This window comes from Limnobaculum allomyrinae (assembly GCF_016649425.1).
GTDB lineage: Bacteria > Pseudomonadota > Gammaproteobacteria > Enterobacterales > Enterobacteriaceae > Limnobaculum > Limnobaculum allomyrinae.
This window is the reverse complement of the sequence record NZ_JADRCR010000008.1, coordinates 1-115343: the sequence shown is the minus strand read 5'-3', so window position 1 is coordinate 115343 and position 115343 is coordinate 1. Positions and strand designations below refer to the sequence as shown.

Sequence of the window (115343 nt, the reverse complement as noted above, 5' to 3'; positions counted from 1 at the left end):
TTGGCTAAAAGGATCAAGGATTTGTCGGAAAATCATTAACGCTCCCGCAACGCTTCCTGCACCTTATTTAACGGCTTAATTAAATACTCCGGCACCGTCTCCTGTCCGGTGAAACCACCACTACTGTTCCATCCAGATTGCCGTAAATAGAGGAGTCGTAAGCGATCGGTTTAATCATTGCAGGAGGTTCGGGCCGAATATAAGCGATATCACGTGGATTCATAAACCACGCTAAATAGGGGAGGAATTGATAAGTTGATGTAGGTCATTTAACAGAGCTATCATCAAGCCTGGTATATAGTGGATTATGGAAAATGCTAAGAAGAGATAATGTGACGCCACGCGCCTACAAGCAGGTAGATGTATTTACCACCTCGCCATTGCAGGGCAATCCCTTGGCGGTGATCCTGGAGGCGGAGGGGTTAACTGAAATGCAGATGCTTTCACTCGCTCGCTGGACTAATCTTTCGGAAACGACATTTGTTTTCAAACCAACTAATCCAGCTGCAGATTATCTGGTGCGCATTTTTACCCCTGAAAAAGAGTTGCCCTTTGCCGGACATCCTACATTGGGTACGGCCCATGCATTATTGGAGTCCGGGTTGGTGACCAAACAGCCGGGGATTGTTATGCAAGAATGTGGCGTTGGTCTGGTTGCTGTTAATATCTTACCTGAAAGAACACTAGCGTTTGCCGCCCCTGCGGTAACGTTTCAAACATTGACTGTTGAGGAAAGGGAACTGTTAATAACCCATTTTCAACCTGCAGTTATTGAAACAAATACCATACCGGTGATTGCCGACATGGGCATTCGTTGGCTTATGGTACGTATGCCAAACGCTCAAGCCTGCCTGACAATGACGCCAGATCAAGCCATGATTAAAAAGCTGCAAGTTGCTTGCCATGTTGATGGTGTGGTGGTTTATGGTGCCTATTCATCTGGTGTTCCAGCTGATTATGAAATGCGAGCGTTTCTGGTTGAATTAGATAAATTGGTTGAGGATCCGGTAACCGGCAGCGCTAATGCGTGCTTAGCCCGTTTGCTGAAGGCCAATAACTTTCCCGACGGCGGATCGACGTCACTGGGGTATCAGGTTCAACAAGGTACCCAACTACATCGAAAAGGTTTGGTTAGCGTGCGTTTTATTCATGATGAGCCATGGATTGGTGGACAGATTTGCACGCTAGTTAATGGCTGGTTACACATTTAGATATAGCTATCTTTACTGATAACCAGACATTGTGATCGGGAATGGGTATAGCCCCCGTTCCCGGCCTTAATGCATTGTCGGGATATCATTAACGCTCCCGCAACGCCTCCTGCACCTTATTTAACGGCTTAATTAAATACTCCAGCACCGTCTTCTGTCCGGTTTTAATCTCTACGTTAGCTACCATTCCCGGCATAATCGGAAAACGTTTACCGTTCTTATTATGCAACTCTGCATTTTTAGTTCGCACATAAACCCGATAATAGTACTGATCGCGTCGCACCTCGTCCTGTAAGGTATCCGGTGAAACCACTACCACGGTACCATCCAGATTGCCATAAATAGAGGAGTCATAAGCGGTCAATTTAACCGTTGCAGGAAGTTCGGGTCGAATATAAGCGATATCACGTGGATTAATACGCGTTTCAATCAACAGATGGTCTTCCAGCGGTACAATCTCCATTAACTTACCGCCCGGAGGTAAAACGCCACCGACAGTCGTTACCTGAATATCTTTCACCACCCCATGTACCGGGGAATAGAGCGTGGCCCGATCCAGTTGGTCGGCTTTACCCGCCATCACTTCCATCTGGGCATCCAGCTCGGCATTGTTTTTTACCTGTTCTTCACGCGCGCGTACCGCATACTGGTTACGCGCTTCATCGATTTTACCCTGTAGCTCCGTAGCCTGACGCTGCAAGCGAATGACCTCCACCCGACTGGCAGCTCCTTTTTCTATTAGCGGTTGGGTCATTTTCAGTTCAGAATTAACCAGATTGTACGAACGCTGCAAGTTAGAAACCGTTTCATCCAGGTTGCGCCGTCTTGACTCATACAGCTGACGTTCACGTGCCACCAACTCCGGCTCTTCCAGGGTATCGGCACTGAATTCCAACGGTGCCCCAGTCAGTTCGGAACGCAAACGCTCCGCCGAGGCTCTCAGAGTTCTCACTCTTGATGCTGCTTCACCATAGTTAGACTGAAAGCGTTTAGGGTCGAGCTGCGCCAGCACTTGTCCCTTATTAACGATATCACCTTCATGTACTGGCATGGCAGAAACGATACCGCCATCCAGGCTCTCAATTACCTGAGCTCGTGTTGAAGGCGTGACTTTCCCTGTTCCGACGGTGACTTCATCTAATGACGCAAAACTTGCCCAGATAAAAAGCAGAATTCCACCCAGTAGCGTCAGCCAAACCACTGACGAATGACGACGTCCTTGCTGAGCCATATCTTCCTGCATTGATAGTTCAGTCATTACGCAATCCTCAGGCGACAATAGAAGCAACATTCGTGTTATGGCGAGCCTGACTCAGGATCTCATCGCGTGCACCATCTGCGACAATTTTTCCCCCATCGACCACCACAATCCGATCCACCAGCGCTAATAGCGCCGGACGATGGGTCACCAGAATCAATGAACGCCCTACCAGCCAGGTCTGTAGCTGACGGATAACATAGCTTTCCAGCTGTTCATCCATCGATGCCGTAGGTTCATCCAGCAATACGACCTGTGGATTACGCACAATTAATCGGCTCAGCATCACCATCTGTCGCTGTCCTCCGGATAATCCTCGCCCCCCTTCGTTTATCAAGCGATCAAGACTGGAGGCATCCTGCTGTACCAGCGTTAATGCTCCACTGATGCGTAAAGCCTGAATCAGCTCCTGATCGGTGGCATGAGGATGACCCAGCATCAAATTCTGACGCAGCGTGCCAAAAAACAGGCGCGAGTCCTGTGACAGATACCCCACCTGACGCCGGATATCGGCCGGATCTATCTGAGCCATATCAACACCATCGATAATCACCTTTCCCTTGGTGGCGAGTGCCTGACCGGACAACAGACGCAACAGCGTTGATTTCCCCATACCTACTTTGCCAAGAATCGCGACCCGCTCACCCGGCTTAATATCCAGACTGGCGATCTGTAGCGCTAAATCGCTTTTTTCTTCGTCATAACTGTATTGCACATCTTTCAATTGGTAATGACCCGCCAGAACCGGACAGCGCGCCATTGGCTTTTCCGTATTACGATCCAACGGTTTTTTAAGCAGATCGTTAAGTCCGTTCATGGCGCTTTTGGCATGTTGCCAGCGAGAGAACACCATAGTGAGCTGCATCAAAGGGGCAATGGTGCGGGAAGACAATAAACTACAAGCCACCATGGTACCGGTCGTAATGGTGCCTTCCAGCACCAGATAAGCACCAAACACCAGCATTCCGGCGTAAGTAATTTGCTGAACCGACGATGCCCAACCGCTTAATCGGGCACCCCACACTCGTTGTTTCATACCAATCGTGGCACTGACTTTGTGCGTTTGCTCCCACTGACGTTGAAAATAGGGTTCCGCCTGTAGCGCTTTAATATCTTCAACGCCTTCGATGGACTCCACCAATACCGCATTACGCAGTGCACTTTCACGCATCCCCTCTTTGGCTAATTTAGCCATCGGCCACTGCACCAGCAGGCCAGGAATCACAATCAGAGGAATAGCCAGAAGTGGAATTAACACCAGTTCACCGCCCACTGCCGCCATGATAGCCAAAAATAGCAGCACAAACGGCATATCCATCGCAGCACCTACGGTGGTTGAGGTAAGCAATTCACGTACCTGATCGATTTCTCTCAGTTGAGAAATAAAAGAGCCCGTCGACTTAGGCCGCGCATCATTTTTAATCGCCAGCGCACGGGTAAAAAACATGGAAGAGACTTTTAAATCGATATGCTTACCCATCAAATCGGAAATATGGGTACGCGACAGGCGGATAAAAAACTCCATTAGGGCTGCCAGCAATACCCCGGCAAACAGAACCCATAATGTCGGGTAAGACTGCGATGGAATAACCCGATTATATACTTGCATAGAGAACAAAATTCCCGCCAGCGCCAGTACGTTACTGATAACCGAAGCCAGTGAAATCTCAGCCAGTTGCCGTCCGGTATGGCGAAAATGGCGCCAGAACCAGTGTTCACGATAGGGTTGTACAAATTCATCAATCCGCGAATCCTGCCCACGAGCGGCAATGCCCAGTAACACAACATCCGGCTGGATACGAGCAAGCAGTTCAGGTAGCGCCTCCTCGCGCAATAAATCGCCCCCATCGCCCAGCCAATAAACTGCCCGTTGCTCTTCATCCAGCGACTCTAAAACAATCAGTGAGCCATCCTGCAACTGCGCCATCACCGGCAATATTTCGTTGCGCCAGCGCACGCTGGTCGCGGTCTGAATTTTTACCTGCATACCCATCAGGCTACTTAAGCGTTCTAACCTGCGGGGCAGCGGTAAGCTCTCATACCAGCGCATTTGCTGACGCAGCGCGTGAATATCCGTGGAAATGCCAAAACGTCCGGCAGCCCGTGACATTGCGATTATCCAGCTATCGGAATTAGGTAAATTAGCCATTATGATGCTCCTCCAAGTGTAGGGAGGTCATCGCCGGTCACTTTTTGACGTTCAATCCCCAACATATCTAACAGGTTATCTACCGCACCGGCATAACGTACTGCGGCATCCCAGGCATCATAGCGAGCCATAATGGCAGCGTTATCTGCCTGTAGAACATCTTGCTCAACGCTCAATAAATCATTCAGGCTACGTTTATTCAGGCGGTACTCATCCTGATAGACACTGCGTGTTTGTTCTGCACTGGCTTGCTGCGCTTCTCCCGCCTGCTGGCGCTGCTGCGCTCCCAACAGATCCGCATAGGCGGTTGAGGCTTTTTGATCGATATCCAGCTTGCTGGCTTCAACTTCTGCCTGAGCATTCTGGCGTTCCCCTTCCGCAGCATCGACTCTGGCCGAGGTAGCGCCCCCCTGATAGATAGGCGCATCCACTACCAGTTGCACCTGATCGTCCCAGTACGAGCCATCGCCATCCGCATATCGGGTGCGCCCAGCCTGTACTGAAATGGTTGGCCAGTGTTGAGCTTTGGCCTGTTGAATGCGCTTCTCAGCAGCCAGTTGTTTAGCCTGAGTGCTACGTACCGCATTATTTTGCTGATAGGGTAATGACTTAACAGAGATTTTTTGCCCCAACAGATCTTTCGGTAAATCCGGATATTCAGTGGCAACAACACCGGTCAGAGCCGATAGTGAAGCCTGTGCCGACATCACTTGAGCCTGATACTGTTGATAAGTGGCTTTCATACCGGCAATACGCGTTTCTGCCTGTAATACATCGGATTGAGAACTTAGTCCGGCCTCTGCCCTCAGCGTCGCCATTTGCCGAACGCTTTCAAGGGAAGCCAGATTACGTTGCGCTGCCTGCGCCAATTCCTGATAGCGTTTAACCTGAAGATAACTCTGTAGCGTTTGTTGACCCACGCCATTTAGCGTGCTGTAAAGCTGATAATTGTAGGCATCGGATAAGTCATGTTGCTCATCAATACTGCCGCCGGTTTTACCAAAGTCATACAACAACTGTTTTAGATTAAGACCAACGGAACCATTATTATCCAGCGAGCCCGAAGAATCGGTTTGATGCGAGCGGCCAACACCGCCCTGCAATGATACCTGAGGAAACCAACCGCTTTTTGCGACGTTCAGATTGGCTTGCCCAACACGAATTTGTGCCGCTGCCTGTGCAATTTGCGGGTTACGGGCAAATGCCCGCAATATCGCTTCATGAATGGATAAACTGGATTGGTTTTGTTCACTGGGAGCAACTTGCCACTGATACTCTTCCGCCGCATAGCTTGCAGGCAGAAAAGTCAGAAACAGGCTGCTTATGCCACAACATAAACCGATGAGATAACTGGAGGGCCGAACAGCGGATCGAAGTCCGGCGCCAGGGCAACGTTTGGTGTATTTCATTTTTCCCACATTCTATTAGATGATGGTTGTTATAAATAAAGCTATACCAGAGTCGATCCCTATCTCTGACCGGTGCGGCCAACGACCGCACCGGTGTTTACTGCTTAAACCAGATTAACGTGCAAGCCCTGCTGAACCAGAACATCGCCTAATGTGTTACTTCCCTGGGATGAGTTGTGATAAACATCGTAAATCACCCCACCAATGGTGCTCTGTCCATTTAAGTTCCAGATATCTCCCTGTCCATGAACCAGATTGACCTTATCGCCCTCAGAACCCTTAATCAGTAACTGCTCCTGAGTTGGATCTTTAACGTTAAGCGCCTCATTCAGATTCAGAGTGATACTGTTGCTACCGGACAGCCCGAGGTCGAAGATGTCGATATTGACAATCTTCTCGCCCAGTTGGGTAAGATCCAGATGAAGATTAGCGCCATCCAGTACCAAAGTATCGACACCCGCACCGCCATCGATAAAGCCAAAGCCCAGCGTACTCAGATGAATCACATCGTTTCCACTACTGCCCTGAACGCTGGTTCCACTATTATGGGTTCCATCAGCTAAATCGATGGTTACCCCGCCAATAGTGAAGGTTCCGGAAACGGCGGCCGCACTCTGCTCAACACCGGATGAAGCCTCGTGGCTTTCTGAGGTCAGCGAAGAAGTCAGCCGTTCTTCCGTAGCGTTTTCTGTGGAGAGAGATTGAGTAGTATGTGAAGCATCAGAATTAGCAGCAGCATCCACTTCATGCATCAAGGGTTCTGCCTGTGCGGCAACCGCCAACGGAGGCAGATTCAGCACGGTACCCAGCCCCAAATCTACGCTAAATCCGTTTTGTGCCTCATCCTGTGCAGACAGATGAAGAATCGGTGACAGTAGATTCAGCGTCAATAACTGAGCCAACGTCAGATGAACATTAGCACTCCAGCTTCCATCTGCTTTGACCTGAGCGGTAAGCGAAGCCAGACCCAGTAGTGTAATGTTTACATCGGCTCCCACTTTCAGGTTGCGTGAGCTACCGCCAATGGTCAGCCCTTTAGATAACAGGGTTGCGATATCCAATGTGGCTAATGGGTTGTAAGAGAGCAATGGTGGACTCAGCTTAACGTAGACATCTGTTCCGACGGTTTTAGTGTTACCAACCTTGTCGGTTACTGTCACCCCCACGTGCAATGAACCATCTTTCAATAAGTTCAGCACACTGGGTGGCAGATTCAACGACCAGGAGCCATTTGAGCCCACCGTCGCGGTGTAATTGGTGCTCCCCAATGTCACCACCACGCTACCACCGACTAAATTACTCAAGGTTCCACTCAGCGTTTGCGTTTGTCCCGCATCGAGAATATTCAGAATACCGTCGTTACCAAACAGACTACCCAACGATATATCCGGTAAGCTGTGAGTAATAACATCCAGCTTACCGACAGCATTGGCCACTTCTCCGGCTGCGTTGGTCAGGATTGCACTTACATTGAAGTTACCGTCTGCCAGTGCCGATAAATCGAGCTTCGGTACGCTCAGCGTCCATTTACCATTGGCATCTACCGTTGCGGAGTAATGGTTCTGCCCCAAAGTGATATTAACGATGGAGCCTTCTGCATTGGTGGCACTACCGCTAATGACTTGTGCGTTCAGAATATCCTGAGCGTTCAGATTGCCATTGTTGAAGATGCTATCCAGCGACAAGGTTGGCAGTACATGGGAGATAACATTCAATAGCCCACTGGCTGTAGCTTCGTTCCCTGCTACGTCTTTAACCGATACGTCCACGTTAAAGTTACCGTCCAGCAATGCTTTCAGATCCAAAGGAGGTATTGATAACGACCATGCGCCACCAACGCCCACTTTTGCGGTATACGCCAGACTGCCCAGCTTCACGCTGATCTCTGCACCAACTGCCAGATTAGTACTGGTGCCGCTAATGACTTGTGATGTCAATAAATCCACCAGACTAAGAATGCCATCACCAAAAATCGAACCAATGGAGATGGTTGGCAGGCTGTGAATAATCGTATTCAGTGAGACACCCGCACTGGCGGTATTACCCACCCCGTCGCTGACCGATACACTAACGGCCAATGGCCCATCAGGTAATAAGTTCAGAACATTGGTAGGGATCGTCGTGCTCCAGGTACCATTTGGATTTATCGTCGCCGTTAGTGTGTTGCCGCCTACCTTAATGGTTACACTGCCGCTGGTAAGATTAGCCACGGTACCACTGATTAACTGGGCAACGCCTGCCTCCAAGTGATTAAGGAAGCCATCGCCATTAAACAGAGGGTCAAGGGTAATTTGCGGCAGGTTTTTCAACCCAACCACGACGCTGGCACTACCGGTATTGGTATTGCCATCCGGAGTGGTAATGGTAATTGCCGCAGTAAGAGGCCCTTCGGGTAACTGAGACAGGTCAGACGGCAACAGAGCGATAGAAAATGAACCATTTGCCAGCGTAACACCAACAAAGGTTTTTCCGCCCAGCAGAACACTCACTTTGGTTCCTTCTGGCGCATTACCAATGGTTCCACTGATCAGCTGTGATGCACTGGCATCTACCGCATTTAGCAAACCATCACCAAATACGGACACGGTTTGCAACAACGGAGCCAACAGCGAAAGATGCACGCCGGCACTCACATTTACCGGGTTATTAGCAATATCGGTAGCGCTGGCTGAAACAGTAATATCTCCACTGCCAATGCCTTTCAGGATATTAATAATTGATGGGGTTAACTCTGCGCTCCAACTGCCGTCTTGTCCTACCACCGCACTAAGGGTTGAAGAACCAGCAATGCTTAGGGTAATAGTGCGCCCCGCCAGCCCGGTGGCGGTTCCACCAATGGATACCAGCCCCAGTAAATCGCTCAGGCTCAATACTCCATCACCAAACAATGGATTAAACTTAATGGTTGGCAGATTATGGGTGATAACGCCAAGATCGATGGATTGTTTAACCACGTTGCCACCGGCATCCGTGACCGTCACCCCCACTTTCGTTATACCATCCAGCAGCGAGGCTAAATCCGTTTTAGGTATGGATACCGACCAATTACCGTTAGCATCAACACCTGCGCTATAGGTATTGGTACCCAGCGTCACACTCACCGTCGTTCCCGCCGCCATATTGCCAATCGTGCCGCTAATCAATTGATCGAGCGCGGTTTCCGCTTTATTCAGGAAGTTATCGCCAAACGCAATGACATTGTTGATGACTGGCAAATCAGTCAGTGCTAATCCAACATGAATCAGCTTATCAACCGTATTTTCATTGGCATCCGTAATACTGACATTCACATCAAGCGTTTTTGCCGTCAGCCCCAGCCATAAATCAGGGCTCAGGTCGATGCTCCACTTCCCGTTGTTACCTACATTGGCAGTAAAGGTTTGCCCCAGTATGGTTACACTAACCTTCGCTCCGTTATAGTCACCGGTTGCGGTGCCCGTCAGGGTTTGTGTCAGTAACGACTCAGCCAGGTTCAAAATTCCGTCCGGGCCAAAGATAGTACTGATTCCGGCGCCCAGTGAGCTGTTTAACGCAACGTTTAAGCCTACATTCACCGAGGTGACGTTACCGGCGCTATCGCCTACGCTGACATTAATAACCTGTGGGCCGTCCGTCAGTGTTTCCAGTTTCAACGTTGGGAAATTGACACTCCAGTTGCCATTTTCATCAACAATCGCCGATAGTTGCAATGGCCCCAGCGTTACCGTTACGGTATCACCCGGATCGCCTTTCCCACCTAATGGCAGACCCAGCAGAATTTCCGCCGCCGTTAATACATTGCCCACGCCAAGCGCATCAACCGTCAGGAATGGCGTAATGGTGTCTACCGTAATCGGGTGAGTCACGCTGGTAAGGTTGCCCGCTTTATCCGTCAGTTCAACCACGATATCCTGAGGCCCTTGCGGTAACGTTTTCAGTTCCGCTGAACTGAGTGACAGGCTCCAGCTACCATCACTCTGCACCTGAGCATAATGGGTTACGCCATGTATCTTAATTGACACATTAGTGCCAATTTCACTGCCGGTACCGCGAAGAATCTGTACGCTTCCTGCTTCAGAAGCGTTAAGCACATCGTTTCCGGCAAACACCCCTACCGTAAGTTGAGGAGGAATCCGATCAACTAAAATATTGGCGGATGCCGTCGCCCCACTGAGCGTTGATGCAGATAATACATAATTACCATCAGGCAATAGGGCAATGGAAGGAATCGTGACACTCCACTTACCGTCGCTTTCAATAATGGTTGTAGGAATCAATAAACTGCCAAGACTCAGGTTAATAATTTGTCCAACCATAGAGGGATCGGCGGTTCCACTTATCGTTAGCATACCGCCTGATTCGGTCAGATTAATGGCGTTATCACCCGCTACCGGATCGAGGGTCAGGAATGGTGTCGGTACTGAGGTATCTACCGTCAATGTTATCGCCGGTGCATTAGCACTGTTACCTGCTTTATCCACCACGGTCGCGGTAATTTGCCCTGAAGCCAACAGCGCCAACTCAGTTGGTGTTAATGCAATTGACCAACTGCCATCGGTGGTTACCGCCGCACTTCGACTCAGGCCACCAATAGTGATTTGTACCGTTTGTCCGACTTCTACATTGCTGGTGGTTCCGCTCAATATTTGAGTCTGATGGCTTTCCGCATAATCCAGAATGTTGTCACCGGCAAAAACATTGATAGCGATTGTTGGTGGCGTCAGGGAGAAATGTGCCAGTCCGCTTACGCTATTGGTATTCAGCGCTTCATCCGTCACGGTAACCACAATCGCCTTATCACCGTTACCTAACCCGGTTAACTCGCTCGATGTCAGCGTCAAAGACCAGGTGCCGTTAGCATCCACTACCGCATCATGATCTATACCGCCAATAGAAACGCTGACTTTTGCTTTACTCGGATCCCCTACTACATTCAGTTGCCCGGTTAGCGTCTGATTAACAGCGGACTCACTGATATTAAGATAGGTATCACCAAACGGCGTTGCTAACGTTGGCTGCGGCAATGAGAACTGAGTCGAGAAATTCTGGCTGACAGAGGTGCTGTTACCCGCAGCATCAGTCACCGTCAGATTAATCGGATAGGTTCCACCACTGGTCAACGTTGACAGTGCATTAGCCGGAATATTGGCTGACCAGTTACCGTTTGAATCGATAGTGGTTGGATAAGAGACGCCGTTAATAGTTAAAGTTAACGTTGCACCCAGTCCGGAAATATTGGCATTGGTGGTTCCGGCGATTAGCGCGATGTTTCCGGCTTCACTCAGATTAAGAACGCCATCACCAAACGGCGGAGTAATAGTCAGTGTTGGCAGCGTTAATAACGCATCAAAACTGAGATCCTGTTGAGAGGTATTACCCGCTTTATCCGTCACTGTCACCTGAATATCATGTTCACCAGTGCCTAAGGCATTTAACGCTGTACTGTCTAAACTGACACTCCATTGGCCTGTCGTCGATACCGTAACGGTCTGCGGTTTACCATCAATGGTCACCGTCACCGTTTGTCCGGCACCGGTTATTCCTGTGGTACCGCTAATAGCCTATCCGGTTAAAGCGTTAGCCTCAGCAATATTCAGTAAGCCATCACCAAAAGGCAGATTAATCCTGGCATTAGGCAGCGTATGGGTCAGCACTTCTACCGAAGCATTACCGTTAACTGTATTGCCTGCGCTGTCAGTGGCAATAATGGTGACGGGCCAGGTACCATCCGGCAGCGCTGTTAAGTCACCGGAAGTCAGTGTCAGGTTCCAGTTACCGTCATTATCCACAGTAGCGGAATAAGATTGACCATTGATACTCACCGTTACGCTTTGTCCCGCACCGCTCACATGAGTTGAACCGGTAAGCGTTCCCCCTGCTGCGGCTTCAGTTGCATTCAATATTCCATCAACAAACGGTAAATCGAGGGTGGGTGCCGGTAGATTATGGGTCACCGCACTGAAGGTTAACTCGCTGCTGGTTGTGCTGTTCCCCACTCGGTCAGATAACGTCACGCTAATGTCGTGAGAGCCATCAACCAAAGCCAACAGTACGTTTGGCGGCAGCAGAACCGTCCAGTTACCATTAATATCAACCGAGCCGGAATACTTAGTACCATCAAGAGTGACCTCAACGGTTTGTCCCAGTCCCGTCAGCCCTGACTTACCGGTAAGAATTTGCCCGGAAGTGGCTTCAGATAAATTCAGTACATCATCACCAAACAGAGGTGTTTTAAGCTCAGCGGTGGGTAAGGTATGTACCAGTGCATCCACTGAACTGAGCACTGAGGTGGTATTGCCTGCGGAATCTACTGCGGTAATAACAATAGGAACCGTGCCATCAACTAAAGACAACAGTGCGCCAGGAGGGATGGTGGCACTCCAGTTGCCATCACCAAATGGGGTATTAAGAGTTAATTCCGGCAGCTCATGAATGATAACGGTGAAATCATGACTGGTGGTCACTGTATTACCATCACTATCCACCACCGAGGCGGATATGGTTGCTTTGCCATCCGGTAACAGTTGCAAATCCAGGCTGCTGACAGAGACCTGCCAGGAGCCATTCGGTTGTACAATACCGGTATAGGTTTTACCATTCAGAGCGACTGTCACTACTTGATTAGGTTCAACATGGCTGGTAGTGCCATTAATCAACAATGTCTGAGTGGATTCTTGTAAATTCAGATAATCATCTGTTGCTACAATCGCAATCGTGATTCCACTCTGACTATTGTCAACGGTAAAACTGTGATTTGCTTCGGCGGTTTGTCCGGCAAGATCGGTAACGCTAACCTGAATATTAAAGGTGCCATTAGCCAGCTTAGCCAGATCCTCAGCAGGAACCATGATGCTCCAGGAGCCGTCTGCCAATACTTTTGTCGTATAAGTTTGGCTGTTAAGCACCACAGTAATCAGACTGCCGGTTTCTGCATTGGAAGTAGAGCCACTCAGCACTTGTGCGGTTTTAACCTCAGAACCATCCAGTACATCATCACCGGCAAACGGCTGGATAGTGACACCCGGCAGTGCCGTTTTAACCCCAATAACCTGTGAAATTTGGGTACTGTTACCCGCTAAATCTTGCAGTGAAACCGTAATGGTGTAATTACCACTGCTCAACAGCTGTAGATCGGCTGATGGTACAGAGGTACTCCACTGCCCATCCGCACCAACCAATGCCTGATAAGATTTACCATTTAACGTGATAATGACGGTCTGACCCTGTTCGGAAATCGAGGCTGAACCAGATATTGTCTGAGTTGCCGCCATTTCAGAGGTGGTCAAAATATTGTCGGTAGCAAAGGCTTTTAGCGCCAGCGTTGGCGCCGTGGTATCCACCACAATATTACGGGTTACTGAACCGATATTTCCGGCAATATCGGTGGCTTTAACGACCAGAGGGAAACTACCGTCAGACAGCAGTTGTAAATCTCTACTTGGAATATTTACGCTCCAGTTTCCTTGCGCATCAACGGTAGCAACATAGCTTTTTCCGTTAAGAGAAATGACCACCGATTGCCCTGCACCCGTCAGGCCTGATTTTCCCTGCAGGGTTTGGCTTAATAACTCTTCGGCAGCATTGATAATTCCATCACCAAATGGGGTATTCAGCGTTGGTTGCGGTAACTGATTAATCAGAACGTTTAAGATGTGCTCAGCACTAAACGTTCCAGCCGGAGCTGTTACCGCTGCGGTGATGGTTGTTGCGCCATCACTCAACAATTTCAGATCGCTTGATGGTACCAGAGCGCTCCAATGGCCAGAACCATCGACGGTAGCCTGATAGCTTTTACCATTTAAAGTCACAATAACAACAGAACCTGCATCAACACCGGTGGTGATACCGTTAATCGATAAATCCTGCGTTGCCTCAACGGCGCTCAGGTAATCATCATTCGATATAATCGCAATTGAGATCCCTGGCTGATCAATATCGACAACAAAAGTATGGGTATCGGTAGCGGTTTGCCCGTCAAGATTGGTAACCGTTGCCACAATGGTGTAAGAACCGGAAGAGAATTGTTCCATTGCTCCGGCTGGTATTGTCAGATGCCAACTACCGTCAGCATCAACTGTCGCCAGATAGGTTTGTCCTCCACTTGATAGAGAACGAGCCAGTGCACTACCATCAGAAATATTGACCACCACCGAACTGCCTGGTTGGGCATTCTGTGTCATACCGCTCAGAACTTGATCGGTTTTTGATTCCGCACTATCAATCTTATCGTCGCCACCAAATGTATTAATACTAATTGCCGGCACTGTGATTTTAACAATATCTAAGGTTCCGCTGGTGCTATTGCCCGCAGCGTCGCTGACGGAAGCACTTAAGGTATAATTTCCATCCGCCAACGCCTGTAAATCAGCGCTGGAAATTACCGTTTGCCAATTCCCTTGCGCATCAACTGTTGCGGTATAGCTATTTTGCCCGAGTGTAATCGTGATTATCTGGCCTTCAGCCCCTATCGCTGTTCCGTTAACGGTTTGATTTGCAGTTGATTCAGTAGCGTCCAGCGTATTATCACCAGCAAAAGTGGAAATTGTCAGAACCGGAGCCGTGATGTCTACCGTAAAGTCATGGCTATCCTGGGCCGTTAACCCAGCCTGATTACTCACGCTAACCTGAAGTGAAGTCTTTCCATCCGCCAGAAGCTGTAGATCTGCCGCGGGAACACTGATTTGCCAGCTTCCATCGGCTGCAACCTGTGTGGTGTAGGTTTTACCACCTAAGGTGATAGTCACCGTCTGCCCGGCTTCTACATGGGCTGTCGAACCACTTACCGTTTGAACAGATTTGGCTTCGGCGGCGTTAAGTACATCATCCGTTGCGAAAGGGTTTACTGTGATGGTTGGCGCGGTAGCACTACTGTTTCCGCTATTATTGTTACCGCCATTGTTGCCATTATTGTTACCGCTATTTCCACTATTGTTGCCGCCATCACCGTTTCCAAGATTACCACCGTTATCCTGATCGCTGCTGTGATGCCCTCCCCCGGAACCGCCTGCTGCAATAGCAATACCCGCTCCGACCGCTAAAGCACCAATAATCCCGGCGATAGCTGTCGCAGATAATCCATCGTCAATCAGGCTATCAGCACCGATCGTGGTATAAGTGGGGGTAATAGTTTCTGCCGCCGCTGGCCCAGGCAAGTCCGCCAGTGGGAAGACCGCATGATTAACTTCTTTGCCATCATCAAATACCAGTTCGCTGTGTTCGCCTTTTTCATCAAGAGTAAAGAACCCCTGATAGCGTACGGTACTGCCATCTTTCATATGAACAATCAGATCGTTTCCCTGTCGCTCATAGCTGGAAACTAGCGCAGAAGTACCATGAATTCGCACTACACTGGATTGAGTTAATGTAACTACCTGACTTCCTTGAGTATAGTGTGCCAGTTGAGCACCATTATTGCGGCCGACAACTTCAACAGTTCCTAAGACGCTATTTTCCTGAGCCATTGCTAACCCCTTGTTATATACGTTGGGTAAATGTGCCGTAAAAACGACATCAGTAAGTGCTCCCCGATAACTATTTTGTTATCAGAGAATGAATCTCAGTCCGAGGGGAAAAATATCCGTAAAAGAGAATAAGCAATAATGCGTTGTCATTATTTTTTATTAATAGATATATAAGCAATGATTTTCATTTTGGCAAAATAAATACTGAAAATTATTTCAATTAATTAACTCATGAAATAATTTGAAATGACGAAATAAAGATAAGTGAAAAATAATTATTTAAAAACAATGAGATAAATAAAAATCATCAAATCAATAAATAATGCAAAACAAAAGCAATATATTGAGGAAAATATAATAAAACACATGTTAATAAATAGACTTCAGTATCAAAAATACCCCTATAATAAATCAGGTAAATAATAATTTAACAGTATAAAAAAGCCTGATTGATTATGAGTAAAGTGGCAAAAAAAACAAATAGAATATAACCAGATGAAAAATAGAAGTAATTGATTAAAAAAAGGAGAGTGACGAACTTTTGTACAGATTCAGGTAAAATACACAATCACTAATACTGCTTGAGCTATACTCAATATACAAGCGGAGAGTCATAAATCATAATGGCTATCACACTTCTGTCATCTTTGTTTTAGGGGACCGAAAAAATTGATCCAGATCACATAATTGTCTGGCCACATCGGTATTCTAAAATCATATCTGACGGCAATTGACTGACAAAGAGGTAGGTTATATGACATTAAATATTACTAGCAAACAAATGGACATTACACCGGCAATCCGTTCACACGTCGAGGACCGTCTTAAAAAGCTAGATAAATGGCAAGCTCAGTTAATTAATCCGCATATTGTGTTATCGAAAGAACCTAAAGGTTTTGTGGCCGACGCAACAATCACTACGCCAAATGGCCCTCTGGTGGCAAGTGCTAAACATGAAGATATGTATGCCGCTATCAACGAGCTCCTTCTGAAGCTTGAACGGCAACTGAATAAAGTACAGCACAAGAGTGAAGCCCGGCGTACTGAGGGCAGCGTGAAAGAGGCTAATTTGCAACAGCTTGAAGAAGATTAATCATTTTGCTTCGTTTACCAACGCGCCCTCCGGGCGCGTTTTTTTATCCCTAATGTTCATCTTTCATGCTCAACCATAACCGATGAAGCAATAATAGCGGTTGACAGAACCAAAACTGCGCGGTTAAGTTAGAGGCATCATTTATCGGAGTTTTATTATTTATGTACCGTATACCGTTTTTCTTCGCTTTCTTTTTTAGCGTCCCCTGACTGGGAGGCAATTCGTCCGTGGCTTGGAAACGAGCAGAAAGAAAGCGAAGACGAACATTAAAGCCTCCCACAGGGGGGCTTTTTTATTGGATAAGATAAAAATAAGGTAAGACGACACCATGAGCGATAACCCATTATCAGGGCTGAGAGAACGTATCACTGCACTCGATATTAAATTGCTGGAACTATTGGCCGAGCGCCGTGATTTAGCACTGGACGTAGCCCGAACCAAACAGTCAACCCATCTACCTATTCGCGATAAAGAGCGTGAGCGCGATCTGTTAAGACGCCTGGTGGAAGAAGGAAAAAAACATCGGCTTGATGGTCACTATATTACTCGTCTGTTTCAAATAATTATTGAAGATTCAGTACTAACCCAACAAGCTCTGCTGCAACAATATGTTAATCAGGACAAACTTAGCTCCGCACGTATCGCATTCCTGGGGCCAAAAGGTACTTACTCTCATCTGGCTGCGCGCCAATATGCTGCCCGCCATTTTGATACCTTGGTTGAATGCGGTTGCAGCAAGTTTGATGACATTTTCAGACAGGTAGAAATTGGTCAGGCAGACTACGGTATCCTGCCTATTGAGAACACCAGTTCCGGTTCCATTAACGAAGTGTATGATCTGTTACAGTCTACCAATCTGTTTATCGTGGGCGAATTAACCAATCCTATCAATCACTGTCTGTTATCGTCAGTAGATACCGATCTGAGTCAGATTGAAGTGGTTTATAGCCATCCACAGCCTTTCCAACAGTGTAGCCAGTATCTTAATGGCTTCCCTGAGTGGAAAATCGAATATTGTGAAAGTACCTCTGCGGCAATGGAAAAAGTTGCCAGCCTGAAATCACCTAAAGCGGTGGCGTTAGGCAGCGAACCTGGAGGGGCACTGTATAACCTTCAGGTACTGGAACACAGCCTGGCTAACCAAAAAGATAACATTACCCGCTTTATCGTCGTGGCTCGTAAACCGGTTGAAGTCGCGCCACAAATACCGGCGAAAACCACGATTATCGTTGCTACCGGTCAGCAATCTGGTGCACTGGTAGAAGCCCTGCTGGTACTGCGTAAACATGATGTGGTGATGACTAAGCTGGAATCCCGCCCAATTAACGGTAACCCGTGGGAAGAGATGTTCTACATCGATATGCAGGTGAATCTGGAATCGGAAGCTATGCAAAAAGCGCTGGAAGACTTAACACCGATTACACGTTCAGTGAAGGTATTGGGGTGTTATCCGAGTGAGACCGTGGTGCCGGTTAAAGTAAATTAATTGATTTGAGTATGAGTCAATCGGCTTTATTGGATATTCCGGCCATAATGGTCATGTACCTATATCACCTTCGGTGTACGACCGGAGGGTTGTCTGAAGTTCATCGAGCTTAGCCTTCTGATAAGTATCTTTTATCATTGAGGCCGCTGTATAGCGGCCTCAAATTGATGACAAAGTCTGATAGTTCAGTTTAATTCCTTAAGATAATCAATCATCGGGAGGAACGGGTGTTGGGGTCGACTTGGCGTAAGCCAACGACAAACAGGCAAAGCCTGTTTGAACAGCGCTGGCGCTGGCCCGCAGGGTGAAACACCGAAAGGTGTTTCATAACCGCCCCTAACCCGGCCAGGCTCGATGTGCACTACAGCTAAGTACAGACTACCTTCCGGTCGAGCACAAAGTCGATATAAGCCCTTTAGATTTTACGACCGGAATATTCATTGATGCCAATTTATCGGGTTTATCGGTAGTCAGGCCGCTATCAAATACAAACGGCAATAACTTTCGCTATCCACCAAACATATCCCTTACCCAATCAGGAACGCTGCTTTCGCTCTGTTGTTGTGGCTGCTGTTGTTCAACTGGCTGCGGTGGTGCCACACACAGGCTTTCAGGACTGTCTGTCCAGACCGGTAACCGGCGGTCTCCGCCGTTACATACGAAGTTACCATCACTGTCAGTGCCCATCATACTGATATGCTCCGGAGGCGTTAAGGTCAGTGCCAGCGGGGTTTGGTTTTCCAGATAGCGGCGGTACAGGGTTAATGCGCCGTTAGCACCCGTCAGCTTCGCCGGGCCGTTATTATCACGACCAACCCAGGCAATGGAAACCTCTTTACCGTCAATTCCCACAAACCAGCTATCGCGCAGATCGTTGGTGGTACCGGTTTTTGCCGCCAGATTATAGTTACCAAACTTACCCGCCAGTGAGCGCGAGGTTCCGCGTGCAACACCTTGCTGCATCGCATATAGAGTCAGATACGCTGCCTGAGGCTCCACGACACGCTGAGCCTGCGGCAGGCTTTGGAATAACACGGTGTTATCTTCAGCAAGTACCGAACGCAGAACCGAAAGTTTCGCCCGTTGACCACCACTACCGATAGTCTGATACATCTGCGCGGCTTCCATTGGCGTCAGACTGGTTGAACCCAATAACATAGCAGGAACGGTTTGAATTGAGCTGTCCGGCACACCCAAACGTTGAAGCATGTCTTTTACTTTATCCAGACCTAAATCCAGACCAAGATTAACCGTAGGGATGTTCAGTGAGTTGGCCAGCGCATCTACCAGCATCACTCTGCCACGGAACTGGCGATCGTAGTTTTGCGGTTGCCAGGTCTTACTGCCGGGAATATTGACCGACAGCGGCTCATCTTTCAGCCAGGTATTTAAACGATAGTTGCCCGGTTCACTCAACGCTGTCAGGTAGGTTGGTGGTTTAGCTAAAGAACCAATCGAGCGACGAGCCTGAACCGCACGGTTAAAACCAGCATATTGCGGCTGTGAACCACCAACAACAGCACGAACCTCGCCACTAAAGCGGTCAACAATCACCATTGCCGCTTCTAAATCTTTTACATTACGCGCTGCTCGCAGAGCAGGAATCCCCTCTTCCACTGCTTTTTCCGCTGCACTCTGTGACACCGGATCCAGAGTGGTGAAGATCTTCACGCCGGACAGATCGTTAACTTTATCTCCCAGCTTTTCCTGCAGCTCATTATGTACCAACTGCATAAATGCAGGCTGTGGGGTAATCACGCCACCGCGAGGCTGGACGCCCAGAGGACGGGCGCTTAACACGCCATAAAGTTCCTGATCGATTACATTTTGCTGCTGGGCTAAACGCAATACCAGATTCCGTCGCTCCAGAACAATATCCTGATTCTTCCATGGGTTATACAGGGAAGCGCCTTTTACCATACCCACCAGCATCGCCTGCTGATCGACACTTAATTCATTAATCGGACGACCGAAGAAATAGAGACTGGCTAACGGGAAGCCCCTAATTTGATCGGCTCCGCTCTGCCCCAAATAGACTTCGTTCATATACAGTTCAAGAATACGTTCTTTGCTGTATCGGGCATCCAGAATAACCGCCATGTAGGCTTCACGTAATTTACGCGACAGGGAACGCTCATTGGTTAAGAACAGGTTCTTCACCAACTGCTGCGTTAAGGTACTTCCCCCCTGAACGGTACGCCCCGCCGAGAGGTTAGCCAATACCGCACGGCCAATAGAGAACAAACTGATACCATCATGGCTATAGAAGTTACGGTCTTCAGTGGCAATCAGCATATCTGCCATGGGATAAGGGAAACTTTTACCGGCCACAAACAGGCGCTGTTCGCCGTTAGGTGCCTGCAACATAGTGATTAGCTTAGGATCGAGACGGAAGAAGCCGAACTCACGTCCGGTATCCAGATTCACAATGCGCGACAGCCCTGCGTTATTGAACTCCAGACGAGCACGGATCTGCTCTTCTTTAACATCCGGGAAATCAAACGGACGTCGCAGCATCTCGATATTATTATTCTGAACGGTATATTCACCAGGACGGGTGATTTTAGTGACATAGCGATACTGCATGCCATTAAGCAAATCCACCATCTCTTTTTTACTGTAGGACATACCCGGTTCGAGGTTAACCATGCGGCCATATACCGCCGCCGGTAAATTCCAAACCTTACCGTCAATGCGGCTACGGATTTGTGAGTCAAGATAGACACCATAAAATGCCAACAGGGCAATAGCCACGATCGCCAGCTTAATGCAGAGGCCAACGGTACGGCGTAGCCAACTCGGCTTACGGGATTTTTTAACTTTAGGCGGCATGAATAGCTCCCGATATCATTGCGCTTTTCCTCTTGAGTTCAGTCATCATCATTTAGCTTCACTACGGGTAATAAATTGCGGGCGTATTGTACCCTAATTAACCGACAGGGTAGACCATTGGTTTTACCCGCCAATAAATATATCTCACCCATGATGAAAACGTTTAGTTTTGCGGGTGGGCAGCGCATTTGCCGGATCGTCAGGCCACACATGTTTTGGATAGCGGCCCTTCATCTCTTTTTGCACCTCTTTATAAGCGCCTTGCCAAAAAGCCGCTAAATCCTGAGTAATCTGTAATGGCCGATGCGCCGGAGATAACAGCTCAACCACCAGAGAAATTCGACCATCGGCAATCACCGGGGTTTGCTTTTCGCCAAACATTTCTTGTAAACGAACGGCCAGCACCGGGGGACGTTCACTGTCGTAACGTATTGGCAAGCGAGAACCCGTTGGTACGCAATAGCTAACGGGCAGTTCGCTATCCAAACGCTGACGCTGTTGCCAGTCCAGCTTGCGGATTAACGCCTCAGAAAGATTGACCTGCCTGAGCCCTTTAATATCCCTGACGCCTTTCAGTGAGGGTAATAGCCATGTTTCCAGAGTTTCCAACAGTGCACTGTCATCCACCGAGGGCCACGGATACTGAGGTAGCCACTCCTGAGCACGCTGAATACGGGTACGCAGTTGCACCGCCTCTTCATCCCAGACTAAAGCCGAAATGCCTTGAGTTCTTATCCACTCCAACAGTGCGGCGTGTAATTGTTCTTCAGACGGTTTAGTTAACGGCTGGGCTTTTAATACCAAACGACCAATTTGTTGGCGCTGCCAGGCACGCAGCGTTCCTTTCTCTTCATCCCACTCAATGGCGCTCTGTTGTACAACCAACGTCGGCATCCGCTGAACTAACACTTCAGGATCGATTTTAGCTGCCAGCAACATACGTGCATCAGGGCTGTTCGCCCCTTGCAATAATGAAGCGGCAATCAGCCACTCGGAACGCCACAGGCCGTCATCCGTATCAATTTGGGCACCCATACCGTTCGCCAGCAGATAACGCCCCTCTTCTCCACGTTTTTGAGCTATACGATCGGCAAAACCTGCCGCCAGTAAAAAAGGTATCTCATCGCTGTCCGGTGTGCTGTTGCGACATTTTAATCGCTGCCCCAGCTGCCGGGCACGTTTTGTCCATGCTGCCTGAGGATGCAGCAGCCAATAACTAATGTCTTTATTGCCGTTTCTCGGCGGTTCTTCCACAATCGCAGTCAATAACAGAGCAGTAGCTAAGGATTCGGGCTTCTGTTTTTTCGCATAAACCAACATCGCCGCCAGTCGTGGTTCACAGCCCGTCTCCGCCATTTGCCGCCCGGTTTGAGTCAAGTTCCCCTGCTCATCAACAGCATCAAGCTGAATCAACAGCCGTCGGGCGGCAGCTAAAGAAGTCGCTGGAGGTGAATCTAACCAGCGCATTTGCTGAATATCGCGGCAACCCCATTGCAATAATTCCATGGTCAGGCCGGATAAATCACTTTGCATAATTTCGGCTTCACCCTGCTCAGCAGCACGCTCTGCCTGCTCGCGGGAAAACAAGTGCCAACATGCACCGGCAGATAAACGACCGGCACGACCGACACGCTGGGTCATGGAGGCTTTGGAAATACGTTGAGTGATTAAGCGCGTCAATCCGGTTCGGGGGTCGAAACGTGCCACCCGCTCAAGACCGCTATCGACTACCAGATTAATGCCATCAATGGTCAAACTGGTTTCGGCAATATTAGTGGCTAACACAATTTTTCGCCGCCCTGAAGGCGAAGGGGAAATTGCTTTTTGCTGCTCAGCCAGAGACAGTGCACCATACAAAGGGCAGAGATCGAGATTATCCATCAGACTACCTGATAATAAATCACACACCCGCCGAATTTCTGCCACGCCCGGCAAAAATAACAGCATAGAACCTGAGTGCTGATTCACTATCTGCCTGACTGCTTGCGCTACCTTATCTTCAAAATACCCACTGGCTGGCAGCGACAAGTAGTGTCGTTCAACGGGAAAGCTACGCCCTTCAGCAGAAATCACTGGCGCATCCGGCAAAAACTGTTGCAGCCGTTGATTATCCAGCGTTGCTGACATAATCAACAGTTTCAGATCGTCCCGCAGCCCGCTTTGCACATCCAATAATAAGCTAAGGGCTAAATCCGCCTGTAAGCTACGTTCATGAAATTCATCAAGAATCACCAGCGAAACATCTTCCAGCATCGGATCCTGTTGTAGCATACGGATTAGCACGCCTTCCGTCACCACTTCCAAACGCGTCTCCGGCCCGCTCAAGCTTTCAGAACGCATCCGATAGCCAATATTCTCACCCACCGGTTGATTCAACTGCTGAGCTAACCGCTGCGCTACACTGCGAGCCGCCAGACGACGCGGTTCCAACATAATAATCCGCCCCGACAGCCAGGATGACTGCTCAAGCAATTTCAACGGCAACCAGGTCGATTTACCCGCACCGGGTGGTGCCTGCAACAATACGCAAGGCGAATGCTGCAAAGCATCAAGCAAGGGTTGAAGAACTTCACTTACCGGCAAAGACACGTATAACCTCAATCAGATAACTTAGGTATCAAAATAAATTTTATCGGCTCATAGTGTACCAGCCGCCAAAACAACCGACAGGATAACTTTCATTGATTTACCAAACTGGACACATGGTGAATAATAGGCCGCGTTAAAATCGACCTGGCATAAACCGATGAAGTTCTTTATCTGCTAGCAATGCTAATCGTTGGGCGAGGCCGCCGTTGGGGTCGTAGCAGCTTTAGCTGCCGAAGCGCCCTTGGGCGAACCAGGCCAACGCGCTCCGTTTCCAAGTACAAATGGTCTTCCGGCCGAGCACAACGTAAACATAAGCAAATTGCTTTTACGGCCGGAACCTCCACGAAAGCTAACACAACCAAGATCGCAACCACTGACCGGAGTTTCAAAGCGACCTTTAAAAACCAATAGGATCTCCCATGAACTTCACCACCCCACTGCAATCCGCCACGTTAATCAAACGCTATAAGCGTTTCCTTGCCGATGTCATTACGCCGCAGGGGGAAGAACTCACACTGCATTGCGCTAACACCGGCGCCATGACCGGCTGCGCTGAACCCGGAGATACCGTTTGGTACTCCACTTCCGACAATCCTAAACGGAAATATCCCCACTCATGGGAACTCACCCAAACTCAGGCCGGCGATATGATTTGTGTGAATACACTACAAGCCAACGCTCTGGTAAAAGAGGCGCTGGAGAATCAGTGGATTAAAGAGCTAAGTGGCTACAGTTCGTTACGCAGCGAAGTTCGCTATGGCGATGAAAACAGCCGCATCGATTTTCTGTTAGAGCATCCTGACCAACCAAAATGCTATGTTGAAGTAAAATCCGTCACTCTGTTACAACAGGGCTGTGGCTATTTTCCTGACGCGGTCACAACTCGAGGTCAAAAACATCTGCGTGAATTACAAATAATGGCAGAAAATGGACATCGCGCTATGCTTTTCTTTGCCGTGCTACACAGTGGAATTGACAGCGTTAAAGTGGCACAACATATTGATCCAATTTACGCAAAGCTTTTTGAACAAGTTAAGAAACACAGTGTCGAAGTCGTCTGTTATAAAGCCAGACTATCGCCAACAGAGGTGATACTACAAAGTCCGGTATCCGTCACAGGTTAAATTTTCAGGTAAAAAGTAATAAAAGAAGATAGTTTTGGTTAAATAACCAGCAATCACACCAGCATGAACATGCTTTTCTTCACAGCATTGTCATACTTAAGGCAGGAAAAATTGCTAACTTCATCTTCATCTGTTATTTATAGCGGCCTGATTTTTTCTCTAGTGTAAAACTACAACGCGTATTTTGTAGGAGAAGCAAAATGCAAGAAGGGCAAAAGCGTAAAACATCGTCCTTAAGTATCCTGGCTATCGCAGGCTTAGAGCCTTATAAAGAGAAGCCGGGAGAAGAATATATGAACGAAGCCCAGCTTAAACATTTCAAGCTGATTCTTGAAGCATGGCGTGGCCAATTGAGAGACGAAGTCGATCGTACTGTCAGCCATATGCAAGACGAAGCGGCTAACTTCCCCGACCCTGCTGACCGTGCGACGCAGGAAGAAGAGTTTAGTCTTGAGCTGCGCAATCGCGATCGTGAACGTAAACTGATCAAAAAAATCGATAAAACTCTGCAAAAAATTGCAGAAGACGATTTTGGTTATTGTGAATCCTGCGGCGTCGAAATCGGTATTCGTCGCCTTGAAGCCCGTCCTACTGCCGATCTGTGTATCGATTGTAAAACGCTGGCTGAAATTCGCGAAAAACAAATGGCAGGTTAATCTGTCCGTTAATTCTGCTTCCCTTACCGGTTCTGCCACCTTCTGATGGCAGAACAAGGGAACAGCGATGGCGGGTTCAGGCTGTTCAACCACGTTAATGACTAACCGTTATGTGGGGCGTTTTGCTCCCTCTCCTTCCGGAGATTTGCATTTTGGTTCCCTGATTGCCGCGCTGGGCAGTTTTTTGCAGGCGCGGTCAAATCATGGGGATTGGTTAGTCCGCATCGAAGATATAGACCCTCCCAGAGAAGTAACCGGTTCTGCTTCGCGTATTCTGACTACCCTGGAACATTATGGATTGCACTGGGATGGAGAGGTACTCTACCAGTCTCAACGTAGTGATGCCTATCGCCAGATTCTGCACCAGCTTTACCAACAACAACGTTGCTATTATTGCCACTGTACTCGCGCCAGAATTCAACAGTCTGGTGGCATTTATGATGGGCACTGTCGTAATTTATCACTACCCTCTCAGAATGCGTCTTTGCGTTTGCACGTAACGCAACCGGTTTATCAGTTTCACGATAAGCATTTGGGAACACTGGTGGCCGAACCGACCTTTGCCAGTGAAGATTTTATTATCCATCGTAAAGATGGGCTGTTTGCCTATAATCTTGCCGTGGTAGTGGATGACCACTTTCAGGGTGTGACTGAAATTGTCCGGGGCGCCGATTTGATTCAGCCAACCGTACGACAAATTGCTCTGTACCGTCAGTTAGACTGGAAAGAACCTGACTATTTCCACCTTCCACTGGCGTTAAATAACCAGGGACATAAGCTATCTAAACAGAACTATGCCCCACCGTTATCCCTTGAGCACCCTCTGCCAATACTGGCGGAAGCAATGCAGTTCTTAGGACAATCACTACCTGATGACTGGCAGGATGCTTCCATTGAAGCATTGCTGGCGTGGGGTATTGATCATTGGGATCATCGCCGCGTACCCATAACGCCGGAGCTAACCACACACTTTCCATTCTCAAATGATTCAGTGTGAGCTATTATAGACCGCCGTTTACCATACGTGGTTTACTGACTACTATTTGATTATTTGATGAGTCTCCTGAACGGCGCCGCTCATCGCTGACAGATACACTATGACCGAGGTGCCCTATTTTTACCCGCGTAGCTAATTTTTGCCGCAAGGTACTCACCCGAGAGTCTGATTCAGACATACAGGAACAGAGCCACAACACTGATGATGTGGTTATCATTCCCCGTGCGCAGCACACTATTTCTCGTAAGGACATTAGCGATAATGCCCTGAAAGTCCTGTACCGATTAAATAAATCGGGATATGAGGCCTATCTGGTTGGCGGCGGTGTCCGCGACCTGCTGCTGAATAAAAAACCAAAAGATTTTGATATCACTACCAATGCGACACCTGAGCAGGTGCGTAAACTGTTTCGTAACTGCCGCCTGATTGGCCGCCGTTTTCGTCTGGCCCATATTATGTTCGGGCCTGAGATTATCGAAGTTGCCACCTTCCGTGGCGTGCACAGCGATAACAATGACAAAAATGAATCTCAGCAGGCTAACAACGGTATGCTGCTGCGTGATAACGTCTACGGTTCCATTACCGAAGATGCCCATCGGCGCGACTTTACTGTTAACAGCCTCTACTACAGTGCCGATGATTTCACGCTGCGTGACTTCACCGGAGGACTGCAAGACTTACAGCAAGGCATTATTCGCCTGATTGGCGATCCGGAAACCCGTTACCGTGAAGATCCGGTGCGAATGCTCAGAGCGATTCGTTTTGCCGCTAAGCATGATATGCGTATTGAGACAGCAACGGCAGAACCCATTACCCGTTTAGCCCATTTACTGCGTGATATTCCCCCGGCACGGTTGTTTGAAGAAGCCTTAAAGCTGCTACAAGCCGGATACGGTTATCCCACTTATCAATTACTGCGTGAACATAACCTGTTTAAGGCGTTATTCCCGCTCATTGATAAGAGCTTTACGCCTCAGGGCGACAGCAATATGGAGAAGATCCTCAGTCAGGTGCTGAAGAATACTGACCAACGGTTGCAAAACGGAAAGCGCGTGAATCCGGCGTTCCTGTTTGCAGCCATGTTGTGGTACCCGCTGGTTGAGCATGCCCAAAAGCTGGCTCAGGAAAGCGGTCTGGCTTATTACGATGCTTTTGCCCTTGCCATGAATGATATTTTGGATGAGCAGTGTATGACGCTGGCCATTCCTAAACGTATTACATCGTTAGTGCGTGATATCTGGCAATTACAGATACGTTTACCGCGTCGCCAGGGGAAAAAAGCCTATAAACTGATGGAACATCCAAAATTCCGCGCTTCGTTTGACTTATTGCTGCTCAGAGCCGAAATTGAAAAAGGCGAAGTGCAGAAGCTAAGCCACTGGTGGGATGAGTTCCAACAGGCGGATATGCAACGTCAAAAGACTATGCTCAATGCGCTGGGTGATGAACCATCCCGCCATCGCCGGTCGCGGCGGCCACGCAAAAATACGCCAAAGCCGCAATAACCTTCTGACTTAAGCCTCCTGACGGAGGCTTAATCGCATAATGGACAGAGATGATGACTCAGGTATTTATCGCATTAGGCAGTAATCTTAATCAGCCGCTGGCACAGGTTGAAGCGGCATTGAACGCTATAAAGCTGATCCCTCAAACTCATCTGGTCACCTGCTCACCGTTCTATCGTACTAAACCGTTAGGTCCACAAGACCAGCCTGATTATCTGAATGCGGTAGTAGAACTGGATACTCAACTTTCTGCTGAGAGTCTGCTTGATGCTACTCAGGCCATTGAACTGAACCAGGGACGGGAGAGAAAGGAGCATCGTTGGGGGCCTCGTACGTTGGATCTGGATATTTTACTGTTTGGCAACCAGACCATTAACACCCCACGTCTGACAGTACCTCACTATGATATGCACAACCGGGGATTCATGCTTTATCCACTGGCTGATATCGCTCCAGACCTGATTTTTCCTGATGGCAGTACGCTGGCTTCATTGCTGTCTCGGATACCGGCTGATGGATTAGAGCGCTGGTTTCCTGAGTAAGAATCTCACGGATATAACGCTATCTTCACCCCGGATATTCATTTGTCAGGTAATTAATATAATCACCTGTTTGTTTCCCATATATTATCAAAAACATTACCCATAATTTCGCTATGGTTTTTGTAAAAATCCACTACCAATCTATGCTTATAATATCAATTTGAATTATTAAACATAAATATATATTACTCTCTGGTATTTGGATATTTTCTATGCTTTTTGACGGTATCATTATTAATATCAGCATCATGCTGACTGGGTTTTATTTTATTTCTAAACTGACGACAGCACCTTTAGATGTCAATCTTTCTTTAAGCAAAAAGATACAAGTTGGCCTGTGTAATGGCTTGTTATGCTTTGTTTTAATGAAATTTGCGATTCCTACCATTCACTATACGTTTATCGATCTCAGGCATATTCCTCTGATTATTATTGCCTGTTACGTTGGCCCAGTTCCAACGCTCATTACCGCGTTCATTATTTCAATTACACGCTTGAGTATCAGCTTTAATGATACTGCTATCTTTATTTCTATTATTTACGCTCTGATGGGAACAACACTGGCTTTTTGTTCACATTACATTCAACGTTCTTTGTTATATCGCATGATCTTATTCAGCACCATTAGCCTGTTATTTATCTGTCTGGGCTCTTGTTTTGTCACACAAGATATCAATAAGATCATCAAATTCAGCCTGATGATGAGTCTTTCATCAGCGATTGGCATGCAATTTTCTTTTATGTTGTTAAAAGATATAAAACAACAAAAAATGGAAATGATAACTACGGTCACGATGCCGGTGATAAAATATTAAAAGATATGGCCAGCCTTTTGGATTCCTATACGACTTATAGTCGAAAAATCTTTCGCATTGGCGGGGAGGAATTTGCCATCATTCTGACTGATTACCCCATTTCTCTGGCAAAAAAAGTAGCAGAAGAGATCCGTCAGAAAACAGAGCAGAATATCTTCTGCTTACCTAATGGACAGCAGATCAATATCACCATTTCTATTGGCATCAGTAACAGTGAACAGCAATATGACAATAACCGCCAGTCACTGTTTCAGCGTGCCGATCTGGCGTTGTATCAGGCAAAATCAAACGGTAGAAATCAAACCCGATACCTGTCTGATGATAAATTGTTAACTCTGGTATCCAACGGATAATTTATTGTTTTGTCACCATTGGCTTAATATCCGAGCGGGTATTGGCAATACGCTCGGCCATTGCCTGAATGCTATCTGAACTTAAGATATACAAACGTTTAAGAGTAAAAGGATTATCCCCCGGTTTAACCTTTCCTCTGACCGTGGTCACCGCCAGACGATATCCCGCCAGTTTTGCGGCCTGGATGGCATTGTCGTTATAGCCGCCAAACGGATAAGAAATATACTGCACCCGAGGATTAAACTGAGTCAGTGCACGGCGTGAACGTTCAAAATCTAACTCAATATTATGCTCATCACGGCTTAATAATACCGGGCGTTTATCATCTGAATAACGATGTAAAAAGTGAGTATGCGACTGAATATCAAACACATCCTGAATCTGTTTGAGCTCGCTGATACTCATAAACTGTAAAGAGTTTGGATCCCAGGTTTGAGGATTGTGCTTAATTCTCGATGAAATAATAAACGCTGTCGCCTGCTGATCATATTTTTTCAAAATGGGGTAAGCGTAGCGGTTAACGGATTTCAATCCATCGTCGAAGGTTAATACCACCGCTTTCGCCGGAATATTCAGGGTATTATTTAAGTAACCTTCCAATTGATACAGACTGATAGTCTGATAATTCGCCTGTTTCAGGTAGGCCATTTGGTTATCAAATGCCGTTACTGAGGTGGTGGTTGAAGTATGGCGAAAATATTTATTCTCGCTGTCCTGCAAAATATGGTGATAGGTCAGCACCGGTACGCCATTATCCAGCTCACATTCATCAGCCTGAATATATTTAGCATCATCACCGATATTGATTTCATACCAAAGAGAGCCATCTTCGCCCCTTAAACGACCAAGGATGGGATAGCGCAGATTCTCATTCAGTACCCCAAAAATTTTGCTGGTATCTTTTGGCTGATCGTAAATCGTGGTTGGGCGTACGGTAATCAGGTTCTGATTTAGCTTCTGCAAATCGGCTAAAGCCAACCCCAATGCTTTTTTAGATTTAGTAAGGGGTAATACTGCATCTTTTGGAATCAGCCCATGGGCATTCCCGAATGTAAATTCGTAGTAGTTAGGGCTTAGTGGATAAACCATGATCTCCTGATCTTTATCCAGACTACCCACGTTAATAATATCATTGCCAACTTGAGCCATGATCTGGCTATCACGAATAATACGGACTTGAACTGGTTTTATATCATCACCTTGTGATTCATCATCTGCCGCAGCGCAGGCCGAGAATATAATCAAAGGTAAAGTAATCAGCGTAATGAGAAGAGACTTAAGACGCATAAGTTATATTTTTCTTATAGGAATACAAAACACCGGAATATAGCAGAACTGAATATTAACGTTATTCTCATGCAATTATGGAGTAAGGCACCTTATTACAGGATCGGCACACCTTACGTCACCACTATTTATTAAAATAGCGGTAATGCCCATTAATTTTCCATAAAAATAAAATGTCTTCAGCCCGAGCTCCGGAACCTATATTGTGCACAACCAACGGCCTGCCTTCGCGGGTATAACGATCGGTCACAATACCTATATGGGGTAGTCCATTATCCAAGCGCCAGGAAACAATGTCACCGGGTAAGTAATCCCTTGCATTGAGTGAGACTGGCTGCTCCATTTTATGCCGTTTAAAATAAGTTTCAAGATTCGGCACTCGTCGATGATCAATATTTGTGTCAGGTTTCTTCAACCCCCAAATTCGAGGATAAGAAGAAAAATTGCCTTTCATATCCTGATGAACCAACTGCTGTAAATCGGCACCCTGTTGGCGCAAGGCCCGAATCACCACATCAGAACAGACACCCCGTTCAATATCAACATCACCACCGGGATAAGACAAAGAAACATAAGCCGGATCGTAATAGCGCGTTTTTCCTATCTGCTCCTCCGCGCTTAGCGCTAACGCCTGATTAGTTTGCTTTTGGATCGGTGCTACAACCGGAGATATTGATGTTGCTGCACGAAGCGGAGCTTGACTATCGGACTGAAGAGAACCGCTGAAAAATATAGCAGTACCAGACATAAGCAAAAGCGCTAAAACTGTATTGAAAATCTTCATCCCTGAATCCTTTTCTGACAGGTTTTAACGGAAGAACCCGAAGATAAATACGGTATTAATTTAAACCGCATTCAAATTCAGGTTCAGCCGCGCATCGTTACCACTAGCTGCGTAATCCACGTCCGCGAGAAATTAACCACCAACTTAACAAATAGAATACGGCGGTAAACGCAATTAACACCCCAAAAGTCAGGGTAAGTGACACATCGGAAATACCAAGGAAACCATAGCGGAAACCACTAATCATATAAACGATTGGGTTTACTTTCGACACCATCTGCCATACCGGAGGTAGCAGCGTCAGTGAATAGAATACCCCACCCAGATAGGTCAACGGCGTCAATACGAAAGTTGGTACGATGCTGATATCATCAAAGGTTTCAGCAAAAATAGCGTTCACCAATCCACCTAACGAGAACAGCACAGAGGTCAGCAGCAGCGTTACGGCAATCACCCACCAGGAATGAATTTCCAGCGAAACGAAAAACAGTGACACCAGGGTAACCAATACGCCCACACAAATACCGCGAGCAACACCGCCCCCGACAAAACCGAGAATAATAATGTGCGTCGGTACCGGTGCTACCAGCAACTCTTCAATACTGTGCTGATATTTAGCACCAAAGAATGATGAAGCCACGTTAGAATAGGAGTTGGTAATCACTGACATCATAATCAGACCAGGTACGATAAACTGCATATAGTCTACCCCCTGCATCTCACCAATACGTGAACCAATCAGATTACCGAAAATAATAAAATAGAGCGTCATGGTGATCACCGGAGGAACCAGTGTCTGCACCCAGATACGGCCGAAACGAGTGACCTCTTTTATCCAGATACTTTTTAACGCTATCCAGTAGAGATTAATCATTCTGCCTCTTCCTTATAATCATTAACTAAATGAACAAATAACTCTTCAAGCCGGTTAGCCTTATTGCGCATACTCAGCACTGAAACACCCTGTGCACTGAGCTGAGCAAAAACGCTATTTAGCCCCTGCTCTCTTTCTACTTCCACTTCTAATGTTGAAGTATCCAGCAGGCGACTAATATAACCATCCAGATGCGGAATGGGGCTTTTTGGCGCTAAATCGAGAATAAAGGTTTCTGACTTAAGCTTTGCCAGTAGCTCGCGCATCGAGGTATTTTCCACCAGTTCGCCCTGACGAATAATACCGATATTGCGACACAGCATCTCCGCCTCTTCCAGATAATGAGTGGTGAGGATAATGGTAATTCCCTGTTGATTCAGTTCCTTCAGGAACTGCCACATTGAGCGACGCAGCTCAATATCAACGCCGGCGGTCGGTTCATCAAGAATTAATAATTTTGGTTGATGCATTAACGCACGAGCAATCATCAGGCGACGTTTCATACCACCGGAAAGGCGCATGGCTTTTTCATTGCGCTTTTCCCATAGTTCTAAACGCTGCAAATAAGTTTTAGCCCGAGATAATGCCTCCTGACGTGGAACGCCATAATATCCCGCCTGGGTTATCACAATCTGCATAACCGTTTCGAATGGATTAAAGTTAAATTCCTGGGGAACCAGACCCAACTGGCGTTTGGCATTCACTAAATCATTATCAATGTCATAACCGAACACGCGCACATGGCCCGCGCTTTTATTTACCAGAGAGCTGATAATGCCAATTGTTGTGGATTTACCGGCTCCATTAGGGCCAAGCAGCGCATAAAAATCGCCGGCTTCCACGTTCAGATTTATTCCTCGCAACGCCTTCACGCCACCGGCGTAAACTTTACTTAATTGCGATAATTCCAACGCGTATGTCATAAATGAGAGATTACCTTGTATCGATGCAAAAAATAGAAACAGGCCGCAAAATGCGACCGTTCTTTATTGTGCTAGCTTAATCGTTACATCAAAAGTTAACAAATTAAAAATTAACACTTTTGAAACATATCAATCGGGTATAACATAATCACCTTGCTGTTATCCCACTACCCCAACGGGTCGAGCCTGCTATTTTCGCTATGGTCATAGATGCCCGCCCCATCGGTATGAATAACTGGCAACACCATAAACGATAGACAATCCGTGGTTCTGTTTTGAAAAGTACCACCATTACCTTATATTAACGCCATTAAAAACTGCGAGCTATTAAACTGTATGAAAGAAATAGAACGACTAATGCATAATAATGAGGTCTGGTCAGCCAGTATCAGCAAGGACGACCCCGAATTTTTTGAGCGTTTGGCATTAGCACAACGGCCACGCTTTTTATGGATTGGTTGCTCGGACAGTCGTGTTCCAGCAGAACGGTTAACCGGTCTGGAACCTGGCGAACTGTTTGTACACCGTAATGTTGCTAACCTGGTCATCCATACCGACCTTAACTGTTTATCCGTGGTTCAGTACGCCGTTGAAGTACTGGAAGTAGAACACATTATTATTTGTGGTCACTACGACTGTGGCGGCGTAACCGCGGCAATTAACAACCCTGAGCTGGGCCTGATTAATAACTGGCTGCTACACATTCGCGACCTCTGGTATAAACACAGCTCACTGATTGGTGAACTACCGCCAGAAAAACGTGCCGACCTGCTAAGCGAAATTAATGTGGTCGAGCAAGTGTATAACCTGGGCCATTCCACCATTGTTCAGTCCGCCTGGAAACGTGGGCAAAAAGTTCTGATTCATGGTTGGGTATACGGTATGCAGGATGGCAGATTACGCGATCTGGAAGTCAGTGCTAATAGCCGTGAATCCCTTGAATTACTGTATCGCAAAGCGATATCCAATTTGCTACTGACGGACAGTAAATAACCCTCAGTGACAATATAATAAAAGCGGAATAATCGAAGAACGGTCATTCCGCTTTTATTTTTACTGGTGATTACTCATCCAGCAACACAACCTTGCCAACATAAGGCAGATGACGATAGCGCTGCGCGTAGTCAATGCCATAGCCAACCACAAACTCATCTTCAATTGAGAAACCAATATAGTCGATTGGTACCGGGACTTCACGGCGCGATGGCTTGTCCAGCAGAGTACACAGTGCAATTGAGTTAGGCTCACGCAACTGCAAAATTTCGCGTACTTTGGTCAGGGTATAACCGGTATCAATAATGTCCTCAACGATCAGCACATCTTTACCACGTATATCTTCGTCTAAATCTTTCAGAATCTTAACGTCACGGTTGCTGCTCATGCTGCTGCCATAGCTGGAAGCAGTCATAAAATCGACTTCGTGATTTACCGTGATCATACGACATAAATCAGCCATAAAAATGAAAGAACCCCGCAATAGCCCAACCAGGACCAGCTCTTTGCCGCTGTCGCGATAGTGTTGATTAATTTGGGTGGCGAGTTCAGCAATACGTGCTTTCACGTCTTGCTCGGAAATCATAACTTCAACAATGTGTTTCATAGAAAAATCCGATCAGTTTGCCTGAACGTAGATCCTTTGACTGAAAGAAAGCACGAGAGTTTATCACAACTCTTTCATGGGTGCGATGTGCGCTTTGATTGCCGGTGCCGTTGAAATCATCGATTTATGTATGAAAAATAACCGGTTAACTAAAGAATTAACCGGTCAGATAATTAATTTTTTAACCCTGCGTCTTCTTCTACCTGACGAACAATGGCCTTGCCCATCCACTGAACGATATCCTGAATTTGATCTGAATCCAGGTTCCAAATGTCTTTAAATACCAGGAATACTTCTGAACCATAAATTAACGAGAAGGCATGTTTCATGCGATCCAAATCGGCCGCTGCGACACGGTCTCTTAGCGGCTCAGCAGCCATTTCAACTAAACGCTTACGATTACCCCGGACAAACAGTTTCTCTTTATCGACCTCTTTGATCCAGCCGCTGGGCACGCAAATCTGCCCACTGCTGTAAAGAGACGCGTAAAGCCGCTCTCAACGCTCCCTCATGCTTTTCCATCTGAGGATAAGCAAAGGACAATAAAGCAGAAATGCGTTCACTTACGGTATCTTGCTGAGGTCGCCACTCTTGTATTGGCCCTAAACTTTCATCGACAATCGTCGAAACCAGAGCACTTTGAGTAGGAAAATAACGGTAAGCCGTAGCACGAGACACTCCCGCTTCGTTTGCCAACTCGGTAATGGAGGGGAACCATCCCTTCTCGAGCATTTCCATTGCGGTAGAAATTAGCTTATTTAACGTACGGGCTCGGGCACGAGTTAACATTGGTTGCCCTTCATTTGAAGCGACTTTTTTTTCATTTTGTAAGTCATTTCTCATTTTTAATATGATACTCTAGTCTCATTATGGCTATTTTACATACATGGGGTACAGTATGTGACGTTTACTAACTAATACCTCGTCTAAATAAATTCAGAGCCAAGGAAGTGTTACGATGAAAAGAAAAACTGTTTATGTTGCAACAACTTTTGATACCAAAAGTGAAGAGGCTTTTTACATTCGAGACCTGATTAATGCAACTGACCTTTTAGTCACCACCGTTGATTTATCAACCAAATCTCCAGATAACCATTTTGACACTACCTTTTCTGCACAAGAAATTGCGGCACACCATCCACAAGGGGCTGCAAGCGTGTTTTGTGGCGATCGTGGAAAATCGATGGTGGCAATGGCTCAAGCGTTTGAAAAATTTATGCTATCCCGAGACGATGTGGCCGGAATTATCGGTCTTGGCGGTTCCGGAGGTACATCACTGATTACGCCAGCAATGCAAGCCCTGCCTATTGGCTTGCCTAAACTTATGGTGTCCACCATGGCTTCCGGTGATGTCTCAAACTACATTGGTGCCAGCGATATCGATATGCTCTATTCCGTTACCGATATTGCCGGCCTGAACCGCATTTCCCGTCAGGTTCTGGCCAATGCCGCCCACAGTATTGCCGGTGCGGTTAAGTTCGTTATTCCTGAAGTTAAAAATGAGAAACCAGCACTGGGCCTGACGATGTTTGGCGTAACAACACCATGCATGCAGGCTATTTCAGCTCAGTTAACCGATAAGTTTGATTGTCTCACTTTCCATGCAACCGGAACCGGCGGCACCGCGATGGAGAAACTGGCTGCCAGCCATTTACTGGACGGATTGCTGGATATAACCACTACTGAAATCTGTGATCTGCTGTTTGGTGGTGTATTGGCCTGTGGCCCTGACCGTCTGGACGTTGTGGCTCAAACCGAGCTTCCTTACGTAGGTTCCTGTGGCGCACTGGATATGGTTAATTTCGGTAACCCCAGCACCATACCAGCTCATTATAAAGACCGCCTGTTCTACCCACACAATGCGCAGGTAACGTTAATGCGCACCACCAAAGAAGAGAACCAACAAATGGGTGAATGGATCGGGCGCAAACTGAATGCCTGTAACGGCGAAGTGCGCTTCCTGATCCCTGAGGGCGGCGTTTCTGCGCTGGACGCCCCAGGTCAACTATTCTGGTCACCCGAAAATGATGCCGCTCTGTTTGAAGCGCTGGAAAAAACCGTAATTCAAACTGAACGCCGCCGTCTGGTTCGCGTTCCATACAATATTAACGATCCGCGTTTTGCCGATGAGGCTGTTAACCAATTTCATCAAATCTGGAATAAAAAATAAGGAGTCCCTATGTCACGTTTTACCCGTGAAGAGCTATTACAAAAATTTCGCGCCATGATTGCTCGCAAAGAACCCATTATCGGCGGTGGCGCCGGTACCGGGCTGTCAGCTAAGTGTGAAGAAGCGGGTGGTATCGATCTGATCGTTATCTATAACTCAGGGCGCTACCGCATGGCGGGTCGTGGATCTCTGGCTGGTTTGCTGGCCTACGGCAATGCTAATGATATCGTTATGGAAATGGCTAAAGAAGTTTTGCCGGTAGTAAAAAATACGCCAGTGTTAGCCGGCGTTAACGGTACCGATCCTTTTGTTAATCTTGATGTATTTTTAGATGATGTGGCGCGAGTTGGTTTTTCTGGCGTACAAAACTTCCCTACCGTTGGTTTGATCGATGGTAACTTCAGAGCCAATCTTGAAGAAACCGGTATGGGATATGGGCTGGAAGTTGAGATGATCCGTAAGGCGCATCAAAAAGGCCTGCTGACCACGCCATACGTCTTCAGCGAAGCTGATGCCATCGCCATGACGGAAGCCGGTGCAGATATCATCGTTCCTCATATGGGATTAACCACCGGCGGTAACATTGGTGCGGAAACAGCCATGAAACTGGAAGATTGTGTTCCGGTGATTAATGCCTGGGCGAAAGCGGCTAAGAGCGTGCGCAAAGACATTATTGTTCTTTGTCACGGAGGCCCTATCTCCTCTCCGGAAGATGCCCACTATATTCTGGCTAATTGTCCTGATTGTGACGGTTTCTACGGAGCCAGCTCAATGGAACGCCTGCCAACGGAAGTGGCACTGACAGACACCACCCGTCAGTTTAAAAATATCACTCGCTAACGACTAAAAAGCCCGCCGGTACTGAACTGGCGGGCTTTGAAACGTTAGATAAACCTAATCAATCAGTATCTGCGAATATTCTGACCGTAAAAACACTGTGCTGATATCCGCACCAGAAACGGTCGGTAAACCATCTGTACTCAGCTGTAGAGTGCGTTGGGTCTGGCCGGGCCAGGGGCAGTTATGAAACACCTTGCGGTGTTCAAACAGGCTTTGCCTGTTTGTCGTTGGCTTACACCAAGTCGCCCCAACACCCGCCCCTCTCAACGATTAGCTATCTTAAGATAGAAAACTGAACTATCACGCTTCATTTTCAATCTGAAAACACACCTGTACCGCAGCGCTTTATTTATAAATATATCGGCTACTTATAAATCTCTGCGGAAATACGCCAATACGGTGATGTATCAAAAGAGCGAGCGCCAATAACGCGAAAATAAGTCGCCCCGGCTTTTTCAGCTTTCTCCCCTATCGCCTGTACCGCTTGATCTAAGGTCTCAACTCTTACCGTATCGCTAATTACTCCAAGACTGGTCAGATTCATCTTTTCAGCCTGTTGAGTATTAATAACTTCAGTAATGGCATAAGCCGAATTAAGACTTAAAGCGAGAAATGTCGCAGTCAGTATCAAAGATGCCTTCATGGATTTTATCCTTCAGGATTTTACATTGGACTTATCATACGCTGGATTTTGAGGAGGGAGAAGCTATCGGGGAGCCGGATACCTGCCTGACGGCAGGTTATCCATAGCGAGGTTTAGCAGTTAAAGATTAACGATAAATCTCTGCCGCAACACGCCAGTTATTTGAGTCATCATTAGAGTTAGCTGCAATAACACGATAGTAAGAGGCATGTTGGCTTTCAGCTTTTTTAGCAATCGCGCTAACTGCCTGATCCATATCTGCTACGCGAACTGAACCTGAAATAGTACCCATGCTTTGTAAGCTGGCAGCCTGTTGGCTGTTGACTTCAGTAGCAGCATAAGCTGAACCTACGCTAAATGTTAATAACAGAGCGGCTAAAGTGGTTGATACTTTCATGATATATACCTTCTTAAATTTTCAAATTTTTTGAATATGATTTTCAAAATAATTAAACCAAAAATCAAAACTATATTTAACACATTGATTAAAATGGCTAACAAATAAAAATCTAAGTCAATTTAATTCAAAGCTTGCGTGAATAATAAATTCAAAAATGTGATCTGGATTAGCTTTTAATGCTTATTTTTTTTAACATTTGCACAATTTCCACTCAACAACTACAACACATTTCAATAAATTCACAGGCTTAACCCTTTTTGATTTTTAGTGCTATCACAGTTGATTCTTTCTTTTTAATAAAATACTGTACCGTACAGTACGAATACGGAGAGAGAAATGGGATTAAGTAAAGAAGATCGCCGAACACACATTCTTCAAAAAGCCACAGATATCTTTCTGAATCATGGTTATGAGCGTACATCTATGGATGAAGTGAATGAATGTATCGGTTGTTCTAAAGCCACTCTCTACAAGTACTTCAGCTCTAAACAGGAGTTGTTCATCAATGTGATAGACCATGCGGTTCATACTTATACTCAGGTCATTATTAATGCTACCGCTCAGCTACAAAACCAAAAGATAGATTGCTGGCAATCTTTGCACAATTTTGGCGTTAGCTATCTGAATCTGCATTTATCACCGATGATGATGAAAATTACCCGCATGATCATTGCCGAATGTGAACACACCGGTATCGGTGAATTGATGTATCAACGAGGTCCCCGGAAAGGCTGGATGACAATATCAACGCATCTCCAGTCACTGATGGAACGCGGTATTTTGCGTCATGCCGACCCCTTTACTGCCGCAATGCAGTTTAAGGGATTACTTGAGTCCGGGCTGATTGATAAACAGCTACGCGGTGCTATTTCAAATGTAAGTGAAGAAGAGGTTCAACGTCAGGCAACGAATGCTGTCGATACCTTTCGACGTGCTTATGCAATAAATCAGGATGCAATATCCACAAATATAACAATGGAAGGAAATTAATCATGATTCAAACCAGCATTATTCAAGACTTGGTTTACTGGATTGAAGGTCATTTAGAAGAGCCTTTAAATGTAAAGCGCGTGGCATCAAAATCGGGCTATTCACAATGGCATTTGCAACGGCTATTCAAAGATATTACCGGTGATTCACTGGCTTATTATATCCGTAAGAAACGCCTACAGAGTGCCGCTTCAGAGCTAAAACAGAGCAAAAGAAGCATCGCGGAAATCGCCTATCAATACCAGTTTGACTCACAGCAAAGCTTTACCCGGGCATTTAAAAAGATGTTCTCTACCACCCCTTCTGACTACCGCTACCATAGCTAAAAAGTACTGTCTGAATGCTTTCAGACAGTACTTTTTTGTCAACTTATGAAAATGTGATAAAGCGGATAGTAACAATTATAATTGTGTCGAAACTGGACAAAACCGCAGACACCCTACCAGAATAAAGATACAGAACGCGCTGTATCACAACGGTATAAAAAGATTTGTCATCCCCTAACTGTATGATACCGTCATTACCTTAATGAACTAATTATCTAGCCAATGAACAACAAATCTCTTTTTAATTTACCGTTATTATTGCTGTCACTCATCGGGTTTTCCTCTACCTGTCAGGCATTAACAGAGTCAGAAGCAGAAGAGCTTGCCGATCTTACGGCGGTATTTTTCTATCTGAAAAAAGAGTGTGGATATAAAGATCTCCCTATCCCAGAAATAAAACGAGCTTTAATCTATTTTGCTCAACAAAATCATTGGGATCTGGCGAACTATAACCAAATAAATATGGAGCAATTAGGTCAGTCAAGTTATGACGATTTAAGCCGTATTCCTGTTGATAAAGATAAGAAGTGCGCGGCATTAGCCAAAGACTCGTTTGGCATCATGAATAATTAATTAGCATGAAACCACGCTTTTAAGCTTATTGACCATACCCACACTTTGGTTTCTCCATTTCGCTGCTGATATTTTTATGAGGGAGTGGTAAATCCTTTTCTTTAGCCTGATTCAGGCTAATTTCCTCAATAAAACAATTAAATAGCCATTAATCGTGCATAATTCCCGTCAGTTCGCTATTATATTGCGCTAACTTTTTTATCCAGCCCGGAGGATTAGCGGTGATGTCAAATAAAGAAACCTGGTTTGAAACCCTGTACAGCGGCTTTGGTCAGTTTTTTTCTATTAATAAAACGTTATATCACAGCAAAACGGAGCATCAGGATCTGATCATTTTTGAAAATGACCTGATGGGCAGAGTCATGGCGCTGGATGGGGTAATCCAAACCACCGAACGCGACGAATTTATCTATCATGAAATGATGGCTCACGTGCCGATTCTGGCTCATGGTAAAGCTAAACGAATTCTGATTATTGGCGGTGGTGATGGTGGTATGTTGCGTGAAGTATGCCGCCATCAAAGCGTTGAACACATCACCATGGTGGAAATTGACGAAAACGTCGTAGAGTTTTGTCGTGAGTACCTGCCAAACCACAACGCCGGAGCCTATGAAGATCCACGTTTCAATCTGGTGATTGAAGATGGCGTGAACTTCGTTAACCAAACCGATCTCAAGTTTGATGTCATTATTTCTGATTGTACCGATCCTATTGGCCCGGGTGAAAGTCTGTTCACCTCTGAGTTTTATCAGGGCTGTGCCCGCTGTCTGAATGAAAACGGCATCTTCGTTGCGCAGAACGGCGTGTGCTTTTTACAGCAGGATGAAGCGGTTAATAGCCATCAGAAACTCTCTACCTATTTTGAAGATGCTAATTTTTACCAGGCGGCTATTCCCACCTATTACGGTGGCATCATGACTTTTGCCTGGGCCAGTCAGAATCCTCTATTACGTCAGCACGATCTGGCGACGCTGGAATCTCGCTTTAAGTCACTGGGCATTCATTGTCGCTACTATAATCCGGCAATACACGTTGGCAGTTTCGCCCTGCCCCAGTACTTACTGGATGCCCTGAATAAATAATATCGATTTCTTCAACCATAAAACATAAGGCGGTGAACCAAATTGCATAAGCTAAAACTGCACGGCTTCAATAATTTAACCAAAAGCCTGGGTTTTTGTATCTACGATATCTGTTATGCCAAAACGGATTATGACAGAGAGCAATACATTGCATATATTGACGAACAATATAATGCAAATCGGCTGACTGAAATTTTGACGGAAACCTGTTCTATTATCGGTGCCAATATTCTAAATATTGCCCGTCAGGACTATGACCCTCAGGGCGCCAGCGTCACTATTTTGATCAGTGAAGAGCCAATGGATCCGAGTCTGGTCGATCAGTCGGAACATCCTGGCCCTCTGCCTGACTCGGTAGTAGCCCATTTAGATAAAAGCCATATCTGCGTCCACACTTATCCGGAAAGCCATCCTCAGGGCGGTCTGTGTACCTTCCGGGCGGATATTGAAGTTTCAACCTGTGGTGTGATTTCTCCGCTAAAAGCGTTGAACTATCTTATTCACCAGTTGGAATCAGATATTGTGACACTGGACTACCGCGTTCGCGGCTTTACCCGTGACGTCAACGGAGTAAAACACTACATCGACCATAAAATTAATTCGATTCAGAATTTTATGACTGAGGATATTACCTCTCTCTACCATATGGTGGATGTGAATGTTTATCAGGAAAATATCTTCCATACCAAGATGATGCTAAAAGAGTTCGATCTTGACCATTATCTGTTTAATGCCAGGCCGGAAGATCTGGATCAGCACGAGCGTCAACATATCACTCGTCTGCTGCGCAAAGAGATGCAGGAGATTTACTACGGCAGAAACATGCCGGAAGTCATAGTATAACGAGAAATGCGCCACACCCATTTAGGTGTGGCGGAATGGAAAGGATATTTTGACTTATTGCCGACTATCGTTGGCCTGACGTAGCAGTGTCCGGCTTTCGTTTAAGAAGCGCGTTGCATAATCGCCAAACCAGCTCTTCACCTGATTGAAGTTCTCAATAAACTCGGTTTTATCACCCGTCTCAATCAGTTTCATCGCCTCACCAAAGCAGTGATAATAACGCTTAATCAATGCCCGATTATCCTCTGATGACATAATGATATCCGCATACAACTGAGCGTCCTGAGCAAACAAGCGGCCGATCATTGCCAGTTCCAGACGATAAATAGGTGACGACAGTGATAGCAGTTGTTCCAGATTCACGTTTTCCTGAGATAAATTCAGACCGTAGGTAAAAGTGGCAAAGTGGCGTAAGGCCTGAATAAAGGCCATATTTTTATCGTGTTCCACCGCATCAATAGCATGCAGTTTCGCTCCCCATACCTGTAATTGATCTAACAGCCACTGATAACTTTCGGCTCCTCTGCCATCGCAGTAAGCAATAACTTGCTTTGCCAGACTGCCGACATCCGGCCCAAACATCGGATGTAAGCCTAATACTGGCCCCTGATGCACGTCCAGCATAGCCTTTAGCGGCTGTTTTTTTATTGAAGCGATATCCACCAGAATGCAATCATCAGGCAGTTTCGGTAAGCGCTGAATAATCTGTTCAGTGATATGGATAGGCACACTGACGATCACCATGCCAGCACCAGACAGAATGGTTTCGGCGCTATCCCAATCCTGTTGCTCCAGTATTCGGATTTGATAACCGGAAAGTTGAAACAGTTTACTGAACAATTGCCCCATTTTGCCGTTACCACCAACTATCACGATTGGCCCCATCTTCGGCTTTAATGTTTTAAAACCTTTATCGTTTTCACTGGAGTAGGACTCGCGCATGATCCGACGCAGTACGTCTTCAATCAAATCGGGAGGTACACCTAAATCGGCAGCTTCCTGGCGACGAGAAGCCAACATACTGCTCTCACGTTCAGGAACGTAAATAGGTAATCCATGTTGGCTTTTTACTTCACCTACCTTTGCCACCAAGTCTAATCGTTTGGCCAGTAGTTTCAGTAGCGCTTTATCAACTTCGTCGATTTGGTCGCGCAGTGTCGTTAGTTCAGCCACCATTCTGTGTTGTTCTCCTGGGATAAGGATGTGGTGTTGTTTTTATAAGCACTCAACTTCAGAGAATATTCCGGCTGTAATAACATGGTGCCCATATCATCTATGTGCCCGGCCGGAAGACCATTTGTACTTAGCATCGGGCCTGGGCCGCCCAGAGGCACTTATGAAACACCTTACAATGTTCACCCTTCGGGCCAGCGCTTGCGCCAAGTCGACCCCACGGACGCCCCTTCCTCCGATAAACTATTTTAAAACATAAAACTGAATCATCGGACTTCGCCATCAAACAATAATTACGTCGCCCAAAGGCGACGTAATATAGTGGATTAATATATCAACAAATCAAGGACAAACTAAGGTTTTTGCTTTGAGTTCTTGGTGAACTTTGCGTAGTAAGCTGTCGGTGGTTTCCCAGTTGATGCAGGCGTCGGTGACGGAAACACCGTAGCACATGTTGGCTCTTGGTTGTTCCGATGATTGATTGCCTTCATTGATGTTACTTTCCAGCATCATGCCAATGATAGAACGGTTACCGGCCTTAATTTGCTCCAGCAGAGAGTAGACAACATCGGCCTGCCGGCGGAAATCTTTATTAGAATTACCGTGGCTACAGTCGATCATTACCGCCGGATTAAGCCCTGCTTTGCGCATTTGCTCTTCACAAGCCTGTACATGTTCCGCTTCATAGTTTGGTGTTTTACCACCACGCAGGATGATATGACCATTTGGGTTACCCTGAGTTTGTAGCAAGCAAACCTGACCAGACTGGTTAATTCCCATAAAACGGTGCGGCATAGAAGCGGCTTTCATCGCGTTAATGGCAGTGCCCAGACTGCCGTCAGTCCCGTTTTTAAATCCAACCGGCATTGACAGACCAGAGGCCATTTCGCGGTGGGTTTGTGATTCTGTGGTTCGGGCACCAATGGCTGACCAGCTGAACAGATCGCCCAGGTATTGTGGGCTATTTGGATCCAATGCTTCTGTCGCCAGCGGTAAACCCATTTCAACCAGTTTTAGCAGTAATTGACGGGCAATGTGTAGACCATGTTCTACATCAAATGAACCATCCATATGAGGATCGTTAATTAAGCCTTTCCAGCCTACGGTGGTTCTTGGTTTTTCGAAGTAAACCCGCATCACGATGTACAGGCGATCCTGAGTTTCTTCCGCCAATTTCTTCAGACGGTGGGCGTAATCAATGGCGGCATCCGGATCGTGTATAGAACAAGGCCCACACACCACCAGCAAACGATCGTCACGGCCGTGCAAAATGTTGGCAATAGTCTGACGGGCTGCAGAAATGTTGGCTTCGTCACTGGCGCTCAGTGGGTATCGTGCCTTCAGTTCTTCTGGTGTAATTAAAACCTGCTCCGCACTGATATTGACGTTATTAAGTACATCTTTCTGCATAATCATAATAGTTCCTTAAATCACCGCTCCTGTTAGCGGCAAAAACACCAGATAGTGATAAAAATAGAATAGCACAAAACCGAGTGTAAACTTTTAAATCCAATTTTGTAAACATATTTTTACTCTATTTTTCAACTTATCAATTCTTGCAAAAAAAAACCAAAAATCACGCCGAAAAATACTGTCTTCAATGACGAGAATTCGCAGATAACCTCCGTCATGTTAAACTAGAGGAAATCAATGGAGGTTTTATGCTTAGAGCAATTATTGTTGACGATGAACAACCAGCCCGGGAAGAGCTGGCTGAGCTACTCTCAGAAGTAGACGACCTCACCGTCATTGGTGAGTGCAGCAATGCTTTAGAGGCTATTCAAACCATCCATCGTTTACAGCCGGACGTGGTTTTTCTTGATATTCAAATGCCCAAAATTAACGGTTTGGAGATGGCGGCAATGCTCGATCCTGCCAACATGCCCCATATCGTTTTTGTCACTGCCTATGATGAATATGCAATAAAAGCGTTTGAGCAACACGCTTTTGACTACCTGTTAAAACCGGTCGATCTTCAGCGCCTCACCAAGACTATTTTTCGTTTAAAGAATGCCAAGACCGTAAATAATAATTTACAGTTAATCGCCGACACGGCCTTAAAACATATTCCTTGCTACGGACACAACCGCATCTTTTTACTTCGTCTGGAAGAAGTGGAATATTTAAGCTCTGAACTTAGCGGTGTTCATGTTGTTGGTATGACGCAAAGTGGATATACCCAACTTACACTAAAAATTTTAGAAGAAAAAACCTCTTTCACCCGCTGCCATCGTCAATATCTGATCAATCTCGATCAGGTTGGTGAAATTCAGCTATTAGAGAATGGCTCTGCTGAAGTTATCACTCGTTCAGGAAAACACATTCCCGTCAGCCGACGTTACCTGAAACCACTCAAAGAACAACTGGGCTTGTCATAGCCCCGGGTAAGGTTTTCAATATCGCGCCCAACCCTGATATGATGCGCAGGAACTTTAAGACAAAGGCAATGTGATGAAACATATGATAACGATATTTTGTACTCTGCTGTTTATTAGCGGTTGTTCCAGCTCTCCTGATGATATGCCGGGCAATGCAGATAACAGTGGGCCACCATCAAAATGGTTTGAAATCGGTCACTATGAAGCCATCACAGGTAATGACGTTAAAGACAATACGGTATTGTCCGAATGGTATGGCGAAGCGGAAATTAATCGCACCTCTTATTTACAGGGTTTTGCCAAAGGTCAGGATGAGCTGTGTCAGCCTGAAAAAATTGCCGATATCGCTAAAACCAATAAAGAATTCCCAGCCAGTTGTAACAGCGTACCTAATGCAGAACAGCTAAAAAACAGCTGGCAGCAGTTAATCGAGAAGTAATCGTTTACCAATAGCTATCGATAAAAATATGACTCACTCAACGCCTGTTTGAGTGAGTCACAGTTTCTTAAGTAAATAAATCCGGATTATTCTTCAACCGAAAAATAATGGAAATACAATGGCGAATCATTGTTTACCAGACAGAAAATGGTTCCCAATTTTTCTTGCGCGCTGTTAATTTTGGCGGTTACTTCGGTACTGACAGACTGTTTGCCCACTTTACCGTCAAAGCGCTCAATCATAACGCTCGATGGTTCAATGTTGGCTTGCTTTAATAAAGCCAGCATATCCGGATTATCCCTCATCACCTTTTTACCGTAATTCAGACAGCTTTGTTCAACAGACGTTGCCATTGCCCCGGCACTGCATAATAGCGCGCCGATCATTAAAAAGATTTTTATCGCTTTCATTTTCTATTCCATATTTATCTATATTACAGGCGCTACTTATCTGTATTTTTAACTGATTTAAGCCTTTGTCTGGTTTTAATAAACAAAAACCCCATGCATATTCTGGCTATGCCGTCATCACTGAACGACATAACCAGAATATGCATGAGGCGATTAAAAATAATCAAACGCAATCATTAAACATAATATAGTTACAGTTAAGATTACTTTGTCTGACTTTGATATAACATACTAATTTAATTAAATTAAGATATCGATATTGCTGTTCAAATTATAATAAAAAACTCGTATCTGTATCAGCTCAGTCATCATTTTAAAATAATCAATCTGATGCCTGATGAAAAAACCGTGGTATCTGGCAGATCGTTATCAACTGCCGTGCTGATTCTCTTTTGGAAGGTCAATTCCATTGATTCCCCCTTCGTCCTGCACTTGGGTATAACCCATCTCCTCAAGCAGCTGTTTTGCCATTCCTGACTGACGGCCCGAGTTGCAATAAAGATGCAGCGTATCATCCTTATTACTGATTTGGCTGGCGATCTGTTCTTTAAGCTGTCCCAATGGAATATTGATAGCACCTTTAATATGTTCAGCCTGATACTGTTCCGCTATTCGTACATCAATCCAGTGCTCTCCTGCCATTACCAAGGGGGAGATTATCAGCATGATTGTCATTAAGCAACGTTTGAACATTTCGCAATTTTCCTGAATAAGTTTGGGGAATAATGGTGGAGTAAACGCCATCAGCAGGTTTAATAATAAATAAATTCGGAACTGGATAATAGAATTAATACCCGATGTAGCAGGTAATATTTGCACTTCTGGGAAGCAATACACTACATCGGAAACTAATTTGATATTCTGGCTTAGCCGTTCCGTTGCCCCTTTAGTCGTTCAATATATTTTCAATATCAATAATATCTCAGAAAAAGTCCATTCGGCATATTATCAATCCCCTTACAAACTAACAGGCGGTATAACCCAGCCCTTAAACAAACGCTTTCACTAAAAAAACCACTAATAAAAATTCATTACCTGTCAATTAATCAATCACAAAACAATAAACAAATTCAAATAATTTGAAACACGTTGGATATTCACTCCGTCAATCATTGTACTATCGGACTAAGCCAGCTGAACGGCCTTTGCCTACTCTAGAGGGAGTTCTACACCATGAAACTTGCCTTCACCAATAAAAAAGTCATTTACACTCTACTTGCTCTTGCTGTGATTGCGGTCTCGGTTTACACCTGGACTCGCCTGCAGGATAACGGCCCCGGAGACGGTTTTGTCAGCGGCAATGGCCGACTGGAAGCCACCGAAATTGATATTTCATCCAAGCTGGCCGGGAGAATAGATGACATTCTGGTTAATGAAGGTGACTTTGTGCGTAGCGGGCAAATTCTTGCCCATATGCAAATACAGGTACTGGAAGCTCAACGAGCAGAAGCAACGGCGCAATATCATCAGGCAGTTCATGCAGAAAAGAGTGCTCAGGCGCAAATAAAGCTACAGGAAAGTGATGTACTGGCAGCCAAAGCCACCGTAGCCCAAAGAGAAAGTGAACTGGACGCTGCCCAGCGCCGTCTGGCTCGTTCAGAAGTGCTGGCAAAATCACGAGCTTTATCATTCCAACAGCTCGATGACGACAGAGCCAGCATGAAAAGCTCTCAGGCGGCACTGATGGCAAGTAAAGCGCAGGTTGCTTCAGCGGAAGCTGCCGTCGAAGCCGCTAAAGCACAGGCAGTGGGAGCAGCATCAACCGTACAGGCAGCACAGGCTACCATCGATCGGGTTCAGGCTGACATTATCGACAGCCAGCTGATTGCTCCTCGCGATGGCCGGGTTCAATACCGTATCGCACAACCCGGGGAAGTTCTGGGTGCCGGTGGCAAAGTACTGAACATGGTGGATCTGTCCGATGTGTATATGACCTTTTTTCTGCCGGAAACTGCGGTGGGAAAAGTGTCTATCGGAGGCGAAGTTCGGGTCATCCTGGATGCCGCCCCCAATTATGTTATTCCGGCCAAAATATCCTTTGTTGCCAGCACCGCCCAGTTCACTCCTAAAACGGTTGAAACCGCCAGCGAACGACAAAAATTGATGTTCCGGGTAAAAGCGCAAATAGATAAGCAACTTCTGCAAAAATATATCGAACTGGTAAAAACCGGTTTGCCGGGTGTGGCCTGAGTCAAACTGGATGCCGGTGAACAATGGCCTGAAAATCTGACAGTGAATGTCTCACCATGAAACAGCAACAACCGGTAGTACGACTGACACAAGTCAGCTTACATTACGGTAAGACGCTGGCGCTGGATAATATCTCGCTGGAAATCCCGGCTGGCTGTATGGTTGGCCTTATTGGCCCGGATGGCGTGGGCAAATCCAGCCTGCTTTCTTTGGTATCCGGAGCCAGAGCCATTCAGGATGGGGAGATCAACGTACTGAGTGGCGATATGCGCAGCAAACAGCATCGGGAATCGGTTTGCCCGCGCATCGCCTATATGCCTCAAGGGTTGGGCAAGAATTTATATCCAACGCTCTCGGTGGAAGAGAACCTGCAATTCTTTGCTCGTCTGTTTGGCCACAATGCCGCTGAACGCCGTCGCCGTATCGATCAACTCACCTATAGTACCGGTCTCTACCCTTTCCTTAATCGACCGGCGGGTAAACTTTCTGGCGGTATGAAACAAAAACTGGGGCTTTGCTGCTCCCTGATTCACGACCCAGACCTGTTGATTCTGGATGAGCCCACTACCGGCGTAGACCCGCTGGCTCGTTCTCAGTTCTGGGATCTCATCGATAGAGTAAGAAGCGAACAGCCCGGTATGAGCGTTATCGTCGCTACCGCCTATATGGACGAAGCCCAGCGCTTCGACTGGCTGGTCGCTATGGATGACGGAAAAATTCTGAAAACCGATACCCCGGCTCAACTTCTGGAACAAACCCAAACCGATTCACTGGAAGCAGCCTTTATTTATCTGTTACCCGAAGAGAAACGTCGTAACCATGTGCCGGTAGAAATTACCCCGTTATCAACCGATGATAAAACAGAGATTGCTATTGAGGCGCAGGATCTCACCATGCGTTTTGGTGATTTCGTTGCCGTTGACCATGTAAACTTTCGCATTCAACGCGGTGAAATATTCGGTTTTTTAGGCTCAAACGGCTGTGGTAAATCCACCACCATGAAAATGCTAACCGGTTTGCTGCCTGCCAGCGATGTTAACCGCACTGGCAGTAGTACGGGAAAAAGAGCTGGGCTCGATTATCAATCTGTATGTCACACCCGTAACCCGCACTGAGTTTCTGATTGGTAAGCAAATTCCTTACATATTGCTGGCAATGGTGAACTACTTCCTGATGGCCTTGGTGGCAGTCACTCTGTTTGATATTCCTATTACCGGCAGTTTCACCCTTCTGACCGTGGCAACCTTTATCTACTGTATTATCTGTACCGGTATGGGGTTACTGGCCTCCACGTTTACCCGCAGCCAGATAGCCGCCATGTTCACTACCATGATAGCTACCCTGCTACCCGCTATTCAGTTTTCAGGCATGATTAATCCAGTCTCCTCACTGGAAGGTGGCGGTCAGGTGATCGGTCAAATTTATCCAACCACCCATATGTTGATTATTTTCCGGGGCGTATTTTGTAAGGCGCTGGATTTCTCCGATCTCTACAGTGCGGTATATATGCTGCTGATAACCGTACCCGTGATTCTTGTTTTAACCGTTTTACTACTGAAAAAACAGGACACTTAACTATGCAACAGCTATCGAATATCTATCGTTTAGGGGTCAAAGAGCTCTGGAGCCTGATCAGAGACCCTGCCATGCTGGTGCTTATCGCCTTTACCTTTACGGTTTCTATCTATACGGCAGCCAGCGCCATTCCTGAATCGCTGTATAAAGCGACGATTGCTATCGTTGATGAGGATGACTCCCCGCTTTCTCTGCGTATTAGCTCAGCGTTCTATCCACCACAGTTTGTCACACCGAAGAAGATTTCACTGAATCAGGTAGACCCGGGAATGGATTCCGGCGATTACACCTTTGTACTGAATATTCCGCCAAACTTCCAAAGTGACGTGCTGGCAGGCAGGTCACCAGCCATACAGCTCAACGTAGACGCAACTCGCATGAGCCAGGCATTTACCGGCAACGCCTATATTCAGCAAATCGTGATGGATGAAGCCACTGCTTTTGTACAGCGCTATCGTGACACGGCGATTCCTCCGGTAGATCTGGCGCTGCGGGTGCGTTTTAATCAAAACCTGACTCAATCCTGGTTTGGTGCCTTAACCGAAATCATCAATAACATTACCATGCTGTCGATTATTCTGACTGGCGCAGCGCTGATTCGCGAGCGGGAGCATGGCACCATTGAGCATCTGTTGGTTATGCCGGTTACCCCAACGGAAATTATGCTGGCTAAGGTCTGGTCGATGGGGCTGGTAGTGTTGGTTGCCTCTACCCTTTCGTTGATTTTTATTGTACGCGGCGCGTTAAATGTCCCTATTGAAGGTTCGATCTTTCTGTTTATTACCGGCGCAGCGTTACACCTGTTTGCCACCACCGCCATGGGGATATTTTTAGCCACGCTGGCGCGCAGTATGCCGCAGTTTGGTATGTTGCTGATTCTGGTTCTGTTGCCGTTACAGATGTTATCGGGAGGCAGTACGCCGCGGGAGAGTATGCCGGAGTTTGTGCAGGACATTATGTTACTGGCACCCACCACTCACTTTGTTGAACTGGGTCAGGGAATTCTGTTCCGCGGGGCGGGAATTGATGTGGTGTGGACATCGTTTTTGGCACTGTTTGTGATTGGCTGTGTGTTGTTTGCGACTTCGCTAGCGCGGTTCAGGAGGACGATTAGTCAGATGGCGTAAGAAGAGGATTACTGGACTATGGTTATAGTGAGCTACCAATTGCCAGCGAACATGCTGTTGCTATTGATAGCTTACCACCAATACATAAAGATCCTTTTGATCGTATGTTGGTTGCTCAGGCAACTATCGAAGGTATCACTCTGTTAACTACAGATACTTTTGTTGCTCAATATCCAGGGCCAATTCAGAAGATATAAAAACTTGCGGGAAGAGCGTTATTTACGTCAAAACCAGATATCCGTTAATAATTAACACTAACTCCCGCATTTACCATCAAGTTTTAGCTTCGTTCAACCCCATCACCGGCAAACAAATATTCTGAACATGATGTTTAAACAACTCCGGCAACCGCTCTAATACCCGCTGTTTACCTGACATATCCGCACTTTTAATTGCATCCGCTAGCATGTCCACAGTCAGGCTTTGCAGCATTTTGTTTGCCACCGGCCAATAACTTAAGTGCCAGGGTTCCGGGTACATTCCCCCCTGATACTTCCCATAGGGTCTGAAGAAGCCATACTTTTCAATATTCTCATTCAGCCACTGGTGCAAATCATAAAATACGCCACCTTTTACCGTTTCCTGTGGCAGTAGTTGAACATGATAATTTTCTGGTGCTTTGGTTAAATCAACCACATCAATCTCGGTTCCCCACTGGTGCCGGCTGGCACCCGGTAGAGCAGACCAGTTTAAAATACAGTCAATGATTTCATCTTCATTATTGAGCTGTGAATAATCTCTTGGCCTTCCGTGAATATCATATAACGGTTTTTGCCCATTGAATTTGCCATTCCAAATCTTAAGCTGAGTCTCAAACCCTCTGAATGCGCTAAAAGGAAATAGCGTGAAGCCATCCTTTTGGGCTGCATTTTGCAGCTCACAAAATGGTTGATAAACATCTTTATTTACAGCGAAGCGGGGGTTATTTAGCTGAATAACATGCGATCGTGTTCGGCCGGTCAACTCCAGTTCATTCCACATAAAATACCCTCTAACCCAATAATATTAATCTCATCTTACGGCCCAATTATTTGCAGGTAATAACCCGTTAAAATAACATCAGCACCAATATACTGAGTTTCCGGTATCGATAGATATTTGGAATATTTTTCTTAATGACTGAATAATATACTGATAATCATCTGAAATAACAGAGCGGTTTTCTATCGCAAATTCTTTGGGATACGCATCATTAAACGATAATCCCCATCGGGTATAAAACTGTTTTCCAGTATCTAAATCGGTCCAGACAACTTTACGAACGGGTTTGAGCTTTATATTAAATATACTGGCAAACTTACAAATCCAATTCGAATACAGATAAACTTTCTGAGTAACACGTTTACTTTGAAATAAGATATTATCTTCTGAGTCAATGATATACAGTCCATTCACATTGAACCCCATAGAATGAGGTTTGGAAAATAAAAATCTCCCTCCATATACCTCAATGTATTCATATATAGCCTGACTATCTTCTGCATTTATCAGATAAAGACTCGATTGCGTTTTTATATTTTGTTCAAAAAATTCCAGTTCAAGTAAGGCCTTTTCAACACTTTCGACCCCAAGGCTTCCGCCATTAACATTAGGAAGCTGTGTTCCAAGTATGGGGAAATGCTCTATGCCCAGCTTGATTAAAGCCTGCTGAAATGACCTTAAGCCAGACCAATTACAGATGTGTTCAGACATATGCATAAATTGATGAGGACAACATTCATAACTCCATTCATCAATCTTCGCTTCTAAATCAGAATCTACGGAATACTCTGAATTCAGATGAATATATCCTTCCTCATCCAGAATAATCCATTCCTTGTCAACGGGAGGTGGTGTAGCTTTGCCCTCTTTAAGGCAATTACATGGAACAAAAGCATCTAATCCCATAAGTATTCCTTCACTTTAAGTTCTTACATACAGCTAATCTTTCGAAAAATATCTGGTGTTATTACCGCCGATACTCCACCTTCCCAACCTGCATCGGCCGGGGATTCAACCTCACCCAATCAACCGCAAACTCGGTTAATCGGTAAAGCTCATCCTTATCTCCATTACCGCCTTTAATTTGAGCGGTTATGGTTTTGGCTTCTTGCAGTTTGTCAGCGCCAAGCGCCTTTCCTGATTCAAAACAGACCAGCAAAGCACTCAACATTTTGCGAAAATCCGCATCCCAATTCATCCCGCCGTTATCCAGTATTTCATGAGATAAACGACCGGTAATGCGAATCACCTCGCCCTGAAGGGTATCGGCATGACCGCTGGAAGGAACCAGCAGATCCCACAGTTCCTGATGCGCCTTCTGCCAGCGTGGAGAACTGACAATAATATCGGAGACACCATCATACATCTGTCGTGTAGCCACCGGCGTAACATCAAATAAACGGTACAGCTTTGATAAACCGGCATCGGCTTCAGCAATATGATCTTTAGAAAAATTAGCACGATGAAACTCAAACATTTCACCGATGCTGGTAATACGCTCTCGCATTTCTGGCGTAATCGTATTTCCGGCATTTAACAGAAGCTCTGCGATACTCGCCATTCGATTAATATCAGCATTACGACAGCGATCAAGCGCGGCAGCCAATGCGCTTCTACCCATACTGTCTTCAGCGTAAATATTGGCACCATGAGCAATTAATGTTTGAACGTGGTTAACATGGTAAGCACAGGCCGCTTTATGTAACGGGGTCGCATTCTGATAGTCTTGCGCTTCAATGTTTGCCCCCAATGCCAAAAGTAATTCAATATTACCGCACCAGGTACCCGCCTGCTCATGTAGTGCGGTTCGCTGATAATTGTCTGCCGCTTCAATATCAGCGCCCTGCTCAACCAACCAGCGAGTTAACTCATCAGGTATCTTATAAAGGCTCAATGCCGTTCTTTTACCCAGTCCACCACGGGCATCCAATTCACAGCTATCGTAAATCGCTTTTAATACCTCAATATCTCCGGCTTCCAGCAGTTCATTGATATTTTTAGGTAAGGTCATTTTCTTTTTAGCCATCACGCAGATCCTTCTTCGTTTTCTTTTTCGTTTTATTAAGCTATCTAATGTGCCCGTGGATTTTTAACATTTCAACGTTTATATAGTCTCCACCATACTTCAAAAGCTTCACGCTATATCTTCACCGGACGGGTTTTACGCGTACTGAATATAATCAATGGAATGGCGATGAAATAAACCACCACCACCGAAAGCCAGATAGCGCCCGGCCAGTCCTTCTGAACCACAAAGTAAAATGTTGAGAACGCCAGCGGCCCAACAACAGAAGCCAGGCTAACCGCCGATGCCAGCACGCCCTGAAACTGCCCCTGACTGTCCTTGTCAACCTGTCGGGTTGCCAGAGCCTGAAGCGCCGGTGAACCAATGCCCCCCAGCGCAAACAGCGGCATAATGGCGAAAACCATCCAGTCCTGACTGATAAACGCTAAGATGACCAGCGCCACACAGGAACAGGCAACGCCAACCAACACCGCTCCCCGTTCACCAAATAATCGGGTTGCGGGGCCGGGCAATAGCGCCTGCACCAATGTCTGGCAAATACCGAAAGCACCAAGGGAGAGACCGATCCATAAGCCATTCCACTGGAAAGTATCAAATCCCCACAGTGCCCAACAGGTACCATAAACCTCGCCCGTCGCACTTAAAATAAAGAACACCAGCACAATCGGCAAAATCCCTTTCATTGAAAAAGCCCAGCGCAGTGGGCGTAGCGGATTAAGTGCCGCCAGATTAATTTTTTGACGGTTTGGCGTGCGTGACTCCGGCAGGACGAAGAGTGCCAGCAGAAAGTTACAGGCGTTTAGCAGTGCCGCCGCAATGAAAGGAAGCCGTATCCAATAATCGCCCAGTAATCCACCGAGAACCGGCCCGATGATAAAACCGATGCCAAACATGGCGTTAAACAAACCAAAGCGACCGGCGCGCTGATCCTCTGGCGTAATGTCAGTGATATAAGCCATAGCGACAGAAATGTTAGCGCTGCTCAGCCCGGCAATAGCACGACCAAGCAACAGCATCCAGAGATGGGGAGCAAACGCCATAATCACATAGTCAATTGCCGCTCCGGCCAGGGAAATCAGCAGCACCGGGCGCCTGCCAAGGTTATCACTCAGTGCGCCAAGTACCGGCGCGAAAACAAACTGCATTGCCGCATAAAGCGCAGTCATAATACCGATATAAGGTGCGATATTTTGAGTGTGCGTCACCTCTTCCAGCAGGCGCGGCAAAATAGGAAAAATAAGACCGATACCCGCAGCATTAAGACAAATTGCCGCAAAGATAACGATAAGGGGTTTATTCATAGATTGAATTCCAAATAATACTTATGCAGCCAATATTGCTGCAAAAAATCAGCAAATCGACTGAAATCTACTTAATAGTGTAGGAGATCTAACGAAAGCGATAATCAGATGCACAGTAAGAAATATTCATATTTAAGATTTTTTAGCCGCATAATAACCAACAAAGGTTAAATTTAAAGCGGAGGCGTACATGAGTGCTGACTTTGTAAACTTAACAGCAGAAAACCTTCCCAATGAGCATTTATGCTGCATTATTCGTAGCAAGAAGTCCCATCCGGGTATTGATGCCAAGCGACAATGGCTTTCTGAGCGGTTAAATGAAGGCCATGTATTTAGAAAGCTAAATGAAAAAGCGACTGTTTTTATTGAATATGCTCCTCTTGAAACAGCCTGGGTTCCGATAACGGGTGACAACTATTATTACCTGTATTGTCTATGGATTTCCGGTAGTCATAAAGGAAAAGGCTATGGAAAAGCCCTGATGGAGTATTGTTTGTCTGATGCCAAAGCAAAGGGAAAATCCGGCATCTGTATGCTCGGAGCAAAAAAACAAAAATCCTGGCTTTCTGACCAATCCTTTGTGAAAAAATACGGCTTTGAGGTTGTTGATACCACTGATAATGGATATGAATTACTTGCACTTTCTTTTGACGGAACAACACCAAAGTTCGCGCAACATGTTAAAAAATCAGCAATTGAAAGTAAAGCGCTGACAATTTATTACGACATGCAATGCCCGTATATCTATCAAAATATCGAGACGATAAAACAGTATTGTGAAATGAACGGCATTCCAGCCGCCTTCATTCATGTAGATACGCTACAAAAAGCTAAGGAACTACCTTGTGTCTTCAATAACTTTGGCGTGTTTTATCAGGGAAAGTTTGAAACAGTGAATTTGTTGGATATGGCTTATTTAAAAAGAATACTTAAAAAATAAAAGATGCGGTTACCAAGACTGAAGTTATCGTTGTTTTAACCAATAAAAAACCCAGTTAATCTGTTGAGATAACTGGGTTTGATTTATTAGCTATTAAGCCGGGCTAAATGCTTATTCCCACTCAATCGTCGCCGGCGGTTTACCCGAAATATCATAAACCACACGAGAAATACCATTCACTTCATTGATAATCCGGTTAGAAACCCGACCAAGGAAATCATACGGTAAATGCGCCCAGTGAGCGGTCATAAAGTCGATGGTTTCCACTGCACGCAGCGAAACAACCCAGTCATACTTACGACCATCACCCATGACGCCAACCGAGCGAACCGGTAAGAACACGGTGAATGCCTGACTAACTTTATTGTACAAATCTGCTTTATGCAGCTCTTCAATAAAAATGGCGTCAGCACGACGCAGCAAATCGCAGTACTCTTTCTTCACTTCGCCCAGCACGCGAACCCCTAAGCCTGGGCCCGGGAATGGATGGCGGTACAGCATGTCGTACGGTAAGCCCAGCTCTAAACCGATCTTACGCACTTCATCCTTAAACAGCTCTTTCAGCGGCTCCACCAGCCCCATCTTCATCTCTTCCGGCAAGCCGCCCACATTGTGGTGAGACTTAATCACGTGAGCTTTACCTGTCGCAGAAGCGGCAGATTCAATCACGTCAGGATAGATGGTGCCCTGTGCCAGCCACTTCACGTTAGTTTGTTTCGATGCTTCTTCATCAAACACTTCCACAAACACGCGGCCGATCACTTTACGTTTGGCTTCCGGATCGTTAATACCAGCCAACGCGCTCAGGAAGCGCTGCTCCGCAGGTACGTGAACAATGTTCAGGCCAAAGCGGTCACCAAACATATCCATCACCTGCTCTGCTTCATTCAGACGCAGCAGACCGTTATCCACAAATACGCAGGTTAAACGCTTGCCGATAGCACGATGCAACAGCATCGCGGTTACTGATGAATCAACGCCGCCGGACAGGCCAAGAATAACTTCATCTTCACCCACTTGCTGGCGAATACGTTCGATAGCGTCATCAATAATTGATGCAGGCGTCCACAGCACTTCGCAGCCACAAATATCCAGCACAAAACGTTTTAACAGGCGTAGTCCCTGATTGGTGTGAGTCACCTCTGGATGGAACTGCAGACCGTAAAAATGTTTTTCTTCGTTTGCCATAATAGCAAACGGACAGGTATCGGTGCTGGCAACGGCAGTAAAACCGGCAGGAATCGCGGTAACTTTATCGCCATGGCTCATCCACACGTCTAACTGTGGTTTACCTTCTGCTGACAGAGAGTCGCGGATATCGCGCACAAATTCGCTGTCATTAATGATATCAACCTTAGCGTAACCAAATTCACGCTCGTCAGAGCCCTGAACTTTGCCACCTAACTGCATTGCCATGGTTTGCATACCATAGCAGATACCCAGAACAGGAATACCGGCGTTAAATACATATTCCGGTGCGCGCGGGCTACCGGCTTCGGTGGTGCTTTCCGGACTGCCGGACAAGATAATGCCGGTTGGATTGAATTCACGAATTTGCGCTTCGCTGACGTCCCATGCCCAGAGTTCGCAATAAACGCCGATTTCACGGACGCGGCGGGCAATTAACTGAGTGTACTGAGAACCAAAATCCAGAATCAGAATGCGTTGCTGATGAATGTTTTTTGACATGTATCGCTTTCCAAAAACGGTAATGTGAGGCCTGATAGCAGACCGGACAAGAAGAAATTGCCCGGTATTATAGCGTTGTTGGCAAGAAGAATACGAGAGGTGAATGTGGATAACTCACACTCCCGCTTCAATTTATTGGCATTCAGAAGAAATCTGAATTAGCCCATACGGTAGTTTGGTGACTCTTTAGTGATGGTCACATCATGCACGTGGCTTTCCTGAATACCTGCGCCAGTGATACGTACAAACTCCGCTTTGGTGCGCAGTTCATCGATGGTGCCGCAACCAGTCAGCCCCATACAAGAGCGTAATCCACCCATTTGTTGGTGAATAATCACTTTCAACAGGCCTTTATAAGCCACACGGCCTTCAATACCTTCCGGTACTAATTTGTCTGCCGCATTATCGGTCTGGAAGTAACGGTCAGAAGAACCTTTAGACATCGCACCCAGCGATCCCATACCGCGATAAGATTTGAAAGAGCGGCCCTGATACAGTTCGATTTCACCCGGAGACTCTTCAGTACCGGCTAACATCGAACCGACCATGACACAGGACGCACCGGCAGCAATGGCTTTGGCAATATCACCAGAGAAGCGAATACCGCCGTCGGCAATCACCGGAATACCTAAATGACCAACCGCTTCCACCGCATCAGCAATAGCCGTAATTTGTGGTACACCCACACCGGTAACGATACGGGTAGTACAGATGGAACCAGGGCCAATACCTACTTTCACCGCGTTAACACCAGCCTGAGCCAGCGCCAGAGCACCCGCAGAGGTCGCCACGTTGCCACCAATAATCTGTAAGTCAGGATACGCGGCGCGAGTTTCACGAATGCGTTGTAATACCCCTTCAGAATGACCATGAGAGGAGTCAATCAGCAGAACATCAACACCAGCCTCAACCAGTGCAGCTACACGCTCTTCATTACCGGCACCGGCACCAACAGCAGCACCTACACGTAAACGGCCCAGCTCGTCTTTACAGGCGTTAGGTTTACGTTCGGCTTTCTGGAAATCTTTAACCGTAATCATACCGCGCAGATGGAATTTATCGTCAACCACCAGCGCTTTCTCTACGCGCTTTTCATGCATTTTCTGGAATACGGTTTCACGATCGGTCGCTTCGGTTTCATTCACCGTTACCAGACGCTCTTTTGGCGTCATCCATGCGCTAACCGGTTGGTTAAGGTCAGTCACAAAACGCACGTCACGACCGGTGATAATACCTACCAATTCGTTATTTTGAGCCACCACCGGGTAACCGGCAAAGCCATTAATCAACGCCAGTTCTTTAACTTCACGAACGGTAGTTTCCGGCGTTACGGTAATAGGATCGCTAACGATGCCGCTTTCATGTCTTTTCACCCGACGAACTTCTTCCGCCTGGCGTTCAATTGACATATTTTTATGAATAAAACCGATACCGCCTTCTTGTGCCAGAGCGATTGCCAGGCTGGCTTCAGTAACGGTATCCATAGCGGCAGACAGCATAGGAATGTTTAAACGAATTGTTGAGGTCAACATCGTTGATAATTCGGCAGTATTAGGTAATACCGTGGAGTGTGCAGGGACGAGCAGAACGTCGTCAAATGTCAGGGCTTCTTTAGCAATACGTAGCATGGGCAATATCTCACCGGGTTAGGGGTTTAGAAACAGATAAAATATTGCCGAGGAAGTATACAGAGATATATACCTCCACACCATACTTTTTTCAAAAAAAACTTGATTAGCGCGTATAGCTATGTAGTATCGACTAATTAAGTCGCCGTTATCGAGTTTGATCTTCGTCACATTATGTCGCTACCTTCATCTCCTCCAATCTTTACCGTTAGCCGTTTAAATCAGACGGTTCGTCAGCTATTGGAAATGGAGATGGGTCAAATATGGCTATCCGCCGAGATTTCTAACTTCTCTCAGCCCTCTTCTGGTCACTGGTATTTCACACTAAAAGACGATAGAGCCCAGGTACGTTGTGCGATGTTTCGTACCGCTAACCGCAAAACCACCTTCCAGCCACAAAATGGCCAACAGGTTTTAGTACGGGCATCGATAACGCTGTATGAACCGCGCGGTGACTATCAGCTAATTGCCGAAAGCATGCAGCCCGCCGGTGATGGTTTATTACAACAGCGATTTGAGCAGCTTAAACAGCGCTTGTCTGATGAAGGGTTATTCAATCCGGCACGTAAACGCCCTCTTCCTTCTCCGGCAACCTGCATTGGTATTATTACCTCGGCTTCCGGCGCAGCGCTGCACGATATGTTGCAGATCCTTCAGCGGCGCGATCCGTCACTGCCGGTGATCATCTACCCAACCATGGTGCAGGGGAATGAAGCCACATTACAAATTGCCCGAACCATTGAGCTGGCCAATCAGCGCAATGAATGTGATGTGTTGATTGTCGGTCGCGGCGGCGGATCTCTGGAAGATCTCTGGTGTTTTAACGAAGAGCTGGTTGCCCGCGCTATTTTTAACAGTCAGATTCCTGTTGTCAGCGCCGTGGGTCATGAAACCGATGTGACTATTGCTGACTTTGTTGCAGATTTGCGTGCCCCTACGCCATCGGCGGCGGCAGAGCTTATCAGTCGCAATCAGCCTGAGTTAATTCGTCGTTTACAGTCGCAACAACAGCGGTTAGAAATGGCGATGGATTATTATCTGACCCATTTGCGCCAGCGCCTTACCCGCCAGGACAGCCGGCTGCAACAGCAACATCCACAGTTAAGATTATCCCGCCAACAAACAGCGTTATTAAAACTGCAAAATCGATTGGAAGAAGGAATGCAAACCCGCCTGCGTTTAGCCAGTCGCCAGACAGAACGTTTACAGCAGCGTTTATTGCATACCCAACCGCAGGTTAAAGTTCACCGTTATCAGCAGCAACTGCAACAGTATCAATACCAGTTGCAACAAGCGCTGGAACGTCAGCTCAATGCCGCCCGTCAACGTTTTAGCGTTGGTTATTCACAGCTGGAAGCAGTCAGTCCATTGGCAACTCTGGCCAGAGGTTATAGCGTCACCACCGCAGCCGATGGAAAAACGCTGAAAAAGTCAAAACAGGTAAAAACCGGTGATACGCTGAAAACTCGCCTGAGCGATGGTTGGATTGAAAGTCAGGTCAGTGGTGTTTATTCAACAAATAATAAGCCTTAAGCCATACCTTCAGCTCTCTGAAATTAAATACCGAACTTTCCCGACCGGACACGTTGATGATATTTGCTGTTAGCTATTACGGCCAGAATACCCATCAAAATTAAGATGGCTTATCTTCAACATACTGCAATGTAATCCGCTTCTTCGATATCAAGCCATGCCCATGTTGGCAAAAGTAATCTACCGCGCCGCAGGCCTGCATTTTTTCCAGTGGTTTATTGCAATCAGGGCAAAGGGCGATCTGCTGATAAGCCTTACGACACCCTTCACAATAGAAAGTATTGCCCTGTTTCCAGAGCATCGAGCGGTGACAGTGGGGACAGAGAGCATCCATATGGGTTCCTCGCTAAACCAACCCACTCCCTCTTAACAACAGCAAACCGAGAGCAGTGGTGAAAAATGATGTCAGAGTGGTCAGCGCAATAATGTTAGCCGCTAAGGTAGGGTTTCCCCCCATTGCCCGCGCCATAACATAGCTGGCTGCTGCCGTCGGCGTAGCCGACAGTAAAAATATAACCCCTAACGGTGCGCCACGGAAGCCGTATAACCATCCGCCTAAAAACAGCAGTAGTGGAACCACCAGAACCCGGGCAACACAGGAGAGCATTGCAACATTCGATGAACGGAACATAGCACGAAAATCCAGACTGGCACCGGTACATAACAGTGCCAGCGGTAGCGCTATACCAGAGATATAGTTACCGGTCTTGGTTAATACACCAGGAATAGGGATAGCAAAAACAGAGAATGGCAATGCCAACAGAATACCAATAATCAACGGATTAGTTACTACGCCCCGAATAATACTGGCAAAGCTGGGTCTGCCATTAGGGCCGGTTGATAAACTACGGGCCAGGGTAATCACTGACAAGACGTTATACAGAATCACCGTTACCACAATATAGAATGATGCAACAGAGACGCCTTCGCTACCAAATGCCATTGAAGCGTATGCAACACCTAATATTGCCGCGTTTCCCCGAAAACCGCCCTGAACAAAGATCCCTCTTTCTCTGCGATCTTTAACCAGATAAGGCGCAACCAGCTCCAGCAATAAAAAGCTACCAATTGTTCCAATGGCAGCATGCATCATCATAGGGAAATGATTTTGGAAGTCTTCATGATTGCCCGCAATACTGAAAAATAGCAGGCAAGGCAATGCGATATTAAATACGACTCTACTGGCGGTATCGCAAAATTGATCGTCAATCAGGCGAAGATGCCGCAAGAAAACGCCCAGCATCATCATTAATAAGGTAGGAACCGTTACGCTAAAAGCGAAGCTCCATGTTTCCCATGACATCATTTTTGTTTATTCCTTTAAACAACTAAAAAAAGCCTGACGTTTATAAAAATATTGTTATTTGTAAGGCTAAAACCACCGTCTTACCATTCTATCCTGCAAAATAAATAAGTAAACACCACACATTTGACTAAGTTTTCATATAAAAGACTTAAATAATATTATCTTGATGAAACTATAACAATTGAAAAAATTTATCTGATGAAAAATAAGTTTGTCCCGATCGCAAAATTCATCTGCAATAAATGCTCACTGTTGAGTATAATAATTGTTCGGACGTCAGCGTTTACGGGCTTACCCTCCTCCTCAGCCCCTGCGTGATACAACACTTCAAATATGAAACCTGGCGATAAAACTGATGATAAGGAATATCTTTCTATGGAGAACCACACTCCCGATAGCTGCACTTTTCCGGGCAATCACTACAGGAAGCACGCCTGATGAATGAGCCTTTATTACTACTTACTATTATCCTGTTTGTTGCTGCGGTTACCGTTACACTGTCAAAAAAAATCGGGCTGGGTTCTATCCTTGGCTTGTTGATCACCGGTGTGATTATTGGTCCTCACACTCCGGGTCAGGTGATCCATAAAGAGCATGTGGATAATATTCTTCATGTTTCTGAATTTGGTATTGTTCTGCTGCTGTTTATTATTGGTCTGGAGATGCAACCAAAGCGTCTTTGGTCAATGCGAAGAGTCGTTTTTGGCCTGGGCTCGCTGCAAATTTTACTTTCTGGTGCCGCCATCGGTACCTATTTCTATTTGCTTGGCAATTCAGCCAATGCGGCCATCATTATTGGCTTAACGCTGGCCCTCTCTTCCACCGCCTTCGTGATTCAAATATTGCAGGAGCATAATGAGTTCTCCAGCGAACACGGGCGTATTGGTTTTGCCATTCTGCTGATGCAGGATTTAGCCATTGTTCCGTTACTGGCACTGGTTCCATTGCTTTCCGATAAGATTGCGGTGCTGCCAGATGATTCCCCTATGTGGATGCAGACCATTTCAGTTATTGGTGCACTGCTGCTGGTTATTATCTTTGGTCGCTATGTGGTGCCCTGGATACTGAACCGGATGGCCCGTAAAGGTTATCGCGAAAGCTTCTCGCTGTTTGTGATGTTTGCCGTTGTACTGGCCGCCTATGTAATGGAACACTTCGGTTTATCCATGGCGCTGGGTGCATTTATTATGGGTATGATGCTGTCTACCTCTAAATATGGCTTCCAGATTCACGCCAGCGTTGAATCAGCTAAAAGTCTGCTGATGAGCATCTTCTTTATTTCAGTAGGTATGTCTATCGATTTCGTGACGCTGGCACAGACTCCCGTGCTGTTTGTCAGTAACGTAGCGGTTATTCTGCTGATCAAAATTATTATTCTGTTTTTACTGTCATTGCTGTTTGGCACTTCAAAAGAAGCCGCAACCAAAGTGGCTTTCCTGCTTTGCCAGGGCGGTGAGTTCGGTTTCGTATTATTTGGTGTGGCTAAAGCCTTTGGTGTCATTGACGATACCACCTTTATCATGGGCATTGGCGTCATCTCGGTAAGTATGGCGTTTACGCCAAGCCTGTATGCCTTTGGCTGTCGCCTGACCAGACGAGGTATGTTGTCCGAAGTTGATCCAATACTAACACCAGATGAAACCGCCAATAATGCACGAGTTGTCGTGGCAGGTTATGGCGATACCGGTCATGTATTAGCGCAAATGCTACAGGATTCCTCAATTCCCCATATAGTGATCGAGAAGAATCCGGAAGTGGTGAAGAAGGCGCAAAAAGCAGGTATCCCTGCCTATTTTGGTGATATCACCGATCCAAAACTGCTTAACGTGATTGGTGTTGAGCAGGCGCAAATGGTGATTGTCTCTATTGACCATAACGCCAGTGCGCTTAAAGCGGTATCGACCCTGCGCTCACTTTATCCAATGCTGAAAATATTAGCCCGGGTGCTGGACAAAGATCTAAAAGATCAACTGCTGGAAGCCGGTGCCAACTGGGTGGTTATTGAAACGCTGGAAAGCAGTCTGCACATTGGTGCCGAAGCGTTGAAAGTTCTGGGCGTGGCGGATGAAGAAGTTTCCGAGCTGGTCGATTCTCTGCGTAAAGATGAGATGATGGCAACGGTAGAAGAACCGGAAAATGACGATGCTGAAGCTGAATCAAATACGGTAAATGAACCTATTGTTACTGATACTGATTTCGAACTTCCATCCGATGACGATGATAAGACTCTGGAACCGCATCAACGTCCAGAAGCAGGTTGATAAGCATTTTTATCACTGGGTTTCTCCGGAACTCCAGATAGCAAAAGGGGCGCATACTGCGCCCCTTTTTACTTTATCTAACTTACTTGCCACGACTCTTAATATGCTGCATCAAACGACGACGTTTGCGCTGCTGAGTTGGCGTCAGCTTATTACGACGCCCCGCAAACGGGTTATCGCCTTCTTTAAACTGAATACGGATTGGCGTTCCCATTACTTCCAATGAACGGCGGAAATAGTTCATCAGATAGCGTTTGTAGGAATCCGGCAGGTCTTTCACCTGATTACCATGGATAACAACAATCGGTGGGTTATAACCACCTGCATGAGCATATTTCAGCTTCACGCGACGGCCGCCAACTAAAGGTGGCTGATGGTCGTCCTGCGCCATTTGCATGATACGCGTCAGTAAAGAGGTACTTACTCTGCGGGTTGCGCAGCGATAGGCTTCTTGCACTGACTCAAACAGATTGCCTACACCGCTACCATGCAGAGCTGAGATAAAATGAACCCGGGCAAAATCAACAAAGCCCAAACGCAGATCCAATGCCTCTTTAACCTGCTCTTTGATTTCCTGAGACAGACCATCCCATTTGTTTACCGCAATAACCAGTGAGCGCCCACTATTAATGATAAATCCCAACAGAGAAAGGTCCTGATCGGAAATACCTTCACGAGCATCAATCACCAGCAATACAACGTTAGCGTCTTCAATGGCCTGCAAGGTTTTAATCACGGAGAATTTCTCTACCGTTTCTGTCACTCTCGCCCGCTTCCGTACGCCAGCGGTATCAATCAGGATATATTCCCGCTCATCACGGGTCATTGGAATATAGATACTATCGCGGGTGGTTCCCGGCATATCATAAACAACCACACGCTCTTCACCCAGAATTCGGTTAGTTAGCGTGGACTTACCTACATTAGGACGGCCAACGATCGCCAGTTTAATCGGTAAATTTTCCAGATAAGAAGAATCTTCTTCTTCCTCACCTTCTGCTGCATTTTCATCAAACTCTTCATCCCAGATATCGGTACCGATATCCGCAAACTCATCATCCTGATTTTCTGATTCAGCCGACTCATCTTCTTCAACTACAGGCCCCAGAACCTGCTCTATCAGAGAGGTGACACCGCGACCATGTGAAGCTGCAATCGGGTAAACTTCCCCTAATCCCAGCGCATAAAAATCACCGACTGCACTGTCAGGATCCAGACCATCCGTTTTATTTGCTACCAGGAAAGTCGCTTTCTCGCGCATCCGCAGGTGTTGAGCAATGCCCTGATCTGCTGGCATCAGCCCGGCACGAGCATCCACCATAAATAAAACAACATCGGCTTCTTCAATCGCCAATAGCGACTGACCTGCCATATGGGTTTCAACACCGTCTTCGGTTCCATCAATACCACCGGTATCGATAACGATAAATTCGTGGCCAGCAGATTCAGCCTTACCGTATTTCCGATCGCGGGTTAATCCCGGGAAATCAGCAACCAATGCATCACGAGTACGCGTTAAGCGGTTAAATAGCGTGGACTTACCCACGTTGGGACGCCCGACCAGCGCGATAACAGGGATCATTATTAAAGCCTCTTTCTTTATAACTCTATGATTTTAAGATGGTTAATTAAAAAACATCACCAGCTTTATAGAAGACGAAACGGCCCCTGGTGTCAGGAGCCGTTTTTCAACCGGCATAATTCAATTACATCATGCCTTTTGGATAATCATTAACTCAGCGGCTATAGGAGTAAACGCTACCGCCACGAGCCTGAATCACTAATCGATCGCCTGCAACGATTGGCGAAGACAGGAATCCATCACTATCCACTTTATTCTGTGCGACAAATTGACCTGTAGCGCTATCCATCCAGTGCAGATAGCCTTCTGAATCACCGACGACTACATAGCCATTAAACAGCACTGGTGCAGTCAGTTGGCGATGTAACAGATCGTTCTGTGTCCACATGATAGATCCGCCGTTTAGCGTCAGGGCAACGACTTTATCATCCTGATCTACCAGGAAAACACGACCGCTATCGATAAAGAAATCGTTCACAGAGCCCATATCGCGTTTCCAGATGATCTGGCCTGAACGCAGATCCATGGCAGTAAAGCTACCGTTATAGCCCTGAGCATAGACTACGTTGTCAACGATCACTGGAGTGCTATCTACGTCAGCTAAGCGGTCAATTTCTGTTGCACCACTTGGCTGAGAAATACTCTGTTGCCAAATTAACTGACCTTGATCTAACAGTACCGCATTCACACGGCCGTTATCGCCACCAACAACTGCCGCACCGTGTGCAACTGCTGGCGCTGATTCACCGCGCAGAGAAAGCAGTGGCATCCCCAGGTTTGCAGTCCATTTAATGGTACCATCAGCTTCGCTTAACGCCTGTAGCATACCGTTAGTGGTATGAACCAGCACTAAACCATTGCTCACTACAGGACGAGATAATACTTCGCCAGCTACCAGTGTTTTCCATGCCAGCGCGCCATCAGCGCCGTTAAGGGCATAAACCACTGCATTTTCGCTACCGACATAAACATGTGCGCCCGCTGCGGTTACGCCACCGGATAACATCGGTGATTTAGCAGAAGAGAAGAAACCTGCACTCTCAGTCACGTCAGCTTTCCAGATTTGCTTGCCGCTATCGGCATCCATTGCTTTAACCTGACCATTACGCGCTGCCGCATAAATACGGCCGTCCTGCCAGGATGGACGCAGATGAGAATAGTATTCACCAACACCATTCCCTACAGAAGTACTCCAGTGCTTATTCGGTGAGAATTGGTTACTCACCTGTGGCAGTGGTGACATTTTTACAGCATCATCATCGCCGCCAAACAGCGAACAACCACTCAACATGGTTACAGACAGCAATCCTACGCAAAAAATTCTACGTAATTTCATTCAAATCCCCTTAGGCGGCCAGATTGTTCAGTTTAATACGCAGTAACTCTTTCAGTACCGGTGATGGATTATCTTCAAATGCTTGTGTATATGCACCACGCGCACCTTTTGTATCACCTTTGGCCACTAAAACATCACCACGAATTGCCTGAGCCTGTGCAAACCAACCACCTTTCTGTACTGCATCCAATGTTTTTAACGCATCATCAAACTGCTTCTCTTGCAGTTGAATACGCGCCAGACGCAGATTGATGGCTGGCAATAGATTATCGTCCTTGGTATGAGTCTGCGCCCACTGCAGTTGTTGCTTAGCGTTGGCAAAATCACCCTTCTCAACCAGATCCTGAGCCAGTTTCAGTGCACCGAAAACACCATAGGTGTTATCGTTGGCCTGAATAAAGGCCGCTAAACCGGCCGTATTCTCACTTTGCAACATAGCATTATCAAAGGAAACAGAAGCAGTCGTTAAGCTGGTATGCTGATGTGACTGCCAGTAACGCCAGCCAAACAGACCACCGATACCTAAAACGACACCCACTACGATAGCTTTTCCGTTTTCACGGAAAAAGTTACGCACCGCATCTAACTGCTCGTCTTCATTGTTATAGATTTCCACGGTGTCCCTCTTGATTAACCGATCAATGTTGCTAAATGCGCCGCAGCTTCAGCCTGCGTCACAGTTTGTTGTTCGCCATTGCGCAGATCTTTCACTACCACCTGCCCGGCTGCCACTTCATTTTCACCCAGTACCAGAGCCACTTGCGCTCCCCACTTATCGGCGCGGGCGAACTGTTTTTTAAAGTTACCGCCACCGTAGTTGGTCATCAGACGCAGCTCAGGTGTTGTATCACGAATAGTTTCAGCCAGTTTCATGGCCGCAATTTGCGTGCCTTCACCGGAAGATATCAGATAAACATCCACCGAACGCGCTGCTTTAAACTCCGGGTTAACCGCCTGCACCAACAGTACCAGACGCTCCAGCCCCATCGCAAAACCAACACCCGGCGTTGCATGCCCACCTAATTGTTCAACCAGGCCATCATAACGACCACCGGCACAAACTGTACCCTGAGCACCTAAACTGGTTGTTACCCATTCAAATACCGTGCGGTTGTAATAGTCCAGACCACGAACCAAACGTGGATTAATTGTATAACCGATACCGACATTATCCAAAAATGCGCACAGACCGGCAAAGTGTTGTTTAGACTCTTCGTCCAGATAATCCATTAATGTTGGAGCACCGTTTAACAGAGCCTGAACTCCGGCATTTTTTGAATCCAGTACCCGCAGCGGGTTGGAATACATGCGGCGCTTGCAGTCTTCATCCAGCTTATCTTTATGCTGTTCTAAAAACGCAACTAATGCTTCTTTGTAATTAGCCCGAGCTTCCAGTGAGCCGATGGAGTTCAGCTCCAGAGTAACGTGCTCTGAGATACCCAGTTCACGCCACCAGCGAGCCGTCAGCATAATCAGTTCAGCATCAACATCTGGTCCGGCAAGACCAAATACTTCGGCACCCATTTGATGAAATTGACGATAACGACCTTTCTGTGGACGTTCATGACGAAACATCGGCCCCAGATACCACAGACGCTGTTCCTGATTGTAGATAAGACCACGTTCAATACCGGCGCGAACGCAACCAGCCGTCCCTTCCGGACGCATGGTTAACGACGTTACCTCTTCACCATCGCGCTCGCGATCGTTGAAGGTATACATCTCTTTTTCTACTACATCGGTAACTTCGCCAATAGCACGCTTAAACAGTGGCGTTTGTTCAAGAACCGGCGTGCGAATCTCACTATATCCATAAGACTCAACAACACGCTTAATAATGTCCTCAACTCGCTGCCATACTGCGGTGTCTTCTGGTAAATAGTCATTCATACCACGTACAGATTGAATTTTCTTTGACACGTCAATTCTCTATATTCTTTAAAATTTTGTTGATTATAGGAGGTATTCCCTCCTCACATCAATGCAAACAGGCGGTTATTACACAGTAACACCGCCCGATTAATCTGTTTTTTTATCCATCGTCACGCATAGTGTCACGATTTCTCATTAATCCTGACTGATATCGATACGTTTGGATTTATCCAGCATACTGGCTCTGGCGCGGATCTTCGCTTCCAACTGGTCGATCATATTATCGTTATCAAAGCGTTCTTTCTGGCGTTCACCATTTTCATAGTAACCGCTCTTATTATGACCACCCGTTACACCAATATCAGATACCAGTGCTTCACCTGGCCCGTTAACCACGCAGCCAATAATAGAAACATCCATTGGCGTGATAATATCTTCCAGACGTTGTTCCAGTGCATTAACCGTACCGATAACATCAAATTCCTGACGGGAACAGGTTGGGCAGGCAATAAAGTTGATCCCTCTGGAGCGAATACGTAACGCCTTCAGAATATCAAAACCAACTTTAACTTCTTCAACCGGATCTGCCGCCAGTGAAATACGTAATGTATCACCAATGCCTTCAGCCAATAACATACCTAAGCCAATGGCTGATTTCACCGAGCCGCTACGGGCACCGCCAGCTTCAGTGATACCTAAATGCAATGGTTGTTCAATTTGTTTTGCTAACAGGCGATAAGATTGCACCGCCAAAAATACGTCCGAAGCTTTAACGCTAACTTTAAAAGCATCAAAGTTCATACGGTCAAGAATTTCAACGTGACGCAAAGCAGACTCTACCAGGGCTTCTGGCGTTGGCTCACCATACTTTTCCTGAATGTCTTTTTCTAACGAACCACCGTTAATACCGATGCGGATAGGAATGTTTTTGTCACGAGCACAGTCAACAACGGCACGGATGCGATCTTCACGGCCAATATTACCCGGGTTAATACGCAGGCAATCCACACCGTACTCTGCAACCTGCAAAGCAATACGGTAATCAAAATGAATATCCGCTACCAAAGGAACTGAAACACGCTGTTTAATTAACTTAAACGCTTCTGCGGCTTCCATGGTCGGTACTGAAACTCTGACGATATCCACACCAACCCGTTGTAGCGACTCAATTTGCTTTACCGTTGCTTCTACATCTGTAGTGCGGGTATTGGTCATTGACTGAACGGCAATGGGAGCTCCATCACCAATAGGTACATTACCTACATAAATACGTTTTGATTTACGACGAACGATCGGCGTTTCATTATGCATTATAAGCTCTCCCCGAAAACTACCACGACTGGTTAACCTTGTTTGTTATTCAGCCGCTAACGTCAGGCGAGCAGTACGACTTGAACTTTTATACGGGCTCATATCGACAGGTTTGCCTTTGTAACTAATTTCTACGCCAGCTGGCGCTCCCAGTTTGACCCGATAAGGGGCTTGTCCGGAGAGCGACAACTTACCCTCTTTTCTCTGTAAACCACTGTACAGATTCTGACCTCTGGCATCGATCACCTCTACCCAGCAATCCTGCGTAAAGGTCATATAGATATCATTAGTATCCTGCACCGGTTGGGCTGCAGTACCTGTTGCCGCTTCTGCTTCTGCAACCTGAGCTGCCACTGCTTCTTCCAGCGTTGGGGCTACATTTTGAACAGGTTGAGACGGAGCCTGACCCGCATTATTAGCGGCAGACGCACTGTTGGCGCTATCCGGATTCACAGACGGCTGAGACGTGGTGGTATTAGAAGACGTTGTATCAGGCTGGTTAGTAGACAATAAAATTTGGTTTTGTTCACCAGATGAAGGTGTCAGATCGCTTTGCTGTGCCTTGTGATTCTCCCACCACCAGGCTCCGGTTAAACCGAGTACGACGAATAAAATTAACCAGGTAAACAGGGTTAACCAGCGGTCAATCTTTTTACGTGGTTTACCCAGCGTAAAACCTTTAATGCGGTTAGTTTCAACAATATTTTTTTCTGCATTACTTTTTGGCAGTAATGCAATTAACTCATCCTCTGGCACCTGAACCAGCTTGGCATAAGAACGGATATAACCTTTGATAAAGGTTGGTGCTAAATCCAGCGGATTTAAACCATCCTCCAGTTCTCTGACTGTACTCACCTTCAAACGCAGTTGCTCCGCCACCGAACGTTGGCTTAGGTTCAATGCTTTTCTGGCTTCGCTGAGTCGGTAACCGATTTCAGCCAGTGGTGTCTCTCTTTCTTGCGGTGTATCAGTATTCATGAGCTAAGAATAATTGGTATTGTTTTGATTGTGAAAAACCCTGCGCCAGTTGCTTACCATAACGTTTTACATCGTTTAAGCGATTATCTGACGCCGCAAATTGAATCTGTATCCATAAACTTTCAGCACTGGCAGGAAGCACCTTTTGATAGAGATTAAGCAATGCCTGAGCCTCTTCGTGCTTGCCTTGCTGCCAGTAACGAGCCGCGGTATTTAATATCCGCACACCCTTTTCTGGATTCTGTTTTAATGCCCGGCTTAATTTTTTATCTGCTTCATCTGGTTGCCCGGCCTGCAATAAACAATAACCTGAATACTCAAGGCTATTGGAAACATCATCGAGACGCTCAGTGGCTACTGCCAGCTCGAAATAACGTTGCGCCTCATCATACTGCCCTAAACTACAGAGAAACGCACCGTAATTATTTAACACATCGCCATTATCTGGCGCTAACTGCAAGGCCGTATGATAGCGGGAAGCTGCCTGTTCACTCTCTCCAATGCCTTGCAGATATAGCCCCATACCTAACTGTGTCCGGTAGTCTTGTGGAGCATAATTCACTGCCCGTTCAAGATTTTTTCGGGCAGCAACCATATCACCTTGTGATAAATAGGCCATACCTAAGGTTAGTCGAATCTCTGCAGCCTGCCCCATATCGGCGGCATGTTCTTCTGTTCTCTGGCCGGTACAACCCATCAATATTCCAGCCAGCAACGGTATAGATAACAATATCTTCTGCATTGATTTTACAGTCCTTGTATCTACAACGCTCTATACTACAACAATAATTCACTTTCATATATTGTTGTAACACATCATGTTTTAGAGCGTTTTAATTGAAATAGGTTCCCCATTCATTTTCTTTTTTAAAGTACGTTTCGTTCTATCGATAACTTCACCCGCCAATTGGCCGCAAGCCGCATCGATATCGTCTCCACGGGTTTTACGCACAATAACAGTAAAACCGTATTCCATCAGTACTTTAGAGAATCTGTCTACCCGACTATTTGAGCTACGACCATAGGGGGCACCGGGGAATGGGTTCCACGGAATTAAATTAATTTTCGAAGGAGTGTTTTTTAAACACTCAGCTAACTGATGAGCATGCTCGGTTCCGTCATTGATGTGATCAAGCATGACATACTCAACGGTAACTCGCCCTTGGTTAGCATTAGATTTATCCAGATAACGACGAACCGCCGACAGGAAGCTCTCAATATTATATTTACGGTTGATCGGCATGATTTCATCGCGGATTTGATCGTTAGGTGCGTGCAGTGAAATTGCCAACGCCACATCGATCATCTCACCCAACTTATCCAGAGCAGGAACCACACCCGATGTAGATAAAGTTACCCGACGTTTGGACAAACCAAAACCAAAGTCATCCAGCATAATTTCCATTGCCGGTACCACATTGGTGAGGTTCAGCAGGGGTTCACCCATGCCCATCATCACGACGTTAGTAATGGGACGCTGACCGGCGACCCGTGCTGGCCCAATGACTCTGGCTGCGCGCCAGACCTGACCAATAATTTCTGATACCCGCAAGTTGCGGTTAAAACCCTGCTGCCCTGTTGAACAGAACTTACACTCCAGTGCACAACCAACCTGTGATGACACACATAACGTTGCCCGATCGTCTTCCGGTATGTATACCGCTTCAACCTGTTGGTCACCTACTGCCAGAGCCCATTTAATCGTACCGTCCGCTGAACGCTGTTCTGTTACTATTTCAGGAGCCCGAATTTCTGCTACCTGTTGTAAACGTGCGCGCAGGACTTTATTAATGTCCGTCATCTGTTCAAAATCGTCATAACCGAACTGATAAATCCATTTCATGAGTTGGTCGGCACGGAATGGTTTTTCGCCTAAAGAGACAAAAAATTCACGCATTGCCTGTCGGTTAAGATCTAATAAGTTAATTTTTTCTGACGGATTGGCTGATAAAACAGGAGCGTCAGATGACGTTAAAATCTGCTCGGACATGGTATTGAAGGCCTCGTTATTACACTTTATGGCGCTAGAAAATCTAGAGAATGTAAAGGGTATTAAAATTACCCCTGCAATATTTTACTTACAGGGCATGATGCGGGGAGCATTGTACTGCTTTTAGTGAAACGTTTCTATGCACATCCTTATAGTTAAAAATGAATATCCAGTCATAACCTGATTAGCTTAAAAATACTGTTTGATATTAAAGAAGTTTTAATATCGCCACGGTAATTTTGTCATTAACTGATACACTTATTTACCGCTGAAACAGACCTGAAACCAGTAAAAGGCCAGTGGGTTAACTCACTGGCTTTTATCATTAAGTCGTTCAGATTAACGAGTGCGAGGACAAACCTCGTCATCACTGAAGAAATAAGCAATTTCACGCGCAGCTGATGCTGTAGAATCAGAACCATGAACTGCATTTTCAGTCATGCTATCCGCATAATCAGCGCGTAACGTTCCAGCCAATGCGTTGGCGGGGTTAGTCGCCCCCATCAGATCGCGATAACGCTGAACCGCATTTTCACTTTCCAGAACTTGCACAACTACCGGGCCAGAGGTCATAAAATCCAGCAGACCATTGAAGAACGGCTTTCCATCATGTTCCGCGTAAAAACCTGCCGCCTGCTCTCTGGTCAGGTGTAGCATTTTTGCAGCAACAATGGTGAATCCTGCATTTTCAAAACGCGAATAGATAGAGCCAATTGCATTTTTAGCAACGGCATTGGGTTTAAGGATGGAAAAAGTACGTTCGATAGACATATTCACCTCGGGGTTACTGATAACTGTTCTATATATATTTTAATTTGTAGGGTAAATCATTGTAGCCAGACGTAATTCGCGGCTGATTATACGAGCAGATATCAGGCTTGCCTATCTCGGATGTAACATTTTTTTAAAATAAACCGAAGTTAGTACACATTTTTGGATGTATACCGCATTTTTAGCGCAGAATAACGGCAGATTGAGACTTGAGGTGCAATTTTAAAGCAAAATACGATGAATTTAGTATCGAGGAAATTTCGTCCACTAACAGTACAGAGTCTAAATTAGCAAATGTGCAAGTGGCCGAGCAGGAGGCGTTAAGGCGAACGCCTCCTGCACCTCCGCGCCTTCGCACCCGAATCCAGGTCGCTACGCGACTTCCCTCCGCCTTCATTCGGGCTTACGCACCGGCACTGATTCGCTCCCGGCGAATCAGTGCCTCGCCGAACATCCATGTTCGGCGTGCTACCCTCATTCAGTTGTCAGCTGAATTCCAGTGCTCTGAAAGAGATCAAAAACATAAGGTCAAGAACATAAATATTACTCTAATACAAACCCCACGCTACTCACCTGCCCACTCTCATCCAACACGCTAATCTGATATTTACCGGAATTCGTCAGGGTATGAACCATTGGTTTATCTTCTTCCGTTTCCATCAAAGATTCACCGTTAATAAACCACCAGCGTTTGCCCCGGCCTCCCTGAGTATCCAGACGCAGATCGAGAGATTGTGTTCCCGGAATACGTTTAAGAATCGCCCCGTCTTTTAAGCCCAAAATCAACAACGGGGGGCTGACATCGTAACTGATAGGTGGACACTCGGTATCACGCTCCGGCAAGCGACTGATTCGGCGTTCTGACGACGGCAACCAGGTTTCTAATGCAATCGGCCATAAAGCAATTCGACGTGATATGGCACCACTACAGTCCGCAGCGACTCGTTTTCCTTCGGCATTAACCCACAGATTTAACCAACCACCGATGCCCGTATCCTGCCCGATGGAAGACAGCGTCGGCGGGATCGTACCATCCAGAATCCATGCCTGACGACGCTGGCGGCAGTTAGTATCACCAGCTTCCAGAGTTTGTCCCTGAGGCCAGCAAATAACTGCACGACTGACAGAATAGGGTCGCGGATCCTTCGGCCAATTTTTTGCTAACTGGTTGTTACGGTTTATCAGCAAGTGGTTAATTTGATGCAAAATCGGCACCGCGGTTGCATATCCAAACTGACCTGCCACCGGAGTACCATCCGGGCGACCTACCCAAATACCAATCAGATAGCCACCGTTCATTCCAATAGTCCAGGCATCGCGATAGCCATAGCTGGTACCGGTTTTCCATGCCAGCGGGGTAATATCTGAAATCTGACTATCAGGAACCGGGCGCCCTTCTCCCGCCATAATCCGACGAACAATCCATGCCGCGCCGGGAGAAACTAGCTGACGTTCCACCAGTGGATCTTCCGGCCGATAACGTAATGCCGCAACTTTGCCCTGCCGCACAAATGCACTGTAACCGCTAACCAGTTGATCCATCCGCATACCGGTTCCACCCAGAATCAGAGATAGATTAGGATCGCTGTTAAGCGGGAAACGCAAAACAATACCCGCATTACGCATATTGCCGGTAAATCGTTTTGGCCCATAGGCTTCCAGAACCTGAACCGCCGGCAGATTGAGTGAGCGAACCAATGCATCGGAAGCGCTCACCGGGCCGCTAAACCCGGTATCAAAGTTTCCGGGACGATAATCACCAAACTGACGGGGTACATCCTGTAACAAAGATTCTGCATGGATCAGCCCATCATCCAGCGCCATCGCATAAGCAAAAGGCTTCAACGTTGAACCGGGAGAACGCCACGCGCTAATCATATCCACATGACCGAATCGACTACGGTCGTTAAGATCCGCTGAACCAATATAGGCTTTTACTGACATGGTTGAGTGATCAACCACCAGAATCCCCATGGAAGTACTGGGGGGTAACTGACTCTTCCACCCCATGACCATATCTTCAAGACGCCGCTGTAATGAGGCATCAATAGTGGTATGAATCACATCAGTGCTGCTTTCTGCCAATAAACGTCGGGAAAGTAATGGCGCCAGTTGCGGAGCCTGACGCTCTGCCAGCCAGACACTCTCTTGCTTAATATCGTCTACCTGCGCCTTATCCCAAACGCCATATTCTTCAAGACGATCGAGCACTTTATCTCTGGCAGCTTGCGCTCGCTCAGGATAACGATCGGGGCGTAAACGACTGGGAGCCTGTGGTAATACTGCCAACAGAGCCGCTTCTGAACGAGTGAGCTCTGATGGAGGTTTATCCAGATAGGCCCAGCTTGCGGCACCAATACCCTGTAATGTGCCGCCGTAAGGTGCACGATTGATATATATCGTCAGTATCTGATCTTTGGTGTAATGCCATTCCAGCTGCAAAGTGCGGAACACTTGCCGCAGTTTGCCAAAGAATGTTTTATCATGAGGTTCAATCAGGCGAGCCACCTGCATTGAAAGTGTACTACCACCGGAGACAATGCGCTGGTTAGCCAGGTTCTGCCACAGCGCTCGCATAATGGCTAACGGGTTTATTCCCGGATGAGAATAAAACCAGCGATCTTCATAGGTCAGCAAGGCTTGCAGATAATAAGGCGACACTTCATTCAGCGAAACCGAATAGCGCCATACCCCATCCGCATCGGCAAACCGCCACAGCGGGGAACCATCCTCAGCCACTACCACCTTCGCCACTTGTACATCAGGCGCAGGTAAAGGCCAAATCTTATCCGCCAGCCACAGCCCCGACGCCGTAACGGCAATCAATACCACCACGACAACGACTAGCCTGCGCCAAAAACGAAATGTGAACAATCGGGAAAATAAACTACGCAATTCAGTTACTCATACAAAGCGGAAATTAGCTCGACAACGACAACAATATCAAACCAATATTATTAGCAGAGTTAAACGGAGGGATACCTTTCCGTTGGGGCCGACTTGGCGTAAGCCAACGAAGTGCCCCTAGGGAAGGTAGGCCCGACGCACACCAGTGCAAAGTACAGATGCTCTTCCGGCCGCACACATAAAATAATATAGGCACTATGTCCTTACGGCCGGAATATTCTCTAACGCCAATTTAAATAAGCATAGGGGCGATGCTCCTCGCCCCATTTACACCACTATTTAATCTCCAACCTCACCGGCGTCGCCCCAATCGCATGCCACTCTGGCTTATACATGGATTCTACCTGCGGAGCAGGAACACTATAGGTACCCGGTGTTACCGCACGAACCAGATACAACAACGTTACTGGATTGCTCTTCGAGCCATCCACTTTAACCGCTGCAACATAACGGTCATCACGGTATTCCTGATACTTGATTTCAGCGCTTTGCATCTTGGTTTGTAGCGCCATCAATTCTCCGGCACTTTCACTCAGGCTGGCACTACTGCTACCCAGATTTTGGTTTTCCAGTTCAAAACCCGCAGGTAACAGATCGACTACCAGCGCATCATTCACCTGATTGTCGGCCCACAGGTTCAAATGCACCACTAACAGCTGACCACTGTTAACGTGATCAAGTGAAGCGGTAGAGCCATCCAGATTGAGGAAGTTACGTTCAATATGCAGGCGATTACTCACTGGAGTCGGCTGTTTCAACGGATAACCGGTAATATCAATGCGTGGATATACCGTTACGCTACCGCTGTTAGTCAGATTGATACCTTTTGCCAGTTGGGTTGCATCATACAGGGAAGAAATTGACTTGGTTTCTTCATAGTCTTTACTTTCAACACCTGAGACTTCCACTTCCCATTCTGCTGATTCACGTTTAGGTAAATCACGCCCCGCCAGATAAACCGCATTACGTTCTTGCGTTGACAGATAACGGTTGGAAACCAGCGCATCTGACAGTGACATTAATGCACTATCCTGCTGCTGAGGTAACAGGTGGTACTCATTCAATAGCACCAGAATCAAGGCATTATCGCGCAGGTCACTACCATAGTCGCCTAACCAAGTGTTACGGTTAGCTCCACCCATTGCGGTCCCTTGCTGGATCAATTGAGTGGCTTTTGGCATATCCCCCATCAATTGCAGAGCAACGCCTAACTGAACCAGTGGTAAACCAGACATTGCCTCGCTACGACGTTCATACAGCTGCCGTAACGCCCCTAATGGTGCCTGTTGCTGACGAGCCAGTACCAGTCCGGCATAAGCCTGCACGCTAAACTTAGCGCCATTGGTCGCTGAAGCATTCGAAATATATTGAGGTTCGATCTGATTGCGATCCTGCAGATAACGTAACAGACGCTGATTAGCTTTATTCAACGCATCTTCACGTACTGAATAACCTTGCTCACGGGCACGAACCAGGAAGTCAGTAACGTATGCCGTTAACCAATATTCTTCACTGCCTTCACGCTCCCACAGAGAGAAGCTACCATTATCTTTCTGCATGCCTAACAGGCGCTCAATACCAACATCAATATTGCGACGACGCACATCATCACTGTCACTCTTAATGCCTAATGCAGCCAGTTGAGCCTGATTGCTATACAGCGATGGATACAATCCACTGGTGGTTTGCTCCAGACAGCCATACGGATAGGCAAACAGCTCACGAATATGCTGAGCCACATTTAACGGCGGTACCGCGGTTAATGACATCTGGCCTTCCACCGTTGGAGTGGATAGCCCCAGCAGTGCATCTTGTGGCAATGCCCAGCTTTCGCCGGCACGCAGTGTCATCGCATAGCTGTTAGTCTTCGCCGGAGTTGCAGGACGAACGCCCAGCGTCCAGTGACGTTCAAACGCCGTTGAAGGCTCGCCCGGTAATACCAGGCCATTCACCCGAACGGTAACATCCCCCTGACCAAAGCCATTTAATGCTTCAACCGGAATGCTCAACGTCTTACGCTGACCTTTAGTTAATTTAACCGTTTGCTGTGCAGCACCGGTTTGTTTCACCAGACCTTTGGTTTCAACGGTCACATTAAGAGACTGTTCACCATCGGTAAGATTACTGAGATCCAGCGCCAGAATACTGCGGTCACCACCGGCAATGAAGCGAGGCATAGACAGTTCCGCAATTAACGGTGCAGCAACGACCATTTTACGTTCTGCGCTGCCGAACTCTTCATCACTCCAGGCCTGAGCCATCAGTCTGAGTTCGCCGTTAAAGTCAGGGATCGGCATCTGAATTTCACCTTCACCCTTATCGTTCAGCACCACTGGCATAGCCTGTTGTGCAACGATTTTCACCACGGTAACCGGTTTTTTACCACCGCGAGCCAGAGCATCATCTTCACCGTCACCACCGAAGCTCAACTTGGCAGTTTTACCTTTCCCTTCAATTAACTGACCATAAATATCCATCTGGTCAACGCTATAGCGTTTACGACCAAAGAAAGCTTCGTAAGGGTCTGGGGTAACATAATTGGTAATGTTCAATACTCCGCTGTCTACTGCGGACATCAGAACGTTGATTGATTTAGGTAACTCGCCATTTTTGACAGACGCTTTTACTTTTACCGTCAGCGTTTGATTAGGACGCATACGCTCCGGAGCATCCAGCGCCAGAGTAATCTTACGGTTTTCATCCACCAGCGGCAGATGCAGCAACCCTACAGCACGTTTTGGCGTAGCCTGTATATTTTTATCACCAGGACGAACCACTAACGCGCTCAGGTAGAGATCGTGGCGATTCCAATCTTCATTAATTGGTACGTTAAAGTTAGCTCCGCCAACCGGCACTTCAATCTCTTGCCACCATAAAGGGCCATCGCTGGATTCCAGCATCAGATAGCCTTTACCGGCCGTTGGTGCTTCAACGTGCAGATTCACCTTCTCACCCGGACGGTAAGCAGGCTTATCCAGTTTCAATTTGACCTGATCCGGACGTAACGCACCGGTACCATCGGTATTATCCTGCCAGCTATAACCTGCCCAGAAACGCAGGCTGGTCACCATTCCACTATGAGGGTCTTCAACTTCCAGTCGATAAGAACCCCACTCCACCGGATAACTCACTTTAGCCACCTGATCGGCACCAATGGATATCGTTTCCTGATTAATAATCAAATCTTTTTGATCGTAACGAGAGCTCCAACCATCGCTGGAAGACCATTCCCAGTAATAATCACGACGCTCACGAACTAAACGCACATTCAGACCTTCTGCCGACAGTTTGTTACCTTTAGCATTGGCATAAACAATGTCGAAACCCGCTAAGCTGTCAGAGTCCACCATAAACTGAGGTTTATAGTTATTGGTTTTGTAATCGTAAACTTCTTTTTTGTTAAACAGCGGGCGGATACCTGGCATATTAGTGGCTGGCCAGATAGCCTGCTCGGCACGACGAGTAACAGGACGACCACCGGATTCCATCAGGCTGGCCTGAATAATTACCTTCATCGGTGACTTACTTTCAGCCCAGTCGCTCGGAACCGTTACACTGGTTAACCCTTCAGAATCTAACTTCAGGTCAAATTCATTGAGTGAACGGCTCAGATTGGTGTCCAGAACCGAACCAAATTCATAACCTGGTAATTTCGCTATCGCATCACGAGCCGGACGCAGGAACATTTGCCCTTGCAGGCGATTACCTGATGCTGGCGCACCATATAAATAACGGCCAGTAACATCAAAGGTTATTTCCTGAGAAGGAGAAACCGGTACATCTTCAACCGATTTCAGCTCCAGCGCCATGCGCTCAGGCAGGAAGTCTTCTACTTTAAACTTATAGAAACGGGGCTGTTTATCCCCTAAGTTGATACGTAATGACCATTCACCCGTTGCCGCATTATTAGGGATGTCATACATAAACTGATAGAAGCCGTTCTTTTTCGGCTGCCAGACAAAGCTGCGTGTCACCTGATTATCTGGTTTAAGCACATCCACTTTTACCGGTTGGTCAGGCAGCTCTGCACCATCAGAATCGCGCAGTAAACCGTTCACAATCAGCGTTTCGCCCGGGCGATATAAATCGCGTGGGCCAAAGGTGAAGAATTGCGTTGCGAAGCCTTCTGGCCCGGCAATATCAAATTCCGACAGATCCAGCGCGGCTTTACTCAGATCGATTAAGCTGGTTTGCCCATCTTTAGTGGCCAGCATAATTTTTGCTTTATCATCTTTTATCAGTTGAGCGTGGCCATCAGATGAAGTTTTCGCTTGCGCCAGTGAGTTGCCTTTTTCGTCAAACAGCTCAACTTTAACCCCGGAAACGCCCTCACCACCTTCCAGCGCCTGGGTAAACACATCCAGACGATCGTGGTAACGGTGTAAAGAGATACCAATATCACTCAGGGTGAAAATTGTCACCGGATTACTGTATTGATAAGCACCCGCTTCCTGCATCATTGCCAGATAGACACCGGGCTGTTGCAGCTCTTTAATGCTATTTAACGGTAGCAATACTTGCTCACGGGTATTGCGCTGTGGGCTTAAGTCAAAACGACCGGTATAAGCCAAATCGACTTTTTTCAGAAATTCCTGAGATTCCCAATAGCTTTTTGCTCCCGTTCCTTCCCAGTCAGCCAGGAAGCCTGAAAGCATTTCCGGCTTAATGCGGTAAAAGTTAACGTCAACTTTATTCACGTTCAGGGCAATAACCGGAAGCCCGGTAATCACTTTACTTGGTAACAGAGAACCACGGCTGGCAAAGCCAATAGAAGGTTCAATATCACGGGTGGTTAACTTTTGCTGGAACTCTTTGTCCAGTTTCATTCCGTTAACACCACTCAGGTTTTTATTAACGGTCAGAATCAGCTTACGGGAAGGCTCCAGATGACGAAGACGTAGCTCCATCATATTGTCCGACATTTCCCATGCGCCATCGACTTTACCGCTGGCTTCATCCACCAGGTTCAATAGAGAGGCAAAATTCTGATTCGCTGCCAGTGGAATTGAAAAGGTCACCACCATCGCGCTGGCACCGTCCAGTTGAACTTCAGAGGCATCAAGGATAGTAAAGGACTTACCGGCATAACGAGACGCTTGCTGCTCTGCAGCTGGCGTAGCTTGTGGCGTTTCCGGTGCTGCATGGAGCGGTAAAGAAGCGAAGCCAAGACATGAGGCAAGAAGTAGCCCCCTCAGCCTCCAAAAATCAGAATTTCCCTGACGCATAAGCGATTCTCTCTGAGATAATGTAGATAAGTAAGTTAGCCGTAAATAAATATGATTCTGAAGAAATATTATACTAGTAAAGCATAACCCTAAAACTCATTAATCACTAAATCTCATCGCTAATGGTAATGGCGGATTAAATCGTCGCTTTAATCTGGCAAACCACGTTTGAGAATCAGTATGACTATAAAATGGCGGCTGGTTAACCATGCCTGTCACGATATTGTGAGTCGAAGTATCACTGGCAGATAAATGCGTAAGCTCGATGCCAACAGGTAACAATTGAGTAGCCAATACCTGAATATCATGCAAATGTTCATCGCTGGCTTTGCCATTACCACTGTCTAATAGCATCAAGAGCGACCAACGTTGGCCAAAACCTAATGAGGCAAAACCCAATCGGCAATATTGGATGTCACGGTGTTCTGCACAATACTGGTATAACGCTTTAGAAAATATGGTCGGCATATCATTAATATGAATACCCTGACTGGAATCCGCTGGTAATGGCTCATTACCCTGCTCTTCCAGTTGAAGACTCATGGTTAAAAAATCAAGAAGCTTATAATCAATCTGCTCAAAATTATCCGCATCACTAATCAAAATAACATCAATGCGCTGCTGCTGTGAAAATCCCATCAGCGTCACACCACGTACTTCGATATAGCTCCCAGCTTCAGGATCGTGAATCTCGGGTAACGATTCAGGTGGAACGCCGGGTTCACTCCCCAGATAAGCAAACAGGAAGGGTAATTCCGCATCATCCACATAATTAAGCCCAACATTCAGCAGGCCTTGATCTTTCTGAGCAGGGCTACTCTCATTCAATATCCATACCCGTTGATCATGAAATTCACGAGCAAACTGCAGGTATTTTTGTTCAGAATCGCTATTGTCAGCAGAATTTCTCAGTTGACGTAACGAATGAAGAATAGGGTAGTCCATAACCGAAACCTCCTTGTTAAGCCTTACAAACTCAAGATTGGTGAAGCATTATATAGGATGATAGAGAGTTTCATTGATTAAAAATACACTTAAATAATATTTACATCACACATTAATAATCCACAGTGACTTTCATAACATTAAAAGGTAGTTATAGAAAAATACTGATGGCAAATAGATAACCGCGATGTAAAAAAATAGGCTGCCTCTGATAGAAGAGTCAGCCCATTATTCAATCAGTCATCAATAACGCGGGTACCCAACCCGCGTTATCAACCTATTTCATTATGACTTTTGGCTTAATAGCAAGTTGGCAATTGTCCGAACACCTAACCCCGTTGCTCCTGCCGACCATTGATCCACTGCACCTTTACGGTAAGTTGCCGAACAGTCGATATGGATCCAACCCTGCTGATAATTTTTCACAAAGTGAGACAGAAAAGCAGCTGCGGTACTGGCACCTGCGGTATAGGCCGCACCTGCCATATTGTTTAGTTCCGCAAAGTTTGACGGCAATTGGCTACGGTGGAACTCCGCCAGCGGTAAACGCCAGAATGGTTCATTTTCGCTATTAGCGCTGCTCAACATCTCGTTTGCCAGCGCATCGTCAAAGCTAAACAGCGCATGATAGTCATTTCCTAACGCCATTTTGGCTGCACCGGTCAGAGTGGCGCAATCAATAATCATCTGCGGATTTTGTGCTTCAGCATCGATCAGGCCATCCGCTAACACCAAACGCCCTTCTGCATCGGTATTCATCACTTCAACGGTTTTACCATTGCGATAACGGATAATATCACCCAGTTTGAAAGCATTACCGCTTACCAGGTTATCGGCACAGCACAGGAACAGTTTTACCCGCTGTTTCAAACCACGGCTAATCGCTAACGCCAGCGCACCGGCGATAGTTGCCGCGCCGCCCATATCGGACTTCATAGAGTCCATAAAAGCGCTTTGTTTCATGCTGTAACCACCGGAGTCAAAGGTGATACCTTTACCTACCAGACTGGCAAATACCGGTGCATCCGGATTACCGGTTGGATTGTAATCCAGAGCCAGCAGAGCAGGCTCACGCTCGGAACCACGGCCTACGGTATACAGTCCCATATAGTTCTGCTCACGCAGTGCTTCACCTTTAACAATGCGATAGTTCACCGCGTCACAGGAAATATCACAGAACAAATCAACCGTGCGCTTAACCAGTTGCTCCGGCCCCAGCTCTTCCGCTGGCATATTGATGGTGTCACGAACCCAGTCAATAATCTGTAAACGACGCGCCAGCTCTTGCTGTTCTTGCTGCTCCAGCGTCGCCCATTCAACTTTTCTTTCGCCTTTTGGCCCACGGAAGCCCTGCCAGAAACTCCAGCTGCGTTCCAAATCCCAGCCTTCTCCCGCCAGCTTCACTTTTTTAACGCCCTGACCGTCGATTTTACGGGCCGCACGTTGAATAGCGCCCAGCTTGCCATTTCCATGGAGATGAATAGTCATTCCTTCACTGTTGGTGCTTAACAGGGCTTTGTCACCCCAAACCGCATCAGCAGGTTCATGAGAAAGATAAACAGGCATAAATTGATTTGTCATTGTTATGGCTCCCGCTATTTTTATATTTACTTAAACCAAAAAAATAAGGCCCCCAAAGGCGGCCCCATTAATGATTACTATTCTGCTTCGTCCAGCCAGACTAGCAGGATCGCCTCAAGGATCTTTTCGTTTGAGGCGTTGGGATCGTCTTCAAAATCTTCTAACTCGCACACCCAACGATGTAAATCCGTGAAGCGTACCGTTTTCGGGTCGGTATCCGGAAACTGATCGTACAGCGCTTCGCCAATTTCCCGACTGTCTTTCCAGGTTAAACTCATCTTTTATATCCCGTTATTCATTAATGCTCGCGGGCATGGTTAACCGTATAGCGAGGAAGCTCAACCACCAGATCTTCATCGGTCACTTTTGCCTGACAGCTTAAACGGCTCTCCGGCTCCAGTCCCCAGGCTTTATCCAGCATATCGTCTTCCAACTCGCTGCTTTCTGCCAGAGAATCAAATCCTTCACGCACAATGCAGTGACAGGTGGTACAGGCACAGGACATTTCACAGGCATGTTCCACTTCGATACCGTTACGTAATGCGGCATCTAATATGGTTTCACCCTCTTTTGCTTCAACAACCGCCCCTTCCGGACATAAGTCCTGATGGGGCAGGAATACTATCTTAGGCATGCTTAAACCTCATCTACGGAATGACCCGCCAAAGCGCGGCGTATTGATGAATCCATACGGCGGGCGGCAAAATCTTGAGTTACAGAATCCAGTGTTTTGATGGACGCTTCTATTGTTGCAGTCTCATTACCCTGCATAGCAGTTTGTAGCTGGCTGATAGCACTATCTATTTCAGCTCGTTCAGTTTCAGTGAGCAGATCGCTATCGCTGTTCAAAGCGGCATTCAGGCTTTCCAGCACCCGGGCAGCCTCTACCTTTTGTTCTGCCAGCATACGTGCACTAACATCTTGTAGTGCATTGGTCATCGAGTCTTTAATCATGGTGGCGATTTCATCATCGCTCAGGCCATAAGAGGGTTTTACTTGGATCGATGCCTGCACGTTGGTGGATTTTTCCATCGCCGTCACACTAAGTAAACCATCCGCATCCACCTGATAGGTTACGCGAATATGCGCACCACCGGCCGGCATTGGCGGTAAGCCACGTAACGTAAAGCGAGCCAGAGAACGACAGTCATCAACCAATTCACGCTCACCCTGTAGCACATGAACCATCATCGCTGTCTGACCATCTTTAAAGGTGGTGAACTCTTGCGCTCTGGCTACCGGAATGGTGGTATTGCGTGGAATAATCTTTTCTACCAATCCGCCCATGGTTTCAATGCCCAGAGAAAGCGGAATCACATCTAACAATAAAATATCGGAATCTGGCTTATTACCAACCAGCACATCAGCCTGAATAGCAGCACCAATCGCTACAACCCGGTCAGGGTCAATACTGGTTAACGGGGTTCGACCAAAAAACTCACCCACTAAAGTACGCACCAATGGTACACGGGTGGAACCGCCGACCATAACGACTTCCAGGACTTCATCTGCGCTGACGCCAGCATCTTTCAGTGCACGGCGACAGGCCAATAATGTCTTTTTCACCAGCGAAGCAATCAGGTCGTCAAACTGTTCACGGGTAACCGTACCCTGCCAGCTACCGACCTTAACTTCAGCACTATGACTATCGCTAAGCGCTATTTTAGCCGCTATCGCTGCATCCAGTAACTGACGTTGAAGCTGATGGTCACTGTGAGCACCAAATCCAGCCTGTTCACGCAACCAGTCTGCCAGCAGATGGTCAAAATCATCACCACCCAGCGCAGAATCACCGCCGGTTGCCAGCACTTCAAACACGCCACGACTCAGGCGAAGAATAGAAATATCAAAGGTACCACCACCCAGATCGTAGACGGCGATAATCCCTTCCTGTCCTGAATCCAGGCCATAAGCAATGGCTGCCGCGGTTGGTTCATTTAACAGACGCAGCACATGCAATCCAGCCAGGCGAGCGGCATCTTTGGTACCCTGACGCTGAGCGTCATCAAAATAGGCAGGAACGGTAATTACCACACCGTCAAGATCGCCGCCTAATGTCTCCTGAGCACGTTTCGCCAGCGTTGTCAGAATCTCCGCAGAAACCTGAACCGGATTAACCATTCCACCTGCGGTAACAATAACCGGTAAGCCATTCTCACTGGCTTGCAGTTGGTAAGGCAGGTTTGGGTAGCGTTGAACGATATCGTTCAGTGAACGCCCCATCATTCGTTTCACCGAACTCAGGGTATTAGAAGGATCGGCAGCTGCCTGAGCGCGTGCGCTCCAGCCAACATCCGTTCCTTCATGTTGATAATGCACTACGGAAGGCAGTAAATGGCGACCTTGATCGTCGGGTAACGTTTCGGCTTGCCCACTGCGGACAGTGGCAACCAGAGAGTTAGTGGTACCTAAGTCGATACCCGCTGCGAGCCGACGCTGATGGGGTGCTGCCGTCATCCCCGGTTCGCTAATTTGTAATAAAGCCATGTTCAGTTTCCGTCAGGCGTCGAATAACTTCTCTTCCAGTTGTTCGACCTGCTGTTGAAGCTTATCCAGAAAACTCAGTTTACGTACGGTATCTGCCGCACTCTTCCAGTTCTGGCTATCCAATTCTTGTTTTAGTTGTTCACTGCGCTGCCGGGTCATTTTTTCTACTCGTTGGCTAAAGGCAGACAGTGCTGATTCGGTCTCTTTCTGACTGGTATTACGGTGTTCAATACCGTCCAGCTCTTCACGCAGCTCCAGTTGTTCCATCAGGAACACCGTATCATGCATGGTTTGCTGTTCATTTCTTACATCTATCCCGTTAAGAGACAGCAGGTATTCTGCACGACGCAGCGGATCTTTCAACGTTTGATAAGCATCATTTATTGTTGCCGCTTGCTGAACTGACTGGAGACGTTCGCTCTCAGAGGCCGTAGCATAACGATCGGGATGGTATTGGCGTTGTAATTCCTGATAGCGGGATGAGAGCGATGAAGTATCCACCACATAGTGGACCGGCAGGTTAAATAGTGTGAAATAGTCCATGACGTGCTCTGATGATATAGGTTAGGCGAAAACTCCCTTACCGGCTATCAGCAAGGGAGCACTTTTCAAAGTCGACATTTTCGAATGCTGTATTTAATCTACAAACGTTACGATAGCAGACTAGACGTTAAAACTTTCGCCACAACCACATTCACTTGAAATGTTCGGGTTATTAAACTTAAACCCTTCATTCAGGCCTTCTTTAACAAAATCCAGCTCGGTGCCGTCCAGATAGACCAGACTTTTTGCATCTACAATTACCTTCACGCCCTTGTCTTCAAATACCGTATCTTCATCGTGTAATTCGTCAACAAATTCGAGAACATACGCCATTCCAGAACAGCCCGACGTTCTTACCCCCAGACGAAGGCCTACGCCTTTGCCCCGATTAGATAAAAATGTCTGAACACGTTGTGCAGCGCTGTCGCTCATGGTAATCGCCATAACCAAACCTCAATCGTTTATTGCTTATTTATTACTATGTTTGTTTTTATAATCCGCAATGGCTGCTTTGATAGCATCTTCTGCCAAAATCGAGCAGTGAATTTTTACCGGCGGTAATGCCAGTTCTTCAGCAATTTCAGTGTTTTTAATTGCTTCGGCCTGATCTAAAGATTTACCTTTAACCCACTCGGTAATCAGGGAGCTGGAAGCAATCGCTGAACCACAGCCATAAGTTTTAAAACGGGCGTCTTCAATAATACCCTGATCGTTAACTTTAATCTGCAATTTCATTACGTCGCCACAGGCTGGCGCACCCACCATACCGCTACCAACGGTAGGGTCTTCATTATCAAATGAACCAACGTTACGAGGATTCTCGTAGTGTTCAATAACTTTTTCGCTGTAAGCCATGTTTATTACTCCTGCTGATTACCGCGCCCATCACTGCGGCGCGATATCAAATCAATTAATGATGAGACCACTCAATGGTACTGATATCCACGCCTTGTTTGAACATATCCCACAGTGGAGACAGGTCACGCAGACGGCCAATCGACTTCTTGACTAAATCAATGGTGTAATCGATCTCTTCTTCAGTAGTAAAACGTCCCAGAGAGAAGCGAATTGAGCTATGTGCCAATTCATCACTCATACCTAAAGCACGTAACACATAAGACGGCTCCAGGCTTGCAGAAGTACAGGCTGAACCGGAAGAAACGGCTAAATCTTTCAGAGCCATCATCAGAGATTCACCCTCAACGTAGTTAAAACTTACGTTAAGAATGCTGGCTACGCCTTGCTCCAGGCAGCCATTCAAGTGAACTTCTTCAATATCTTTCAGACCGTCCCACAGGCGATCGCGCAGTGCACGAAGGCGAGGAATTTCGGTATCCATCTCTTCTTTAGCAATGCGGTAAGCTTCACCCATCCCAACAATTTGGTGCACCGGTAAAGTACCAGAACGCATACCGCGCTCATGACCACCACCGTGCATTTGAGCTTCAATTCTTACCCGTGGTTTACGACGAACATATAAAGCACCAATACCTTTTGGCCCATAAATTTTATGGCCAGAGAAAGACATCAGGTCAACTTTAAGCTGGGACAGGTCAATCGGCAATTTACCCACGCTCTGGGTAGCATCCACATGGAAAATAATCCCGCGGCTACGGCACATTTCACCAATGGTGGCGATATCCTGAACCACGCCAATTTCGTTGTTCACGTGCATGATAGAAACCACACAGGTGTCATCACGCATGGCTGCTTCCAGCTCGCTTAAATCGATAATACCGTTAGCCTGTGGCGCTAAATAAGTTACTTCGTAACCTTCACGCTCCAGTTGACGGCAGGTATCCAGTACGGCTTTATGCTCCGTCTTACTGGTGATGATGTGCTTACCTTTCTTTTGGTAAAAGTTAGCTGCACCTTTAATCGCCAGGTTGTCCGCTTCTGTAGCACCAGAGGTAAAAACAATCTCGCGAGGATCGGCACCCACCAGTTCTGCAATCTGGTTACGGGCAATATCGACCGCCTCTTCTGCCTGCCAGCCAAAACGGTGAGAACGCGAGGCTGGGTTACCGAAAATGCCATCGAGGGTCAAATACTGCATCATCTTCTCGGCAACGCGCGGATCGACCGGTGTTGTTGCTGAGTAGTCCAGATAGATAGGTAATTTCATTCTTTGCTCCGTACACGACTTCTAAATAATGCAATCATCACTGCCAATTAAGCGCGCAGATTGATCTTTTTTGCCTCATCGAATGCACGATGAGTGCTGGTAACCGTACCTTGAGTTTCGTTATTTTGACGGTCGGCTACATCCAGAATTTCTTGATTCTTTACCAATTCAGACAGCGTAATCTCATTAAGAAAGCTGCTGATGCGTTCACTGAGATCGTGCCACAGTGTATGTGTCAGGCAACGCGTACCACTCTGGCATCCACCGCTTCCCATACAACGGGTCGCATCGACAGATTCATCAACGGCACTGATAACTGAACCAACGGCGATATCACCGGCATCTTTGCCCAGTAAATAGCCGCCACCAGGACCACGAACGCTGGTCACTAAACCATTCTTGCGCAAACGGGAGAACAATTGCTCAAGATAAGACAAAGAAATCCCCTGACGTTCGGAAATATCAGCTAAAGGGACCGGTCCTTCTTGTGAGTGCAAAGCCACGTCCAACATGGCTGTTACTGCATAGCGACCTTTTGATGTCAGTCTCATTGTTAATGCCCATCTGTTTGTGAAGATGCAGATAGTTTGGCATTCCCAACTATTTCAGTCAACTATTTAGTTGAGTAATTTAGTCAAGTATTATTGAGCCAGAAAAATGTCACCAAATCGAGATATGTCCGCTATTGTCGCCCGTATTGTAACAATTGAAAAGGTGTTAATTCAGGATTATTTCTGCCTATTTCTTGTATCGGGGTTTTCTATGGCACTTAAAATCCCGCGCAGAATGTTTAATTCCTGACTCTCAGGGCGAGCACGATTAATTAAGCGACGCAGTTTATTCATGACCTGCCCTGGGTGAGCTGCTCGAATAAAACCGATATTCAGCAGTGTCGATTCCAGATGCTGATAGAAACGCGCCAGATCTTCCGCCAGCGGATAAACTTCATCTTCCACTACCACCGGTTGTGGTTTGCCGCTTTCTTGCTGATCCAACCAGGCAACGCGAATTTCATAAGCCAGAATCTGTACTGCCATTGCCAGATTTAATGAGCTGTAATCCGGATTGGCAGGAATCGCTACGTGATAATGGCACTTTTGCAGTTCATCATTGGTGAGCCCAACACGTTCACGGCCAAACACTAACGCTACCGGTGCCTGAACAGATTCCTGACACATTTTGATTCCACATTCTCGCGGCTCCAGCATTGGCCACTGTAGGGTTCGGGAACGGGCGCTGGTTCCAACCACCAGACGGCATCCTTCTAATGCCTGATCCAGCGTATCCACAATAGTGGCATTACCGATAATATCGCTGGCGCCGGCAGCTAAAGCGATCGCCTGTGAGTCAGGTTTAACCAGTGGATTAACCAGATATAAGTTGGTCAAACCCATGGTTTTCATGGCTCTGGCGGTAGAACCCATGTTGCCGGTATGGGAGGTTTCGACCAGCACAATACGAATATTATCCAGTCCAATTTTCTCGGAGATAAGCTCTGACATAAAAAACAAAATTCTGTGGGCTAAAAGTTATGAGAATGAATAGTAACACAGCCTGTATATTTTGCCGATCCTCTGGTATACTTCGCCCGCTTTATATTTCTCTGTTCTTTAACATTTAGTGGAAGATACCCATGCATCCTATGCTGAACATCGCCGTACGTGCTGCACGTAAGGCTGGTAACCTGATCGCCAAGTTTTATGAAACACCTGACACCGTTGAAGCAAGCCAAAAAGGTAACAACGATTTTGTAACTAACGTTGACCGCGAAGCAGAACATCTGATTATCGATGTTATTCGTAAAGCTTATCCTCAACATACCATCATCAGTGAAGAACGCGGTGAACTGGCTGGAGAAGACCAGGATGTACAATGGGTTATTGATCCACTGGATGGCACCACCAATTTTATCAAACGACTCCCTCACTTCAGCGTCTCTATTGCTGTGCGCGTTAAAGGCCGCACGGAAGTCGCTGTGGTTTACGATCCTATGCGTAATGAGCTGTTTACCGCCGCTCGCGGTCAGGGTGCGCAGCTAAACGGTTACCGTTTGCGCGGTTCAAACGCAAAAGATCTTTCTGGTACCATTCTGGCTACCGGTTTTCCATTTAAAGCAAAACAGCACTCTGCTACCTATATCAATATGGTTGGCAAACTGTTCACCCAGTGCGCAGACTTCCGTCGTACCGGTTCAGCCGCATTAGACCTGGCTTATGTTGCCTCTTCCCGCGTTGATGGTTTCTTTGAAATTGGCCTGAAGCCATGGGATTTTGCTGCCGGTGAACTGCTGGTTCGTGAATCAGGTGGTATTGTGACTGACTTCGTTGGCGGACATAACTCTTATGTTTCAGGCAACGTTGTGGCGGGTAACCCACGCGTGGTTAAAGCACTGCTGTCAACTGTGCGTGATGAATTAAGCGATTCATTAAAGCGTTAATCATCGGATACCGGGCAGTTGGCTATAAGATTGCCCGGCCATTATTGGTTCGTTGTTGATTATGGATATTATTCAGCTCCCTCGCCCTACCCTATTCTTAGCGTTTTTTGTTCGGGAGTTCTCTTTCTATGGCAAAGGAACCACCAGAACCACATTGCCGGAAGACGCTTTCTTTTATACCGGCCCTTCCAAAGCGACGGAATACCGATTCTTTGAGTTAGTTGATAGCCGACCTATGCGGGGAGTTCGTCAATATATAAGCCCAAACTATCTGCCATTCATTAATGATGTCCCCATGCTGTCTGTCGCCGCAAAACAACATTCGTTGGAGAAATCTCTGTTTACGCCCAATACGAATGCCGTGTTAAGCCTGTCCGGCGAGTATTTTTTTGAAAACCAGTGGGTACGTAGCGAAAACCGGATTAAGTCGAATAAATATGTCGGGGAACAGGCTGAACTGATGTACCACAATATTCGTTCTCTTGCCCCATACCAGTTCCATGTTTCCAGCGTGACTAATGATGGAACAATCTGGACTCAGTTTCCTCGTTCAGATGTTGAATTAAGCATTCTTCCCGGGCAAACCGCCTGTTTTCTCTGCCGCAGAGAACAATATGAATTTACCGGTATGGAGATGTCACAACCTAATCTGAATCTGGTTATGTGGGTAAAAAACCATGGTTTGCACCATCAGATTAGCTATGTCAGCGAACAGCTAGCTGAGCAATATGACAGCAATTCCCTGTGTACCGGTGACTTCGCATTGAAAGATTTCCGTAAAAGTCGTCTTAAATACCAGTTGGGATAATAAATATACCCGAAACGTTTATTTAACTTCAGCGGTCAAAAATAATGCGACACCTTACTCTTCCCGGTATTGTGACGAGAAATTCTGAGGGAAATCAGTGAAGATGCCATCCACACCCCAGTTAAACAGCTGATTGGCGCGGTCTTTGGCGTTAACTGTCCAAACATTGACCTGATAGCCCTTACTTTTAAATAGCTGTACCTGCTGGTGAGTCAGCCCTTCATTTTGCGGGTGAATATATTCAGCGCCGACCCACTCCATAATCACATGCCAGTCATCGTTTAGCGTATGGTTTTCAAACAGGCAGGCTACCGGCGCCTGAGGGCGTAATCGTTTAAATTCTGCCAGCAGCGTAGGATTAAAACTGGAAATGATGTATTCCCGCCCATCATCCAGTTGGTTTAACGCCCGATCTAACCCTGCCAGTAAACGACGGCAGGCTTCGGCGCTGACATCGCCGGATTTAATCTCAATATTGGCGTTGAGCTGATACTGATTCATCAATACTATCAATTGGCTCAGAGTAGGAATACGCTCACCGCGATATTCATCACTAAACCAGCTTCCTGCATCAATCTGATCCAGATCTTGTCGATTTAATTCAAACAGAGAACCTGAGCGATTGGTACAGCGATCGAGCGTTGAGTCATGGGACAGTATAATGGTGTCATCCTGAAGGATATCGATATCACACTCAAACCAACGTACCTGATAATCAGTACATAACTTAATGGCCGATAGTGTATTTTCTGGTGCCAGTGACGACACGCCGCGATGAGCAAAAATAGTTCTCATGACTTCTCCCGTGAATAAGCTCGAACATCACTAACCGAAATAGCGTAATCCGCCGGAAGCGGCTGGCGATACACCATAGTACAGAACCAGACCAAACAATATCAGCAGTACACCACCGAACAGTGAAAAGGAAATCAACGCTACCTTACCCCATTCTGAACGCTGGCGGGTTACCGTCAGCTTTTCTGCTAACCGACGAGCGTAATGAACCAACAGCGCTAACAGTGAAATAGTCGTGGCCGTTCCTAACGCCATTACCATCGCCGCGGCTATTCCCCACGAATAAGCATCAATCACTTTAGAAAACAGTAAGACCAATATGGCACCAGAACAGGGGCGAATACCGATGGAAAGAATAATCGCCAAATTGGTTTTCCAACCGCCGGAAACATCCAGCTCGTCAGCCGTTGGTAAATGGCGATGACTGCATCCACAGCTGTCACTATGTACGTGTCCGGGCTCCAGCGGCGTCAGTGAGTTTATCTTAATGGTTTGTTGCACCTGCTTTTGCTTCGCCATGCTGCGCAATTGCCGAATTGCCCGGTAGCAAAGCATTCCCCCTACCAGCACAATCAGTAAATAGCTGCCCTTTTCCATCCAGAAATTACTTTGGTGAATAGTTCGGGTTGAGAGCTGAAGAACAGAAAGCACCATGGTAACCAGCAAAATAGCCACCACGCCCTGCACCAGTGAAGCTGCCAGAGTTAGCAGCAGGCTGGCTCGCAGTTTTAAAGGATGGGTCGCCAGATAGGCAGTGATAATAACCTTACCGTGTCCCGGCCCGGCGGAATGGAGTACACCGTAAATAAAGCTGAATAACATCAGCATTCCACCGGTTTCCAGCGGATATTGCTTAACTTGCTGTAATAGCGAAACCAGCTGTTGATGCAGCTGTTTTTGCCAAAGGGAACTTTGTAATACAAAGTCCGGCCACTTTAACCATACCAGTACTGCCAGCATGGCAAGGGCGGCCAGACAAAGATACAGCGGCCAAAAACGGCCGGAAGAATAGTTGGGTTTATTATCAATCAATGGCATTTCAACGTCACGGTCTGGGCAAACTTGCTGCCCAACATCATATCTTCTCCCGGAGAATCATTTTTATCTAATGAGCGGGCATAAGCCATCAGAGATGAGTCCGGTTTTGGTGTAGTTAACTTTACGCTACATATTGCAGCAATATCATCGGTTAGATGAATCGACTTTTCTGAAGGGTAACGCATATCCACATAGTAACTCTGCTCATAAGTTGACAGTGTGATGGTGTTATTTTTCAGCGGAATTGGATTAACTAGTGGTAAAACAAAGGTAAATACCGCTTTATTGCCATGACGAGATAACGAGTAGTTATCCGCTTTCTCGGCAAATTGAACCGGCTTATCGTTGAGCTTCATATAGCTAAAATAGAGCTGATTGCGGGTATTTTCCATTAACTCATCCGCCATGCTCTGCCAGACCAGTGGTGAATCTTTTGCCATCGCGGCATCCAACAGTAAAGCGGCCGATGTCAGCTCGTCCATCTCCCATACCATACGAACACCAGCCAGTTGCTGGTTTTGAATAACCAGGCTGGAATCAATATCAATAAAACTATGTGGGTGAGCACCCGCTAATGGACTCAGCAGGCACATCATGGCAAACACTATGGTTCGAGTTATCAGCATCATGGGGATTTGCTTAATGATTTACTCTTTTACTAACGGATAGCTAGCTTCATTCCAGCCGCGATATCCGCCGTCCATAGAGAGCACATTAGTATACCCCATCTTTTGGATGCTTTCTGCTGCCAATGCAGAACGATAACCGCCGCCACAGTACAGCACCATTGGTGTTGCTTTATCAGGAACAACGGTTTCAATATCACGTTCTAAAACACCACGTCCCAGATGTTTTGCGCCGGGGATATGGTCTTTCTGAAATTCGCTCTCTTCACGAACATCCAGAACCAGTGGAATGGTTCCCTTGTCCATCATCTCTTTTACTTGCTGAATACTGACTTCATGTACATTTTTACGTGCGGCTTCACACAGCTGCTCAAAACCTGGGTTATGCTTTTTCACACACTTCTCCTTGGTTATCATAAAGACACTATAGATTATCAGTGCCCACAGTGACGATTTCCAGTAAAAAAACAGGCGCTATATTATCAATATAGCGCCTGTTATTAACAGAATTGTTCCTGACGCTGATTGTCACTGTATATGAAAATCAGCGTGATTGCTGTCAGAACGTTTATGCATAAACCGGATAACGTTTACAAATATCCAGAACCTTAGCTTTCACGCTCGCAATGACAGCTTCATCATTGATGTTATCCAGCACGTCACAGATCCAACCGGCCAGTTCACGTACTTCTGCTTCTTTAAAGCCGCGACGGGTCACCGCAGGAGTACCAATACGTACACCTGAAGTCACAAACGGACTTCTTGGATCGTTCGGTACGCTGTTTTTGTTAACCGTAATGTTGGCTCTGCCTAAAGCAGCATCCGCATCTTTACCGGTGATATCTTTATCCACCAGATCCAGCAGCATCAGGTGGTTTTGAGTTCCACCGGAAACAATCTTATATCCACGAGATTTAAATACGTCCACCATCGCTTTCGCGTTTTTAGCAACCTGCTGCTGGTAAGTTTTAAACTCAGGCTCCATTGCCTCTTTTAACGCTACGGCTTTTGCTGCAATCACATGCATTAACGGGCCGCCCTGACCACCAGGGAATACCGCTGAGTTCAGTTTTTTATACAGCTCTTCGTCACCACCCTTGGCTAAAATCAGACCACCACGAGGGCCAGCCAGCGTTTTATGCGTGGTGGTGGTAACCACGTGCGCATGAGGAACCGGGTTTGGATAAACATCAGCGGCAATCAGACCAGCAACGTGAGCCATATCAACAAACAGGTAAGCACCAATTTTGTCTGCAATTTCACGCATTTTTGCCCAGTCAACGATACCGGAATAAGCAGAGAAACCACCGATGATCATTTTTGGTTTGTGAATTTCAGCTTGACGAGCCAGATCGTCATAGTCAATTTGACCACTTTCATCAATACCATAAGGTACGATGTTATATAACTTACCGGAGAAGTTAACCGGTGAACCGTGGGTCAGGTGGCCGCCGTGTGCCAGATTCATCCCCAGTACCGTATCTCCCGGATTCAGTAACGCCATATAAACCGCAGAGTTAGCCTGTGAACCGGAATGCGGTTGCACGTTAGCATAGTCAGCACCAAACAGCTCTTTAGCACGATCGATAGCTAATTGTTCAACAATATCAACATACTCACAGCCACCGTAATAACGCTTACCCGGGTACCCTTCGGCATATTTATTGGTTAATTGAGTTCCCTGAGCCTGCATTACACGTGGGCTGGTATAGTTTTCAGAAGCAATCAACTCGATATGCTCTTCCTGGCGAACATTCTCTTTTTGTATGGCCTGCCATAATTCGGCATCATAATCGGCAATGTTCATGTCTCGCTTTAACATCCGCATCTCCTGAGTAAGCTAATTAACTGGTAAAGGTGCAACTAAGTACAACATCGAACCAGTGTAATATGTTTTCATCTTGTTAAATAGACCCAAATTAAGGTTTTTACGCAAACGTTTGCTTTTCATCCAATAAAGAGCAAAAGTGGCTATTAACCATCGGCATCACTTGGTTTTCGTCTGTTATTAAAATCATCTCACTGATTTAAAAGTCAATTTATCTGCTATTTTTGTACAGGTATATCTATTGACATAGATTAATTAAAACATGTATTTTAAATATATGTTAATTACTCCCTACCAAAAGGATATGAGAATGCTCGACAGCCAAACTATTGCCACCATCAAAGCCACCATACCTGTATTAACGGCTACTGGCCCATCGTTAACCGCCTATTTTTACGATCGTATGTTTCAACATAACCCTGAGTTGAAAGATATTTTTAACCTTAGCCACCAATTCAGCGGTGCCCAGCGTGAAGCCCTGTTTAATGCCATATGCGCTTATGCGGTCAATATTGAAAATTTACCGGCGATCCTTCCGGCAGTTGAACGTATTGCCCAGAAACACTCCAGCTTTAACATTCAGCCAGAGCAATATGCCATTGTTGGCGAACACTTACTTGCCACATTGGATGAGATGCTGAGTCCCGGCGAAGAAGTGCTTAATGCCTGGGGGAAAGCCTATCAGGTACTGGCTGATGTGTTTATCAAACGGGAAAGTGAAATTTATCAGCAGGTTGCCGAAAAACAGGGTGGCTGGGAAGGCTTACGTCCATTCCGTATTGCTAAAAAACAGCAGGAAAGTGAAATTATCACCAGCTTTGAACTGGAACCGGTCGATGGTAAACCAGTAGCTGATTTTATACCGGGCCAATATATTGCTCTCTATCTGCAAAGTGACAGCCTGGAATACCAGGAAATTCGTCAGTATTCATTAACTCATGCACCAAACGGTAAATATTACCGTATTGCCGTTAAGCGCGAGCCACAGGGTAAAGCCTCAAACTATCTTCACGATATTGTTCAACAGGGTGATATCCTTAATCTGGCACCCCCTTATGGCGATTTCCATCTGGATGTTAAATCGGATACCCCAGTTGCATTAATCTCCGGTGGTGTAGGTTTAACGCCAATGCTGGGTATGCTAAATACGTTAAAAGCACAATCACACCAAGGGCCGGTTTACTGGCTACACGCCACCGAACGTTCTGGTGTTCATGCTTTCCGTCAGGAAGTCAGTCAATTACTTGAGAGCATGCCGAATACGGAAGCACACGTTTGGTATCAACATCCTCAGGATAGTGACCTGAATAAATTCAACCACTATCAAGGTTTGATGGATCTCACGAAACTGAAGCCCACACTTCATCAGCCTGATATGCACTATTACTTCTGCGGGCCGGTGCCGTTTATGCAGCATGTTGCTCAACAGCTAATCAGTTGGGGAGTTAATCCACAGCAGCTTCATTACGAGTGTTTTGGTCCACATAAGGTGTTATAAGCCAGCAGCTTATAAAAAGATGAATAAGCCGTTGCCAGTAAAGGTAACGGCTTAAAAAGGAAGAGAAATCAGATTGCGTCTTCGTCTTGTTCGCCGGTACGAATGCGCACCACGCGAGCCACATCAAAGACAAAAATCTTACCGTCACCAATCTTACCCGTCTGCGCGGTATTCATGATGGTTTCGACGCAGGTATCAACAATATCGTCAGCGACAACAATTTCAATTTTTACCTTTGGCAGAAAATCCACCATATACTCAGCGCCACGATACAGTTCCGTATGCCCTTTCTGGCGGCCAAAACCTTTTACTTCCGTTACCGTCATGCCGGTAATGCCCACTTCCGCCAGTGCTTCACGAACATCGTCTAACTTAAACGGCTTAATGATTGCGTCAATCTTCTTCATAAAAGTCAAACCCTTACCAATTTTTACGGCCAAAGCCGGAAGTGATCGGATAACGCCGATCTTTGCCAAAGTTACGTGCAGTAATCCTTGGGCCTACCGGTGACTGCCGGCGCTTATACTCATTAATATCAACCAGGCGGATAACCTTACGTACAATCGCCTCATCGAAGCCTTCACCTACCAGTTGATCTACCGACATATCCCGTTCTACATAGCCATCAAGGATCTTATCCAGTACCGGATAAGGCGGCAGGCTGTCTTCATCTTTCTGATCCGGAGCCAGCTCCGCAGAAGGTGGACGATCAATTACTCGTTGAGGAATGACCGGCGAACGAGTATTACGATATTCCGATAGTTTAAACACCAGCGTTTTTGGTACATCTTTTAATACATCAAAACCACCCGCCATATCACCATAAAGCGTCGAATACCCTACGGCGATCTCACTTTTATTTCCGGTGGTCAGCACCAGACTACCGCGTTTGTTCGATAGCCCCATTAATATTACCCCACGGCAGCGCGCCTGCAGGTTCTCTTCCGTTGTATCACGGCGAGTGTTGGCAAACATTGGTGCCAGCTGGGTCATAAAGGCATCAAAAATAGGCTCAATGGATATAACATCAAACTCAACGCCCAGCGTTTCCGCCTCTTCCCGCGCATCTTCAATACTGATTTCTGCGGTATAGCGGAATGGCATCATCACTGCCTGAACTTTCTCTTTGCCCAAGGCATCAACGGCAATCGCCAGTGTTAAGGCAGAATCAATGCCACCTGATAAACCAAGAATGGCCCCTTTAAAGCCATTCTTGTTGGCGTAATCGCGTACCGCCAGTACCAGCGCATCATAAATCAACGAGAGCTCTGATGGTTGTTCTGGCAACACCATAGATTCAATATGATTGTCATGAAACTTAACCAGCTGAGTCTGCTCTTTAAATGCCGCCAGCTTGTGCGTCATATTGCCTGTCGCATCAAAAACCTTGGAACAGCCGTCAAAAATCAGCTCATCCTGACCACCGACCTGATTCAAATACACCAGCGGTAAGTGAGTACGATGACAATGTTCCGCCAGCAATTGATTGCGAATATAAGGTTTTTCACGGTTATAAGGTGAAGCGTTGATCGATAAGATCATATCAACATTAGCCGCTTTCAATGCATCCACCGGGCCGTTAAACCACAGGTCTTCACAGATCAGTAAACCAATGCGATAACCCTTAAATTCAACGTAACAGGTTCTGTCATCAGCGCTGAAATAACGTTTCTCATCGAATACGCCATAGTTAGGCAGTTGCTGCTTGTAATAGCGGGTAACCAGATTCCCCTGCCAGAACATGGAAAGTGCATTATATAAATGCCCATTGTCCCGCCATGGATGCCCCACAATCACGGCAGTCTCAGAGGAAGCAGCCTGTAGTCGGGCTAATTGTTCATCACAACGCTGATAGAAATCGTCACGATAAAGTAAATCTTCCGGTGGATAACCGGTCAGGGCCAATTCAGAAAACATCACCAGATCGGCTCCCGCCTGATGCTGCTCGCTGATGGTTTGTAGCATTCGGTTAGTGTTACCTTCAATATCACCAACCAGCCAATTTAACTGCGCTAATGCGATAGAGAGAGCTTTGCTCATATCAATTCACTGTTCGCTATCAGGTTACAAAGGCGGCAGTATAAATGACTGTCGCCCGGATTAAAAAAGATTAAACGCTACTCTTTAAAATCATTCGCATCTAATTCATGGCGTGACAACAATTTATAAAACTCGGTTCGGTTTCGTCCTGCCATACGGGCAGCATGGGTAACGTTACCTTTAGTCATCTGTAAAAGCTTGCGTAAATAGAGCAGTTCGAACTGGTTACGCGCTTCGACAAAAGTTGGCAATGCCGTATTTTCACCATCCAAAGCCTGCTGAACCAAAGCTTCATTAATAACCGGTGTGCTGGTCAGCGCAACGCACTGCTCAATGACGTTAACTAACTGACGTACGTTACCCGGCCAGCTGGCGGCCATTAAACGCTTCATGGCATCGGTAGAAAAACTGCGGACAAAAGGTTTATGGCGTTTCGCTGACTCACGTAACAAATGGTCGGCTAACAGTGGGATATCTTCAGCCCGTTCATTTAACGCAGGAATTTTCAGTGTTACCACGTTCAGACGATAGTAGAGATCTTCGCGGAACTCCCCTTTCGCCATCGCTTTTGGCAAGTCGCGGTGAGTCGCCGAAATAATCCGCACATCAATATCCAGATCGCGATTGCTGCCTAACGGGCGCACTTTACGCTCCTGTAAGACCCGTAACAGTTTTACCTGCAAGGGTAGTGGCATATCACCGATCTCATCCAGAAACAGTGTGCCACCGGTAGCCGCCTGAAACAGTCCATCACGACTGCTGACTGCACCAGTAAATGCGCCTTTAGCATGTCCGAATAACTCAGACTCCAGCAGCTGTTCCGGCAATGCACCACAGTTAATGGCAATAAAGGGTTTATTCCCCCGCGGACTGGCGCTATGTATCGCTTTGGCCAATACCTCTTTACCGGTTCCGCTCAGGCCGTTAATCAATACGCTCACATCAGACTGCGCAACCATTTTGGCTTGTTCAAGCAGTCGCAACATTAACGGACTGCGAGTCACAATATTTTCTCGCCAGCTTTCATCACCCGCTGGCACTTTCATTACCAGAGCATCATCAATGGCTTTATACAGCGCATCGCGATCCACCGGCTTAGTCAGAAAACTAAATACCCCTTGTTGTGTCGCAGCAACCGCATCAGGGATAGAACCATGGGCGGTAAGAATAATGACTGGCATACCTGGCTGATGTTTTTGGATCTCATTAAACAACGCCATACCGTCCATTTCATCCATACGTAGATCGCTGATAACCAGATCTATCTGTTCACGACCTAAACGACGCAATGCTTCTTGCCCACTCTCCGCCGTTGTAACATTGAAACCTTCGCTGGTTAAACGCATTCCCAGTAGCTTTAACAGACTGGGATCGTCATCAACCAGTAATAAATTGGCAGGCTTACGCGATGTCATATCAACTAAACTCCTTAATAACGGCTGGTCTATTTTTTCTCTGCTGCTGGAGTATCTACTTTAACCGGAGCAGTGGTTGCCGATGGCTGAGCTGGTTTTGCACTCTCTTTTTCTGCTTTATTCTGAGGCACTGTAGTTTTATCCGGCGTTGGTGCAACAGCCTTTACAGGTTCCACAGGTTTATCACTCACAGCGGGTTTGGCTTCTGGTGCCGTTTTTGCTGGCTCCTGAGCTTTTTCATTTGTCGCAGGTTTGGTAGCCGCAGCAGGCGTTACTTTTTGAGCACTTGCATCAGATTGCGTTGCCCCTACCGGCTTTTCTGGCAACACCGGAGTTGGCGGGATAATGACTGGCGCAGATTCGACTTTTGATGGGCTGCCGATAGTGCTATCTGCCGGAAGATTCTTACGAGATGAGAGCTGACGTTCAATATCCGTCAAGTTTTCCAGCTTGCGGGTCATCTCATTAAGCTGATGTTTGGTATCCTGTAACTGAGCATGCAGCGCATCCATTTGTGCATCATTATTTTCTTTTTGGCGCTGATGACGGGCTCTTTCATCTGACAGGCTAAGTTCCATAGACTGTTCATCAGTCCAAAGCTGGATCAAAGAGTAGACGGTATCCGGATACATTGAACGGAAATTCTTTAACTGTTCCAGTGAACGACGACGTTCAGAATTATTGACTTCAACGCGGGACAGCAAGACAGCACGCTTCATAACGCCATCCCAGGTTATCATTTCATATTCACCGGATTGTGCCAGAGCCCGCGAAGCAGGAAGTGACTGAGAACAGGTAATCAAGCGAAGCCAATACAATGAGTTAGCGTAAGTTTCACTGTCCTGAGCTTTCCAGATATTACCGTCACAACTCACTCGTGAATAATCACTGACTTTGCGATTTGGCGTTTCATAACGAATCTCACCCGATGCACTTTCAGTAAACGACTGGTAGCTACATCCGGCCAACATAACAGGCAGCATAAAAGCAGAAAGCGTTAGTGCTTTCTGCCATTGACCCGTCACCCCCGGTGTATTCTCCGGGCTATGCGTAGAATGATAATTTAAATCTTGTTTGGTAAACCTTTTAGGCATTATGCATTACTTCTCAGCAGTTAACGGTAGTTCAATTCGAAAGCACACATCGGCATAGTCTACATCGACCAGCAGCAATTCACCGTCCATCTGGCGGATACAATCACGGGCAATGCTCAATCCCAAGCCACTGCCTTTTACCGCTCCTTTTCTCTGGCGGCTCCCCTGATAAAACGGCTCAAACAGCATCGTTTTTTCCTGAGGCAGGATTTTTTCTCCGGTATTGGCGATATCTATTTGAATAGATTGCCCAACCTGACGACTAATAACCCAAATGGTACCGGATTCCGCGCCATAGTGCACTGCATTGGAATAGAGATTATCAAGAACACGCATTAATAATACCGATTCCGCCCAACAGTGGCTTAATGACAGCTGACATTCCGTGCGCATAAGTTTAGCCCGTGCAGGCAAACTATGGGCAGAAATTACCGCAGAAACCATAACCTGCAGATCAAGGTGCTCTTTTTCAGTACGTACATCCGTCTGATTACGGTTGTAATCCAGAAGTTGCTCAATCAGTTGTTGTAAATGTCGGCTACTGTTATCCAGTATAGACACCACCTCTTTTTGATCGTCGGTTAACGGCCCGACAACCTGGTCCAGCAATAATTCCGTACCTTCACGCATACTGGCCAGTGGTGTTTTCAGTTCATGAGAGATATGCCGCAAGAATTCATGGCGCTGTGATTCCAACCACGAAAGACGTTCACTCAACCAGACAATACGTTGTGCCAGAGACTGAATCTCCCTGGGGCCTTTAAATGCGGTGAGATTACTCAGAGACTTCCCCTCTCCCAAACGGTTAATCATACGCTCAACCCGTTTTACAGGCCCAATGATCATTCGGGTAAACAGGAAAACCAAGAATACGCTAAGCAAGAACAGCAACAATGCCTGTTGTCCAAAGAAGTAACCTTTATCCGCGATGGCCTGCTGTAATTTTTCACCGCGAGAGAAAATAATGGCTCGGGTAGCCTGAACCATATCCGCGTTTGCCTTGGAAAACTGCTCTAATAAAACGGATGATTCTTCATTTGGCCCACTGTTCTTACAGTGGATTTCCGCCAGCCCTGCCTGCTGCTGTTTGAGCGTTTTATAATAGTTTTGATCGGGAATAATTGCTGCGTGCATCTCCAACATTTCGGCATATTGTTGACGCTGGTTTAGATAAAGCGTCTCCAGCGTTTTATCGCCCAATACACAATATTGCCGATAACTGCGCTCCATACTTAATGCCAGATTGGTCATCGCTTCGCTACGTCGCGCATCTTTCAGGGTCGTATTGTTACTATCCGCAGCCTGCTCACTAAGCAAATCTAAACTTTTATAAGCCTGATAAGCCAAAATCAGCAATGGTAATAGCACCAGCAAGAATGCCAATAACACCAGTTGACGAAGGGAATGAGGAAAACGGTTCAATTTTTTCAACCTGATACTCTCACGATAAATCAATCGATAACGATGCTAACTGACCCTGAGGGAAGAAAATAGCGCTTTAAGCAGCTTCATCAAAGATTTTCTTACATCCGGATTGCTCTGCATTTGTCCATTAGCGGCATAATAACTCAAAAACAACTTTCTGGCTTTTCTGCGTTAAGCCGTTTGCTAACCAGATCGCAGCCAAAAAAAAAGCACTTAACCAAGTATGGTAAGTGCTTAACGAATTTCGTTTACTTGTTGCTGCGTGAGTTCCCGAAGGATGGGTAACATCCTTCGGGAGAAATACGTGGATGTCCTGAATTTTCGTCTTCTGAGTGATGGAGGTATAACCCTGACATCGGTAGACCTGACGAATAACATCCATATGTGTCAATAATTGATGAAGTGTTGTTCATAACAGCAGGTTCATCACAACCTGACACAGGCTGGCACCTCACTCAACGTGTCGTCTGATGTTTGATAAGCTGCCTAAGCAGTGAATATCGGGTTGGTAGACGATAGGTACCATGGCTTTGGCATCATTCTAAGGCTTATGTAGCACCACAAATTGTGTTCTGACATAAAAAGGTGAATGAGCGACGTATAAGATAATGCACATAGCGTGCCACATTTAAAATAAAAATAACAACCAATTGATAAGTAATGAATTTTATTTTTATCTGGTTGTTAAGGTAATTTTGTAGCGCGACTCTGATGGTGAATCCCTGCTCGATCTGTCTCTAAAAACCGACAGTGTTTTATCGCACTTTAATTATTTAATAAAATCATATTGTTATATGTCTCTTATTTGAGACATCTTATTACCCCATTGTCTGCATTTCCCAACAAAAATAAGAAACTTCTTATTTTTCATATCATTAAAAAGGCGACTTTCGTCGCCTTTTATTATAAATAGCGGCTATTAACCAAGCTGCTTGCGTGCATTACGGAACAATCGCATCCATGGCCCATCTTCGCCCCACTCTGCCGGATGCCAGGAATTGCTCACCGTACGGAAAACTCGCTCAGGGTGAGGCATCATTAACGTAATCCGCCCATCCTTATTGGTGATTGCCGTGACTCCTTTTGGTGAACCATTCGGGTTAGCTGGATAGTTCTCGGTAACCTGACCGAAATTATCCACATAACGCATAGAAACCAACCCGGATTGGTCTAACGCCGCCAGATGTTGTTCATCCCTTACTTCGACCCGCCCTTCACCATGAGAAACTACAATCGGTAAGCGTGAACCTTCCATCCCTTGCAGCAACAATGATGGACTACGAGTCACTTCCACCAGGCTAAAGCGCGCTTCAAAACGTTCTGACAGGTTACGTACAAAACGGGGCCAGTGCTCAGAGCCCGGGATCAATTCGCTCAGGTTAGACATCATCTGGCAGCCATTACATACACCAAGAGACAGCGTATCCTGACGATTAAAGAAAGCATCGAACTGATCGCGTACCCGATTATTAAACAGTACCGACTTCGCCCATCCTTCTCCGGCACCCAATACATCACCATAAGAGAAGCCACCGCAGGCTACCAGCGTATGGAAACCATCTAACTGCATGTTTCCCGACAGTAAATCACTCATATGTACATCAACAGCATCAAATCCTGCACGATGGAAGGCGGCCGCCATCTCAACGTGAGAGTTCACCCCTTGCTCACGCAGCACTGCAACCCGAGGGCGTGCCTGTTTAGCAATATAAGGAGCAGCAATATCATCTTTAACATCGAAGCTCAGATTGACATTCAAACCCGGGTCATTCGCCTGTTGTTTTGCCTGATGCTCCATATCGGCGCAGTCCGGATTATCACGCAGGCGTTGCATCTGCCATGTTGTTTCAGCCCACCACATACGTAATGTTTGACGACTTTGCTTATAGACTGGCTTGTCACCATAACAAATATCGATTTCATCACCCGAGACGGCACAACCAATATGATGTACAGAGTCCGTTAATCCAAACGACGACAGACATGCTTTCACCTCTGCCAGCTTATCCTGAGAGACCTGAATAACAGCACCCAGCTCTTCATTAAACAGAACGGATAACATATCGTTATCCAGTGATTGCAGATTGACCTTTAATCCACAATGACCGGCAAATGCCATTTCCGCCAGCGTTACCATTAATCCGCCATCAGAACGGTCGTGATAAGCCAAAAGTGAACGACTGGCGACCAAAGACTGCATAGCATTAAAGAAAGCCGCCAATTTCTCCGCACTGTGTACATCTGCCGGCTTATCGCCCAGTTGACGATATACCTGAGCTAATGCTGTCGCTCCCAGACCATTTCGGCCTTCACCCAGATCGATAAGCAGCAATGCATTATCTTCTCCGGTATGCAGTTGTGGAGTAACCGTACTACGTATATCCTCCACTCGGGCAAAGGCGGTAATCACCAGCGAAAGCGGAGAGGTCATCTCCAGAGTTTCACCTTCTTGCTGCCAGCGGGTTTTCATTGACATCGAATCTTTACCCACTGGAATGGTGATGCCTAATGCAGGGCACAGCTCTTCACCCACCGCTTTTACTGCAGCATACAGACCCGCATCTTCTCCCGGATGACCAGCAGCGGCCATCCAGTTAGCAGAAAGCTTAATACGTTTTAGTTCACCGATTTGAGTTGCAGCAATATTAGTTAGCGCTTCCCCCACCGCCAGACGAGCTGAGGCAGAGAAATCCAGTAATGCAACCGGCGCTCGCTCACCTAAAGACATGGCCTCGCCATAATAGCTGTCATAACTGGCGGTGGTCACAGCACAATCCGCAACCGGAATTTGCCATGGGCCTACCATTTGATCACGAGCGACCATACCGGTTACTGAACGGTCACCAATGGTGATAAGGAAAGTTTTTTCCGCCACCGTTGGCAAATGCAGAACGCGTTTGACCGCTTCTTCCAATGAAATATCCGCTTTTACCAGCGGTTGAGACGCCGTATTTAATGTTTTGACATCCCGAACCATTTTCGGTGTTTTACCCAGCAGAACATCTAGCGGCAGGTCAATAGGGTCGTTGTCAAAATGACGATCGTGAAGGGTCAGCTGTTTTTCTTCTGTTGCCTCACCAATTACCGCATAAGGTGCGCGTTCACGGCGGCACAGGCTATCAAACAACGCTAACTTTTCTGGCGCAACAGCCAGAACATAGCGCTCCTGAGATTCATTACACCAAACCTCTAATGGGCTCATTCCCGGCTCATCGTTGAGAATGTCACGTAGTTCAAACTTACCACCGCGATTACCATCGCTGACTAATTCAGGCATCGCATTGGATAAACCACCGGCACCAACGTCATGGATAAACAGAATCGGGTTGTCATCACCCAACTGCCAACAGCGATCGATCACCTCCTGACAGCGACGTTCCATTTCAGGGTTATCGCGCTGTACTGATGCAAAATCCAGATCTGCATCAGATTGGCCCGAAGCCATTGAAGAAGCCGCTCCACCACCAAGACCAATATTCATCGCTGGCCCACCCAATACAATCAGTTTGGCACCAACGGTAATTTCACCTTTTTGTACGTGATCGGCTCGAATATTGCCAATACCACCCGCCAACATAATTGGCTTATGGTAACCGCGCAGTTCCAGACCATTATGGCTGTTCACTTTTTCTTCATAAGTGCGGAAATAGCCTAATAATGCAGGACGGCCAAATTCGTTATTAAAAGCAGCGCCGCCCAAAGGCCCCTCAGTCATAATATCCAGTGCGTTAACAATACGGTCTGGTTTACCGAAGTCTTGCTCCCATGGTTGTTCAAAGCCCGGAATACGCAAGTTAGAAACTGAAAAACCAACCAGACCCGCTTTGGGCTTAGCCCCGCGACCGGTTGCACCTTCATCACGAATCTCGCCACCGGAACCCGTTGCTGCTCCCGGCCATGGAGAAATGGCCGTTGGATGGTTGTGAGTTTCTACCTTCATCAAGATATGTGCGGCTTCCTGATGGTAGTCATAAACACCACTATCCGGTTTAGCAAAGAAGCGCCCCACTTCAGAGCCTTCCATTACGGCTGCATTATCTTTATAAGCAGACAGAACATAGTCTGGCGTCTGCTCATAGGTATTCTTAATCATTTTAAACAGCGATTTGGGCTGTGTTTTACCATCAATCACCCAGTCAGCATTAAAGATTTTATGCCGACAGTGCTCAGAGTTAGCCTGAGCAAACATGTAGAGTTCAATATCGGTTGGATTGCGCTGTAAGCCGGTAAAGGCATCCAGCAAATAGTCAATTTCATCAGGCGCTAATGCCAGCCCAAGCTTTTCGTTAGCTTTTTCCAGCGCCTGACGGCCTTCAGTAAGCACATCAACCACTACAAATGGCGCTGGCTGATGCTGAGAAAACAACGCTTGCGCTTGCTGAGGTTCAGTAAACACGCATTCCATCATCCGGTCGTGTAGTAAACCGGACAAAATGTGCCATTGAGAATCAGAAAGATTTTCCGCCTGAATATAATAGGCGATACCCCGTTCTAAACGGTGGATCTGTGACAGTCCACAGTTATGTGCAATATCCGTCGCTTTTGATGCCCAGGGAGAAATGGTTCCCGGCCGTGGCGTCACCAATAACAACCGACCTTGTGGCTCGTGTTCTGCCAGTGATGGACCATATTTCAGCAACCGCTTTAACTTTGTCAGCTCATCTTCTGACAATGGTGTGATCAAGTCCGCAAAGTGCACATATTCAGCATAAATATCGCTGACCGGCAGTTGGAGATCCTGACAAAGGGATAGTAACTTATTGATACGAAAAGCAGATAAAGCAGGCGAGCCACGCAAAATTTCCATAATAGAATTTCTCTGGTCTAAAGAGGCCATCACAATAGGTACCTTAATCCAATCGGTTTCATATTTCAGTAAAACCCCTGAAAAACCGCCTATTGTGATGACCTCTAAGGCTTAAGCGGAAAAAACTTCGCCTATTATAGAGAATCAAACTCAATGACGAAACCGTTTGCGTAGCTATTATTTTTCGCCCGAATAATGAATCCGATGAAACATAGTATTTGCTATGTTGTCTCTAGTTAAGCAAAATGCCTGTCTATAAATTCAGGACTATTCCTTTCCTGATGAAAAATTAACTGAGAATTCCATTTATTATCAAACGATAAGCAGCTATACGAGATAACCCAAACTAGAGTGATTTCAAAGCCCATGAATGTTTAACTCTATTCGTATTCAGCAAAAAAATTCACCTGATTTAGAGAACGATATTTGAAGCCATTAAAGATTAACTATCTGTTTATTGGTGTTGTCACCCTGCTACTGGCCTTAGCCATGTGGCCAACGCTGCAATGGCGCGGCGATAACAGCACTCAATTACAGAAAATTAAGCAACGCGGCGTGCTCAATGTTGCCACTCTTAACGTTACTCCCTACTACTATCAAAGTAGCACCGGGATTGACGGCCTTGACTATGAGCTGGCGAAACAGTTTGCTGACTATCTTGGTGTTAAATTAAATATTGAAACTGAACACAATGTTACCAGCCTGTTTACTCGATTAGAGAGTGGTGATACCGATATGCTGGCTGCGGGGCTTATCTTTAACCCTGAGCGTATGAAAAATCTGAATGTGGGCCCTGCTTACTATTCCGTTTCACAGCAGTTGGTATATCGCCAAAATACGCCAAAGCCCCAATCCCTGGCCAATATTAAAGGTAAGTTAACGGTAGTCGCAGGCGCCGCCAGTATTTCTACATTGCATCAGTTAAAAAAGAGTAAGTATCCAGACCTCAGTTGGAATGCCACACCGTCCGATTCTTCTGTTGATCTGTTAAAGCAGGTGGCCGATGGAAAACTGGACTACACCATTGCCGATTCTGTCACTATTGCCATGATTCAACGGGTTTATCCTAACCTGGCTGTCGCTTTCGATATCACGGAAGAAGAGCCGGTAATGTGGTACGTGCGTAAAACTGAAGATAACAGCCTGGATGCCGCGATGCTGAACTTCTTCAACCAAATTAATGAAGATGGCACGCTGGCAAAGCTGGAAGAGAAATATCTGGGTCACGTCGGTGAATTTGACTATGTCGACACCAAAACCTTTCTAAATGCTATTGATAACACGCTTCCCGGCCTGAAACCTCTGTTCGAGAAATATGCCAAAGGGATCGACTGGCGTTTAGCCGCGGCCATCGCCTATCAGGAATCCCACTGGAACCCAACCGCAACATCAGCAACCGGCGTACGCGGTATTATGATGCTTACCCGAAGTACTGCTGACTCATTGGGGGTTACCGACCGTCTGGATCCAGAACAAAGCATTCGTGGTGGGCTGGTCTATTTGGAACAACTGATGGCAAAAATTCCGGATAGTGTCCCCGAAGAGGAAAAAATCTGGTTTGCCTTAATTGCTTATAATATGGGATACGCTCATATGCTGGATGCCAGAAGTTTGACTGCACAGCAAGGGGGAAACCCGGACAGTTGGGTGGATGTTAAAAAGCGTCTGACCATGCTGACGCAAAAACAATATTACAGTAAAACCCGTTATGGCTATGCCCGTGGCTATCAGGCTTATCAGTTTGTTGAGAATATTCGCCGTTATCAACTTAGTCTGGAAGGCTATCTTCAGGAAAAAGATCGCCAGTTAGCTAAAGCCCGACAAATTGCAGCACAAGACGTTGAACTGGGTCAATCTTACCCTGCAATTAAACCCAATCAGTTTCAGCTTAGGCAACCAATACCTCAGGCACAAAACTAATACTTAATGCGGCAGTTAGCCTAACCCCTGCCGCAACATTTTTTGTAACTTAATCTGCTCTCTTCGACGTTTAAAAAAGTCACTCAACCTTGCTGAACACTCTTCCGCCAGTATACCGGCAGTCACTTCAACATGGTGATTCATTCCCGGGTGTCCCAGGATATCCATCAGAGAGCCTGCCGCACCGGTTTTTAAATCACTGGCACCATAGACTAAACGCTGAATGCGACTATGAACCATTGCTCCGGCACACATCACACAGGGTTCTAACGTGACATATAACGTAGTATTTAGCAGTCGATAATTTTGCAGGGCTAACCCACCCTGTTGTAGCACCATAATCTCCGCATGAGCAGTTGGATTATGAGTACTGATAGGTCGGTTCCAGCCTTCAGCTATTACCTGATTATCCTGTACTAATACTGCACCAACGGGAATCTCCCCTTCCCTGTCGGCCCGTTCAGCTAGCTCCAGCGCATAGCGCATCCAGTCTTCATCACTGTAATGCGTCATCATCATTAATTACTCTGCCTTTTATATTAATCACTGCCATCGATTAGCGATGACTATTCCAGCTCTTTAAGATTACCCTGCATATCAACTCGCCAGCGATGTTGGCAGCAGGCAAGCACCGGATCATCCTGAATACTGTCGCTGTAACCACTGTATAATGACAGTGGTTTACCCAGGCGCTGTTCCAGTTCAACAACCTTTTGTTTGCCTAAACAGCGCATATCAATAACCCAACCACCATAGCGTCTGGCGATTTGGCTACCGACCAGATTCACTTTCCCCAGAAAGAATGAATCCACATAAGCTTCTTCTACTAAACGTTGAGGAGAGCCCGTTAATAACCAAACTTGAGTATTCTCATCATTCAAATATTCGGCCAAACGCCCCTGAACGACCGGAAAAGGGACAACACTCTGGCGAAAGTTTTGAATAAATTGTTGTTCCAGCCATTTCAATCGGGATTCGTTCTGACCTGCTGTGACTGCCCACAGCATCAAACTCATTGGCCAGCGGCTGTTACGTCCATTAATCAATAATCCTAAAATAATTACGGGGAGTAGAGGTATCAGAATAATCAGATTAGCGGGCAGCCGACGAATCATATAACGCAAAAAACTGCCAAACAGATCCTGCTGGTGCAATGTCCCATCCAGATCGAAAAACACGTTCCTTTGTTGTGATTGATTATCTGACACACTGACTCCTAAAATTTTCTGGCTAAAAGCGGGCCTGCTGCCAGTGAACATCCAACTATTCAGCAACATGTGTAATCAGTATACCGTTTATTGCCCTTTTTATCGCTGGAAAAAAAGAATAAACCATTGGTATCAACCCAGGCCAAGCGTATAATCCCCCGTCCGAACTTAAGAGATATATGGCATGGCTTTACTGATCACAAAAAAATGTATCAACTGTGACATGTGAAACATTAACTAATAAATACATATATTACAGTTAATTAAACCTATGTGTTACTATTCACCTTTCTTATAACACTAATATTAAAGCAAACCGATTAAGTCTAATTACATAAAGTTATCTGCTTACTATTGCCCACCACCAAACACTGTGTTTATATACAGAAATCAATAGATATTGAATTGGTGCCTGCTATGTCAAACGAAAAGAAAGATCAGGGTTTTAATTTCATACCCAAGCTGATAGACACAAAAATAGCAATAAACACATCCCCCTCACCTGGCCTCGTTATTATGAAGTTGCAATTTGCGCTAACAGAATACGATAGAGAGAGCGAAAAAGTAGTCGAAACAGCCCAAGAGCCACAACAAACTTATATGACTGAACAGGCTGCTCGACAGCTATTAATTCAATTGAAAACATATTTTGATGCTGAAGAAACTATAAATATTTTAGATATCAGCAATGATGGAAGGATGACGATTCAGTGAAGAGAATGAGGGTAAGCATAGTGCTTCTTTACCTGCTCATAAATAGGAATTGAAAAGAGCCACGGATCATCTGCGACTCATGTAATGCTACTATCTAATTCAGTTAATTATTCTAAATGTTCATGTGACATTTTAATCTCGGGGTAGCGTTGGCCAGATAACATCAGGGGTCATAGATACATCAACGGCTTTCACAGCTTTGATGTATTGCATCCACGCGATCAAGTCCGCTTTGTCTCCGTCACTAATGATGCCCAGTTGCAATTCCGTTTGCCAGAAACTGAT

Annotated in this window: 91 protein-coding genes, 4 pseudogenes and 1 other annotated feature; of the genes and pseudogenes, 31 read left to right on the top strand and 64 right to left on the bottom strand. The window is 46.4% G+C overall.

What is annotated here, in order from left to right; translation table 11 throughout:
* Positions 1-35 precede the first annotated feature (35 nt).
* Positions 36-223 (bottom strand): annotated as a pseudogene (locus I2494_RS14895) (secretion protein HlyD); the annotation flags it as partial.
* 91 nt (positions 224-314) lie between these two features.
* Between I2494_RS14895 and I2494_RS14890 the strand changes: the two are divergent.
* On the top strand, positions 315-1211 hold the full coding sequence (locus I2494_RS14890; RefSeq protein ID WP_218467670.1) for a PhzF family phenazine biosynthesis protein: 897 nt from the start codon (positions 315-317) through the stop codon (positions 1209-1211).
* Between the two features lie 88 nt (positions 1212-1299).
* On the opposite strand, the gene I2494_RS14885 is transcribed toward I2494_RS14890, so the two are convergent.
* From I2494_RS14885 to I2494_RS14865, 5 genes are all read right to left on the bottom strand, one after another.
* A complete protein-coding gene (locus I2494_RS14885) occupies positions 1300-2469 on the bottom strand; it encodes an HlyD family efflux transporter periplasmic adaptor subunit (RefSeq protein WP_218467669.1) in 1170 nt (389 codons plus the stop codon).
* A 10-nt stretch (positions 2470-2479) separates the two neighbouring features.
* Complete coding sequence (locus I2494_RS14880; RefSeq protein WP_218467668.1) at positions 2480-4618, bottom strand: type I secretion system permease/ATPase; 2139 nt, start codon at positions 4616-4618, stop codon at positions 2480-2482.
* Positions 4618-6027, bottom strand: a complete 1410-nt coding sequence (locus tag I2494_RS14875; RefSeq protein WP_218467667.1) for a TolC family outer membrane protein — start codon at positions 6025-6027, stop codon at positions 4618-4620. The genes I2494_RS14880 and I2494_RS14875 overlap by 1 nt, the downstream gene beginning before the upstream one ends.
* Before the next feature lie 104 nt (positions 6028-6131).
* Positions 6132-11564: a beta strand repeat-containing protein gene (locus tag I2494_RS14870; RefSeq protein ID WP_228350980.1), complete on the bottom strand. Its 5433-nt coding sequence runs from the start codon at positions 11562-11564 to the stop codon at positions 6132-6134.
* Between the two features lie 3 nt (positions 11565-11567).
* Complete coding sequence (locus I2494_RS14865) at positions 11568-15467, bottom strand: Ig-like domain-containing protein (RefSeq protein ID WP_228350973.1); 3900 nt, start codon at positions 15465-15467, stop codon at positions 11568-11570.
* A gap of 754 nt (positions 15468-16221) precedes the next feature.
* Here I2494_RS14865 and raiA point away from each other — a divergent pair.
* Together raiA and pheA are read left to right on the top strand one after the other, a co-directional pair.
* Complete coding sequence (gene raiA / locus I2494_RS14860) at positions 16222-16560, top strand: ribosome-associated translation inhibitor RaiA (RefSeq protein ID WP_130592956.1); 339 nt, start codon at positions 16222-16224, stop codon at positions 16558-16560.
* A 160-nt stretch (positions 16561-16720) separates the two neighbouring features.
* Positions 16721-16857 (top strand) — a sequence feature (Phe leader region).
* Between the two features lie 31 nt (positions 16858-16888).
* Positions 16889-18046 carry a bifunctional chorismate mutase/prephenate dehydratase gene (gene pheA / locus I2494_RS14855; protein WP_218467666.1) on the top strand — a complete coding sequence of 386 codons (1158 nt, stop codon included), beginning with the start codon at positions 16889-16891 and terminating at the stop codon, positions 18044-18046.
* A 507-nt stretch (positions 18047-18553) separates the two neighbouring features.
* Here the strand turns inward: pheA and mrcB are convergent.
* Together mrcB and hrpB are read right to left on the bottom strand one after the other, a co-directional pair.
* Positions 18554-20878: pseudogene (mrcB, locus tag I2494_RS14850) on the bottom strand (bifunctional glycosyl transferase/transpeptidase); the annotation flags it as partial.
* A gap of 144 nt (positions 20879-21022) precedes the next feature.
* Positions 21023-23467, bottom strand: coding sequence for an ATP-dependent helicase HrpB (hrpB, locus tag I2494_RS14845; protein ID WP_228350972.1), 2445 nt, complete (start codon positions 23465-23467; stop codon positions 21023-21025).
* Between the two features lie 419 nt (positions 23468-23886).
* Here hrpB and sfsA point away from each other — a divergent pair, with 419 nt between their 5' ends.
* From sfsA to I2494_RS14810, 7 genes are all read left to right on the top strand, one after another.
* Positions 23887-24591, top strand: coding sequence for a DNA/RNA nuclease SfsA (sfsA, locus tag I2494_RS14840; protein ID WP_218467664.1), 705 nt, complete (start codon positions 23887-23889; stop codon positions 24589-24591).
* 200 nt (positions 24592-24791) lie between these two features.
* The gene (dksA, locus tag I2494_RS14835) at positions 24792-25247 is read left to right on the top strand and encodes an RNA polymerase-binding protein DksA (RefSeq protein ID WP_108901630.1); all 456 of its coding nucleotides are present in this window, start codon (positions 24792-24794) and stop codon (positions 25245-25247) included.
* 67 nt (positions 25248-25314) lie between these two features.
* Positions 25315-26244 carry a tRNA glutamyl-Q(34) synthetase GluQRS gene (gene gluQRS / locus I2494_RS14830; RefSeq protein ID WP_218467663.1) on the top strand — a complete coding sequence of 310 codons (930 nt, stop codon included), beginning with the start codon at positions 25315-25317 and terminating at the stop codon, positions 26242-26244.
* Positions 26245-26360: 116 nt separating this feature from the next.
* Entirely contained in the window at positions 26361-27749 is a 1389-nt protein-coding gene (gene pcnB / locus I2494_RS14825) for a polynucleotide adenylyltransferase PcnB (protein WP_218467762.1), read from the top strand.
* Between the two features lie 53 nt (positions 27750-27802).
* Positions 27803-28291 carry a 2-amino-4-hydroxy-6-hydroxymethyldihydropteridine diphosphokinase gene (gene folK, locus I2494_RS14820; protein ID WP_218467761.1) on the top strand — a complete coding sequence of 163 codons (489 nt, stop codon included), beginning with the start codon at positions 27803-27805 and terminating at the stop codon, positions 28289-28291.
* A 212-nt stretch (positions 28292-28503) separates the two neighbouring features.
* Entirely contained in the window at positions 28504-29106 is a 603-nt protein-coding gene (locus tag I2494_RS14815) for a LytS/YhcK type 5TM receptor domain-containing protein (RefSeq protein ID WP_218467662.1), read from the top strand.
* A gap of 5 nt (positions 29107-29111) precedes the next feature.
* On the top strand, positions 29112-29459 hold the full coding sequence (locus I2494_RS14810; protein ID WP_267081310.1) for a GGDEF domain-containing protein: 348 nt from the start codon (positions 29112-29114) through the stop codon (positions 29457-29459).
* A 1-nt stretch (position 29460) separates the two neighbouring features.
* On the opposite strand, the gene I2494_RS14805 is transcribed toward I2494_RS14810, so the two are convergent.
* From I2494_RS14805 to I2494_RS14790, 4 genes are all read right to left on the bottom strand, one after another.
* Complete coding sequence (locus I2494_RS14805; protein WP_218467660.1) at positions 29461-30747, bottom strand: polysaccharide deacetylase family protein; 1287 nt, start codon at positions 30745-30747, stop codon at positions 29461-29463.
* Between the two features lie 124 nt (positions 30748-30871).
* On the bottom strand, positions 30872-31531 hold the full coding sequence (locus I2494_RS14800; protein WP_218467659.1) for a DUF1287 domain-containing protein: 660 nt from the start codon (positions 31529-31531) through the stop codon (positions 30872-30874).
* A 103-nt stretch (positions 31532-31634) separates the two neighbouring features.
* Positions 31635-32405: an ABC transporter permease gene (locus I2494_RS14795; protein WP_218467658.1), complete on the bottom strand. Its 771-nt coding sequence runs from the start codon at positions 32403-32405 to the stop codon at positions 31635-31637.
* On the bottom strand, positions 32402-33328 hold the full coding sequence (locus tag I2494_RS14790) for an ABC transporter ATP-binding protein (RefSeq protein WP_130592964.1): 927 nt from the start codon (positions 33326-33328) through the stop codon (positions 32402-32404). The genes I2494_RS14795 and I2494_RS14790 overlap by 4 nt, the downstream gene beginning before the upstream one ends.
* 336 nt (positions 33329-33664) lie before the next feature.
* Between I2494_RS14790 and can the strand changes: the two genes are divergently transcribed.
* Positions 33665-34321: a carbonate dehydratase gene (gene can, locus I2494_RS14785; protein WP_130592965.1), complete on the top strand. Its 657-nt coding sequence runs from the start codon at positions 33665-33667 to the stop codon at positions 34319-34321.
* Between the two features lie 70 nt (positions 34322-34391).
* Here the strand turns inward: can and hpt are convergent, their stop codons facing one another.
* Together hpt and I2494_RS14775 are read right to left on the bottom strand one after the other, a co-directional pair.
* Positions 34392-34928: a hypoxanthine phosphoribosyltransferase gene (gene hpt / locus I2494_RS14780; RefSeq protein ID WP_218467657.1), complete on the bottom strand. Its 537-nt coding sequence runs from the start codon at positions 34926-34928 to the stop codon at positions 34392-34394.
* Between the two features lie 173 nt (positions 34929-35101).
* Positions 35102-35771: pseudogene (locus I2494_RS14775) on the bottom strand (TetR/AcrR family transcriptional regulator).
* 115 nt (positions 35772-35886) lie between these two features.
* Between I2494_RS14775 and I2494_RS14770 the strand changes: the two are divergent.
* On the top strand, positions 35887-37098 hold the full coding sequence (locus I2494_RS14770) for a Tm-1-like ATP-binding domain-containing protein (protein ID WP_218467656.1): 1212 nt from the start codon (positions 35887-35889) through the stop codon (positions 37096-37098).
* 9 nt (positions 37099-37107) lie between these two features.
* On the top strand, positions 37108-37938 hold the full coding sequence (locus I2494_RS14765; protein ID WP_140919981.1) for a phosphoenolpyruvate hydrolase family protein: 831 nt from the start codon (positions 37108-37110) through the stop codon (positions 37936-37938).
* A 364-nt stretch (positions 37939-38302) separates the two neighbouring features.
* On the opposite strand, the gene I2494_RS14760 is transcribed toward I2494_RS14765, so the two are convergent.
* Together I2494_RS14760 and I2494_RS14755 are read right to left on the bottom strand one after the other, a co-directional pair.
* Positions 38303-38581 carry a YdgH/BhsA/McbA family protein gene (locus I2494_RS14760; RefSeq protein ID WP_218467655.1) on the bottom strand — a complete coding sequence of 93 codons (279 nt, stop codon included), beginning with the start codon at positions 38579-38581 and terminating at the stop codon, positions 38303-38305.
* A 127-nt stretch (positions 38582-38708) separates the two neighbouring features.
* Positions 38709-38978, bottom strand: a complete 270-nt coding sequence (locus I2494_RS14755) for a YdgH/BhsA/McbA-like domain containing protein (protein WP_218467654.1) — start codon at positions 38976-38978, stop codon at positions 38709-38711.
* Positions 38979-39317: 339 nt separating this feature from the next.
* On the opposite strand from I2494_RS14755, the gene I2494_RS14750 reads away from it, so the two are divergent.
* From I2494_RS14750 to speD, 5 genes are all read left to right on the top strand, one after another.
* Positions 39318-39971, top strand: coding sequence for a TetR/AcrR family transcriptional regulator (locus I2494_RS14750; protein WP_218467653.1), 654 nt, complete (start codon positions 39318-39320; stop codon positions 39969-39971).
* 2 nt (positions 39972-39973) lie between these two features.
* A complete protein-coding gene (locus I2494_RS14745; RefSeq protein WP_218467652.1) occupies positions 39974-40297 on the top strand; it encodes a helix-turn-helix domain-containing protein in 324 nt (107 codons plus the stop codon).
* Between the two features lie 222 nt (positions 40298-40519).
* Positions 40520-40870 (top strand): YacC family pilotin-like protein, encoded by a 351-nt coding sequence (locus tag I2494_RS14740; RefSeq protein WP_218467651.1) that lies wholly within the window; start codon positions 40520-40522, stop codon positions 40868-40870.
* Between the two features lie 224 nt (positions 40871-41094).
* Positions 41095-41952 carry a polyamine aminopropyltransferase gene (gene speE, locus I2494_RS14735; protein WP_218467650.1) on the top strand — a complete coding sequence of 286 codons (858 nt, stop codon included), beginning with the start codon at positions 41095-41097 and terminating at the stop codon, positions 41950-41952.
* A 42-nt stretch (positions 41953-41994) separates the two neighbouring features.
* Complete coding sequence (gene speD / locus I2494_RS14730; protein ID WP_218467649.1) at positions 41995-42795, top strand: adenosylmethionine decarboxylase; 801 nt, start codon at positions 41995-41997, stop codon at positions 42793-42795.
* Positions 42796-42849: 54 nt separating this feature from the next.
* On the opposite strand, the gene tyrA is transcribed toward speD, so the two are convergent.
* The gene (gene tyrA, locus I2494_RS14725; RefSeq protein ID WP_218467648.1) at positions 42850-43971 is read right to left on the bottom strand and encodes a bifunctional chorismate mutase/prephenate dehydrogenase; all 1122 of its coding nucleotides are present in this window, start codon (positions 43969-43971) and stop codon (positions 42850-42852) included.
* 339 nt (positions 43972-44310) lie between these two features.
* Positions 44311-45378 carry a 3-deoxy-7-phosphoheptulonate synthase gene (locus I2494_RS14720; protein ID WP_218467760.1) on the bottom strand — a complete coding sequence of 356 codons (1068 nt, stop codon included), beginning with the start codon at positions 45376-45378 and terminating at the stop codon, positions 44311-44313.
* Positions 45379-45629: 251 nt separating this feature from the next.
* On the opposite strand from I2494_RS14720, the gene btsR reads away from it, so the two are divergent.
* The gene (btsR, locus tag I2494_RS14715) at positions 45630-46346 is read left to right on the top strand and encodes a two-component system response regulator BtsR (protein ID WP_218467647.1); all 717 of its coding nucleotides are present in this window, start codon (positions 45630-45632) and stop codon (positions 46344-46346) included.
* 73 nt (positions 46347-46419) lie between these two features.
* The gene (locus I2494_RS14710; protein WP_218467646.1) at positions 46420-46785 is read left to right on the top strand and encodes a DUF2799 domain-containing protein; all 366 of its coding nucleotides are present in this window, start codon (positions 46420-46422) and stop codon (positions 46783-46785) included.
* A gap of 86 nt (positions 46786-46871) precedes the next feature.
* Here the strand turns inward: I2494_RS14710 and I2494_RS14705 are convergent, their stop codons facing one another.
* Both I2494_RS14705 and pspE read right to left on the bottom strand, forming a co-directional pair.
* Complete coding sequence (locus tag I2494_RS14705) at positions 46872-47195, bottom strand: hypothetical protein (RefSeq protein ID WP_218467645.1); 324 nt, start codon at positions 47193-47195, stop codon at positions 46872-46874.
* A gap of 369 nt (positions 47196-47564) precedes the next feature.
* Entirely contained in the window at positions 47565-47888 is a 324-nt protein-coding gene (pspE, locus tag I2494_RS14700) for a thiosulfate sulfurtransferase PspE (RefSeq protein WP_218467644.1), read from the bottom strand.
* A 480-nt stretch (positions 47889-48368) separates the two neighbouring features.
* On the opposite strand from pspE, the gene I2494_RS14695 reads away from it, so the two are divergent.
* The 3 genes and pseudogenes from I2494_RS14695 (at position 48369) to I2494_RS14685 (ending at position 52087) form a co-directional block, all read left to right on the top strand.
* Positions 48369-49385, top strand: coding sequence for an HlyD family secretion protein (locus tag I2494_RS14695; protein WP_218467643.1), 1017 nt, complete (start codon positions 48369-48371; stop codon positions 49383-49385).
* Positions 49386-49441: 56 nt separating this feature from the next.
* Positions 49442-50960: pseudogene (locus tag I2494_RS14690) on the top strand (ATP-binding cassette domain-containing protein).
* 2 nt (positions 50961-50962) lie between these two features.
* A complete protein-coding gene (locus I2494_RS14685; RefSeq protein ID WP_218467642.1) occupies positions 50963-52087 on the top strand; it encodes an ABC transporter permease in 1125 nt (374 codons plus the stop codon).
* A gap of 273 nt (positions 52088-52360) precedes the next feature.
* Here the strand turns inward: I2494_RS14685 and I2494_RS14680 are convergent, their stop codons facing one another.
* The 4 genes from I2494_RS14680 to I2494_RS14665 form a co-directional block, all read right to left on the bottom strand.
* Positions 52361-53068 carry a M15 family metallopeptidase gene (locus I2494_RS14680; protein WP_218467641.1) on the bottom strand — a complete coding sequence of 236 codons (708 nt, stop codon included), beginning with the start codon at positions 53066-53068 and terminating at the stop codon, positions 52361-52363.
* A 78-nt stretch (positions 53069-53146) separates the two neighbouring features.
* The gene (locus I2494_RS14675; protein ID WP_218467640.1) at positions 53147-53974 is read right to left on the bottom strand and encodes a hypothetical protein; all 828 of its coding nucleotides are present in this window, start codon (positions 53972-53974) and stop codon (positions 53147-53149) included.
* Between the two features lie 61 nt (positions 53975-54035).
* Positions 54036-55094, bottom strand: coding sequence for an ankyrin repeat domain-containing protein (locus tag I2494_RS14670; RefSeq protein WP_218467639.1), 1059 nt, complete (start codon positions 55092-55094; stop codon positions 54036-54038).
* A 113-nt stretch (positions 55095-55207) separates the two neighbouring features.
* Positions 55208-56395, bottom strand: coding sequence for a TCR/Tet family MFS transporter (locus tag I2494_RS14665; RefSeq protein ID WP_218467638.1), 1188 nt, complete (start codon positions 56393-56395; stop codon positions 55208-55210).
* Between the two features lie 190 nt (positions 56396-56585).
* On the opposite strand from I2494_RS14665, the gene I2494_RS14660 reads away from it, so the two are divergent.
* Positions 56586-57335 carry a GNAT family N-acetyltransferase gene (locus I2494_RS14660; protein WP_218467637.1) on the top strand — a complete coding sequence of 250 codons (750 nt, stop codon included), beginning with the start codon at positions 56586-56588 and terminating at the stop codon, positions 57333-57335.
* 111 nt (positions 57336-57446) lie between these two features.
* Here I2494_RS14660 and guaA read toward each other — a convergent pair whose 3' ends face one another.
* Entirely contained in the window at positions 57447-59024 is a 1578-nt protein-coding gene (gene guaA / locus I2494_RS14655) for a glutamine-hydrolyzing GMP synthase (RefSeq protein ID WP_218467636.1), read from the bottom strand.
* A 158-nt stretch (positions 59025-59182) separates the two neighbouring features.
* Positions 59183-60652 carry an IMP dehydrogenase gene (guaB, locus tag I2494_RS14650; RefSeq protein ID WP_140920024.1) on the bottom strand — a complete coding sequence of 490 codons (1470 nt, stop codon included), beginning with the start codon at positions 60650-60652 and terminating at the stop codon, positions 59183-59185.
* A 174-nt stretch (positions 60653-60826) separates the two neighbouring features.
* On the opposite strand from guaB, the gene xseA reads away from it, so the two are divergent.
* Positions 60827-62185, top strand: a complete 1359-nt coding sequence (xseA, locus tag I2494_RS14645) for an exodeoxyribonuclease VII large subunit (protein ID WP_218467635.1) — start codon at positions 60827-60829, stop codon at positions 62183-62185.
* A 100-nt stretch (positions 62186-62285) separates the two neighbouring features.
* On the opposite strand, the gene I2494_RS14640 is transcribed toward xseA, so the two are convergent.
* Both I2494_RS14640 and I2494_RS14635 read right to left on the bottom strand, forming a co-directional pair.
* Positions 62286-62519 (bottom strand): zinc ribbon domain-containing protein, encoded by a 234-nt coding sequence (locus I2494_RS14640; RefSeq protein ID WP_218467634.1) that lies wholly within the window; start codon positions 62517-62519, stop codon positions 62286-62288.
* A gap of 12 nt (positions 62520-62531) precedes the next feature.
* Positions 62532-63488, bottom strand: coding sequence for an AEC family transporter (locus tag I2494_RS14635; protein ID WP_218467759.1), 957 nt, complete (start codon positions 63486-63488; stop codon positions 62532-62534).
* 440 nt (positions 63489-63928) lie between these two features.
* On the opposite strand from I2494_RS14635, the gene I2494_RS14630 reads away from it, so the two are divergent.
* Positions 63929-65752, top strand: coding sequence for a monovalent cation:proton antiporter-2 (CPA2) family protein (locus I2494_RS14630; RefSeq protein WP_218467633.1), 1824 nt, complete (start codon positions 63929-63931; stop codon positions 65750-65752).
* Between the two features lie 82 nt (positions 65753-65834).
* Here the strand turns inward: I2494_RS14630 and der are convergent, their stop codons facing one another.
* The 22 genes from der to trmJ form a co-directional block, all read right to left on the bottom strand.
* A complete protein-coding gene (der, locus tag I2494_RS14625; RefSeq protein WP_218467632.1) occupies positions 65835-67334 on the bottom strand; it encodes a ribosome biogenesis GTPase Der in 1500 nt (499 codons plus the stop codon).
* 154 nt (positions 67335-67488) lie between these two features.
* Positions 67489-68670, bottom strand: a complete 1182-nt coding sequence (gene bamB / locus I2494_RS14620; protein WP_218467631.1) for an outer membrane protein assembly factor BamB — start codon at positions 68668-68670, stop codon at positions 67489-67491.
* 10 nt (positions 68671-68680) lie between these two features.
* Positions 68681-69286: a YfgM family protein gene (locus tag I2494_RS14615; protein ID WP_218467630.1), complete on the bottom strand. Its 606-nt coding sequence runs from the start codon at positions 69284-69286 to the stop codon at positions 68681-68683.
* Positions 69287-69300: 14 nt separating this feature from the next.
* On the bottom strand, positions 69301-70590 hold the full coding sequence (hisS, locus tag I2494_RS14610; protein WP_218467629.1) for a histidine--tRNA ligase: 1290 nt from the start codon (positions 70588-70590) through the stop codon (positions 69301-69303).
* Between the two features lie 147 nt (positions 70591-70737).
* Positions 70738-71853 (bottom strand): flavodoxin-dependent (E)-4-hydroxy-3-methylbut-2-enyl-diphosphate synthase, encoded by a 1116-nt coding sequence (gene ispG / locus I2494_RS14605; protein WP_130593002.1) that lies wholly within the window; start codon positions 71851-71853, stop codon positions 70738-70740.
* Positions 71854-71898: 45 nt separating this feature from the next.
* Positions 71899-72831, bottom strand: a complete 933-nt coding sequence (gene rodZ / locus I2494_RS14600) for a cytoskeleton protein RodZ (protein WP_218467628.1) — start codon at positions 72829-72831, stop codon at positions 71899-71901.
* Positions 72821-73573, bottom strand: coding sequence for a type IV pilus biogenesis/stability protein PilW (gene pilW, locus I2494_RS14595; RefSeq protein WP_218467627.1), 753 nt, complete (start codon positions 73571-73573; stop codon positions 72821-72823). Before pilW ends, rodZ begins: the two co-directional genes overlap by 11 nt.
* 81 nt (positions 73574-73654) lie before the next feature.
* Positions 73655-74821 (bottom strand): bifunctional tRNA (adenosine(37)-C2)-methyltransferase TrmG/ribosomal RNA large subunit methyltransferase RlmN, encoded by a 1167-nt coding sequence (locus I2494_RS14590; protein WP_218467626.1) that lies wholly within the window; start codon positions 74819-74821, stop codon positions 73655-73657.
* Between the two features lie 339 nt (positions 74822-75160).
* A complete protein-coding gene (gene ndk / locus I2494_RS14585) occupies positions 75161-75592 on the bottom strand; it encodes a nucleoside-diphosphate kinase (RefSeq protein ID WP_218467625.1) in 432 nt (143 codons plus the stop codon).
* A 543-nt stretch (positions 75593-76135) separates the two neighbouring features.
* Entirely contained in the window at positions 76136-78487 is a 2352-nt protein-coding gene (pbpC, locus tag I2494_RS14580; protein ID WP_218467624.1) for a peptidoglycan glycosyltransferase PbpC, read from the bottom strand.
* A 287-nt stretch (positions 78488-78774) separates the two neighbouring features.
* The gene (locus tag I2494_RS14575; protein WP_218467623.1) at positions 78775-83724 is read right to left on the bottom strand and encodes an alpha-2-macroglobulin family protein; all 4950 of its coding nucleotides are present in this window, start codon (positions 83722-83724) and stop codon (positions 78775-78777) included.
* Positions 83725-83823: 99 nt separating this feature from the next.
* The gene (locus tag I2494_RS14570) at positions 83824-84669 is read right to left on the bottom strand and encodes a hypothetical protein (RefSeq protein ID WP_218467622.1); all 846 of its coding nucleotides are present in this window, start codon (positions 84667-84669) and stop codon (positions 83824-83826) included.
* A 285-nt stretch (positions 84670-84954) separates the two neighbouring features.
* On the bottom strand, positions 84955-86250 hold the full coding sequence (gene pepB, locus I2494_RS14565) for an aminopeptidase PepB (protein ID WP_218467621.1): 1296 nt from the start codon (positions 86248-86250) through the stop codon (positions 84955-84957).
* A 77-nt stretch (positions 86251-86327) separates the two neighbouring features.
* Positions 86328-86528: a Fe-S cluster assembly protein IscX gene (gene iscX / locus I2494_RS14560; RefSeq protein WP_108901592.1), complete on the bottom strand. Its 201-nt coding sequence runs from the start codon at positions 86526-86528 to the stop codon at positions 86328-86330.
* A 20-nt stretch (positions 86529-86548) separates the two neighbouring features.
* On the bottom strand, positions 86549-86884 hold the full coding sequence (gene fdx / locus I2494_RS14555; RefSeq protein WP_130593009.1) for an ISC system 2Fe-2S type ferredoxin: 336 nt from the start codon (positions 86882-86884) through the stop codon (positions 86549-86551).
* Between the two features lie 2 nt (positions 86885-86886).
* Positions 86887-88737 (bottom strand): Fe-S protein assembly chaperone HscA, encoded by a 1851-nt coding sequence (gene hscA / locus I2494_RS14550; protein WP_218467620.1) that lies wholly within the window; start codon positions 88735-88737, stop codon positions 86887-86889.
* 12 nt (positions 88738-88749) lie between these two features.
* Entirely contained in the window at positions 88750-89280 is a 531-nt protein-coding gene (hscB, locus tag I2494_RS14545; protein ID WP_140920040.1) for a co-chaperone HscB, read from the bottom strand.
* A 120-nt stretch (positions 89281-89400) separates the two neighbouring features.
* Complete coding sequence (iscA, locus tag I2494_RS14540; RefSeq protein ID WP_130593012.1) at positions 89401-89724, bottom strand: iron-sulfur cluster assembly protein IscA; 324 nt, start codon at positions 89722-89724, stop codon at positions 89401-89403.
* A 24-nt stretch (positions 89725-89748) separates the two neighbouring features.
* Positions 89749-90135, bottom strand: a complete 387-nt coding sequence (gene iscU, locus I2494_RS14535) for a Fe-S cluster assembly scaffold IscU (RefSeq protein WP_218467619.1) — start codon at positions 90133-90135, stop codon at positions 89749-89751.
* A gap of 55 nt (positions 90136-90190) precedes the next feature.
* Positions 90191-91405: an IscS subfamily cysteine desulfurase gene (locus I2494_RS14530; protein ID WP_218467618.1), complete on the bottom strand. Its 1215-nt coding sequence runs from the start codon at positions 91403-91405 to the stop codon at positions 90191-90193.
* Between the two features lie 47 nt (positions 91406-91452).
* A complete protein-coding gene (iscR, locus tag I2494_RS14525) occupies positions 91453-91956 on the bottom strand; it encodes a Fe-S cluster assembly transcriptional regulator IscR (protein WP_130593015.1) in 504 nt (167 codons plus the stop codon).
* Positions 91957-92133: 177 nt separating this feature from the next.
* A complete protein-coding gene (gene trmJ, locus I2494_RS14520; RefSeq protein WP_218467617.1) occupies positions 92134-92907 on the bottom strand; it encodes a tRNA (cytosine(32)/uridine(32)-2'-O)-methyltransferase TrmJ in 774 nt (257 codons plus the stop codon).
* A 131-nt stretch (positions 92908-93038) separates the two neighbouring features.
* On the opposite strand from trmJ, the gene suhB reads away from it, so the two are divergent.
* Together suhB and I2494_RS14510 are read left to right on the top strand one after the other, a co-directional pair.
* Entirely contained in the window at positions 93039-93842 is an 804-nt protein-coding gene (gene suhB, locus I2494_RS14515; protein WP_218467616.1) for an inositol-1-monophosphatase, read from the top strand.
* Positions 93843-93903: 61 nt separating this feature from the next.
* Complete coding sequence (locus I2494_RS14510; protein WP_218467615.1) at positions 93904-94650, top strand: hypothetical protein; 747 nt, start codon at positions 93904-93906, stop codon at positions 94648-94650.
* A gap of 54 nt (positions 94651-94704) precedes the next feature.
* On the opposite strand, the gene I2494_RS14505 is transcribed toward I2494_RS14510, so the two are convergent.
* The 5 genes from I2494_RS14505 to glyA form a co-directional block, all read right to left on the bottom strand.
* Positions 94705-95445 carry a glycerophosphoryl diester phosphodiesterase gene (locus I2494_RS14505; protein ID WP_218467614.1) on the bottom strand — a complete coding sequence of 247 codons (741 nt, stop codon included), beginning with the start codon at positions 95443-95445 and terminating at the stop codon, positions 94705-94707.
* Positions 95446-95475: 30 nt separating this feature from the next.
* Positions 95476-96483 (bottom strand): nickel/cobalt transporter, encoded by a 1008-nt coding sequence (locus I2494_RS14500; RefSeq protein WP_218467613.1) that lies wholly within the window; start codon positions 96481-96483, stop codon positions 95476-95478.
* Positions 96474-97112: a DUF1007 family protein gene (locus tag I2494_RS14495; RefSeq protein WP_228350971.1), complete on the bottom strand. Its 639-nt coding sequence runs from the start codon at positions 97110-97112 to the stop codon at positions 96474-96476. Before I2494_RS14495 ends, I2494_RS14500 begins: the two co-directional genes overlap by 10 nt.
* A gap of 18 nt (positions 97113-97130) precedes the next feature.
* Positions 97131-97505, bottom strand: coding sequence for a rhodanese-like domain-containing protein (locus I2494_RS14490; protein ID WP_218467612.1), 375 nt, complete (start codon positions 97503-97505; stop codon positions 97131-97133).
* 172 nt (positions 97506-97677) lie between these two features.
* Positions 97678-98931, bottom strand: a complete 1254-nt coding sequence (glyA, locus tag I2494_RS14485; protein WP_218467611.1) for a serine hydroxymethyltransferase — start codon at positions 98929-98931, stop codon at positions 97678-97680.
* A 316-nt stretch (positions 98932-99247) separates the two neighbouring features.
* Between glyA and hmpA the strand changes: the two genes are divergently transcribed.
* Complete coding sequence (gene hmpA / locus I2494_RS14480) at positions 99248-100435, top strand: NO-inducible flavohemoprotein (protein WP_228350970.1); 1188 nt, start codon at positions 99248-99250, stop codon at positions 100433-100435.
* Between the two features lie 68 nt (positions 100436-100503).
* Here hmpA and glnB read toward each other — a convergent pair whose 3' ends face one another.
* From glnB to purL, 6 genes are all read right to left on the bottom strand, one after another.
* Positions 100504-100842, bottom strand: a complete 339-nt coding sequence (gene glnB / locus I2494_RS14475) for a nitrogen regulatory protein P-II (protein WP_108901578.1) — start codon at positions 100840-100842, stop codon at positions 100504-100506.
* A 13-nt stretch (positions 100843-100855) separates the two neighbouring features.
* Complete coding sequence (locus tag I2494_RS14470; protein ID WP_218467609.1) at positions 100856-102475, bottom strand: NAD+ synthase; 1620 nt, start codon at positions 102473-102475, stop codon at positions 100856-100858.
* A gap of 77 nt (positions 102476-102552) precedes the next feature.
* Positions 102553-103890 carry a two-component system response regulator GlrR gene (gene glrR / locus I2494_RS14465; protein WP_130593025.1) on the bottom strand — a complete coding sequence of 446 codons (1338 nt, stop codon included), beginning with the start codon at positions 103888-103890 and terminating at the stop codon, positions 102553-102555.
* Between the two features lie 29 nt (positions 103891-103919).
* Entirely contained in the window at positions 103920-104984 is a 1065-nt protein-coding gene (locus tag I2494_RS14460; RefSeq protein ID WP_218467608.1) for a hypothetical protein, read from the bottom strand.
* A 6-nt stretch (positions 104985-104990) separates the two neighbouring features.
* Positions 104991-106439 (bottom strand): sensor histidine kinase, encoded by a 1449-nt coding sequence (locus tag I2494_RS14455; RefSeq protein ID WP_407657917.1) that lies wholly within the window; start codon positions 106437-106439, stop codon positions 104991-104993.
* Between the two features lie 889 nt (positions 106440-107328).
* Positions 107329-111219, bottom strand: a complete 3891-nt coding sequence (purL, locus tag I2494_RS14450; RefSeq protein WP_218467757.1) for a phosphoribosylformylglycinamidine synthase — start codon at positions 111217-111219, stop codon at positions 107329-107331.
* Between the two features lie 423 nt (positions 111220-111642).
* Here purL and mltF point away from each other — a divergent pair, with 423 nt between their 5' ends.
* Positions 111643-113136: a membrane-bound lytic murein transglycosylase MltF gene (gene mltF / locus I2494_RS14445; protein WP_228350969.1), complete on the top strand. Its 1494-nt coding sequence runs from the start codon at positions 111643-111645 to the stop codon at positions 113134-113136.
* 15 nt (positions 113137-113151) lie between these two features.
* On the opposite strand, the gene tadA is transcribed toward mltF, so the two are convergent.
* Together tadA and yfhb are read right to left on the bottom strand one after the other, a co-directional pair.
* The gene (tadA, locus tag I2494_RS14440; RefSeq protein WP_218467756.1) at positions 113152-113649 is read right to left on the bottom strand and encodes a tRNA adenosine(34) deaminase TadA; all 498 of its coding nucleotides are present in this window, start codon (positions 113647-113649) and stop codon (positions 113152-113154) included.
* A 53-nt stretch (positions 113650-113702) separates the two neighbouring features.
* Positions 113703-114344, bottom strand: a complete 642-nt coding sequence (gene yfhb / locus I2494_RS14435; RefSeq protein ID WP_218467605.1) for a phosphatidylglycerophosphatase C — start codon at positions 114342-114344, stop codon at positions 113703-113705.
* A 417-nt stretch (positions 114345-114761) separates the two neighbouring features.
* Between yfhb and I2494_RS14430 the strand changes: the two genes are divergently transcribed.
* A complete protein-coding gene (locus tag I2494_RS14430; RefSeq protein ID WP_218467604.1) occupies positions 114762-115058 on the top strand; it encodes a hypothetical protein in 297 nt (98 codons plus the stop codon).
* 132 nt (positions 115059-115190) lie between these two features.
* Here I2494_RS14430 and I2494_RS14425 read toward each other — a convergent pair.
* Positions 115191-115343, bottom strand: a 153-nt coding sequence (locus tag I2494_RS14425; RefSeq protein ID WP_228350978.1) for a tail fiber assembly protein, incomplete at its 5' end; no start/stop codon positions are given.

Bases quoted from the DNA above. Each gene is read 5' to 3' on its own strand.
- I2494_RS14685 (WP_218467642.1), top strand. From the start codon at position 50,963: ATGCAACAGCTATCGAATATCTATCGTTTAGGGGTCAAAGAGCTCTGG.
- ispG (WP_130593002.1), bottom strand. From the start codon at position 71,853: ATGCATAATGAAACGCCGATCGTTCGTCGTAAATCAAAACGTATTTAT.
- glrR (WP_130593025.1), bottom strand. From the start codon at position 103,890: ATGACATCGCGTAAGCCTGCCAATTTATTACTGGTTGATGACGATCCC.
- I2494_RS14630 (WP_218467633.1), top strand. From the start codon at position 63,929: ATGAATGAGCCTTTATTACTACTTACTATTATCCTGTTTGTTGCTGCG.
- I2494_RS14430 (WP_218467604.1), top strand. From the start codon at position 114,762: ATGTCAAACGAAAAGAAAGATCAGGGTTTTAATTTCATACCCAAGCTG.
- I2494_RS14765 (WP_140919981.1), top strand. From the start codon at position 37,108: ATGTCACGTTTTACCCGTGAAGAGCTATTACAAAAATTTCGCGCCATG.
- tadA (WP_218467756.1), bottom strand. From the start codon at position 113,649: ATGACGCATTACAGTGATGAAGACTGGATGCGCTATGCGCTGGAGCTA.
- tyrA (WP_218467648.1), bottom strand. From the start codon at position 43,971: ATGGTGGCTGAACTAACGACACTGCGCGACCAAATCGACGAAGTTGAT.
- I2494_RS14805 (WP_218467660.1), bottom strand. From the start codon at position 30,747: ATGCGTCTTAAGTCTCTTCTCATTACGCTGATTACTTTACCTTTGATT.
- I2494_RS14710 (WP_218467646.1), top strand. From the start codon at position 46,420: ATGAAACATATGATAACGATATTTTGTACTCTGCTGTTTATTAGCGGT.
- I2494_RS14530 (WP_218467618.1), bottom strand. From the start codon at position 91,405: ATGAAATTACCTATCTATCTGGACTACTCAGCAACAACACCGGTCGAT.
- suhB (WP_218467616.1), top strand. From the start codon at position 93,039: ATGCATCCTATGCTGAACATCGCCGTACGTGCTGCACGTAAGGCTGGT.
- I2494_RS14510 (WP_218467615.1), top strand. From the start codon at position 93,904: ATGGATATTATTCAGCTCCCTCGCCCTACCCTATTCTTAGCGTTTTTT.
- I2494_RS14505 (WP_218467614.1), bottom strand. From the start codon at position 95,445: ATGAGAACTATTTTTGCTCATCGCGGCGTGTCGTCACTGGCACCAGAA.
- I2494_RS14770 (WP_218467656.1), top strand. From the start codon at position 35,887: ATGAAAAGAAAAACTGTTTATGTTGCAACAACTTTTGATACCAAAAGT.
- iscA (WP_130593012.1), bottom strand. From the start codon at position 89,724: ATGGCGATTACCATGAGCGACAGCGCTGCACAACGTGTTCAGACATTT.
- hmpA (WP_228350970.1), top strand. From the start codon at position 99,248: ATGCTCGACAGCCAAACTATTGCCACCATCAAAGCCACCATACCTGTA.
- I2494_RS14865 (WP_228350973.1), bottom strand. From the start codon at position 15,467: ATGGCTCAGGAAAATAGCGTCTTAGGAACTGTTGAAGTTGTCGGCCGC.
- rodZ (WP_218467628.1), bottom strand. From the start codon at position 72,831: ATGAATACTGATACACCGCAAGAAAGAGAGACACCACTGGCTGAAATC.
- iscU (WP_218467619.1), bottom strand. From the start codon at position 90,135: ATGGCTTACAGCGAAAAAGTTATTGAACACTACGAGAATCCTCGTAAC.
- glyA (WP_218467611.1), bottom strand. From the start codon at position 98,931: ATGTTAAAGCGAGACATGAACATTGCCGATTATGATGCCGAATTATGG.
- I2494_RS14635 (WP_218467759.1), bottom strand. From the start codon at position 63,488: ATGTCATGGGAAACATGGAGCTTCGCTTTTAGCGTAACGGTTCCTACC.
- fdx (WP_130593009.1), bottom strand. From the start codon at position 86,884: ATGCCTAAGATAGTATTCCTGCCCCATCAGGACTTATGTCCGGAAGGG.
- I2494_RS14810 (WP_267081310.1), top strand. From the start codon at position 29,112: ATGGCCAGCCTTTTGGATTCCTATACGACTTATAGTCGAAAAATCTTT.
- iscR (WP_130593015.1), bottom strand. From the start codon at position 91,956: ATGAGACTGACATCAAAAGGTCGCTATGCAGTAACAGCCATGTTGGAC.
- iscX (WP_108901592.1), bottom strand. From the start codon at position 86,528: ATGAGTTTAACCTGGAAAGACAGTCGGGAAATTGGCGAAGCGCTGTAC.
- I2494_RS14590 (WP_218467626.1), bottom strand. From the start codon at position 74,821: ATGTCCGAGCAGATTTTAACGTCATCTGACGCTCCTGTTTTATCAGCC.
- I2494_RS14800 (WP_218467659.1), bottom strand. From the start codon at position 31,531: ATGAAGATTTTCAATACAGTTTTAGCGCTTTTGCTTATGTCTGGTACT.
- I2494_RS14470 (WP_218467609.1), bottom strand. From the start codon at position 102,475: ATGAGCAAAGCTCTCTCTATCGCATTAGCGCAGTTAAATTGGCTGGTT.
- glnB (WP_108901578.1), bottom strand. From the start codon at position 100,842: ATGAAGAAGATTGACGCAATCATTAAGCCGTTTAAGTTAGACGATGTT.
- pheA (WP_218467666.1), top strand. From the start codon at position 16,889: ATGAGCGATAACCCATTATCAGGGCTGAGAGAACGTATCACTGCACTC.
- I2494_RS14885 (WP_218467669.1), bottom strand. From the start codon at position 2,469: ATGACTGAACTATCAATGCAGGAAGATATGGCTCAGCAAGGACGTCGT.
- hscB (WP_140920040.1), bottom strand. From the start codon at position 89,280: ATGGACTATTTCACACTATTTAACCTGCCGGTCCACTATGTGGTGGAT.
- I2494_RS14680 (WP_218467641.1), bottom strand. From the start codon at position 53,068: ATGTGGAATGAACTGGAGTTGACCGGCCGAACACGATCGCATGTTATT.
- speE (WP_218467650.1), top strand. From the start codon at position 41,095: ATGTCAAATAAAGAAACCTGGTTTGAAACCCTGTACAGCGGCTTTGGT.
- I2494_RS14500 (WP_218467613.1), bottom strand. From the start codon at position 96,483: ATGCCATTGATTGATAATAAACCCAACTATTCTTCCGGCCGTTTTTGG.
- I2494_RS14495 (WP_228350971.1), bottom strand. From the start codon at position 97,112: ATGATGCTGATAACTCGAACCATAGTGTTTGCCATGATGTGCCTGCTG.
- I2494_RS14750 (WP_218467653.1), top strand. From the start codon at position 39,318: ATGGGATTAAGTAAAGAAGATCGCCGAACACACATTCTTCAAAAAGCC.
- I2494_RS14570 (WP_218467622.1), bottom strand. From the start codon at position 84,669: ATGGACTACCCTATTCTTCATTCGTTACGTCAACTGAGAAATTCTGCT.
- folK (WP_218467761.1), top strand. From the start codon at position 27,803: ATGACTCAGGTATTTATCGCATTAGGCAGTAATCTTAATCAGCCGCTG.
- I2494_RS14575 (WP_218467623.1), bottom strand. From the start codon at position 83,724: ATGCGTCAGGGAAATTCTGATTTTTGGAGGCTGAGGGGGCTACTTCTT.
- I2494_RS14665 (WP_218467638.1), bottom strand. From the start codon at position 56,395: ATGAATAAACCCCTTATCGTTATCTTTGCGGCAATTTGTCTTAATGCT.
- I2494_RS14760 (WP_218467655.1), bottom strand. From the start codon at position 38,581: ATGAAGGCATCTTTGATACTGACTGCGACATTTCTCGCTTTAAGTCTT.
- pepB (WP_218467621.1), bottom strand. From the start codon at position 86,250: ATGACAAATCAATTTATGCCTGTTTATCTTTCTCATGAACCTGCTGAT.
- I2494_RS14875 (WP_218467667.1), bottom strand. From the start codon at position 6,027: ATGAAATACACCAAACGTTGCCCTGGCGCCGGACTTCGATCCGCTGTT.
- trmJ (WP_218467617.1), bottom strand. From the start codon at position 92,907: ATGTCAGAGCTTATCTCCGAGAAAATTGGACTGGATAATATTCGTATT.
- btsR (WP_218467647.1), top strand. From the start codon at position 45,630: ATGCTTAGAGCAATTATTGTTGACGATGAACAACCAGCCCGGGAAGAG.
- sfsA (WP_218467664.1), top strand. From the start codon at position 23,887: ATGAACTTCACCACCCCACTGCAATCCGCCACGTTAATCAAACGCTAT.
- I2494_RS14815 (WP_218467662.1), top strand. From the start codon at position 28,504: ATGCTTTTTGACGGTATCATTATTAATATCAGCATCATGCTGACTGGG.
- ndk (WP_218467625.1), bottom strand. From the start codon at position 75,592: ATGTCTATCGAACGTACTTTTTCCATCCTTAAACCCAATGCCGTTGCT.
- guaA (WP_218467636.1), bottom strand. From the start codon at position 59,024: ATGTCAAAAAACATTCATCAGCAACGCATTCTGATTCTGGATTTTGGT.
- I2494_RS14740 (WP_218467651.1), top strand. From the start codon at position 40,520: ATGAACAACAAATCTCTTTTTAATTTACCGTTATTATTGCTGTCACTC.
- xseA (WP_218467635.1), top strand. From the start codon at position 60,827: ATGTCGCTACCTTCATCTCCTCCAATCTTTACCGTTAGCCGTTTAAAT.
- hscA (WP_218467620.1), bottom strand. From the start codon at position 88,737: ATGGCTTTATTACAAATTAGCGAACCGGGGATGACGGCAGCACCCCAT.
- der (WP_218467632.1), bottom strand. From the start codon at position 67,334: ATGATCCCTGTTATCGCGCTGGTCGGGCGTCCCAACGTGGGTAAGTCC.
- I2494_RS14640 (WP_218467634.1), bottom strand. From the start codon at position 62,519: ATGGATGCTCTCTGTCCCCACTGTCACCGCTCGATGCTCTGGAAACAG.
- can (WP_130592965.1), top strand. From the start codon at position 33,665: ATGAAAGAAATAGAACGACTAATGCATAATAATGAGGTCTGGTCAGCC.
- hpt (WP_218467657.1), bottom strand. From the start codon at position 34,928: ATGAAACACATTGTTGAAGTTATGATTTCCGAGCAAGACGTGAAAGCA.
- I2494_RS14705 (WP_218467645.1), bottom strand. From the start codon at position 47,195: ATGAAAGCGATAAAAATCTTTTTAATGATCGGCGCGCTATTATGCAGT.
- gluQRS (WP_218467663.1), top strand. From the start codon at position 25,315: ATGGCGGGTTCAGGCTGTTCAACCACGTTAATGACTAACCGTTATGTG.
- I2494_RS14890 (WP_218467670.1), top strand. From the start codon at position 315: ATGCTAAGAAGAGATAATGTGACGCCACGCGCCTACAAGCAGGTAGAT.
- I2494_RS14755 (WP_218467654.1), bottom strand. From the start codon at position 38,978: ATGAAAGTATCAACCACTTTAGCCGCTCTGTTATTAACATTTAGCGTA.
- raiA (WP_130592956.1), top strand. From the start codon at position 16,222: ATGACATTAAATATTACTAGCAAACAAATGGACATTACACCGGCAATC.
- I2494_RS14880 (WP_218467668.1), bottom strand. From the start codon at position 4,618: ATGGCTAATTTACCTAATTCCGATAGCTGGATAATCGCAATGTCACGG.
- bamB (WP_218467631.1), bottom strand. From the start codon at position 68,670: ATGAAATTACGTAGAATTTTTTGCGTAGGATTGCTGTCTGTAACCATG.
- I2494_RS14720 (WP_218467760.1), bottom strand. From the start codon at position 45,378: ATGCAGAAAGATGTACTTAATAACGTCAATATCAGTGCGGAGCAGGTT.
- guaB (WP_140920024.1), bottom strand. From the start codon at position 60,652: ATGCTACGTATTGCTAAAGAAGCCCTGACATTTGACGACGTTCTGCTC.
- pilW (WP_218467627.1), bottom strand. From the start codon at position 73,573: ATGCAGAAGATATTGTTATCTATACCGTTGCTGGCTGGAATATTGATG.
- I2494_RS14460 (WP_218467608.1), bottom strand. From the start codon at position 104,984: ATGCCTAAAAGGTTTACCAAACAAGATTTAAATTATCATTCTACGCAT.
- I2494_RS14745 (WP_218467652.1), top strand. From the start codon at position 39,974: ATGATTCAAACCAGCATTATTCAAGACTTGGTTTACTGGATTGAAGGT.
- I2494_RS14795 (WP_218467658.1), bottom strand. From the start codon at position 32,405: ATGATTAATCTCTACTGGATAGCGTTAAAAAGTATCTGGATAAAAGAG.
- I2494_RS14670 (WP_218467639.1), bottom strand. From the start codon at position 55,094: ATGGCTAAAAAGAAAATGACCTTACCTAAAAATATCAATGAACTGCTG.
- dksA (WP_108901630.1), top strand. From the start codon at position 24,792: ATGCAAGAAGGGCAAAAGCGTAAAACATCGTCCTTAAGTATCCTGGCT.
- pspE (WP_218467644.1), bottom strand. From the start codon at position 47,888: ATGTTCAAACGTTGCTTAATGACAATCATGCTGATAATCTCCCCCTTG.
- I2494_RS14790 (WP_130592964.1), bottom strand. From the start codon at position 33,328: ATGACATACGCGTTGGAATTATCGCAATTAAGTAAAGTTTACGCCGGT.
- I2494_RS14695 (WP_218467643.1), top strand. From the start codon at position 48,369: ATGAAACTTGCCTTCACCAATAAAAAAGTCATTTACACTCTACTTGCT.
- I2494_RS14675 (WP_218467640.1), bottom strand. From the start codon at position 53,974: ATGGGATTAGATGCTTTTGTTCCATGTAATTGCCTTAAAGAGGGCAAA.
- I2494_RS14660 (WP_218467637.1), top strand. From the start codon at position 56,586: ATGAGTGCTGACTTTGTAAACTTAACAGCAGAAAACCTTCCCAATGAG.